At 72.0% G+C, this 114,630-nt stretch carries 97 protein-coding genes, 1 rRNA gene and 3 pseudogenes (1 of these 101 only partly in view); 65 read left to right on the forward strand and 36 right to left on the reverse strand.

Annotated elements, in window-relative coordinates:
• The 3 genes and pseudogenes from rrf to ABZV34_RS11720 all read left to right on the forward strand — a co-directional run.
• Positions 1-93, forward strand: a 5S ribosomal RNA gene (gene rrf / locus ABZV34_RS11710); the annotation flags it as partial.
• A 156-nt stretch (positions 94-249) separates the two neighbouring features.
• Positions 250-954, forward strand: a pseudogene (locus tag ABZV34_RS11715) (tetratricopeptide repeat protein); the annotation flags it as partial.
• A gap of 537 nt (positions 955-1,491) precedes the next feature.
• The gene (locus ABZV34_RS11720; protein WP_356274167.1) at positions 1,492-2,412 is read left to right on the forward strand and encodes a tetratricopeptide repeat protein; all 921 of its coding nucleotides are present in this window, start codon (positions 1,492-1,494) and stop codon (positions 2,410-2,412) included.
• A 65-nt stretch (positions 2,413-2,477) separates the two neighbouring features.
• Here the strand turns inward: ABZV34_RS11720 and ABZV34_RS11725 are convergent, their stop codons facing one another.
• Positions 2,478-3,770 (reverse strand): DUF1015 domain-containing protein, encoded by a 1,293-nt coding sequence (locus ABZV34_RS11725; RefSeq protein ID WP_356273701.1) that lies wholly within the window; start codon positions 3,768-3,770, stop codon positions 2,478-2,480.
• Positions 3,771-3,856: 86 nt separating this feature from the next.
• Here ABZV34_RS11725 and ABZV34_RS11730 point away from each other — a divergent pair, with 86 nt between their 5' ends.
• The 4 genes from ABZV34_RS11730 (at position 3,857) to ABZV34_RS11745 (ending at position 7,976) form a co-directional block, all read left to right on the forward strand.
• On the forward strand, positions 3,857-4,885 hold the full coding sequence (locus ABZV34_RS11730; RefSeq protein ID WP_356273703.1) for an HAD hydrolase-like protein: 1,029 nt from the start codon (positions 3,857-3,859) through the stop codon (positions 4,883-4,885).
• 162 nt (positions 4,886-5,047) lie between these two features.
• Complete coding sequence (locus ABZV34_RS11735; protein WP_356273705.1) at positions 5,048-6,091, forward strand: iron chelate uptake ABC transporter family permease subunit; 1,044 nt, start codon at positions 5,048-5,050, stop codon at positions 6,089-6,091.
• Positions 6,088-7,131: an iron chelate uptake ABC transporter family permease subunit gene (locus tag ABZV34_RS11740; RefSeq protein WP_356273706.1), complete on the forward strand. Its 1,044-nt coding sequence runs from the start codon at positions 6,088-6,090 to the stop codon at positions 7,129-7,131. The genes ABZV34_RS11735 and ABZV34_RS11740 overlap by 4 nt, the downstream gene beginning before the upstream one ends.
• Positions 7,128-7,976, forward strand: coding sequence for an ABC transporter ATP-binding protein (locus ABZV34_RS11745; protein WP_356273708.1), 849 nt, complete (start codon positions 7,128-7,130; stop codon positions 7,974-7,976). The genes ABZV34_RS11740 and ABZV34_RS11745 overlap by 4 nt, the downstream gene beginning before the upstream one ends.
• A gap of 4 nt (positions 7,977-7,980) precedes the next feature.
• On the opposite strand, the gene ABZV34_RS11750 is transcribed toward ABZV34_RS11745, so the two are convergent.
• Complete coding sequence (locus ABZV34_RS11750; protein ID WP_356273710.1) at positions 7,981-8,328, reverse strand: SCP2 sterol-binding domain-containing protein; 348 nt, start codon at positions 8,326-8,328, stop codon at positions 7,981-7,983.
• 42 nt (positions 8,329-8,370) lie between these two features.
• On the opposite strand from ABZV34_RS11750, the gene ABZV34_RS11755 reads away from it, so the two are divergent.
• The 6 genes from ABZV34_RS11755 (at position 8,371) to ABZV34_RS11780 (ending at position 15,075) form a co-directional block, all read left to right on the forward strand.
• Positions 8,371-8,688: a hypothetical protein gene (locus tag ABZV34_RS11755; RefSeq protein ID WP_356273712.1), complete on the forward strand. Its 318-nt coding sequence runs from the start codon at positions 8,371-8,373 to the stop codon at positions 8,686-8,688.
• 55 nt (positions 8,689-8,743) lie between these two features.
• A complete protein-coding gene (locus ABZV34_RS11760; protein ID WP_356273714.1) occupies positions 8,744-9,559 on the forward strand; it encodes a TlyA family RNA methyltransferase in 816 nt (271 codons plus the stop codon).
• Complete coding sequence (locus ABZV34_RS11765; protein ID WP_168527409.1) at positions 9,556-10,461, forward strand: NAD kinase; 906 nt, start codon at positions 9,556-9,558, stop codon at positions 10,459-10,461. Before ABZV34_RS11760 ends, ABZV34_RS11765 begins: the two co-directional genes overlap by 4 nt.
• A 381-nt stretch (positions 10,462-10,842) precedes the next feature.
• On the forward strand, positions 10,843-12,570 hold the full coding sequence (gene recN / locus ABZV34_RS11770; RefSeq protein ID WP_356274170.1) for a DNA repair protein RecN: 1,728 nt from the start codon (positions 10,843-10,845) through the stop codon (positions 12,568-12,570).
• A gap of 294 nt (positions 12,571-12,864) precedes the next feature.
• Positions 12,865-13,728 (forward strand): hypothetical protein, encoded by an 864-nt coding sequence (locus ABZV34_RS11775; protein WP_356273716.1) that lies wholly within the window; start codon positions 12,865-12,867, stop codon positions 13,726-13,728.
• A 210-nt stretch (positions 13,729-13,938) separates the two neighbouring features.
• Positions 13,939-15,075: a glycosyltransferase family 4 protein gene (locus tag ABZV34_RS11780; RefSeq protein WP_356273718.1), complete on the forward strand. Its 1,137-nt coding sequence runs from the start codon at positions 13,939-13,941 to the stop codon at positions 15,073-15,075.
• A 24-nt stretch (positions 15,076-15,099) separates the two neighbouring features.
• On the opposite strand, the gene ABZV34_RS11785 is transcribed toward ABZV34_RS11780, so the two are convergent.
• Together ABZV34_RS11785 and ABZV34_RS11790 are read right to left on the reverse strand one after the other, a co-directional pair.
• Positions 15,100-16,740 (reverse strand): PucR family transcriptional regulator, encoded by a 1,641-nt coding sequence (locus ABZV34_RS11785; protein WP_356273720.1) that lies wholly within the window; start codon positions 16,738-16,740, stop codon positions 15,100-15,102.
• A 200-nt stretch (positions 16,741-16,940) separates the two neighbouring features.
• The gene (locus ABZV34_RS11790; RefSeq protein WP_356274173.1) at positions 16,941-18,743 is read right to left on the reverse strand and encodes a glycoside hydrolase family 15 protein; all 1,803 of its coding nucleotides are present in this window, start codon (positions 18,741-18,743) and stop codon (positions 16,941-16,943) included.
• Between the two features lie 496 nt (positions 18,744-19,239).
• Between ABZV34_RS11790 and ABZV34_RS11795 the strand changes: the two genes are divergently transcribed.
• From ABZV34_RS11795 to ABZV34_RS11850, 12 genes are all read left to right on the forward strand, one after another.
• Positions 19,240-20,907, forward strand: a complete 1,668-nt coding sequence (locus ABZV34_RS11795; protein WP_356273722.1) for a CTP synthase — start codon at positions 19,240-19,242, stop codon at positions 20,905-20,907.
• A gap of 110 nt (positions 20,908-21,017) precedes the next feature.
• Positions 21,018-21,644, forward strand: a complete 627-nt coding sequence (locus ABZV34_RS11800; protein ID WP_356273724.1) for an NUDIX hydrolase — start codon at positions 21,018-21,020, stop codon at positions 21,642-21,644.
• 236 nt (positions 21,645-21,880) lie between these two features.
• Complete coding sequence (locus ABZV34_RS11805) at positions 21,881-23,962, forward strand: tetratricopeptide repeat protein (protein ID WP_356273726.1); 2,082 nt, start codon at positions 21,881-21,883, stop codon at positions 23,960-23,962.
• Positions 23,963-24,125: 163 nt separating this feature from the next.
• The gene (ald, locus tag ABZV34_RS11810) at positions 24,126-25,250 is read left to right on the forward strand and encodes an alanine dehydrogenase (RefSeq protein WP_356273728.1); all 1,125 of its coding nucleotides are present in this window, start codon (positions 24,126-24,128) and stop codon (positions 25,248-25,250) included.
• A gap of 424 nt (positions 25,251-25,674) precedes the next feature.
• On the forward strand, positions 25,675-26,802 hold the full coding sequence (locus ABZV34_RS11815) for a ParA family protein (RefSeq protein ID WP_356273730.1): 1,128 nt from the start codon (positions 25,675-25,677) through the stop codon (positions 26,800-26,802).
• Positions 26,787-27,368, forward strand: a complete 582-nt coding sequence (locus tag ABZV34_RS11820) for a hypothetical protein (protein ID WP_356273732.1) — start codon at positions 26,787-26,789, stop codon at positions 27,366-27,368. The genes ABZV34_RS11815 and ABZV34_RS11820 overlap by 16 nt, the downstream gene beginning before the upstream one ends.
• 18 nt (positions 27,369-27,386) lie before the next feature.
• Entirely contained in the window at positions 27,387-28,640 is a 1,254-nt protein-coding gene (locus tag ABZV34_RS11825) for a segregation/condensation protein A (protein WP_356273734.1), read from the forward strand.
• Positions 28,637-29,293 (forward strand): SMC-Scp complex subunit ScpB, encoded by a 657-nt coding sequence (scpB, locus tag ABZV34_RS11830; protein WP_356273736.1) that lies wholly within the window; start codon positions 28,637-28,639, stop codon positions 29,291-29,293. Before ABZV34_RS11825 ends, scpB begins: the two co-directional genes overlap by 4 nt.
• Complete coding sequence (locus ABZV34_RS11835; RefSeq protein ID WP_356273737.1) at positions 29,293-30,543, forward strand: pseudouridine synthase; 1,251 nt, start codon at positions 29,293-29,295, stop codon at positions 30,541-30,543. The genes scpB and ABZV34_RS11835 overlap by 1 nt, the downstream gene beginning before the upstream one ends.
• Before the next feature lie 450 nt (positions 30,544-30,993).
• Positions 30,994-31,755, forward strand: coding sequence for an NUDIX domain-containing protein (locus ABZV34_RS11840; RefSeq protein ID WP_356273739.1), 762 nt, complete (start codon positions 30,994-30,996; stop codon positions 31,753-31,755).
• The gene (locus tag ABZV34_RS11845; RefSeq protein ID WP_356273741.1) at positions 31,755-32,780 is read left to right on the forward strand and encodes an ADP-ribosylglycohydrolase family protein; all 1,026 of its coding nucleotides are present in this window, start codon (positions 31,755-31,757) and stop codon (positions 32,778-32,780) included. The genes ABZV34_RS11840 and ABZV34_RS11845 overlap by 1 nt, the downstream gene beginning before the upstream one ends.
• A gap of 6 nt (positions 32,781-32,786) precedes the next feature.
• Positions 32,787-33,557 (forward strand): nucleotidyltransferase domain-containing protein, encoded by a 771-nt coding sequence (locus tag ABZV34_RS11850; protein WP_356274176.1) that lies wholly within the window; start codon positions 32,787-32,789, stop codon positions 33,555-33,557.
• On the opposite strand, the gene ABZV34_RS11855 is transcribed toward ABZV34_RS11850, so the two are convergent.
• The 4 genes from ABZV34_RS11855 to ABZV34_RS11870 form a co-directional block, all read right to left on the reverse strand.
• Complete coding sequence (locus ABZV34_RS11855) at positions 33,462-34,226, reverse strand: nucleotidyltransferase domain-containing protein (protein ID WP_356273743.1); 765 nt, start codon at positions 34,224-34,226, stop codon at positions 33,462-33,464. The two genes, ABZV34_RS11850 and ABZV34_RS11855, sit on opposite strands and share 96 nt — an antisense overlap.
• 22 nt (positions 34,227-34,248) lie before the next feature.
• Positions 34,249-34,686: a Rieske (2Fe-2S) protein gene (locus ABZV34_RS11860; RefSeq protein WP_356273745.1), complete on the reverse strand. Its 438-nt coding sequence runs from the start codon at positions 34,684-34,686 to the stop codon at positions 34,249-34,251.
• Positions 34,683-35,267: a DUF6529 family protein gene (locus tag ABZV34_RS11865; RefSeq protein ID WP_356273747.1), complete on the reverse strand. Its 585-nt coding sequence runs from the start codon at positions 35,265-35,267 to the stop codon at positions 34,683-34,685. Before ABZV34_RS11865 ends, ABZV34_RS11860 begins: the two co-directional genes overlap by 4 nt.
• Positions 35,268-35,376: 109 nt before the next feature.
• Positions 35,377-36,057: a hypothetical protein gene (locus ABZV34_RS11870; RefSeq protein WP_356273749.1), complete on the reverse strand. Its 681-nt coding sequence runs from the start codon at positions 36,055-36,057 to the stop codon at positions 35,377-35,379.
• 176 nt (positions 36,058-36,233) lie between these two features.
• On the opposite strand from ABZV34_RS11870, the gene ABZV34_RS11875 reads away from it, so the two are divergent.
• The 6 genes from ABZV34_RS11875 to der all read left to right on the forward strand — a co-directional run bounded on the left by ABZV34_RS11875 (position 36,234) and on the right by der (position 41,316).
• Complete coding sequence (locus ABZV34_RS11875) at positions 36,234-36,653, forward strand: YidB family protein (protein ID WP_356273750.1); 420 nt, start codon at positions 36,234-36,236, stop codon at positions 36,651-36,653.
• Between the two features lie 122 nt (positions 36,654-36,775).
• A complete protein-coding gene (gene aroH, locus ABZV34_RS11880) occupies positions 36,776-37,138 on the forward strand; it encodes a chorismate mutase (protein ID WP_356273752.1) in 363 nt (120 codons plus the stop codon).
• Positions 37,135-38,220 carry a prephenate dehydrogenase gene (locus ABZV34_RS11885; protein ID WP_356273754.1) on the forward strand — a complete coding sequence of 362 codons (1,086 nt, stop codon included), beginning with the start codon at positions 37,135-37,137 and terminating at the stop codon, positions 38,218-38,220. Before aroH ends, ABZV34_RS11885 begins: the two co-directional genes overlap by 4 nt.
• Before the next feature lie 166 nt (positions 38,221-38,386).
• Positions 38,387-39,082, forward strand: a complete 696-nt coding sequence (gene cmk / locus ABZV34_RS11890; protein ID WP_356273756.1) for a (d)CMP kinase — start codon at positions 38,387-38,389, stop codon at positions 39,080-39,082.
• Positions 39,083-39,135: 53 nt separating this feature from the next.
• Positions 39,136-39,768, forward strand: a complete 633-nt coding sequence (locus tag ABZV34_RS11895; RefSeq protein WP_356274179.1) for a lysophospholipid acyltransferase family protein — start codon at positions 39,136-39,138, stop codon at positions 39,766-39,768.
• A gap of 63 nt (positions 39,769-39,831) precedes the next feature.
• Complete coding sequence (gene der, locus ABZV34_RS11900; RefSeq protein ID WP_356273758.1) at positions 39,832-41,316, forward strand: ribosome biogenesis GTPase Der; 1,485 nt, start codon at positions 39,832-39,834, stop codon at positions 41,314-41,316.
• Positions 41,317-41,396: 80 nt separating this feature from the next.
• On the opposite strand, the gene ABZV34_RS11905 is transcribed toward der, so the two are convergent.
• Together ABZV34_RS11905 and ABZV34_RS11910 are read right to left on the reverse strand one after the other, a co-directional pair.
• Positions 41,397-41,807: a hypothetical protein gene (locus ABZV34_RS11905; RefSeq protein WP_356273760.1), complete on the reverse strand. Its 411-nt coding sequence runs from the start codon at positions 41,805-41,807 to the stop codon at positions 41,397-41,399.
• Between the two features lie 207 nt (positions 41,808-42,014).
• Positions 42,015-42,788, reverse strand: a complete 774-nt coding sequence (locus ABZV34_RS11910; RefSeq protein ID WP_356273762.1) for a hypothetical protein — start codon at positions 42,786-42,788, stop codon at positions 42,015-42,017.
• A gap of 539 nt (positions 42,789-43,327) precedes the next feature.
• On the opposite strand from ABZV34_RS11910, the gene ABZV34_RS11915 reads away from it, so the two are divergent.
• The 4 genes from ABZV34_RS11915 (at position 43,328) to ABZV34_RS11930 (ending at position 46,928) form a co-directional block, all read left to right on the forward strand.
• On the forward strand, positions 43,328-44,032 hold the full coding sequence (locus tag ABZV34_RS11915; RefSeq protein WP_356273764.1) for a transglycosylase family protein: 705 nt from the start codon (positions 43,328-43,330) through the stop codon (positions 44,030-44,032).
• A 355-nt stretch (positions 44,033-44,387) separates the two neighbouring features.
• Complete coding sequence (locus tag ABZV34_RS11920) at positions 44,388-45,257, forward strand: hypothetical protein (RefSeq protein ID WP_356273766.1); 870 nt, start codon at positions 44,388-44,390, stop codon at positions 45,255-45,257.
• A gap of 85 nt (positions 45,258-45,342) precedes the next feature.
• Entirely contained in the window at positions 45,343-46,380 is a 1,038-nt protein-coding gene (locus tag ABZV34_RS11925) for a YafY family protein (protein ID WP_356273768.1), read from the forward strand.
• A gap of 332 nt (positions 46,381-46,712) precedes the next feature.
• Positions 46,713-46,928: an I78 family peptidase inhibitor gene (locus tag ABZV34_RS11930; RefSeq protein WP_356273770.1), complete on the forward strand. Its 216-nt coding sequence runs from the start codon at positions 46,713-46,715 to the stop codon at positions 46,926-46,928.
• Positions 46,929-47,177: 249 nt separating this feature from the next.
• Here the strand turns inward: ABZV34_RS11930 and ABZV34_RS11935 are convergent, their stop codons facing one another.
• Both ABZV34_RS11935 and ABZV34_RS11940 read right to left on the reverse strand, forming a co-directional pair.
• A complete protein-coding gene (locus tag ABZV34_RS11935; RefSeq protein WP_356273772.1) occupies positions 47,178-48,221 on the reverse strand; it encodes a phosphatase PAP2 family protein in 1,044 nt (347 codons plus the stop codon).
• A gap of 239 nt (positions 48,222-48,460) precedes the next feature.
• Positions 48,461-49,630, reverse strand: coding sequence for a glycosyltransferase family 39 protein (locus tag ABZV34_RS11940; protein ID WP_356273774.1), 1,170 nt, complete (start codon positions 49,628-49,630; stop codon positions 48,461-48,463).
• A gap of 257 nt (positions 49,631-49,887) precedes the next feature.
• Between ABZV34_RS11940 and ABZV34_RS11945 the strand changes: the two genes are divergently transcribed.
• Positions 49,888-51,498, forward strand: a complete 1,611-nt coding sequence (locus ABZV34_RS11945) for an MFS transporter (RefSeq protein WP_356273776.1) — start codon at positions 49,888-49,890, stop codon at positions 51,496-51,498.
• Between the two features lie 140 nt (positions 51,499-51,638).
• On the forward strand, positions 51,639-52,832 hold the full coding sequence (locus ABZV34_RS11950; RefSeq protein WP_356273778.1) for an acyl-CoA dehydrogenase family protein: 1,194 nt from the start codon (positions 51,639-51,641) through the stop codon (positions 52,830-52,832).
• Positions 52,833-52,871: 39 nt separating this feature from the next.
• On the opposite strand, the gene ABZV34_RS11955 is transcribed toward ABZV34_RS11950, so the two are convergent.
• The gene (locus ABZV34_RS11955; protein ID WP_168527384.1) at positions 52,872-53,312 is read right to left on the reverse strand and encodes a cell division protein SepF; all 441 of its coding nucleotides are present in this window, start codon (positions 53,310-53,312) and stop codon (positions 52,872-52,874) included.
• Between the two features lie 289 nt (positions 53,313-53,601).
• On the opposite strand from ABZV34_RS11955, the gene ABZV34_RS11960 reads away from it, so the two are divergent.
• The 9 genes from ABZV34_RS11960 (at position 53,602) to ABZV34_RS12000 (ending at position 64,398) form a co-directional block, all read left to right on the forward strand.
• Positions 53,602-54,837, forward strand: a complete 1,236-nt coding sequence (locus tag ABZV34_RS11960; protein WP_356273781.1) for a DUF5685 family protein — start codon at positions 53,602-53,604, stop codon at positions 54,835-54,837.
• Positions 54,838-55,448: 611 nt separating this feature from the next.
• Positions 55,449-55,586 carry a hypothetical protein gene (locus tag ABZV34_RS11965; RefSeq protein ID WP_356273784.1) on the forward strand — a complete coding sequence of 46 codons (138 nt, stop codon included), beginning with the start codon at positions 55,449-55,451 and terminating at the stop codon, positions 55,584-55,586.
• On the forward strand, positions 55,583-57,379 hold the full coding sequence (locus ABZV34_RS11970; protein WP_356273787.1) for an FAD/NAD(P)-binding protein: 1,797 nt from the start codon (positions 55,583-55,585) through the stop codon (positions 57,377-57,379). Before ABZV34_RS11965 ends, ABZV34_RS11970 begins: the two co-directional genes overlap by 4 nt.
• Positions 57,380-57,491: 112 nt before the next feature.
• Positions 57,492-58,559, forward strand: a complete 1,068-nt coding sequence (locus ABZV34_RS11975; protein WP_356273790.1) for an LLM class flavin-dependent oxidoreductase — start codon at positions 57,492-57,494, stop codon at positions 58,557-58,559.
• A complete protein-coding gene (locus ABZV34_RS11980; RefSeq protein ID WP_356273793.1) occupies positions 58,556-59,797 on the forward strand; it encodes an LLM class flavin-dependent oxidoreductase in 1,242 nt (413 codons plus the stop codon). Before ABZV34_RS11975 ends, ABZV34_RS11980 begins: the two co-directional genes overlap by 4 nt.
• A gap of 4 nt (positions 59,798-59,801) precedes the next feature.
• Positions 59,802-60,584: a DUF1684 domain-containing protein gene (locus ABZV34_RS11985; RefSeq protein ID WP_356273796.1), complete on the forward strand. Its 783-nt coding sequence runs from the start codon at positions 59,802-59,804 to the stop codon at positions 60,582-60,584.
• A 280-nt stretch (positions 60,585-60,864) separates the two neighbouring features.
• Entirely contained in the window at positions 60,865-61,770 is a 906-nt protein-coding gene (locus tag ABZV34_RS11990; RefSeq protein WP_356273799.1) for a S1 family peptidase, read from the forward strand.
• A gap of 226 nt (positions 61,771-61,996) precedes the next feature.
• Positions 61,997-63,037, forward strand: a complete 1,041-nt coding sequence (locus ABZV34_RS11995) for a slipin family protein (RefSeq protein ID WP_356274182.1) — start codon at positions 61,997-61,999, stop codon at positions 63,035-63,037.
• Positions 63,038-63,315: 278 nt separating this feature from the next.
• Positions 63,316-64,398, forward strand: coding sequence for a S1 family peptidase (locus tag ABZV34_RS12000; protein WP_356273802.1), 1,083 nt, complete (start codon positions 63,316-63,318; stop codon positions 64,396-64,398).
• A gap of 137 nt (positions 64,399-64,535) precedes the next feature.
• Here ABZV34_RS12000 and ABZV34_RS12005 read toward each other — a convergent pair whose 3' ends face one another.
• On the reverse strand, positions 64,536-65,138 hold the full coding sequence (locus tag ABZV34_RS12005) for a DUF6461 domain-containing protein (protein WP_356273805.1): 603 nt from the start codon (positions 65,136-65,138) through the stop codon (positions 64,536-64,538).
• Positions 65,139-65,623: 485 nt separating this feature from the next.
• Here ABZV34_RS12005 and dnaE point away from each other — a divergent pair, with 485 nt between their 5' ends.
• The 3 genes from dnaE to ABZV34_RS12020 all read left to right on the forward strand — a co-directional run bounded on the left by dnaE (position 65,624) and on the right by ABZV34_RS12020 (position 71,732).
• Complete coding sequence (gene dnaE / locus ABZV34_RS12010; RefSeq protein ID WP_356273808.1) at positions 65,624-69,112, forward strand: DNA polymerase III subunit alpha; 3,489 nt, start codon at positions 65,624-65,626, stop codon at positions 69,110-69,112.
• Between the two features lie 41 nt (positions 69,113-69,153).
• On the forward strand, positions 69,154-70,134 hold the full coding sequence (locus ABZV34_RS12015) for an ImpB/MucB/SamB family protein (protein ID WP_356273811.1): 981 nt from the start codon (positions 69,154-69,156) through the stop codon (positions 70,132-70,134).
• Between the two features lie 119 nt (positions 70,135-70,253).
• Positions 70,254-71,732: an FGGY-family carbohydrate kinase gene (locus ABZV34_RS12020; RefSeq protein ID WP_356273814.1), complete on the forward strand. Its 1,479-nt coding sequence runs from the start codon at positions 70,254-70,256 to the stop codon at positions 71,730-71,732.
• A gap of 239 nt (positions 71,733-71,971) precedes the next feature.
• Here the strand turns inward: ABZV34_RS12020 and ABZV34_RS12025 are convergent, their stop codons facing one another.
• On the reverse strand, positions 71,972-72,580 hold the full coding sequence (locus ABZV34_RS12025) for a DJ-1/PfpI family protein (protein ID WP_356273816.1): 609 nt from the start codon (positions 72,578-72,580) through the stop codon (positions 71,972-71,974).
• A 266-nt stretch (positions 72,581-72,846) separates the two neighbouring features.
• Positions 72,847-73,221 carry a cupin domain-containing protein gene (locus tag ABZV34_RS12030; RefSeq protein WP_356273819.1) on the reverse strand — a complete coding sequence of 125 codons (375 nt, stop codon included), beginning with the start codon at positions 73,219-73,221 and terminating at the stop codon, positions 72,847-72,849.
• Positions 73,222-73,344: 123 nt separating this feature from the next.
• Between ABZV34_RS12030 and ABZV34_RS12035 the strand changes: the two genes are divergently transcribed.
• A complete protein-coding gene (locus tag ABZV34_RS12035; RefSeq protein ID WP_356273822.1) occupies positions 73,345-73,791 on the forward strand; it encodes a MarR family winged helix-turn-helix transcriptional regulator in 447 nt (148 codons plus the stop codon).
• Between the two features lie 171 nt (positions 73,792-73,962).
• Positions 73,963-74,820 carry an alpha/beta fold hydrolase gene (locus tag ABZV34_RS12040; protein WP_356273825.1) on the forward strand — a complete coding sequence of 286 codons (858 nt, stop codon included), beginning with the start codon at positions 73,963-73,965 and terminating at the stop codon, positions 74,818-74,820.
• Between the two features lie 85 nt (positions 74,821-74,905).
• Here the strand turns inward: ABZV34_RS12040 and ABZV34_RS12045 are convergent, their stop codons facing one another.
• Positions 74,906-76,015, reverse strand: a complete 1,110-nt coding sequence (locus ABZV34_RS12045; protein ID WP_356273828.1) for a lytic polysaccharide monooxygenase — start codon at positions 76,013-76,015, stop codon at positions 74,906-74,908.
• A gap of 261 nt (positions 76,016-76,276) precedes the next feature.
• Here ABZV34_RS12045 and ABZV34_RS12050 point away from each other — a divergent pair, with 261 nt between their 5' ends.
• Positions 76,277-76,747: a GNAT family N-acetyltransferase gene (locus ABZV34_RS12050; RefSeq protein WP_356273831.1), complete on the forward strand. Its 471-nt coding sequence runs from the start codon at positions 76,277-76,279 to the stop codon at positions 76,745-76,747.
• Positions 76,748-76,781: 34 nt separating this feature from the next.
• Here the strand turns inward: ABZV34_RS12050 and ABZV34_RS12055 are convergent, their stop codons facing one another.
• The 3 genes from ABZV34_RS12055 to ABZV34_RS12065 form a co-directional block, all read right to left on the reverse strand.
• A complete protein-coding gene (locus ABZV34_RS12055) occupies positions 76,782-76,916 on the reverse strand; it encodes a hypothetical protein (RefSeq protein ID WP_282189840.1) in 135 nt (44 codons plus the stop codon).
• A gap of 277 nt (positions 76,917-77,193) precedes the next feature.
• On the reverse strand, positions 77,194-77,724 hold the full coding sequence (locus ABZV34_RS12060) for a DUF402 domain-containing protein (RefSeq protein ID WP_356273834.1): 531 nt from the start codon (positions 77,722-77,724) through the stop codon (positions 77,194-77,196).
• On the reverse strand, positions 77,705-78,634 hold the full coding sequence (locus ABZV34_RS12065; protein ID WP_356273836.1) for a GNAT family N-acetyltransferase: 930 nt from the start codon (positions 78,632-78,634) through the stop codon (positions 77,705-77,707). Before ABZV34_RS12065 ends, ABZV34_RS12060 begins: the two co-directional genes overlap by 20 nt.
• 103 nt (positions 78,635-78,737) lie before the next feature.
• Between ABZV34_RS12065 and ABZV34_RS12070 the strand changes: the two genes are divergently transcribed.
• Positions 78,738-79,112 carry a GntR family transcriptional regulator gene (locus tag ABZV34_RS12070; RefSeq protein WP_356273839.1) on the forward strand — a complete coding sequence of 125 codons (375 nt, stop codon included), beginning with the start codon at positions 78,738-78,740 and terminating at the stop codon, positions 79,110-79,112.
• Positions 79,113-79,339: 227 nt separating this feature from the next.
• Here ABZV34_RS12070 and ABZV34_RS12075 read toward each other — a convergent pair whose 3' ends face one another.
• Positions 79,340-80,434: a DUF5925 domain-containing protein gene (locus ABZV34_RS12075; protein ID WP_356273842.1), complete on the reverse strand. Its 1,095-nt coding sequence runs from the start codon at positions 80,432-80,434 to the stop codon at positions 79,340-79,342.
• 215 nt (positions 80,435-80,649) lie between these two features.
• Here ABZV34_RS12075 and ABZV34_RS12080 point away from each other — a divergent pair, with 215 nt between their 5' ends.
• On the forward strand, positions 80,650-82,071 hold the full coding sequence (locus ABZV34_RS12080) for a xylan 1,4-beta-xylosidase (protein WP_356274185.1): 1,422 nt from the start codon (positions 80,650-80,652) through the stop codon (positions 82,069-82,071).
• 24 nt (positions 82,072-82,095) lie between these two features.
• Here the strand turns inward: ABZV34_RS12080 and ABZV34_RS12085 are convergent, their stop codons facing one another.
• The 6 genes from ABZV34_RS12085 to ABZV34_RS12110 all read right to left on the reverse strand — a co-directional run bounded on the left by ABZV34_RS12085 (position 82,096) and on the right by ABZV34_RS12110 (position 90,462).
• Entirely contained in the window at positions 82,096-85,971 is a 3,876-nt protein-coding gene (locus ABZV34_RS12085; protein WP_356273845.1) for a lipopolysaccharide biosynthesis protein, read from the reverse strand.
• Positions 85,964-86,764, reverse strand: a complete 801-nt coding sequence (locus tag ABZV34_RS12090; RefSeq protein WP_356273848.1) for a polysaccharide deacetylase family protein — start codon at positions 86,762-86,764, stop codon at positions 85,964-85,966. The genes ABZV34_RS12085 and ABZV34_RS12090 overlap by 8 nt, the downstream gene beginning before the upstream one ends.
• Positions 86,765-86,840: 76 nt before the next feature.
• On the reverse strand, positions 86,841-87,845 hold the full coding sequence (locus ABZV34_RS12095; protein WP_356273850.1) for a glycosyltransferase family 2 protein: 1,005 nt from the start codon (positions 87,843-87,845) through the stop codon (positions 86,841-86,843).
• Positions 87,842-88,660 (reverse strand): glycosyltransferase family 2 protein, encoded by an 819-nt coding sequence (locus ABZV34_RS12100; RefSeq protein WP_356273853.1) that lies wholly within the window; start codon positions 88,658-88,660, stop codon positions 87,842-87,844. The genes ABZV34_RS12095 and ABZV34_RS12100 overlap by 4 nt, the downstream gene beginning before the upstream one ends.
• A gap of 373 nt (positions 88,661-89,033) precedes the next feature.
• The gene (locus tag ABZV34_RS12105) at positions 89,034-90,128 is read right to left on the reverse strand and encodes a GNAT family N-acetyltransferase (protein ID WP_356273856.1); all 1,095 of its coding nucleotides are present in this window, start codon (positions 90,126-90,128) and stop codon (positions 89,034-89,036) included.
• Between the two features lies 1 nt (position 90,129).
• On the reverse strand, positions 90,130-90,462 hold the full coding sequence (locus ABZV34_RS12110) for a hypothetical protein (protein WP_356273859.1): 333 nt from the start codon (positions 90,460-90,462) through the stop codon (positions 90,130-90,132).
• Between the two features lie 435 nt (positions 90,463-90,897).
• On the opposite strand from ABZV34_RS12110, the gene ABZV34_RS12115 reads away from it, so the two are divergent.
• Entirely contained in the window at positions 90,898-91,704 is an 807-nt protein-coding gene (locus tag ABZV34_RS12115) for an SGNH/GDSL hydrolase family protein (protein WP_356273862.1), read from the forward strand.
• 6 nt (positions 91,705-91,710) lie between these two features.
• On the opposite strand, the gene ABZV34_RS12120 is transcribed toward ABZV34_RS12115, so the two are convergent.
• From ABZV34_RS12120 to ABZV34_RS12135, 4 genes and pseudogenes are all read right to left on the reverse strand, one after another.
• Positions 91,711-93,363, reverse strand: coding sequence for a serine/threonine-protein kinase (locus ABZV34_RS12120; RefSeq protein ID WP_356273865.1), 1,653 nt, complete (start codon positions 93,361-93,363; stop codon positions 91,711-91,713).
• A 57-nt stretch (positions 93,364-93,420) separates the two neighbouring features.
• A pseudogene (locus ABZV34_RS12125) lies at positions 93,421-95,243 on the reverse strand (sulfite exporter TauE/SafE family protein).
• Complete coding sequence (locus ABZV34_RS12130; RefSeq protein ID WP_356273868.1) at positions 95,240-97,030, reverse strand: tetratricopeptide repeat protein; 1,791 nt, start codon at positions 97,028-97,030, stop codon at positions 95,240-95,242. Before ABZV34_RS12130 ends, ABZV34_RS12125 begins: the two are co-directional and overlap by 4 nt.
• A gap of 120 nt (positions 97,031-97,150) precedes the next feature.
• Entirely contained in the window at positions 97,151-98,671 is a 1,521-nt protein-coding gene (locus tag ABZV34_RS12135; RefSeq protein WP_356273870.1) for a DUF4331 domain-containing protein, read from the reverse strand.
• A 252-nt stretch (positions 98,672-98,923) separates the two neighbouring features.
• Here ABZV34_RS12135 and ABZV34_RS12140 point away from each other — a divergent pair, with 252 nt between their 5' ends.
• The 3 genes from ABZV34_RS12140 to ABZV34_RS12150 all read left to right on the forward strand — a co-directional run bounded on the left by ABZV34_RS12140 (position 98,924) and on the right by ABZV34_RS12150 (position 100,872).
• Positions 98,924-99,466, forward strand: coding sequence for a sigma-70 family RNA polymerase sigma factor (locus ABZV34_RS12140; RefSeq protein ID WP_356273873.1), 543 nt, complete (start codon positions 98,924-98,926; stop codon positions 99,464-99,466).
• Between the two features lie 229 nt (positions 99,467-99,695).
• Complete coding sequence (locus ABZV34_RS12145) at positions 99,696-100,487, forward strand: anti-sigma factor (protein WP_356273875.1); 792 nt, start codon at positions 99,696-99,698, stop codon at positions 100,485-100,487.
• Between the two features lie 115 nt (positions 100,488-100,602).
• Positions 100,603-100,872 (forward strand): hypothetical protein, encoded by a 270-nt coding sequence (locus ABZV34_RS12150; protein ID WP_356273878.1) that lies wholly within the window; start codon positions 100,603-100,605, stop codon positions 100,870-100,872.
• Between the two features lie 271 nt (positions 100,873-101,143).
• On the opposite strand, the gene ABZV34_RS12155 is transcribed toward ABZV34_RS12150, so the two are convergent.
• From ABZV34_RS12155 to hmgA, 3 genes are read right to left on the reverse strand one after another with little or no spacing between them, the layout of a single operon-like run.
• Positions 101,144-102,331 (reverse strand): type ISP restriction/modification enzyme, encoded by a 1,188-nt coding sequence (locus ABZV34_RS12155; RefSeq protein ID WP_356273881.1) that lies wholly within the window; start codon positions 102,329-102,331, stop codon positions 101,144-101,146.
• A 41-nt stretch (positions 102,332-102,372) separates the two neighbouring features.
• Positions 102,373-103,122 carry a GntR family transcriptional regulator gene (locus ABZV34_RS12160; RefSeq protein WP_356273884.1) on the reverse strand — a complete coding sequence of 250 codons (750 nt, stop codon included), beginning with the start codon at positions 103,120-103,122 and terminating at the stop codon, positions 102,373-102,375.
• Between the two features lie 27 nt (positions 103,123-103,149).
• Positions 103,150-104,490, reverse strand: coding sequence for a homogentisate 1,2-dioxygenase (gene hmgA, locus ABZV34_RS12165; RefSeq protein ID WP_356273886.1), 1,341 nt, complete (start codon positions 104,488-104,490; stop codon positions 103,150-103,152).
• Positions 104,491-104,702: 212 nt separating this feature from the next.
• Here hmgA and ABZV34_RS12170 point away from each other — a divergent pair, with 212 nt between their 5' ends.
• The 7 genes from ABZV34_RS12170 (at position 104,703) to ABZV34_RS12200 (ending at position 113,240) form a co-directional block, all read left to right on the forward strand.
• Positions 104,703-105,380 (forward strand): nuclear transport factor 2 family protein, encoded by a 678-nt coding sequence (locus ABZV34_RS12170; RefSeq protein ID WP_356273889.1) that lies wholly within the window; start codon positions 104,703-104,705, stop codon positions 105,378-105,380.
• Positions 105,377-105,997, forward strand: a complete 621-nt coding sequence (locus tag ABZV34_RS12175) for a TetR/AcrR family transcriptional regulator (RefSeq protein ID WP_356273892.1) — start codon at positions 105,377-105,379, stop codon at positions 105,995-105,997. Before ABZV34_RS12170 ends, ABZV34_RS12175 begins: the two co-directional genes overlap by 4 nt.
• Positions 105,998-106,165: 168 nt before the next feature.
• A complete protein-coding gene (locus tag ABZV34_RS12180) occupies positions 106,166-108,433 on the forward strand; it encodes a molybdopterin oxidoreductase family protein (protein WP_356273895.1) in 2,268 nt (755 codons plus the stop codon).
• Between the two features lie 390 nt (positions 108,434-108,823).
• Positions 108,824-110,167: an ABC transporter ATP-binding protein gene (locus ABZV34_RS12185; RefSeq protein ID WP_356273898.1), complete on the forward strand. Its 1,344-nt coding sequence runs from the start codon at positions 108,824-108,826 to the stop codon at positions 110,165-110,167.
• 19 nt (positions 110,168-110,186) lie between these two features.
• Positions 110,187-110,639 carry a DUF3574 domain-containing protein gene (locus tag ABZV34_RS12190; protein ID WP_356273901.1) on the forward strand — a complete coding sequence of 151 codons (453 nt, stop codon included), beginning with the start codon at positions 110,187-110,189 and terminating at the stop codon, positions 110,637-110,639.
• A gap of 112 nt (positions 110,640-110,751) precedes the next feature.
• Positions 110,752-112,140 (forward strand): aldehyde dehydrogenase family protein, encoded by a 1,389-nt coding sequence (locus ABZV34_RS12195; protein WP_356273904.1) that lies wholly within the window; start codon positions 110,752-110,754, stop codon positions 112,138-112,140.
• A gap of 17 nt (positions 112,141-112,157) precedes the next feature.
• Positions 112,158-113,240 (forward strand): Zn-dependent alcohol dehydrogenase, encoded by a 1,083-nt coding sequence (locus ABZV34_RS12200; RefSeq protein WP_356273907.1) that lies wholly within the window; start codon positions 112,158-112,160, stop codon positions 113,238-113,240.
• A gap of 96 nt (positions 113,241-113,336) precedes the next feature.
• On the opposite strand, the gene ABZV34_RS12205 is transcribed toward ABZV34_RS12200, so the two are convergent.
• Positions 113,337-114,284, reverse strand: a complete 948-nt coding sequence (locus ABZV34_RS12205; protein WP_356273910.1) for a DMT family transporter — start codon at positions 114,282-114,284, stop codon at positions 113,337-113,339.
• Positions 114,285-114,379: 95 nt separating this feature from the next.
• A pseudogene (locus tag ABZV34_RS12210) lies at positions 114,380-114,630 on the reverse strand (winged helix-turn-helix domain-containing protein) (it continues 467 nt past the right edge of the window).

Genomic DNA, 114,630 nt, shown 5'->3' on the forward strand with positions numbered 1-114,630 from the left:
ACGCCCGGTTACATTCCGAACCCGGAAGCTAAGCCTTACAGCGCCGATGGTACTGCAGGGGGGACCCTGTGGGAGAGTAGGACGCCGCCGAACAATCTTTGAGGACCTCTGGTCCAGCGAATCGCTGGGACCAGAGGTCCTTTTTTGTTTTTACGAAGCGCGCCGGGTACCCGGCTGCGCGAGAATGACTTGCGGTACCGAAGACAGGAGTCACCCATGTCCACCAACTCTCCCGATGAGCGACCGGAGCGCGATCAGCGACGCCAGGACAGTGGTGACCGCGGCGGCTACCGGGGAGGCCCGCGCCGTGACAACGACCGGCGCGACAACGACCGCGGCGGCTCCGGCCGACGTGACGACCGCGGTGGGGATCGCCGCGACGACCGCGGTGGGGATCGTGGCGGTGACCGTGGTGGGTTCCGTCGCGATGACGACCGTGGCGGTAGCGGTGCCGGCGGTGGGTTCCGTCGCGACGACAACCGCGGTGGCGCCGGTGGTGGCCGTCCGCCGTTCCGTCGTGACGACCGCCCCACGGGTGGCCCGCGTCGCGACGACCGGCCGAGCGGCCCGCGCCGTGACGACCGCGGTGGTGGCTTCCGCCGGGACGGCGACCGTCCCTCCTTCAACCGCGACGACCGCTCGAGCGGCCCGCGTCGCGATGACGACCGTGGCGGTAGCGGTGCCGGCGGTGGGTTCCGTCGCGACGACAACCGCGGTGGTACCGGTGGCGGGTTCCGTCGTGACGACCGCAATGACGCCCGGCGCGATGACAATCGTGGCGGCGATCGCGGTGGTTTCCGCCGTGACGACCGTGGTGGCGAGCGTCGAGGCGATGACCGTGGCTTCCGGCGGGACGGGGACCGTCCCGCCTTCCGCCGTGACGACCGTCCGACGGGTGGCCCGCGTCGCGACGACCGGCCGAGCGGCCCGCGTCGCGATGACGACCGCGGTGGGTTCCGTCGTGACGACCGTCGCGACGACCGTCGTGATGACCGCGGTGGGGATCGTGGCGGTGATCGTGGTGGTTTCCGCCGCGACGACAGCCGTGGTGGCAGTGACTTCCGTCGCGACGACCGTCGGGACGACCGGGGTGGCGACCGTGGTGGGTTCCGCCGCGACGACCGCAACGACTTCCGGCGTGACGACCGCGGGGACCGTCGTGAGGGAGACCGTCCCCCCTTCCGTCGTGACGACCGCCGTGACGACCGGGGTGGCGACAGCCGGGGACCCCGGCGTGACGGTGACCGTCCTCCCTTCCGGCGTGATGAGCGTTCCGGTGCTCCGCGTCGTGATGACGACCGTGGTGGATTCCGTCGCGACGACAACCGCGGCGGCAGCAGCAGTGGTGGCGGCTTCCGTCGCGACGACCGGGGTGGCCGTCCCGGCGGCTTCCAGGGCCGGGACGACCGTCGGGGTGGCGACAGCCGGGGTGGCGGCTTCCGTGGCCGCGACGACCGTGACCGCGACCGGGACCGTGAGCCGATCAAGCGGCTGCCGATCCCGGACGACGTCACGGGCGACGAGATCGACAAGGACGTCCGTCAGGAGCTCCTGAGCCTGCCGAAGGGACTTGCCGAGGAGGTCTCGAGGAACCTGGTGATGGTCGCCCGGCTCATCGACGAGGACCCCGAGGGTGCGTACGCGTACTCCAGGATCGCCCTTCGTCTGGCGTCGCGGGTCGCCGCCGTGCGCGAGGCGGCCGGTTTCGCCGCCTACGCGAGCCAGAAGTACAGCGAGGCGCTCGCGGAGTTCCGTGCGGCGCGTCGGATGACCGGCAATGTCGACCTGTGGCCCGTCATGGCGGACTGCGAGCGGGGCATGGGCCGGCCCGAGAAGGCGCTGGACATGGCCGGTGCGCCCGACGTGCAGAAGCTGGACAAGGCCGGTCAGGTCGAGATGCGGCTGGTCGCCGCCGGAGCGCGGCGGGACATGGGGCAGCTCGACGCCGCCATCGTGACCCTCCAGAGCCCCGAGCTGGCCTCGCACTCCGTGCAGCCGTGGACCGCGCGACTGCGCTACGCGTACGCCGACGCGCTTCTCGCCGCCGGTCGTGAGGACGAGGCCCGCGAGTGGTTCGCGAAGGCTGTCGAGTCCGACAAGGACGGCAGCACGGACGCCTCGGACCGGCTCGCGGAGCTGGACGGTGTCGAGTTCGTCGACGCGCTGGTCGAGGACGAGAACGAGTCCGAGACGGACTCCGGGACCGATCCCCAGTCCGAGTCCGTACGCGAGGCCGACCGGGCGATCCAGGCCGAGACCGACGAGACCGACGAGACCGACGAGATCGACGACGTAGAGGACGAGGACCTCGCCGACGAGGACTTCGACGACGCCGAGGACGAGCGCGACGAAGAGCGGAACGAAGAGCGCGACGATGAAGGCGGCCACGACGAGGGCGCGCCTCGCGGCTGACGCCCGAACCACGCGGTGAGTACACGAGCGGCGGGACTCCGGAAGGGGTCCCGCCGCTCGGCGTCTCAGTCGGAGAGCGCCCGCAGTACCAGTCCCGACGCCGGCTTCGGGCCGAACGACGTCGACTTGCGGGGCATCGTGACGCCCTGGCGGGCGAGGTCGCGTACGACCTCCTCGTGCACCGGGTGCAGGAGGACCGCCGTGCCGCCGTCGAGCTCGGCCTTGGCGACCGTGGCCTCGGTGTCGTGGATGTAGGCGATGTGGGCGGGAGAGTCCTCCGGGATGCCCCAGACATGCGCGAGGAGCGTGGCGTGCAGGACGGTCGCGTCCAGGGTGCGCCAGGCCTCGGGATGGTCGGCCGGGATCGTACGGGTGAGCAGGTCCGGGTCCGGGCGGTCCACCAGGTGGAACGAACCGTCGCCCGCGAGAAGGAAGGCGTTGCTCTCCGCGGCCGCCGAGGCGAGGGCCTCCAGGGCCTTCGCGAGGGGAACGTCGAGGTGGCGCACCCGGAACGAGTCCGTGAGCGCCGCCAGCGCCTCCGAGACCGGCAGCCCGTGCAGCAGACGGTGGATCGCGCGGACGCGCAGCGGATAGCGCGCGGTGTCCACCAGGAGGACGAGACCGAAGTCCCAGGGGCTGGGCGAAGGGTGCTCCGAGCGCAGACGCAGATAGGTCGCCCAGCGGTGGTGACCGTCCGCGATGAGTGCCTGGTGGTGGCCCAGGTCCGTCTGGATCTCGGCCAGATCGGCGGCGTCGGTGATCGCCCAGAGGCGGTGGCTCAGGCCGTCCTCCGTGGTCGTGGACAGCAGCGGCTCGCGTTCCGCCGTGCGTTCGATGACCGCGGCCGTGCCGACCCGGGAACCGGTGCCCCGGTAGGTCAGCAGCAGGGGTTCCAGGTTGGCGGAGGTCGCCCGCATCAGGGCCGCGCGGTCCGCGACGATGTGGGGCATGACGTCCTCGTGCGGAAGGACGACACCGTCGGCCGGCTCCGACAGGCGCAGGGTGCCGATGATGCCGCGCTGCAGCATGTCGTCGTCGCGCTGCTCGTAGACGTACAGGCCCGGCTCGGGGTCGGTGGTCAGGACACCCTTGGACAGCCAGGCGTTCAGGGTGTCCGCCGCCTGACGGTTGCGGACATGGGGAGTCGCGTCCTGGGGGAGGATCAGCCGGACGATGTTGTGCGGATCGGCCGATTCGAGGTGCAGCAGACCGTCCGGCCGGACGATGACGTCGTACGGCGGGGATGTCACGGCGGAAAGGCTGCCGACCCGGTCGGGGTCATAGCGCACGCCCCGGAACGGGGCCAGTTCGAGGCCGCTGCGCACCGGGGTTTCCTCCGCGGGACCTGCAGTGTTCATTGACGCATCGTAAGTGTGATCGTCAGTGCGTGCCGATGCCATGCGCGATGATCGAGGGAAAGAGCTAGAACGAGGAGCGATGCGCAATGAGCCAGACCGCCAGGACGCGGCCCGAGGGCAGCGAGCAGGCCCTGAGTGAGGCGTACGACACGGCGCTGCTCGATCTGGACGGGGTGGTGTACGCGGGCGGGAACGCGATCGCCCACGCCGTGGAGTCGCTCGGCATCGCCCGCTCCGGCGGGATGCACCTCGCGTATGTCACCAACAACGCCCTCCGGACGCCCGACGCCGTGGCCGAGCACCTCGGCGAGCTGGGTATTCCGACGGACGCCGGTGACGTCATCACCTCCGCCCAGGCGGCGGCCCGGCTGATCAGCGAGCAGGTGCCGGCCGGCGCGCGTGTGCTGGTCATCGGCGGGGAGGGGCTGCGGGTCGCGCTGCGCGAGCGCGGGCTCGAACCGGTCGAGTCGGCCGACGACGATCCGGTGGCGGTGGTGCAGGGCTACGGCGGTCCCGATCTGCGCTGGGGACGGTTCGCCGAGGCCTGTTACGCCATCGCGCGGGGGGTGCCGTGGTTCGCGTCCAACACCGACCTGACCATTCCGAGCGCCCGAGGTATCGCGCCGGGCAATGGCGCCGCGGTGGAGGTCGTACGGATCGCCACCGGCGCCGAGCCGCAGGTGGCGGGCAAGCCGCTGCCCCCGATGCACCGCGAGACGATCCTGCGGACCGGGGCGAAGCGGCCGCTGGTGGTCGGCGACCGCCTGGACACGGACATCGAGGGCGCGTTCAACGGCGAGGTGGACTCGCTGCTCGTGCTCACCGGTGTGACGGACGGCGCGCAGCTCCTGGCCGCCCCGCCGCGGCACCGGCCGACGTATGTCGACGCCGATCTGCGCGGTCTGCTGACCGGTCAGCCCGCGATCGTCCAGGAGGGTGACGGGTTCCGGTGCGGAGGGTGGACGGCGACGGCCGGGAGCGAGCGACTGGAACTGACGGGCGAGGGTGAGGCGCTGGACGGGCTGCGGGCGCTGTGCGCGGCGGCGTGGACGGCGGCCGGGGACGGGACGTGCGCGCTGGAAGGCGCCAAGGCGCTGGCGCGGCTGGGACTCTGACGGCCCGTCCCGGGGCCGGAGGGCGGCTCACCCGGGCTCGGTGGCGGCGCCTGCGGGCTCCGGGCGGTTCACGCGAGGTCGTCGCGCGGACGCGAGGGCGCGGGCGGTCCCGAACGGTGACCGGGGACCCAAGTGGCAGCGAGGGTAGGCTAACCTAACCACGTGTTGGTCGACAGTCCTCCTGAACAGCGCGCGGAAACCGCCCCCGCGCCCCCGAACCGCTGGGCGATACGTGCCGTCGGGCTCGTCGTGTCCGCGGCCGTCCTCGTGCTCGTCGCGCTGGCGAGCATCGCGATCGGTGCGAAAGCGCTGCCGCTGGACCAGGTCTGGCACGGCCTGTTCCACGACTCGGGGACGTACGCCGACGTCGTCGTGGGCGACCGGCTCTCGCGTACCGTCCTCGGACTGCTCGTCGGCGCCGCGCTCGGGTTGTCGGGTGCCGTCCTGCAGGCGCTCACCCGCAACCCGCTGGCCGATCCCGGACTGCTCGGGATCAACGCGGGCGCGTCCGCCGCGGTCGTCACCGCCATCACGTACTTCGGCGTCACCAGCCTGAGCGGATACGTCTGGTTCGCCTTCTTCGGCGCCGCCGCGGTCGGGGCCCTGGTCTGGTTCCTCGGCGGCAGCCGGGGCGCGACCCCGGTGCGGCTCGCGCTCGCCGGCACCGCGATCAGCGCCGCCCTCTACGGCTATCTCCAGGCCGTGATGATCATGGATGACGCGGCGCTGGGCAGGATGCGCTTCTGGACGGTCGGTTCGCTGGCCTCGGCGACGGACTCGACCATCAGGCAGGTGCTGCCGTTCCTGGTGGCCGGCACGGTGCTCGCGCTGGGCCTCGCCCGTCCGCTGAACGCCATGGCCATGGGTGACGACACCGCCCGCGCGCTCGGCGCCAACCTGAACCGCACCCGTGCGCTGTCCATGGCGGCCGCCACCGTGCTGTGCGGCGCCGCGACGGCCGCCTGCGGGCCGATCGTCTTCGTCGGGCTGATGGTCCCGCACGCCGTACGGTCCTTCACCGGCCCGGACCTGCGCTGGATCCTGCCGTACGCGACCGTGCTGTCGCCGGTGCTGCTGCTCGGCGCCGACGTGCTGGGACGGATCATCGCCCGGCCCGCGGAACTCCAGGTCGGCATCGTCACCGCGGTCCTCGGCGGCCCGGTCTTCATCTACCTCGTACGACGGCGGAGGACGGCCCAGCTGTGAGCACGACACGTACCCGATCCCTACGCGCGCGCGGCGGTCTGTCGCTCCGGTTCGACGTGCGGGCGCTCGTCGTCGTCGTGCTGCTGCTGGTGGCCGCGCTCGCCGCGAGCGTGGTGCTCATCGGCACCGGCGACTTCCCGATCCCGGCCGCCGACGTCCTCAGGACGCTGGCCGGCGGCGGGAACGCGGGCCAGGAGTTCATCGTCGACGAGCTGCGGCTGCCCCGGGTGCTCGTCGGCCTCCTGGTCGGGGCCTCGCTCGGGCTCGGCGGGGCGATCTTCCAGTCCGTCTCCCGCAACCCGCTGGGCAGTCCGGACGTCCTCGGCCTGGGGCAGGGGGCGACGGCCGGCGCGCTGATCATGATCGTGCTGTTCTCGGGGACCGCGAACCAGGTCGCGCTCGGGGCGCTCGTCGGCGGCCTGGTGACCGGAGTCGCCATCTATCTGCTCGCCTGGAAGCGGGGTGTGCACGGATACCGGCTGGTGCTGGTCGGTATCGGCGTCTCCGCGATCGTCTCCGCGGTCAACGGCTACCTGCTCACCAAGGCGGACCTGGTCGATGCGGCCCGCGCGGTCGTCTGGATGACGGGCTCCCTCAACGGCCGTGACTGGGCGCAGGTGTGGCCGCTGCTGGCGATGTGCGTCGTGCTGGTGCCGCTCGTCCTCGGCAACGCGCGGGGGCTGCGCATGATGGAGATGGGCGACGACGTGTCGTACGCGCTCGGTGTGCGGGTCGAGCGCGTACGCCTGCTGCTGATGCTGTCCGCCGTCCTGCTCACCGCGGGCGCCACCGCCGCGGCCGGTCCGGTGGGCTTCGTGGCGCTCACCGCGCCGCAGCTCGCCCGGCGTCTGACCCGCTCACCGGGACCCAACCTGGTGCCGTCGATGTGCATGGGCGCCGCCCTGCTGATCGTCGCGGACTGGGCCTCGCAGCGCGCCTTCGGCGCCGACCAGCTGCCCGTGGGCGTCGTCACCGGAGTCCTCGGCGGCATCTATCTGCTGTGGCTGCTCGTCACCGAGCGCAAGGCGGGCCGGATATGAGCGCCCCCGCGAACGAGAACCCCCAGAGGAGCACTGTGAACCGCCTGTCCGCCGACCACGTCACCCTCGGCTACGACCAGCGTGTCATCGCGGAGAAGCTGTCGGTGGAGATCCCCGACAACTCCTTCACCGTGATCGTCGGCCCGAACGCGTGCGGCAAGTCGACCCTGCTGAGGGCCCTGTCCCGGATGCTCAAGCCCTCCGAGGGGCGGGTACTGCTCGACGGGCAGGTCATCCAGTCGATGCCCGCCAAGAAGGTGGCCAGGACGCTCGGGCTGCTCCCGCAGTCGTCGATCGCGCCGGACGGGATCACGGTCGGCGATCTGGTCGGCCGGGGCCGCTATCCGCACCAGGGACTGCTGCGCCAGTGGTCGAGGGAGGACGAGCGGGTCGTACGGGAGTCGATGGCCTCGACCGGCGTCGCCGAACTGGCCGACCGCTATGTCGACGAACTGTCGGGCGGACAGCGGCAGCGCGTCTGGATCGCGATGGCCCTCGCGCAGCAGACGCCGCTGCTGCTGCTCGACGAGCCGACCACCTACCTCGACATCCAGCACCAGATCGACGTGCTCGACCTCTGCGCCGACCTTCACGAGGAGCGGGGGCGGACGCTGGTCGCGGTCCTGCACGACCTCAATCACGCCGCGCGGTACGCCACCCACCTCATCGCCCTGCGCGACGGCAGCGTCGTCGCCGAGGGCCCGCCCCGGGACATCGTGACGGCCGAGCTGGTCGAGGAGGTCTTCGGGCTGCGCTGCCAGGTCATCGACGACCCGGAGACGGGAACGCCGCTGGTGGTCCCGGCGGCCCGCAGGGCACGCGTCACGGTGGCGAAGGGCTCCTGAGGGCTCAGAGAAGGCTCCTGAGCCGGAACAGGTCCAGCAGGCCCGCCTCCAGTTTCACCCGGCCCGAACCCCACGCCTTCGCGAAGTGCAGGTTCCCGTTCACCATCGCGACCAGGTCGTCGCCGCTCATGGTGAGCCGGATCTGGGCCTTCTCGCGGGGCGGGCCCGCAACGGTGTCCAGCACCTCGATCCGGCCGTCCCGGAGACGCCCCACGAAGGTGAGGTCGAGGTCGGTGATACGGCAGCTCAGCGAACGGTCCAGGGCCGCCGCGCCGCGTACGTCCCCTTCGGCACCCGCCAGGTTGTCAGAGAGCTTGTCGAGCGCCGCACGGCACTCCTCAGTCGTCGCCATCGTGATCGACCGTACCGCAGCGCTTCGGGGTAGCGTCGGGGCATGAACGAGTCAGTGCCGGAGTCCGGGGCCGTGCCGGAGGCAGCGGCGGGGGTGTCCCCGGAGAATGCGCGGGACGTGATCGAACATTCGTACGATCCTGCCGCGCCGGCCCCGCTGGACGTGGATCGCGTCCTCACGGGGAGCGCCGAGGTCGACGCACAGCTCGACCGGCTGGGCGACGCCGACCACCTCGCCACGGACGGACATCTCGAGGTGTACGAGGATGTGCACCGGGGGCTGCGTGACGCGCTGACCGCGCTAGACGCCCGCCCGGGACCGCCGGTGCCCACCCGTCACCCGACCACCGCCCCTCAATGAGACCCTTCGGGTCACACCTCTCATTGGCCGTACGACCGCAGGAGCTGAACCGAACGTGGCAGGAGTGGCACGCCGCCGCCTCGACGCCGAGCTGGTCCGCCGGAAACTCGCCCGCTCGCGCGAACACGCAGGCCAGCTGATCGCCGCGGGCAGGGTCTCCGTCGGCAAGACCTTGGCGACCAAGCCCGCCACCCAGGTGGAGACCGCGGCCGCGATCGTGGTCACCCAGGACGACAACGACCCCGACTACGTCTCGCGCGGCGGGCACAAACTCGCGGGCGCCCTGGCGGCCTTCGTACCCCGGGGCCTGCGGGTCGAGGGGCGGCGGGCGCTGGACGCCGGAGCGTCCACCGGAGGCTTCACCGACGTCCTGCTGCGCGCGGGCGCCGCCCATGTCGTCGCCGTCGACGTCGGCTACGGTCAACTCGCCTGGTCTCTGCAGAGCGATGAACGCGTCACCGTCAAGGACCGTACGAACGTACGCGAGTTGACGTTGGAGGCGATCGATGGGGAGCCCGTGGACCTTGTTGTCGGGGATCTGTCCTTCATCCCGCTCGGACTGGTGCTGCCCGCCCTCGTGCGGTGCGCGGCGCCCGACGCCGATCTGGTGATGATGGTCAAGCCGCAGTTCGAGGTGGGGAAGGAACGGCTGGGCAGTGGAGGAGTCGTACGCAGTCCGGAACTGCGCGCCGAAGCGGTGCGCGGCGTGGCCGGACGGGCCGCGGAACTGGGGCTGGGGGTGGAGGGCGTGACCGCCAGCCCGCTGCCCGGACCCTCGGGCAATGTCGAGTACTTTCTGTGGCTGCGTGCCGGGTCGCCCGAACTCGACCCGGCCGACGTTGACCGTGCAGTGGCGGAGGGGCCGCGTTGACACAGACCCGAGCTCGTACTGTTTTCCTGCTCGCCCACACCGGGCGGCCCGCTGCGATCCGCAGCGCCGAACTCGTCGTCCAGGGGCTGCTGCGCTCCGGACTCGGAGTCCGGGTCCTGGAGGCGGAGGCGGCGGACCTGCCGCTGCCGCCCGAGGTGGAACTCGTCAGGGAGGCCACCCCGCAGTGCCTCGACGGGTGCGAACTGCTGATCGTGCTCGGCGGTGACGGGACGCTGCTGCGCGGCGCCGAGTTCGCCCGCGCGTCCGGCGTCCCGATGCTCGGCGTGAACCTCGGCAGCGTCGGGTTCCTCGCCGAGGCCGAGCGGGACGACCTCGACAAGGTCGTCGACCGGGTGGTCACCCGCGCGTACGAGGTCGAGGAACGGATGACCGTCGACGTCGTCGTGCACCGCAACGGCGACATCGTGCACACCGACTGGGCGCTGAACGAGGCGGCCGTGCAGAAGGTGTCCGCCGAGAAGCTCCTGGAGGTCATCCTGGAGATCGACGGCCGGCCGGTCACCGGCTTCGGCTGCGACGGCATCGTCTGCGCGACCCCCACCGGGTCCACGGCGTACGCGTTCTCGGCGGGCGGGCCCGTGGTGTGGCCGGAGGTCGAGGCGCTGCTCATGGTGCCGATCAGCGCGCACGCGCTGTTCGCCAAGCCGCTGGTGACCTCGCCCGACTCCGTGCTCGCGGTGGAGGTGCTGCCGCACATCCCGCCCGGCGTGCTGTGGTGCGACGGGCGGCGCACGGTGGAACTGCCGCCGGGAGCACGGGTCGAGGTACGGCGCGGTGCCGTTCCGGTACGGCTCGCACGGCTGCACCACGCGTCGTTCACCGACCGGCTGGTCGCGAAGTTCGCGCTGCCGGTGGCGGGGTGGCGGGGGGCGCCGCACTGAGCCGCGGGCCGGGCGCCGGCCGGGCGCTCGTGGCGACCACGGCGGGCCCCCTCGTGCGGCCCCCGCGGCCGTCAGGAGGCCCGCGAGGGCCCATGACGGCCAGTGGACCCCCGGCGGCCCGGGAAGCGCCGGAGGGCCCCAGTGACCCGCGGAGACTCCGGGAACCGGCGGGGGCGGGGGCGGACACGCCGGTGCCGGCCGCGCGGGTGCCGCGTACAGGGCGTCGCACGGATACGGCGGGACCGCGGTCGGCGAGCCCCACCCCAGCGGGTGACACACGTGCCCGGGTGACCCCCGTCACCTGCGCCTTCGCACCAGCAGGGCAGGGCCCGTCGCACATCGGGTCCCTGACCTCGTAAGGTCGTGTCCGTGTTGGAGGAGATGCGGATACGGTCGCTCGGAGTCATCGACGACGCAGTCGTCGAATTGTCGCCCGGCTTCACCGCCGTGACGGGTGAGACCGGTGCGGGCAAGACGATGGTGGTCACCAGCCTCGGGCTGCTGCTCGGCGGGCGCGCGGACCCCGCCCTCGTACGGATCGGCGCCAAGAACGCCGTCGTCGAGGGCCGGATCGCCGTACCCGCGGGAGGAACGGCGATCCGGCGGGCCGAGGAGGCGGGTGCCGAACTCGACGACGGCGCGTTGCTGATCAGCCGCACCGTCTCGGCCGAAGGGCGCTCACGGGCGCACATCGGCGGCCGCTCGGTACCCGTGGGCGTGCTGGCCGAGCTCGCCGACGAACTGGTCGCCGTGCACGGACAGACCGATCAGCAGGGGCTGCTCAAACTGTCCCGGCAGCGGCAGGCACTCGACCGGTACGCCGGGGACGCGGTCGCCGCGCCGCTCGCCAAGTACGCCGGGGCCTACCGCCGGCTGCGGGCGATCACCACCGAGCTGGACGAGATCACCACCCTCGCGCGTGAGCGGGCCCAGGAAGCCGACATGCTGCGCTTCGGACTCGACGAGATCGCGGCGGTGGAGCCGCGCACGGGCGAGGACGCGGAACTGTCGGCCGAGGCCGAGCGGCTCGGACACGCGGAGGCGCTGGCATCGGCCGCCACCGCCGCGCACGCCGCGCTCGCCGGCAATCCCGAGGACCCCGAGGGCATCGACGCGGCGACCCTCGTCGCGGGTGCCCACCGGGCCCTGGAGGCCGTCAGCGCGCACGACTCCGCGCTCGCCGGGCTGTCCGGACGGATCGGGGAGATCAACATCCTGCTGCGGGACGTGGCGGGGGAACTGGCCGGGTACGCCGACGACCTCGACGCCGATCCGCTGCGGCTGGCGGCGGTCGAGGAGCGCCGGGCCGCACTCACCCAGCTCACCCGGAAGTACGGCAAGTACGGCAAAGACATCGACGCCGTGCTGGCCTGGGCGGAGCAGGGCGCCGCGCGCCTCCTCGAACTCGACGGCGACGACGAGCGGATCGGTGAACTGACCACCGAGCGGGACGCGCTGCGGGCCGAACTGGGCGGGCTGGCCCAGGCGTTGACGGACGCCCGGACGGAGGCCGCGGAGCGGTTCGCCGCGGCCGTGACCGCCGAGCTGGCCTCGCTCGCCATGCCGCACGCGCGCGTCTCGTTCGAGATCCGGCAGACCGACGACCCCGACGGCGTGGAACTCGACGGGCGTACGGTCGCGTACGGGCCAGCGGGCGTCGACGAGGTCGAGCTGCTGCTCGCGCCGCACCCCGGTGCTCCGCCGAGGCCCATCGCCAAGGGGGCGTCCGGCGGTGAGCTCTCGCGGGTGATGCTCGCGGTGGAAGTGGTGTTCGCGGGGACCGATCCCGTACCGACGTATCTCTTCGACGAGGTCGACGCGGGGGTCGGCGGCAAGGCCGCGGTCGAGATCGGGCGGCGGCTGGCGCGGCTCGCCAGGAGCGCGCAGGTGGTCGTGGTGACGCACCTTCCGCAGGTGGCCGCGTTCGCGGACCGGCAGCTGCTGGTCGAGAAGACCAACGACGGGTCGGTGACCCGGTCCGGGGTCAAGGTGCTGGAGGGGGAGGACCGCATCAGGGAGCTGTCCCGGATGCTGGCGGGTCAGGAGGACTCGCAGACCGCTCGGGCCCACGCGGAGGAGTTGCTGGCCACGGCTCGGGCCGACGCGTAACCTTCGGGCGGCGGCCCGCGCTCTCGCGGCGCGCCGCGCGCCGCCGCTTCGCGTTCCGGCCGGGCTCCGGCCCTCGCTGCGCGGCTCGACCAGTTCGCGGTCCGTGGCCTGTCGGTAGGCGAAGAGGTCCGTTCGGGTCAGGGTCGGCCGCAGCGCTTCGCGGCCTGTCGTTCCGCGCGGCCCGCTGAGAGGCGGCTGCGCCCCTTTGGCACTCCGTGCCGGTTTCCCGTCCGTCCCTCCCGGCGCTTCGCGCCCCGTCCCGGGCCCGCTTCGCGGGTCCCTGGAGTGGCCTGCATGATCACCGTGTTCGGTACCGCCGCCGCGACCACCCGCGCCCTTCTCGCCGCCCTGCGGGCCGCGCCCCCGGGCGGTCCCGGTCGCTGGGAGCGGGAGAACCACGCCGGCCGCACCGTCGAGCTGTACGCGGGTCCCGCGGTGGCGGTGGGAGCGGCGCTCGGAGCCGGTCTGGCCCACCGCGGAGCCGGCTTGGCCGTGCTGGCCGCCGGCGCGTGCGGCGCGTACGACGACATCGCCGGGGCCGGTGACCCGCGGCGTGGGTTCCGGGCGCATCTCGGGGCGCTGCGGGACGGCGAAGTCACCAGTGGCGCCGTCAAGTTGTTCGGGATCTCGGCCGCGGGGCTGGTGGCGGGGGCGCTGCTGAAGGAGCGGCCCCTGGACCGGCTGCTCGCGGGAGTGGTGATCGCCGGAAGCGCGCACTTCGTCAACCTCGTGGATGTGCGTCCCGGGCGGGCCGCCGGCGCGGTGCTGGTGCTGGGGGCGCCCGGACTGCTGCGGGGCGGGCGCGCCGGGCGGCTCGCCGCCGCCGCGACGGGAGCCGCGGCCGCCGTCCTCCCCGACGATCTCGGTGAGCGCGCCATGATCGGCGACACCGGGGCCCACGCGCTCGGTGCCGCGCTGGGTGCCGCCGTCGTCGCGGGCAACGGGCGGGCCGGACTTCTCGCCCACGCCGTGGCGCTGGTGGCCGCGACGGTGTGCGGGGAGCGGGTCAGCGCGGCGGCGCGAGCCGGACGGCGTCCGCGCTCGCCCCGGTCCTCCGCGCCCGCCGTGGCCTTCCGCGCCCCCCGGCGCCTCCGCCCCTCGCCCCCTTGCCCCGGCGTGGGTCACGAAGGCTCGCCGAGCCCCGTCGACCCGGTCTAGGGAGGGAAACCACTCACCCGTGTGGGTGACGGGGGCCGTCGAGTCGGCCGGTGTGCCGCGCAGCGCGCTCCGATGGCGGTCCCGGAACACCCGTACGGCCTGGCATCCTTGGCGTAGTACGCGGAGCACGACGTGCGGTACACCCCCCTCTGAGACCTTTCTGTACGTTTCTCCGTGACCGTCCGACGCCGAACCAGGAGCCCCGGCCACGTGAGCCACGTGAGCAGCCACTCACCGCACGGCCAGTCGCCGCTGCGCACCGTGCAGGTGCTCGGCGGCGGAAGCGCGGGCAGCAGCGCCCATGTGCGGTCGCTGGCCTCGGGCCTCGTCGCCCGTGGCGTGCGGGTCACCGTCTGTGCCCCCGCCGAGGCCGACCGCGCGTACGGATTCACGGGTGTGGGCGCCCAGCACGTCCCGGTGCCGCGCAGCGGCGATCCCGCCTCCGTGGCCGCGCTGCGGATCGCCTGCGCGGACGCCGACCTCGTACACGCGCACGGGCTGCACGCCGCGCTGCGGGCCACGCTCGCGCTCAGCGGGCTGCGCACCCCCCTCGTCGTCACCTGGCACACCCGCTCGCATGCCGAGGGGGCACGGGCCCATCTGCTGCGTCTGCTGGAGCGGCGCGTCGCCAGGGCCGCCTCCGTCGTCCTCGCCACCTCCTCGGACCTGGTGGATCGTGCCCGCCGCCGAGGGGCCCGGGACGCCCGGCTCTCCGCCGTCACGATTCCGACGGCGCGCAAGGCCGTCGAGTACGGGGACCCCGACCGGCTGCGCCACAAGGCGCGGGCCGAACTGGGCGCCACCGGACGCCCGTTGCTCATGGCGGTGGGCGCCCTCGACCGGCACCGCGGATACGGCACCCTGCTGGACGCCGCGCGCGCGTGGCGGGACCTCGACCCCGTGCCGCTTCTCGTGATCGCCGGCGAGGGACCGCTGCGTACGGTCCTCCAGGGGCGTGTCGAGGACGAGGAACTGCCGGTCCGGCTGCTCGGCCGGCGCGACGACGTCTCCGACCTGCTGCCCGCCGCCGACCTCGCGCTGCTGCCGAGCGGTTGGGAATCCCGTTCCGTCCTCGCCCAGGAGGCCCTGCGCACGGGCGTGCCGCTGGTGGCGACCGCGGTCGGCGGCATCCCCGAACTGGTCGGTGACGCCGCCGAGCTCGTCCCGTACGCGGACGCGGAGGCGCTCGCCGCAGCCGTGGTGTGCCTTCTCGGTGATCCGGCGCGCCGGGAGCTGCTCCGCGAGAGGGGCGTACGGCAGGCCGCGAGCTGGCCGACCGAGGACGAGACGGTGGCGCAGGTGCTCAGTGTCTACGACGAGTTGACCCAGGCCTGGCCCTTCGCCTAGGCCGGCCCGGCCCTTCGCGTGGGGTCAGGACACATGCCTTCGCGCGCGCAGCGCCAGGCTCAACGCCAGTACCGTCTGGGGGTCGTCCAGGTCCGTACCCAGCAACTCGCCGATCCTGGCGAGGCGGTTGTACAGGGTCTGCCGGTTGAGATGCAGCTCGCGGGCCGTCTCCGCCTTGCGGCCCGCGTGCGCCAGATACGTCTCCAGGGTGGGCAGCAGCGGAGGCCTGGAGCGGTGGTCGTGGTCGCGGAGGGGGCCGATGGCCCGGTCCACGAAGGCCGCCAGGTCCGGGTGGTCGCGCAGGCGCCACAGGAGGAGGTCGATGTCGAGGCGGCGGGCGTCGTACCAGGGGCGGTCCGACAGGCCCTGCGCGGCGGTCGCCGTCTCCGCCGCGTGCCGCAGGCCCGCCGAGGCCGCCGCCCAGCCGCCCGCGACGCCGACCACCACCACCGGTGGCAGCGCACCGGGCCGCTGCATCCCCGCGCGCTCCACGCCCGCCCGCAGCGCCAGTGCCACCCGGTCCGCGACCGCCTGGCGCTCGGACTCCGAACGCAGGCCGAGCAGGAGCGGGACACGGCCCTCGACGGGGCGTACGCCGAGCAGGACCGGTACCCCCACCGAAGCGAGTTCCTCCGCGACGGCCCGCGCCAGGACCGCCCAGCCTCCGCCGGGGGACAGACCGTCGGCGAGCCGCATCACGACGGGCAGGAGTGGGCTCCGGCCCGGCTTGAATCCGAGCACCCGGGCCTGGGCGGGAGCGTCCTCCGCCTGGATGCGGCCCTCCGCGAGGTCCGTCAGGAAGTCGCCGCGTCCGCGCGCGGCGAGCTCCTCCTCCTGGCGGGCCTGCATCAGGACGACGGCCAGGATGCCTGCGGCCCGCTCCGCCGCGATCCGGTGCACGGGGGTGACCGGGGCGCCGACCGGCAGCAGGACCAGCCGGGCCCGTACCGCACCGGTACCGGGGCCGCCGCCGGGCACGTCCACCAGCGTCGTCCCGGCGGGCGGCTGTTCCTTGTGCTGGCCCCGCAGGCCCTCCCACACCTGGAGCGGATCGGCGCCCGCGGAGCCGGATCCGGCAGCGTACAGGAGTTGTCCGTCCGCGGTCTCCAGGAAGACCGGGTTGCCGCTGAAGTCGGCCAGGATGCGCAGGACCTGGGGGACACCGCCACCGCCGAGGAGGGCCTCGGTGCAGCGCCGGTGCACTTCCTCGGCCTGCTGGAGCAGCGCGTAGTGGCCGTTGACGATCTCGGTGTGGATCTCCTCCGTGACGGCCACGAAGGGCACTTCCCGGTGGAGCTGGACGAGGGGGAGGCCGGTCGAGCGGGCCGTCTCGACGAGGGCCGCGGGCAGTCGGGCGAACCGCGGGCCGAGTTCGACGACGAGCGCCGCGATGCCGCGCTCGGCCAGCGTCCGGACGAAGGCGCGCTGGTCGGCCGGGCGGGTGCCGAGGCCGTAGCCCGTGGTCAGGAGCAGTTCGCCGCCCTTGAGCAGTGAGGCGATGTTCGGGACCTCGCCCGCGTGCACCCAGCGCACGGTGCGCTGCAGCCGGTCGGCTCCCGCGAGGATCTCCGGCAGTCCGCCGCGCAGCCCGGGCAGCTCCAGCGCCCGCTGCACGGTGATTCCGGCGCCCTGGGTGTCGAAGCTGCTGTCCGTACGGCTGTCCATGCTGCGGACGCTACCCGTGCACCCCGTGCGCGGGCACCTCCGAGGCCGGTGCCGCCGGTACGCGGTCCGGGCCGCACCGTCCGTGCCGTGCCGCTCGCGGGGCGCCCACGGTGGCCGCTGTCCGGCGGCCGCCGTAGGCCGCGTCGTCGCGCTGGGGCGGGTGGTGAAAGTCCCGCCCGCCTCGCGACGCCCGGTACGCCCTAGCCGCCGTACGCCCCGCTCGCGGTCAGCCTCAGGGCCGTGTCGATCAGGGGCACGTGACTGAAGGCCTGCGGGAAGTTGCCCACCTGGCGCTGCAGGCGCGGGTCCCACTCCTCGGCCAGCAGGCCCAGGTCGTTGCGGAGCGCCAGCAGCCGCTCGAAGAGCTTGCGGGCCTCGTCGACCCGGCCGATCATCGCCAGGTCGTCCGCCATCCAGAACGAGCACGCGAGGAAGGCGCCCTCGTCGCCCTCGAGACCGTCCACGCCCGCGTCCTCGCCGGAGGTCGGGTAGCGCAGGATGAAGCCGTCGGAGGTGGACAGCTCGCGCTGGATCGCCTCGATGGTGCCGATCACACGCTTGTCGTCGGGCGGCAGGAAGCCCATCTGCGGGATGAGGAGCAGCGAGGCGTCCAGCTCCCTGGAGCCGTACGACTGCGTGAACGTGTTGCGCTCCTTGTCGTAGCCCTTCTCGCAGACGTCCCGGTGGATGTCGTCGCGCAGTTCGCGCCACTTCTCCAGCGGGCCGTCGGCGTCGCCCGACTCGATGAGCTTGATGGTGCGGTCGACGGCGACCCAGGCCATCACCTTGGAGTGCACGAAGTGCCGGCGCGGACCGCGGACCTCCCAGATGCCCTCGTCCGGCTGGTCCCAGTGGTCCTCCAGATAGCGGATCAGCTTCAACTGGAGCAGCGAGGCGTAGTCGTTGCGGGACAGACCGGTCATGTGGGCCAGGTGCAGGGCCTCGGTGACCTCGCCGTAGACGTCCAGCTGGAGCTGGTGCGCGGCGCCGTTGCCGACCCGTACCGGGCTCGAATTCTCGTATCCGGGAAGCCAGTCGAGTTCCGCCTCGCCCAACTCCCTTTCGCCCGCGATGCCGTACATGATCTGGAGGTTCTCCGGGTCGCCCGCGACCGCGCGCAGCAGCCACTCGCGCCAGGCCCGGGCCTCCTCGCGGTAGCCGGTGCGCAGCAGGGAGGAGAGGGTGATCGCGGCGTCGCGCAGCCAGGTGTAGCGGTAGTCCCAGTTGCGCACGCCACCGATCTCCTCCGGCAGGGAGGTGGTGGGCGCCGCGACGATGCCGCCCGTGGGCGCGTACGTCAGCGCCTTGAGGGTGATCAGCGAGCGGACGACGGCCTCGCGGTAGGGGCCGTGGTAGGTGCACTGGTCGACCCAGTCCCGCCAGAACTCCTCGGTGGCCTCCAGAGCCTGTTCGGGCTCGGGCAGCGCCGGGGGCTGCTTGTGCGAGGGCTCCCACGAGATGGTGAAGGCGATCCGGTCACCCGGTGCCACCGTGAAGTCGGCGTACGTGGTCAGCGCCTTGCCGTAGGTCTCGCAGGGGGTGTCGAACCAGACCGAGTCCGGTCCGGCCACGGCGACCGTGCGCCCCTCGTGCTTGTGCACCCAGGGCACCACTCGGCCGTAGCTGAACCGCATCCGCAGCGCGGAGCGCATCGGGACGCGGCCCGTGACGCCTTCCACGATGCGGATGAGCTGCGGCGCGCCGTCGCGCGGCGGCATGAAATCGGTCACCCGGACCGTGCCGCGGGGGGTGTCCCACTCGGATTCGAGGATCAGCGAGTCGCCACGGTACGAGCGGCGTGCCGCCGTCGGCGGTTCGGCGTCGGCCGCGTGGGCCGGGCCGAGCCGCCAGAATCCGTGTTCCTCCGTGCCGAGCAGTCCCGCGAAGATGGCATGGGAGTCGAAGCGGGGCAGGCACAGCCAGTCCACCGTGCCGTCCCGGCAGACCAGCGCTGCGGTCTGCATGTCTCCGATGAGTGCGTAGTCCTCGATGCGCCCGGCCACGTGCATCTCCAGTCGAACGGCCACGTCGCCCCCCACGGGGGGCGGTCGCTCTGCGGTCAAGGGAACGTTCAAAACGTTAGAAGGTTGAATGTAAGAACGTTGGTGAAGCGTCGCTGCGGAACGTCAATTGTTGGTCCGATTGTCGTTGCGAAACGAACTGACGAGCCCTCGTTGTTCCGGGGTACGGGCGGGGATGGTGCCGTGTGTCGGCCGGGCTCGGCAGCGAGTGTCCGAGCAGGATACGACGCACGTGGAAGATCCGCGTGCCGCTCCCGGTATCCCGGGTGGGCCGATCGAGTGAGTGGCGTGCGGGGTTCGTGTCGACGTGTGTGCGGAGCGTGGTCGGAAGCGGTCTCGCCGGGTCGCTGATACCCTGGTAGCCCGTGGACCGGTGGGCAGGAAACCCCCGAACCGCAGCGACGGCACCTCCGAAGAATTCTCGGACACCACGCCGGTACGCACCCCAGACCGCGACCACGGGAGCCCCCTCTTGGCCATGCCGCCCGCCGCTTTCCGAAGCAGCAACGCCACGACGACCAAGCACATCTTCGTCACCGGGGGTGTCGCCTCCTCCCTCGGCAAGGGTCTGACCGCCTCGAGCCTGGGCGCCCTGCTCAAGGCGCGCGGGCTGCGGGTCACCATGCAGAAGCTCGACCCGTATCTGAACGTCGACCCCGGCACCATGAACCCGTTCCAGCACGGTGAGGTGTTCGTCACCAACGACGGCGCCGAGACCGACCTGGACATCGGACACTACGAGCGCTTCCTCGACGTCGACTTGGACGGCTCCGCCAATGTCACTACAGGACAGGTGTACTCGACGGTCATCGCCAAGGAGCGGCGCGGCGAGTACCTGGGCGACACGGTGCAGGTCATCCCGCACATCACCAACGAGATCAAGCACCGTATCCGCCGCATGGCCACCGACGACGTGGACGTCGTGATCACCGAGGTCGGCGGCACGGTCGGCGACATCGAGTCGCTGCCGTTCCTGGAGACCGTCCGCCAGGTCCGTCACGAGGTCGGCCGCGACAACGTGTTCGTCGTGCACATCTCGCTCCTCCCGTACATCGGCCCGTCCGGCGAGCTGAAGACGAAGCCGACCCAGCACTCGGTCGCGGCGCTGCGCAACATCGGTATCCAGCCGGACGCGATCGTGCTGCGCGCCGACCGCGAGGTACCGACCGCCATCAAGCGCAAGATCTCGCTGATGTGCGACGTGGACGAGGCGGCCGTGGTCGCGGCCATCGACGCCAAGTCGATCTACGACATCCCGAAGGTCCTGCACACCGAGGGCCTGGACGCGTATGTCGTCCGCAAGCTGGACCTGCCGTTCCGCGACGTGGACTGGACGACCTGGGACGACCTGCTCGACCGGGTGCACAACCCCGAGCACGAGATCAACATGGCGCTGGTCGGCAAGTACATCGACCTGCCCGACGCCTACCTCTCGGTCACCGAGGCGCTTCGCGCCGGCGGCTTCGCGAACAAGGCCCGCGTGAAGATCAAGTGGGTCGCCTCGGACGACTGCAAGACCCCGGCGGGCGCGGCGAAGCAGCTCGGTGACGTCGACGCGATCTGCATCCCCGGCGGCTTCGGCGACCGCGGTGTGTCGGGCAAGGTCGGAGCGATCCAGTACGCCCGCGAGAACAGGATCCCGCTGCTCGGCCTCTGCCTCGGCCTGCAGTGCATCGTGATCGAGGCCGCCCGCAACCTGGCCGGCATCCAGGACGCCAACTCCACCGAGTTCGACTCCGCCACCGCCCACCCGGTCATCTCCACCATGGCCGAGCAGCTCGACATCGTGGCCGGCGAGGGTGACATGGGCGGGACGATGCGCCTGGGCATGTACCCGGCCAAGCTCGCCGAGGGCTCCATCGCGCGCGAGGTGTACGACGACAAGGAGTACGTCGAGGAGCGCCACCGGCACCGCTACGAGGTGAACAACGCCTACCGCGGCGAGCTGGAGCAGAAGGCCGGTCTGCAGTTCTCCGGCACCTCCCCGGACGGCAAGCTCGTGGAGTACGTCGAGTACCCCCGCGAGGTGCACCCCTACCTGGTCGCGACCCAGGCGCACCCCGAGCTGCGCTCCCGTCCGACCCGCCCGCACCCGCTCTTCGCCGGGCTGGTGAAGGCCGCGGTGCAGCGCAAGACGGGCAAGTAGCACCAGGGTTGTACGGTGGCCGGGGTGTGTGCCTCGCGGGGCGCGCACCCCGGTCTCGGTCGTTTTCGTCACCGGGACCGGTTTCTTGTGCACGTGTGGGAGGACAGGGCATGACGATCAAGGACACCGCCGAGGAGTGGGAGATCAGGGCCACCGCGATCCCCTTCGTCGGCAACAAGACCTCCGTCCGTACCGACGACGTGGTCATGCCCGACGGATCGGTCGCCCGGCGCGACTACCAGGTCCATCCCGGCTCCGTGGCCGTCGTCGCCCTCGACGACCAGGACCGGGTGGTGGTGCTGCGCCAGTACCGGCACCCGGTGCGTCAGAAGCTCTGGGAGATCCCGGCCGGCCTGCTCGACGTCCCCGGCGAGAACCCGCTGCACGCCGCCCAGCGCGAGCTCTACGAGGAGGCGCACGTCAAGGCCGAGAACTGGCGCGTGCTGACCGACGTCTACACCAGCCCCGGCGGCTGTTCCGAGGCCATTCGTGTCTTCCTCGCCCGCGACCTCTCCGAGGCGGAGGAGCAGCGCTTCGAGGTCGAGGACGAGGAGGCCGACATGGAGCTGGCGCGGGTCCCCGTGGGCGAGCTCGTCCGGGGTGTCCTCGGCGGCGACCTCCACAACGACTGTCTCGTGGTCGGCGTCCTCTCCCTGCTCGCCGCGCGCGCCGGGGACGGACTCGACGCGCTGCGTCCGGCCGAGGCGCCCTGGCCGGCGCGTCCCTTCGAGGCCTGACAGGCCCGCAGCGGCGCCCTGGGCGCCCTTCGCGGGGATCTTCGGTGTCCTCGGCGCTTCCGGGGTCCTCCGGGGCCTCACCGCACGCCCATCCGGTCCTACGATCGGCTGATCCGATCGAGGGATGTCTCCGCCGTGCTCCGCACGGTTCGTCGCAGAGCGTGAACTAGGCTCTGGAAACGTCCGAACCGGAGTCCCGGCGGGCTTGCGCGTGCAGTGGGACGGGAGTGTGGCCCGTGACAGATCAGGCGGTGGACACGGATGGCGCGAAAGCGCCGTCGGCAGGGCGGCCTCCGGCTGCCGGGTCCGCTCCTACCAAGGGTCAGTTCCTCGGCCGTACAAGAGAGTTGAAGGAACTCCGGGCCGACATCGAACGGACCGGACTGGACACCCTGGCGGGGCGCAAAGCCCCCCGCGCGCGGGTGCTGCTCATCGCGGGCAAGCCCGGTTCGGGCCGCTCCGCGCTCGCCGAGGAGCTCGTGCGGCAGGTTGCCGAGAGTTACCCGGACGGGGTGTTGCGAGCCCGGCTGGCCGAACCCGACGGCACCCCGGTGCCCACCGAGCGCACCGCGCGGGAACTCCTCACGGCCCTCGAACTGCCCGCGCCGCCCGGAGCCGGCGCCGAGGACCTGAGCGCGGCGGTGCGCGACGCCCTCGCCGCCCGGCGCGCCCTGCTCCTGCTCGACGACGCGGCCGACGCCGAGCAGGTCGACGTCCTGCTGCCCGACACCCCCGAGTGCCTGGTGGTCGCCGTCTCCGGAGGGCCGCTGACCGGCATCGCGGATGTCCGTCCCTGCACCCTGGGCGGCCTCGACACCAAGTCCGCGCTGGAACTCCTGGAGCGCTTCGCGGGTTCGGTCCGCATCACCGTCGACCCACTCGCCGCCGAGGGGCTGGTCGAGGAGTGCGCGGGCCAGCCCGGCGCCCTGGTGCTGGCGGGCGGCTGGCTCGCGGCACGCCCCACCTCGGCCGTCGCCGACCTCGCCAAGCAGCTGCGCGCGGACGGCGAGGAGGGCTCGCCGTCCGCCCGGATCTTCCGGCTCACGTACACCGGGCTCCCCGCGGCCGCCGCGCGGACCCTGCGACTGCTCTCGCTCGCGCCCGCCGGGCTCGTCGACCCGCACACCGCGTCCGCGCTGGCCGGCTGCTCGGTCGGCGCCGCCCGCGGCGCGCTGGACGACTTCGCCGCGCTCGGGCTCCTGCGGCCGGTCGAGTCGCCGCTGCCGCAGTACGAGGTCCCCGGCTTCCTGCTGCCGCTGCTGCGCGCCCTCACCGAGAGCGAGGACCGCCCGGCCGAGCTGCAGCTGGCCCGCGCCCGGATGCTGGAGCGGACCGTGCGGCTGCTGGTGTCCTGTCGCGCGATCACCGAGACCGACAGTTCGCCGGCCCGCGAGAAGCTCGCCGGGATGCCCCGCGCGCTGCGCTTCCCGAACCCCAGGGCGGCCGAGGACTGGCTGCGGATCCGGCAGCCCGCGCTGCTGGCCGCCGCCCGGACCGCGGTCGCCGACGGCGAACTGGACACCCTGGCCCGCCGTCTGATGGCCGCCCTGGTGCGGGCGCTGGTCGTCCACTTCGGCACCCGGGCCGCGGCACCCGAGCTCTACGGCATCCACCGGCTCGTCCTCGACGTCGCCGAGCGCCGCAGGCTGCCCCGGGAGCGGGCCGCGGCTCTGCTGAACCTGGCCGACCTGGACGAACGCACCGGCCGCACCGCGGCGGCCCTCGCCCGCTACCGGGCCGCGCTCGACGCCGCGCGCGAGGCGAACGACCCGTACGCGATCGGCCGGGCGATGGAATCCGTAGGCGGCGCCCACCTGGAGCTCGGGGACTTCGACCGGGCCGCCGACTGGTACGGCCGGGCCCTCGCCCAGCGCCTGGCCCGCGACGAGCGGCTGGACGCCGCCCGGCTCTACGGCCGGATCGCCACCGCGCACACCTACGCGGGCCGTTACGGCGAGGCGCTGCGCAACTGGCGCGCCGCCGTCACCGGACATCGCAGGAACGGCGATGTGGCCTCCCAGGCACGGGCGTTGAGCGAGCTGGCGCGCGTTCAGGAGTACGCGGGGCGGCCGGAGGAGTCGCTGCGCACCTGCCAGGACGCCGTCGAGTGGGCCCGCCGCGCCGAGGACCTGCGGCTGCAGGCCGCGCTGCAGCTCAGGCTGGCCGACACCCTGGACCGGCTCGGCGACCCCGCCGCGGCCCAGCTGCACCGCGGGGCGGCGGAGCGCATGCTGGGTGATGAGCTCCCGGAGAGCTCGATGCCCATGGAACAGGACGCTAATGCCTGCGAAATCCGCAGTGCATCCGCAGAAGATTGATGCATTGAAAGGCTAGACAGAGAGAATCCCTTCATTAGACTGGCTCCGCTGCGTTCTTTCGTGGTGTCTCCCGGCGCGCCCGTGCATCCGGGTATGACATGCATTGCCCCGGCTTGCGTCGCCCCGGCCGTGCACAACCCCAGAACCCTCTGAGTCAAGGACCGTGATCGACGTGAAGGTCGGTATCCCCCGCGAGGTCAAGAACAACGAGTTCCGGGTGGCCATCACCCCCGCCGGCGTCCACGAGCTGGTGCGCCACGGCCACCAGGTCTTCGTCGAGCAGAACGCCGGTGTCGGCTCCTCGATCACGGACGACGAGTACGTCTCCGCCGGTGCGCAGATCCTCCCCACCGCCGACCAGGTGTGGGCCACCGCCGACCTGCTGCTGAAGGTCAAGGAGCCCATCGCGGAGGAGTACCACCGCCTCCGCAAGGACCAGACGCTCTTCACGTACCTCCACCTGGCCGCCTCCAAGGAGTGCACGGACGCGCTCCTGGAGTCCGGCACCACGGCCATCGCGTACGAAACGGTCGAGCTGCCGAGCCGCGCCCTGCCCCTGCTCGCCCCGATGTCCGAGGTCGCGGGCCGGCTCGCCCCGCAGGTCGGCGCCTACCAGCTGATGCGCGCCAACGGCGGCCGCGGGGTGCTGCCGGGCGGCGTTCCCGGCGTGCTGCCCGCCAAGGCCGTCGTCATCGGCGGCGGCGTCTCCGGCTGGAACGCCGCGCAGATCGCCATCGGCATGGGCTTCCAGGTGACCCTGCTCGACCGCGACATCAACAAGCTCAAGGAGGCGGACAAGATCTTCGGCACGAAGATCCAGACCGTCGTCTCCAACGCCTTCGAGCTGGAGAAGGCCTGCCTCGAGGCCGACCTCGTCATCGGCGCCGTCCTCATCCCGGGTGCCAAGGCCCCGAAACTGGTCACCAACGAACTCGTGTCGCGGATGAAGCCGGGAAGTGTCCTTGTCGACATCGCGATCGACCAGGGCGGCTGCTTCGAGGACTCGCGCCCGACCACGCACGCCGAGCCGACCTTCCCGGTCCACAACTCGGTCTTCTACTGCGTCGCCAACATGCCCGGCGCCGTGCCCAACACCTCGACGTACGCGCTGACCAACGCGACGCTGCCGTACATCGTGGAGCTCGCCAACCGCGGCTGGGCCGAGGCCCTGCGCCGCGACCCCGCGCTGGCCAGGGGCCTCAACACGCATGAGGGCAAGGTCGTTTACCGCGAGGTCGCCGAGGCGCACGGTCTGGAGCACGTGGCGCTGGAGTCCCTGCTCGGCTGACCCCGCACGGCCGGGCCGCCGACGAGCGGTCGCGGACCGGCCGCCGAGCAAAAGGCGATACGTCAACACAGGTCGTCAACGTCCCGCATCCGGCCGGACCTTGCCCAGCAAGGTCCGGCCGGATGTGTGTCGGGTCACTTTGCGACACTCGTTCAACTCGCCACGAACGTAACTCTTCGACCGATTCGCACACCGGTGAAACCTGCTGTGCGACGGCCTTACGCCCTTGACAGAGGGGTGTTCGGTTGCCGACACATCGGGTCGGGTCCGGCGGATTGTGTTGCTGCGGAGTGGTGACACGCCATAGAGTCGCCAACCGTCGGCATGGTGCCACGCTGACCTATCGAGAAGTTTCCTGGTCACCAAGGAGGTAAGACGACTTGTGAATGAGTCGACATTTACTCCCGGGGGTGGTCAACCAGGAATGCCGGCGCGGGGCCAGGGCCCCACGGGGCTCGAGGCTGTCGGCTCCGTCGCTGTCCGAACCTTCGCAGCCCATCAGAGTCCCCGGATGACTCAGAGAGCACACCCGAGCATGGATGGCCATCACGTGAACGCCATGGCCGGCAACGGAAGTGGCCAGAACCGCACCCACTTCGCCGACTACGACGAACTGCCCGAGGGGCACTTCTACGACCCCGACGCCGAGTACGAGCCCGATCCGGAGTACGCGGCCACGCTCGCGCCCGACGCGGCCCGCCAGCGCCGTGAGCGCGTGGGCCCGACCGGACGCCCGCTGCCGTACTTCCCGATCCCGGGCCCGCTGACCGATCACGGCCCCGCGAAGATCATCGCGATGTGCAACCAGAAGGGCGGCGTCGGCAAGACGACGTCGACCATCAACCTGGGTGCCGCGCTCGCGGAGTACGGACGCCGGGTCCTGCTCGTCGACTTCGACCCGCAGGGCGCGCTCTCGGTCGGTCTCGGCGTCAACCCGATGGAGCTCGACCTCACCGTCTACAACCTGCTCATGGAGCGGGGCATGGCGGCCGACGAGGTGCTCCTGAAGACGGCGGTCCCGAACATGGACCTGCTGCCCAGCAACATCGACCTGTCCGCCGCCGAGGTGCAGCTCGTCTCCGAGGTCGCGCGCGAGTCCACGCTGCAGCGCGCCCTGAAGCCGCTGATGGCCGACTACGACTACATCGTGATCGACTGTCAGCCCTCGCTCGGCCTGCTCACCGTCAACGCCCTGACAGCGGCGCACAAGGTGATCGTGCCGCTCGAGTGCGAGTTCTTCGCGCTGCGTGGTGTCGCGCTGCTCACCGAGACCATCGAGAAGGTCCAGGAGCGGCTCAACCCCGAGCTGGAGCTCGACGGCATCCTCGCGACCATGTACGACTCCCGCACGGTGCACAGCCGTGAGGTGCTCGCCCGGGTGGTCGAGGCCTTCGACGATCACGTGTACCACACGGTGATCGGCCGGACCGTCCGCTTCCCGGAGACCACCGTCGCCGGTGAGCCGATCACCACGTACGCCTCCAACTCCGTCGGTGCCGCCGCCTATCGCCAGCTCGCCAGGGAGGTGCTCGCCCGGTGTCACGCCGAGTGAGTCTGCCGGGGGCCGACGAACTGTTCCGCACCACCGGGGGCATGGCGCTCCAGTCCTCCACTCCCACTCGCCGGACCAACGGTGAGGCCCGTGTGCCGGCTCCGGCCGGCGAGAGCGATCCGGCCGCCGGGGCGGAGGACGCGCCGCACTCGGTGCCCGTACAGGGCGGCGACGGCGAGGGCGACGAACACGTCGCGGCCGACTCCGCCGCCGACACGGGGGAGTCGCGCAGCCGGGGTACGGCTCCGGAGCGCTCGGCGCGGCGCCAGGCGACGCAGGAAGGTTCTGGCGCCGGTTCCGCCGCCGCCCAGCAGCAGTCCCGCAAGCGTCAGCGCGCCGCCAACCGGCGGCCCAGCGGGCGGGAGCGGCACGACGAGAAGATCACGGTGTACGTGTCCGCCGAGGAGCTCATGGACCTCGAACACGCCCGTCTGGTGCTGCGCGGGGAGCACGGGCTCGCGGTCGACCGCGGGCGGATCGTCCGTGAGGCGGTCGCGGTCGTGCTCGCCGATCTCGAATCCCGTGGGGACGCGAGCATTCTCGTACGACGGCTCCGCGGGCGGTAGCGGTAGCCTGCGACGGCTATGACCTCGAACGACGCCCCCGTCCCCGCCGCCGGCTCCGCCGGTCGCCGACGTGCGCTCGGCCGAGGACCGGGGGCCGGTCCGGCTCCCGACGCACCGCCCGCCGGGGAACCGGCCGACGAATCCGCCGGGGAGTCCGCCGAGGAGTCCGCCGAGCCGGGGATTCCCGAGGAACCCGAGCCGCCGACCGGCCCGACGCCGCATCCCGGCCCCGAGTCCTCTCCCGCTCCGGACGGCCAGGAAGCCGGAGCCGGATCCGAGACGTCGGTCACACCTGGGACATCCGCCGGCCTCGGAGCCCCCGCCGGCCCGGGAGCCCCCGCCGGGACCGGGTCGCCAGCCGGCGCGGAAGCCGGGACCGTCGTCGAACCGGGCGTTCTCGCCGAAGCCGAAGCCGAAGCCGAAGTCGAAGTCGAACCCGAACCCGAACCCGGTGACGGGGTCTTCAAGGTGCGGCTGGCCAACTTCGAAGGGCCCTTCGACCTGCTGCTGCAGTTGATCTCGAAGCACAAGATGGACGTCACCGAAGTGGCGCTGTCGCGGGTGACCGACGAGTTCATGGCGCACATCAGGGCGATGGGACCGGACTGGGACCTCGATCAGACGACCGAGTTCCTGGTCGTCGCGGCGACCCTGCTCGATCTCAAGGCCGCGCGGCTGCTGCCCGCCGCCGAGGTCGAGGACGAGGCGGACCTGGCCCTGCTGGAGGCCCGCGACCTCCTCTTCGCCCGGCTGCTGCAGTACCGCGCGTACAAGCGGATCGCGGACATCTTCAACGCCCGCCTCGACGAGGAGGCCCGCCGCTACCCCCGTACCGTCGGTCTCGAACCCCACCACGCCGAACTGCTGCCCGAGGTCGTCATCAGCATCGGGGCGGAGGGATTCGCCAGGCTCGCCGTGAAGGCGATGCAGCCCAGGCCCAAGCCGCAGGTGTACGTCGACCACATCCATGCCCCGCTGGTCAGCGTGCGGGAACAGGCGGAGATCGTGGTGGCGCTGCTGCGCGAACACGGGCAGGCCAGCTTCCGCGACCTCGTCGCGGACACCGCCGACACCCTCACCGTCGTGGCCCGTTTCCTGGCCCTGCTGGAGCTCTACCGGGAGAAGGCGGTCGCCCTCGACCAGGAGGAGGCGCTGGGGGACCTGCTGGTGCGCTGGACGGGCGGGGACAGCGCCGAGGAGCCCAGGGTGACGGACGAGTTCGACCGGCCGCCCGAGACGGCGAAGGAAGACGCCAGGAAGGAGAAGGCGTGAGCGAGCACACCAGCGGGATCCCGGCGGGCCGGGACACCGTCGCCGACCTCGACCTCCGGCCCGCCCTGGAGGCCGTCCTCATGGTCGTGGACGAGCCCGCGACCGAGGAGCACCTCGCGAAGATCCTCGAACGGCCGAAGCGGCAGGTCAGGGACGCGCTGCGGGAGCTGGCCGACGAGTACACCGTCCAGGGCCGCGGCTTCGAGCTGCGGCTCATCGCCGGCGGCTGGCGCTTCTACTCCCGGCCCGCGTACGCGGCGGCCGTGGAACGCTTCGTCCTGGACGGCCAGCACGCCCGGCTCACCCAGGCCGCGCTGGAGACCCTGGCGGTCGTCGCGTACCGCCAGCCGGTCAGCCGTTCCAGGGTCTCGGCGGTCCGCGGAGTCAACTGTGACGGGGTGATGCGCACCCTCCTGCAGCGCGGTCTGGTCGAGGAGGCGGGCACGGAACCCGAAACAGGTGCGATCCTGTACACGACGACGAACTACTTCCTGGAGCGAATGGGCCTGCGCGGTCTGGACGAGCTCCCGGAGCTCGCGCCCTTCCTCCCCGAGGCGGACGCGATCGAAGCCGAGACGCTGGAAGGGGTCCCGTCGTTCCATCCGGATGCACCGGACGCAGATGCAGACGACACGACGACGACGGAACTTTGATGCGAAGCAGTGGCAGTGGCAGGAACAGCGGGCGCGGCAATCCCCGGGGGACCGGCGGGGGTGGCTCTCAGCCGAGGAGCGGCGGGGGTGGCTCTCAGCCCCGTAGCGGCGGGGGCGGCTCTCAGCCGAGGAGTGGCGGGGGTGGCTCTCAGCCCCGTAGCGGCGGGAGCGGTTCGCAGCCGAGGAGTGGCGGGAGCGGTTCCCAGCCGAGGAGTGGTGGGGCCGGTTCCCAGCCCCGGAGCGGCGGAGGGAGCGGCGACGACAGGCCGAAGCGCGCCGGCAATCCCCGTCCCGAGGAGCGCCGCTACGACGTAGGTCCCGGCGCCACCCACGAGGGGCCGAAGTCGGGGCGCGGCAACGCGGCCCGCGGCGGCGCCAAGGGCGGCCCCAAGCAGGGCCAGCAGCGCGGCGGCCGTACGGAGCCCGCGCGCTCCCGTGAGTACGAGACGCGGGCCGAGGAGCGCAACCGGGACCGCTACGCGGGCAAGCCCGAGGTGAAGCTGCCCAAGACCTTCCCGGGCGCCGAGCAGGAGGGCGAGCGTCTGCAGAAGGTGCTCGCGCGCGCGGGCTACGGCTCCCGGCGTGCCTGTGAGGAACTCGTCGAGCGGGCCCGGGTCGAGGTCAACGGCCAGATCGTCACCGAGCAGGGGCTGCGCGTCGACCCCGAGAAGGACGAGATCCGGGTCGACGGTCTGACCGTCGCCACGCAGTCGTACCAGTTCTTCTCGCTGAACAAGCCCGCCGGTGTCGTCTCCACCATGGAGGACACCGAGGGCCGGCAGTGCCTCGGGGACTACGTGACGAACCGCGAGACGCGGCTCTTCCACGTCGGGCGGCTCGACACCGAGACCGAGGGCGTCATCCTGCTCACCAACCACGGCGAGCTCGCGCACCGGCTGACCCACCCGAAGTACGGCGTGAAGAAGGTCTACCTCGCGCACATCGTCGGCCCGATCCCGCGTGACCTGGGCAAGCGGCTCAAGGACGGCATCCAGCTGGAGGACGGGTACGCGAAGGCGGACCACTTCCGCGTCGTCGAGCAGACCGGCAAGAACTACCTGGTCGAGGTGACCCTCCACGAGGGCCGCAAGCACATCGTGCGCCGCATGCTCGCCGAGGCCGGCTTCCCGGTGGACAAGCTCGTACGCGTCGCCTTCGGCCCGATCACCCTCGGCGACCAGAAGTCGGGCTGGCTGCGCCGCCTGTCGAACACCGAGGTCGGCATGCTCATGAACGAGGTCGACCTCTAGATCGTCCGTCGTTCGCGACACCCGCCGGTTCGCGACACCCTTCGTTCGCGACCTCCGTCGTTTCGGCCGGTCCCGGGAGTGCCCCGGGGCCGGCCGACGCGTTTGCGCCGCCGGGCGGCGGTCCGGGTGACCGTGCAGGCGCGGCCGTGGTGACCCTCACGGCTCCGGAGAGGCGCGGGGTCATCCCTTTCCTCGCCCCCCGGTTCCACGGCCGTCAGAGGGGCCCCAGGAGCCGCCACGGCTCCGTCATGCACGCCCGCCGTCGTGCGCCCGGCTCGGAACCGGGGCGGATCTCCGGCGTCCGGAGGGTTGTGGGCGCTCCCCGTGCTCTTTATAGTCTCAGTGACTATTACTCGTGACCGCGGCGGCCACCGCCCGTGGTGATCCCCGCTCCCGGTGATCCCTCGATCGGGCCGGCCGTGCGTCGTGCGGACGTGGAGGCGGGGCCGGGTGGGTGCGCGCGTGCGGCAGGGCAGCCCGTCCGGCGGCGGTGCCCCCGAGGGCTACGACAAGTACGCGTTCGAACCCTTCGCCGTGACCGTGGACCTGGCCGTCCTGACGATCCGCGCCGACGTGCTGGAGGTCCTGCTCGTCGAGCGGGGGCAGGAGCCGTACGCGGGCCACTGGGCGCTGCCCGGCGGGTTCGTGCTGCCGGCCGAGTCCGCGGAGACGGCCGCCCGGCGCGAACTCGCCGAGGAGACCGGTCTGTCGGACGTCTCGCGCCTGCACCTGGAGCAGCTGCGCACCTACAGCGACCCCGACCGCGACCCGAGAATGCGGGTCGTCTCCGTCGCGTTCGCCGCACTGCTCCCCGACCCTCCCGAGCCGCACGGCGGCGGTGACGCGGCGCAGGCCCGCTGGCAGCCGTACCGCACACCCGGCCCGCTCGCCTTCGACCATGACCGCATCCTCGCCGACGCCCACGAACGCGTCGGCGCCAAGCTCGAGTACACCTGTCTCGCCACCTCCTTCTGCCCGCCCGAGTTCACCCTCGGCGAGCTGCAGCGGGTCTACGAGACGGTGTGGGGCACCGCGCTCGACCGGCCCAACTTCCGGCGCAAGGTCCTCGCCACGCCGGGCTTCGTCGAACCCGTCCCGGGGGCCGCTCGCCTCACCGGAGGGCGCGGCAAACCCGCCGCCCTCTACCGCGCGGGCGGCGCCACCGCCCTGCACCCGCCCCTGCTGCGTCCCCCTTCGGAAGGACGGCCCTGATGACCACCACCCCGACGCTCGCGAAGCACGCCGCCACCGGGACCCTGCTCGGCCTCGCCCTCGGCGACGCGCTGGGATTCCCGACCGAGTTCAACGACATACCGTCGATCCTCGCCAAGTGCGGCCCCTGGCGGGAGATGGCACTGCCCAGGCCCGCGATCGTCACCGACGACACCCAGATGACACTGGCGCTGGGGCGGGGTCTGCGCACGGCCATGGACCGCGGTCTGCTCGGACCGCTGCGGATGGAACGGCCGGTGCGCGAGGAGTTCGTGGACTGGTATCTGTCGCCGGAGAACAACCGCGCGCCCGGCCGCACCTGTCTCGTCGCCTGCAACCTCCTGAAGGACGAGAGCCGCCCCTGGCAGGACGCCAGCCAGATCGGCTCCAAGGGGTGCGGCGCCAACATGCGCGTGGCGCCGGTCGGTCTCGTACCGGGCCTGAGCGACGAACAGCGGGCGGGAGCCGCGCAGTTGCAGGCGGCGCTCACCCACGGCCATCCCACCGCGCTCGCCGCCTCCGACCTCACCGCCCACGCCGTCCGGCTCCTCGTCCAGGGTGCCGAGCCCGCGGATCTGGTCGGGCTGCTGCGCGCGTACGCCGAGGAGAACCGCGGCCACTACCACTCCCGTTGGCTCGGCGACCTGTGGACCCGCAGCCAGGACCCCACGCCGGAGCACTTCATCCAGCGCGGCTGGGACGATTGCCTGGGCGTGCTCGACCGGCTCGGGGACGCGCTGCGTTCCCCCTCTCCCGAGACCGACCCCTGCCTTGCCACCGGAGCGGGCTGGATCGCCGAGGAGGCGCTCGCCACCGGCCTGCTCTGCTTCCTGCTCTTCGTCGACGAGCCCGTCACCGCGCTGCGCCGGGCGGCCTGCACCTCCGGCGACTCCGACTCCATCGCCTGCCTGACGGGCGCGTTCGCGGGTGCCCACCACGGCTCGGACGTCTGGCCGACCGAATGGGCCGACCGCATCGAATACCAGAGCGACCTCATGTCGCTGGGGGCGCTCTGGGATGCTTGACCGATGATCGACGACGTTCTGGACATCGACCTCTCGGGGGTGGTGGCCGAGCAGCCCGACCCGGTGTTGTTCGCCACCATCTCCGGGGCACACCTGTACGGCTTCCCGTCGCGCGACTCGGACGTCGACCTGCGGGGCGTGCACCTGCTGCCGACGGCCGACCTGGTCGGGCTGCGCGAACCGGAGGAGACCCGGTCGCGGATGTGGGACCGGGACGGTGTCGAGATGGACCTCGTCACCCACGACGTGCGCAAGTTCGTACGTCTGATGCTGCGGCGCAACGGCTATGTGCTGGAGCAGCTGCTCTCACCCCTGGTCGTGCACACCGGCGAGGCCCACCGCGAGCTGGTCTCGCTCGCCCCGGGGACCCTCACCCGTCATCACGCGCACCACTACCGGGGGTTCGCCACGACACAGTGGCGGCTCTTCGGGAAGACCGGTGAACTCAAGCCGCTGCTCTACACCTTCCGGGTGCTGCTCACCGGCATCCATCTGATGCGCAGCGGCGAGGTGCAGGCCGATCTGCGCGCGCTCGTCGCGGAGGCGGGCGCTCCGTCGTACCTGCCGGATCTGATGGCGGCGAAGACGGAGCGGGAGCACGGGGCCGCGGACGTCGACCACGCACGAGTGGCGGACGACGCGGAGCGGCTGCACGCCCTGCTGGACGCGGCCCAGCAGGCCTCAGCGCTGCCGGACGCCCCGTCCGTGCACGACGCCCTGCACGCGTTCGTCGTCCGGGTGCGTCTGGCCGACGCCGGGGTCGGCGCGACGGGCTGAGGCACGGCGCGCACCGACCAGGAAGTCCTCGACGCGGGCGTGGTCCGGCTCGGCCGGCAGGGGACTGCGCGCGCCGGACTCGTCCGCCTCCGCGGCCAGGCGGCTCATCCACGTCTCCACCCGGCTCCACGGGACCTCGCCCCGCTTGACGGCGAGCAGCGGTTCGCGCTGCTCGCCGACGTCGAGGGTCAGGGCACCGGTGCGCAGCAGGTCGCGGGAGGACGTGAGGAGGCGGAGCAGGTGCATCGCGTGCTTCCAGCGCGGTGCGCCGTACCGGCGGACGTCGGCCTCCAGCTTCTTGAGCTGGCCCTGCGCATAGCGGGCGAACGTCTCGTGGACCCGGCGGGAGAGGAAGGCCTCGCGCAGGTCGAGCAGGGCGCGGCCCGTGTCGTCGGCGTACTCGACGAGGGGGGAGTGGAGGCACTCCAGGATGTTCGGATTGGCGCGCAGCGCGAGGACGCAGAACCGCTCCAGCTCCCAGCTGAACTGCTCCTCGGCCGGGCCCTCGACGTGCGTCGGCGGCTTCTCGAAGCGCCAGAACAGCGGAGCCGGGGCGAGGAACACGCCCCGGCGGTCCGTGTCACTGTCGTCGGTGGCCAGGCCGAAGGCGCGCGACCCCATCACGCAGGAGTAGATCGTGTGGTCGCGCACCAGGGCCTCGGATCGCATGTCCCGGAGCGTACGTGGTGGTTCAGGCCAGGCGAATCGAGTTTCCCTCCACGGTGATGTGCTCGGCGGGCAGGGGTCTCGGGGCGGGGCCCGCCACCACCGAGGCGTCGGTGATGCGGAACTTGCTGCCGTGGCAGGGGCAGTCGATCGTGCCGTTGGCGACGGTGCTCACGGTGCAGCCCTGATGGGGGCAGACCGCGGAGAAGGCCTTGAACTCGTCCTTGGTGGGCTGGGTGACCACGATCTTGCGGTCCTTGAAGATCTTGCCGCCGCCGACCGGGATGTCGCCGGTGGTGGCGAGCTCGGTGCCGCCGGCCGCGCCGGACGCGGGCGATGAGGCGGGCGCTGAGGCGGACGGCTGTGAACTGCCGCCGCTGTCGCCGTACTTGCTGCACCCCACGAGCAGGGCGGCGGCCGCGCCCGTGCCGAGAACGGTGCGCCGCGCCGGGGGGTTGGTCATGTCGTCACTCCGAACGTACGGAAGAACCAGAGAGCCGACGTCAGCCAGATGACGGTGAGGACCACGAAGACGAGTCCTCCGGCCACGGGCAGCAGCCAGCCGGGCAGTCGCTCCGAGCGGAGCAGGAGCATTTTGGCACTGAATGCCCCGAAGAAGAAGCATCCCAGGAGCGAGTGCCACAGCACGCGCGGCTCGTACGTCTGGAAACCCAGCGCGTAGAGGCAGTGCACCGCGACGGGGACCGCCACCAGGAAGGCGACCCGTCCGGACCAGCGGTGCAGGGCCGGCGCCCAGCTCGGCCCCGGCAGTCTCCCGTACACCATGAACGCCGAGACCAACTGGACGAGCGCGAAGGCGAACGCCGTGCTGGCCAGCCACGACTTCACCGCGCTCGTACTGCTGAACCCCGCGAGATTGAAGGCGGTCCCGGTCGGGTGGTGTGTCCTGCCGTACGCGCCGAGGCCGACCGCGACCGCCGCGGCCACCAGGGCCGGGACGAGATAACGGGCCGGGTGCGGGCGGCGGTGGGCGGGCAAGGGAGCGGGGTAGCCCTGCGTGGCGGCGTTCGGATCCGCGGTCATATCGGCTCCTGGTCGGGAATGGGCCGGGAAAGGGCCGGGAAAGGCGTCGTGGTCCCTGGCCGGGAAGGGCCGGGAAAAGGGCGTGGAGCGGGTAAGGGCGTCGAACCGGTCACGGAGTGACGGGGCGTGCGGTGAGTTTCTGCCCGTCGACCGTGACGGCGCCGGTCCCCGGGTCGATCACGGGTGCCGCGGACGGTTCGCCGTCGCGGTCGAGGATGCCGACCTGCTTGCCGCCGGGCAGCACGATCCAGCCGCCGTCCAGTTCGGCGCCGCGCACCGTGGCCGTCGCGCGGTAGAGCCCGGACGGCTTGACCGCCCTGTCGGCGGTGAAGGCGTAGTGGCGGCCGCCGAATTCGACGGTGCCGCGGATCCGTCCGCCGTCCCGCAGCGTGCCGTCGAGTCCCGCGCCGTTCTTTCCGGTGAGCCGCAGGGTGCCGTCGTCCCTGACGTCGCCCTTGAGCCACGACTCCTTGTCGTGGCCGTCGCAGAAGTACGCGATCGCGCGGCCGTCGCGCAGCGAGACGGCGACGGCCGAGGAGTCGTCGTCGGTGCGGCCCGCGTAGTCGGCGTTCGGAACGGGGCTCGCGGACGGCGACGCGGACGGTGACGGCGACGGGCTCGGCGGTGAGGTGGATCTCCCGGGTGTCGCGCTCGCCGGCGGCGCGGTGCCCGGCGTCCGCGGGCGGGACGACGACGCGTTCCTCACCCCCGTCGTCGCGTTGAGCGACAGCATGAACACGGCGAGAAGCAGTCCGGCGAGCAGAGTGAGCAAGGGTCCTGGGCGCTTCATGCGGGCCTCCCCCGAGGCGGTCTTCTGCCATCAGAGCGGACGGGCGCCCCGGCGTCCAGAGGCGCACGGGCGCATTCTCACTACAAGTGGCGGAATGAGGCGATTCAAGTGACATTGGCTGAGTCCCAGGCCGGGGACGACCCGCCCCGGCCGCACTCTTCGAAAGGCGTCGCCCCATGGCGGACAACGATCTCGGCAGCCTGCTCGGCGGTCTCCTCGGCGGTGGGCAGGGAGCTGCCTCCGGCGGGGGCGACATCCTGGGCTCGCTGCTCCGGTCCCTGACCAACGGCCAGGGCGGCGGCGGCAACCCGCTGGGCGGCCTGCTGGACATGCTGAGCAAGTCGGGCCTGATGGACCAGGCGCAGTCGTGGATCGGCACCGGGGAGAACAAGCCCGTCTCCGGCGAGCAGGTCGCGCAGGCACTGCCCGCCGACACCCTCCAGAAGATCGCCGCCCAGACCGGGGTCAGCTCGGAGAAGGCCGCGGACCAGATCGCCCAATACCTGCCGCAGGCGGTCGACAAACTGACCCCCGGTGGCGAACTGCCGCGGTCCGGCGCCTCCCTGGAGGACCTCATCAAACAGCAGTCGCTCTGATCCGTGGCCGTAGGCCGGCGCGCGGTGCCCGTCTCGTCAAGCGGGCGCCGCGCACCGGCGCGCCCGCGGGCTGACTACGCTGGTGTGGCAGACGTGTACGCAGATCAGCGAGGAGCATTGCCGTGGCGGTACGAGCGGTCCGGGGCGCCGTCCAACTGGAGCGGGACGAGGCCGGCCACATGGAGGAGCGGGTCGGCGAGCTGCTCACCGCCGTCCTGGAACGGAACGGTCTCACCGCGGACGACCTGATCAGCGTCTGGTTCACCGCGACGCCCGATCTGCACAGCGACTTCCCGGCGGCCGCGGCCCGCAAGCTGGGCATCGTCGACGTACCGCTGATCTGCGCGCAGGAACTGGACATCGAGGGCGCGATGCCCCGCGTCGTACGGATCCTCGCGCACATCGAGTCCGACCGGCCCCGTGCCGACATCGCGCACGTCTACCTGGGTGCCGCGGGCGCCCTGCGCAAGGACATCGCCCAGTGAGAACCGCACTCGTCATCGGAACCGGTCTGATCGGCACGTCGGCGGCGCTCGCGCTCGCCCAGCGGGGCGTCGTCGTCCACCTCACCGACCACGACCCGCAGCAGGCCCGCACGGCGGCCGCGCTCGGCGCCGGCACCGACGAGCCGCCCACCGGGCCCGTGGACCTCGCGATCGTCGCGGCCCCGCCCGCGCACGTGGCGGCGACCCTCGCGGACGCCATGCGGCGCGGGGCCGCGCGCGGCTATCTCGACGTGGCGAGCGTCAAGGGCGGCCCGCGCCGTGAGCTCGAGGCCCTCGGCCTAGACCTCTCGGCGTACATCGGCTCGCACCCCATGTCGGGCCGCGAGAAGTCAGGTCCGCTGGCCGCGACGGGTGACCTCTTCGAGGGCCGCCCCTGGGTCCTGACGCCCACCCGGGACACGGACACCGAGGTCCTGAACCTCGCGCTGGAACTGGTGTCGCACTGCCGCGCGCTCCCCGTCGTCATGGACGCCGACGCCCATGACCGGGCGGTCGCGCTCGTCTCGCACATGCCGCACCTGGTGTCCAGCATGGTCGCCGCGCGTCTGCAGCACGCGGAGGAGGCGGCCGTACGGCTCTGCGGGCAGGGCATCCGCGACGTGACCAGGATCGCGGCCTCGGACCCCCGGATGTGGATCGACATCCTCTCCGCGAACCCGGGACCGGTCGCCGACCTCCTCGCGGACGTCTCCGCAGACCTCGACGAGACGGTCCTGGCGCTGCGCGCCCTCCAGTCCTCCGACGAGGCCAAGCGCCGCGAGGGCGCCGGCGGCATCGAGGACATGCTGCGCCGGGGCAACGCGGGCCAGGTACGGGTCCCCGGCAAGCACGGCGCCGCTCCGCTGACGTACGAGACGGTCGCCGTCCTCATCGACGACCAGCCGGGCCAGCTGGCCCGCATCTTCGCCGACGCCGGGGCGGCCGGCGTCAACGTCGAGGACGTACGGATCGAGCACGCGACGGGCCGGCAGGCCGGTCTGGTCCAGCTGATGGTCGAGCCGAAGGCCGTGCCCGTGCTGAGCGCGGCGCTGCGGGACCGGGGCTGGGCGCTGCGCCAGTAGGGGACCGGAGAGCGCGGGGCCCTCGCGGGCACGGGCCGGGGAGAGCGGGTGCGGGGGGTGCGGCGAAGAGGCCAGTAATACGGGGTCCGGGGAACCAGTAACCTTGTGCGGGGCGCGTTCGCGTCCCGCACAGACCTCCACCCCGCACCAGGAAGGTGTCTCCACCGTGGAAAACGGCTCCGCCCGGACCGCCCCGGCAGTGATTGTCGCCATCGACGGCCCCTCCGGCACGGGCAAGTCGAGCACCTCCAAGGCAGTGGCCGCGCAGCTGGGCCTCAGCTACCTGGACACGGGCGCGCAGTACCGGGCGATCACCTGGTGGATGGTGAGCAACGGCATCGACATCACGGACCCGACGGCGATCGCCGCCGTGGCGGGCAAGCCGGAGATCATCTCCGGCACCGACCCGTCCGCGCCGGCCATCTCGGTCGACGGGACCGACGTCGCGGGCCCGATCCGCACCCAGGAGGTCACCTCCAGGGTCAGCGCGGTCAGCGCGGTGGCCGAGGTGCGCGCCCGGATCACCGAGCTGCAGCGTTCGATCGCCGCGGGCGCGGAGGACGGCATCGTCGTCGAGGGACGGGACATCGGCACCACGGTGCTGCCCGACGCCGACCTGAAGATCTTCCTCACCGCCACCCCGGAGGCGCGCGCCGCCCGCCGCAGCGGTGAGTTGAAGGGCGCCGACGTCCAGGCGACGCGGGAGGCCCTGCTGAAGCGGGACGCGGCCGACTCCAGCCGCAAGACCTCCCCGCTCGCCAAGGCGGACGACGCGGTCGAGGTGGACACCTCCGACCTCACGCTCCAGCAGGTCATAGAGTGCGTCGTCACCCTCGTCGAGGAGAAGCGGGCCGCCAAGTGACCCCACCCTCCGAGAGAGGCGCCGAGATCGGGCGCCGTATCGGCGTCGGACTGATGTACGGCCTGTGGAAGCCGCGCGTGCTCGGCGCCTGGAAGGTCCCCGCGACCGGCCCGGCGATCCTCGCCGTGAACCACTCGCACAACATCGACGGTCCGATGGTCATGGGCGTGGCACCCCGGCCCACACACTTCCTGATCAAGAAGGAAGCGTTCATCGGCCCGCTGGACCCCTTCCTGCTCGGTATCGGGCAGGTCAAGGTCGACCGCACGACCACCGACCGCACGGCGATCACCCAGGCCCTCGGCGTCCTCTCGGCCGGCGGGGTGCTCGGCATCTTTCCGGAGGGCACCCGCGGCGAGGGCGACTTCGCCTCGCTGCGCGCCGGGCTCGCCTATTTCGCGGTCCGCAGCGGCGCCCCGATCGTCCCGGTGGCGGTCCTGGGAAGTGCCGGGAAGAGCAGCCGGCTGACCAGGGGGCTCCCCCCGCTGCGCAGCCGGGTCGACGTCGTCTTCGGAGACCCCTTCGAGGCGGGCGACGGCAGCGGGCGACGTACACGCAAGGCGCTGGACGAGGCGACCACGCGCATCCAGAAGCAGCTGAGCGCCCACCTGGACCATGCCAGGCGTCTGACCGGACGCCCGGAAACCGCCGGGCGCCCCACCGGGCCCTGGGCGACACTTGAGTAGTGGATCACCCGATGTGCGGGCGGTCCACCGATCACCACGAATGAACGACGAGGTACGGACTTCATGAACGACCACATCCAGCCCGACGGCTCGGCCGGCCCGGCCGGGCACGAGCACGGGGCGCTTGGCGATGCCGAGTACGCGGACTTCATGGAGCTCGCCTCGGCAGAGGGCTTCGACATCGAGGACGTCGAGGGCGCGATCGACGAGGCGGGCCACGGCCCGCTGCCCGCCCTCGCTGTCGTCGGCCGTCCGAACGTCGGCAAGTCGACCCTGGTGAACCGGATCATCGGCCGCCGCGAGGCCGTCGTCGAGGACAAGCCCGGTGTCACCCGCGACCGCGTCACCTACGAGGCCGAGTGGGCGGGCCGCCGCTTCAAGCTCGTCGACACCGGCGGCTGGGAGCAGGACGTCCTCGGCATCGACGCGTCCGTCGCCGCGCAGGCCGAGTACGCGATCGAGGCGGCCGACGCGGTCGTCTTCGTCGTGGACGCCAAGGTCGGCGCGACGGACACCGACGAGGCGGTCGTGCGGCTGCTGCGCAAGGCCGGCAAGCCGGTCGTGCTGTGCGCCAACAAGGTCGACGGCCCGAGCGGCGAGGCCGACGCCTCGTACCTCTGGTCCCTCGGTCTCGGCGAGCCGCACCCCGTCTCCGCGCTGCACGGCCGCGGCACCGGCGACATGCTGGACGCCGTCCTGGACGCCCTGCCCGAGGCCCCGGCGCAGACCTTCGGCACCGCGGTGGGCGGCCCCCGCCGCATCGCCCTCATCGGCCGCCCGAACGTCGGCAAGTCCTCCCTCCTGAACAAGGTGGCGAACGAGGACCGCGTGGTCGTCAACGAGGTCGCCGGCACCACCCGCGACCCCGTCGACGAGCTCATCGAGCTCGGCGGCATCACCTGGAAGTTCGTCGACACGGCGGGCATCCGCAAGCGCGTCCACCTCCAGCAGGGCGCCGACTACTACGCCTCGCTGCGTACCGCCGCCGCCGTCGAGAAGGCCGAGGTCGCGGTCATCCTGATCGACGCGTCCGAGACCATCTCCGTGCAGGACCAGCGCATCGTCACGATGGCCGTCGAGGCGGGCCGCGCGATCGTCCTCGCCTTCAACAAGTGGGACACCCTCGACGAGGAGCGCCGCTACTACCTGGAGCGGGAGATCGAGACCGAGCTCCTCCAGGTGGCGTGGGCGCCCCGGGTGAACGTCTCGGCGCGCACCGGCCGGCACATGGAGAAGCTCGTCCCCGCGATCGAGACCGCCCTGGACGGCTGGGAGACCAGGGTTCCGACCGGCCGTCTGAACGCCTTCCTCGGAGAGCTGGTCGCCGCCCACCCGCACCCGGTCCGTGGCGGCAAGCAGCCCCGCATCCTCTTCGGTACGCAGGCGGGCACCAAGCCCCCGCGGTTCGTGCTCTTCGCCTCCGGCTTCATCGAGCACGGCTACCGGCGTTTCATCGAGCGCCGGCTGCGTGAGGAGTTCGGCTTCGAGGGCACGCCGATCCACATCTCGGTCCGGGTGCGCGAGAAGCGCGGCGCCAACAAGAAGTAGGAGTCGCGAGAGCGGCGGCAACAGGTGAGGGGCGGCTCCCATGGGAGCCGCCCCTCACCCGTCGCGTCGATCGTTTCCGCTCAGAGCCCCCGGCGTGGCGCGGGCGGCAGGGCGGCCGGGACGTGGTGCATGCCCGTGCCCTGCTGTCGCCCGCCCGGCTGCCAGACGGCCGTCGCCGTCGTGGTGTGCCCCGGCGTCACGCCGCCGTGGCGCGCGGAGTAGGCCCCCGCGCTGTAGGAGCTGAACGACGAGGTGTACGAGGACGATCCGTACCCGCCCGTGCCGTGCGCCAGATTCCCGAAAGCGGTGAAGCCGAGCTCCTCCTCGCCGTGCCGGTCGCCGGGCAGTGCCCTGAAGGCTCTGGCCCACTCGGCGTAGAGCGCGTCGTAGATCGGCGTGGCCGAGGGGCTGCCCTGATGGTCCTGGGCCGGTCGCGCGGACGGGATCGGCTGGAGGGACTGGCGGCGGCGGGGGGCGTCGTAGGTGTGCACGTACGTGCCAACGACCCCACCGCCCAACGGATGCGGCCGCCGCGTCGCTTTCGCAGGTCAGCGGGGACCCGGATCCGGCGTCCGGGGGACGCTCGACGCCCCTCGGGGGTGCGGCCAACCGTGCGCTCGGTCAGGGTCGGCCGGCGCCGGCCGGGTGACCGGGGGGGCCGGATCGAGCGCGGTTGCCCGCACCCCGCGGGGGAGTGCTCACGTACCGGCGAGCGGCATCGCCGCGGCCACCAGCTTGCCGTTGGCCGCGGCCTTGTCCAGCGCGTCGCGCAGCAGGTCCTCGCGGGGCTGCCGGCCGATCGAGCCGACCGGAGCGGCGAACAGCAGCACCTGCTGGTGCTTGTTGGCGGCCGCCCGCCAGCTCTCGGCGACCTGGAGCGCCTGGTGCGCCTGCCACCAGGCGACGGGCGAGCCGCCGCCAGTCCCCGGCTGGAGCACGGCGTGCAGCTGGCCCATGGCGAGCAGTACCGACCAGCCGTGCAGCACGGGCGGCACCGAGTGCAGCTGGGTCACCGGCATGAAGCCCTGCTCGATCAGGAGCGGCAGGAAGTCGTCGCCGATGTCCGTCGAACCGGGGCGCACGATGGGGCCGGTCGGCTCGACGACGAGCGCCGGGTGCAACTCGCCGCCCAGCAGGACGAGTCCGCTGGTGACGCCGAGCACGGCCTGCTCCGGGGCGGACTGGCCGGACGCGCCGTCGGGGTTGATCGAGCGGACGGCGCCCTGCAGTTGCTCCTCGGTGACCTGTACGACCTGTGAGGGCAGGCAGGTGGCGTGGGCGAAGGCGAGGACGGCGGTCTCGTCGCCGATGAACAGGACGGTGCTGGTGCGCTCCTGTTCCGAGTCGCCCGGTGTGCGGCAGGACGTGCAGTCGTAACTGCCCGGGGCGTTCTCTCCGGCGAGCAGCCGGTCGGCTTCTTCGTCGCCGATCTCGGCGCGTACGTCGTCGCTGACGTCGAGCATGCGCGGCACGGGTGGCTCCTCGGGATGCGGTGCGTGGCGATGCCGGGTGGCTCCCGGCCCATGACGCCGGGGGCCCCGGCTCATGAAGATGACAACGGGCGATCTGTGGCCGGAGTCACGCCCGGAAGCGAACGGAATCGAACCATCCGACGCGCAGGGTGAACTCGGGTGCGGAATCCGTCACTCCCAGCCAACTTGGCTGAGCCTCATGGAAGTTGATCCGGTGAGGTGGGTCACAGGGCGGGAGGGGGGCTGGTCGACATATCCGGAAATCAGGCAATGAAATGGGTGGCTGAAAGTCGCTGATACCCGCGGTAACCATGAACTGGCCTCGAATGACAAGGAGTTGGTTGATATCGGGGCGACCAGCTCCCTAGATTCCACCTCCGAGTGCAACGAGCACCACTCGGGCACGTCCGCCGGCAGCACCGCACAGTCAGCTTCGAGCACCACCGCCGGCGGACGGGGAGGAGTACGACGACCGCGTCCTACGCGCCGGCAGTCGTACCCCGCCTTGGGGGACCCCGGGTGTTTCGAGAGGGAAATACATGTCCGCATGTGCCGACAACACTCGTAAGGCCCGTACGACGACTCGTACGACGGCGGTCCTCGCGGGGGCGGCTCTGCTCGCTCCGCTCGGACTGCTCGCGGCGACCGGCAACGCCGCCGCGGCCGACAATGGAGTGTGGGACCGCATCGCCAAGTGCGAGAGCGGCGGGAACTGGCACATCAACACCGGCAACGGCTACTACGGGGGACTCCAGTTCTCCGCCGGCACCTGGCGCGCGTACGGCGGCACGGCCTACGGGTCGACCGCCGACAAGGCCTCCAGGGGCGCACAGATAGCCATTGCCGCCAAGGTCCAGAACGCACAGGGATGGGGCGCCTGGCCCACCTGTTCGGCCCGGGCCGGAGCCTACGGAAGCGCGCCCGCGTCCTCGGGTGCCGGGTCGTCCGGAGGGTCGGCCGCCACGAAGTCGACACCCAAGTCGGTGTCCAGGAAGGCGCCTTCGGCGTCCGCGTCCAAGGCGGCCCCGTCGAAGCGGGCGACGGCGCCCGCACGCGCGTCGGGCCACACGAACCGCGACCTGTCGCGCGGTGGCCACGGTGACTACACGGTCCGTGGCGGTGACACCCTCAGCGGCATCGCGTCACGGCACGCGACCACCTGGCGGGAGATCTACGCGGCCAACCGGGCGGTCATCGGCGGTGATCCCGACCTGATCGTGCCCGGTCAGCGGCTCGACCTCTGAGCATCGCCGACACCGCTCCCCCCAACCCCGGTGCACGGGGCTCCCGTCCGGTCGGCCGACCGGACGGGAGCCCCGCCGGGACGCGGCGCGGCTCGGAAACCCGGGGGGCCGGACGGGGCCCGATGCCGGGCCACCCGGAAGCGGGAGGCCCGGCCGGTCCGTTCCGGGTGCCACCGGGTCCGGGGCCGCGGGAGTCGCACGCGTGGGGCTTTCGGGGGAGCGCGACAGGAACAACGGCTGCTTCTCGTGATGCCGCGGCAGTTCCCTGAGCCCTGATGTGCCGGTGGGGGCAACCAATCGGCCGGGTCCGGGGTCTCATCACCCAAGAGGTCCACGCGAGCAAGGGACGCCCCGCATGACGACGCCGGTCCCGCGGGCCGCGCGACGGCGCGCCGACGCGGACGCCGCCGTGCCCCCGTGCGCCGACTGCATCGCCGACTCCGCGGGCGGGCTGACCTTCGACGTCACCGACACCGGTGAGCCGGGGGCCGCGCTCCTCGTGCTGCGCCGCCGCGGGGGCCGCGAGGAGGTCAGACTGCCGCTGACCCCCGCCGGGGACGGTCGGCTGCGGGCCGCTCTGCCCAGCAGCGTCCCCCTGCCCGAAGGCCGTTGGGACGCGTTCGCGCAGGTGGCGGGCGGAGAACCGCGCCGTCTGGCCCCCGGCGTCAACGACCTGCGCTCACTCGTCGCCCGGGTCCCCAGTGGCGCGCTCGGTCACGTCGCCGTCCGTATCCCGTACGCCGCCGGATTCCCTGCTCCGCCCGGACCGGAGAGACCCTCGCCCCGGCACGGCCGCCTCACCGTCCGCAGCTGGCTGCGCGCCCCGCACGCGGAGGCGGTCGAACTGAGCCGCGGGGAACGGGTCCTGGGGATACGCGGCCGTGTGTACGGCGTCGGGCTCGCGCCGGACGCGTATGCCGAGGTGTGCCACCGGGACGCGACCAGGGCCCCGGTACGTGCCGAAGTGGACGTGGAGCAGACCGAGTTCGGCTTCACGGTGGCCTACGACGTCCTGCGGCCCGGCGTCTGGGACCTCTGGCTGCGGCCCGCGGGGGAGAGCGGGCCCCGGGTGCGCGTCGCGCGGCTGCTCGACGACATCGCTGACAAGAAGACCGTCCTCCTCCATCCCAGGACCACCGTGCGGACGCCGCACGGCCCGCTGACGGCCGGCCCCTACTACACGCGGGACAACGATCTCTCCGTGACGGTCACCCCGGCGGACTGAACGCCACCCGCACGCCACCGGCTCCCGCACGCCACCGGCTCCCGTCCCCCGGCATCGGCCCGTGAGGGCTGGCAGACTCGACGCCATGCTGGAGACATCGGCACGACTGCTGCGGCTGCTCTCGCTGCTGCAGGCCCACCGCGACTGGTCGGGTGCCGACCTGGCGGACCGCCTCGGCGTGACGCCCCGCACGGTGCGCCGTGACGTGGACCGGCTGCGCGGGCTGGGCTATCCGGTGAACGCCAGTCCGGGCACCGGAGGCGGCTATCAGCTGGGCGCGGGCGCCGAGCTGCCGCCGCTGCTCCTGGACGACGACGAGGCGGTGGCCGTCGTGGTCGGCCTGCGCACGGCCGCCGGACAGGGCATCGAGGACATCGGCGAGACGTCCGTACGGGCCCTCGCCAAGCTCGAACAGGTGCTGCCGAACCGGCTGCGCCGCAGGGTGAGCGCCCTCAACACCTTCACCGTGCCGATGCTGCGCGGCCCGGAGCCCTCCACGGTCGACCCGGCGGTGCTCACGGACCTCGCCAACGCCTGCCGGGACTCCGAGCGGCTGCGCTTCGAGTACCTCGACCACGGCGGCTCCCCGACCCGTCGCACCGTCGAACCGCACCGCCTGGTGTGCACCGAACGCCGTTGGTACCTGGTCGCCTGGGACGTCGACCGCGGCGACTGGCGTACGTTCCGGGTGGACCGCGTCACGCCCACGCCGCCGCACGGACCGCGCTGCGCACCGCGTACCCCGCCCGCGGACGACCTCGCGGCCTATGTCTCCCGGGGTGTCTCCACGGGCGCGTACGCCGTACAGGCGGTGGTGCGGCTGTTCGTTCCCCTGGCGGAGGCGGCCGGGCGGATCTCACCTTCGGCGGGGACGCTGGAGGCCGAGGGCGAGGACAGCTGCGTCCTGCGTACCGGAGCCGCGAGCCTCGATGTGATGGTGATCCACGTGATGCTGACGGGCTTCGAGTTCGAGGTGCTCGAACCGGCCGCGTTGACCGAGGCGATCGGAGCGGCGCATGGCCGACTGGTCCGGGCACTGGAGCGGGCTCCCGGAAAATCGACCCGGACAGGGGACGGAACGGGCCGGACACCGGGGACCGGGCGCGGATCAGGGACGGTGTGACGGTCCGAGGATGTGCGGGGATTCTGTGCCGGAACCGTGCATTTCCTATGCGGTACCGGCTTCCGTGACTCGCGCCGGAATCGGAATGCAAAGTGCGGCTCCCGTGCTGGTGCGCGCACTTTTCCCCTCGTTATTCGGAACGGGGCGAGGAAGGTCCCGAATTACGTTCGAAGGCGTGCGGCTCACCCACCGAACCGCTCGTACGTGTGACGGAGTTCGACCGAAACGCGTGTCGTGATCCTGTGACAGAAGTGTGACCGGAGGGGTACGGGTGACACAGGGTCCGCGGTCCGGGCTTCCCCGGCCGGGACGGGCCGCCTAACGTGGCGGGCATGGCACCCCTTCCCGCCCCGCCCGCGGAACCCGACGACAGCCCGGAGACTTATGTCGGGATGGAGGCGAGCAGTGCTGAGCGCCGCGCCCGTGAGCGGGGCTGGTCCTCGGTGCGCTCGCTTCCGCCCGGCGCGATCATCACCATGGAGTACCGCGTGGGACGGCTGAACTTCGAGGTCGGTGACGGCCGGGTGACCCGCTGCTGGAAGGGCTGAGACCAGGTCCGTCCCGGCTCCTTGGCCACGGGCGTCTCGGTCCGGGACCGGGGGCCGGGATCCAAGCCCCGAGGCCGAGAGGGCGAATGCCTCAAAAAGGGTCAAATCGACTTGAGGGATCGACAGAACCGGGAACTCCCACGGCCGAAGCGCCCAGGACCCGGATCGCGCGAAGGCCCCCGGCTCGTGTGAGCCGGGGGCCTTCGCGCGCGGGGAGGTCGTGCGTACCGGCCCCGCTGTGTTCCTGGTCTAGCCGCCCGCGGCGGGCCGGGCCGACGCCGTGGTGGCCGCGGAGCGTGCCGCGCGGTCCGCGTGCGGCGGCCGACGGCTGCCGGCCGGGGTGACCGGGGTGCGCTCCGAGCGGGCCAAGTGCGGTCCGGGGGCCAGGTAGGCGGGTCCCCGGGCCGAGCGCGCGGCGGCCACGGTCTCGCGCGCCGGCATCTCTTCGTCCACGGGGCCGTGCTGTTTGACGAGAACGGGCGCGCCGACCGGGGCGCCGACGGGAACGCCGGCCGGAGCGGGCGCCATGCGGCCGCGACGGGAACGCCAGGCGTCGCGCAGCGTGAAGATCCCGGTCTCGGCGTGGGCGATCAGCGGCTCGCACCAGGGCAGCGCCAGCAGGATCAGCAGACCGGCGGCCCAGCCCAGCAGCACATCGCTCAGCCAGTGCGTGCCGAGGTAGACGGTGGTGAGGCCGACCCCCAGCGAGGTCACGGCGGACACCGCGGACAGCCAGCGCCGCGCCCCCGGGGTGGAGGCCAGATACGCCAGAATCCCCCAGGTCACCACGGCGTTCGCGGTATGACCCGAAGGAAATATATCGCCGCCCAGGCCCATCTCGTTCGAGCCGATCGTGATGGCGTAGTGCGGACCGAGGCGGCCCATGCCGAGCTTGGCGGCGCCGACCGTGATGTTCAGCAGCAGCAGCGACGCGCCCAGCGTCAGCAGGGGGCGGAGGGTGTGCTGCCGCCACGAGCGCCAGCCGAGCCAGGCCGCCACCATCACGGCGGTGGGGCCGCGTTGGCCGAGCACCACGTAGTAGTCGAGGAACGCGTGGATCTCCGGCCACTGTTGGTACGGCCGGAAGAACATGACCTGCCAGTCGAACCGGACCAGCCATGAAGTGATCGCCACGGCCCACACGATGGCCACGTAGAAGGCCAGGGTCGCTCCGAAGAGCACGACCCTGTGCCTGCTCATCTTCGGCACATCGATGTGGGCCGGCCGTTCCGGCTCACGGTCCAGCCGGGCGAAGACCCGGTCCAGACGGGTGAGGTTTCGTTCGGTACGCACTCAATCGACGCTACAGCGAGTGAGCTGCGCGCCAGGCCGAATCACTCGCTTTGTGATGACGATGTGATGTGGGATTCCTCTCAGGCGATGTTTATTTCCAATGATTCGCTAATCCTCGAGGGGGGTGGTCCCGTAATTCCATTGATCGGTTCCGAGTCTGCTTATATAGCGCTTATTAATTCGTTCACCGAAAGCTTGACTGGAATTCTCCGGCTGCTCACCGACCGTGCGTGGGCCGGTCATGGTGGTCCGGAGCCGTTCAGCCAGAAGGCCCCGTAGACCGCCGAAGCGGCGGCCACGGTGCCGAGAACCGCCGCTGACCTGGACGTACGCAGCCCGGCCAGCGCCCGCGCGAGGGGCAGCAGCAGCGGGAAGGCGGGCAGCAGAAGGCGCGGTTTCGAGCCGAAGTAGCCCGAAGCGCACAGGGCGAGCGCGGTGACGATCCCCGAGTACACCAGCAGCGGGAGGGGCTGTCCCTGTCGCACACAGCTGACGTACAGCCAGATCACCAGGGCGACCCCGGCGATCAGCCCGACGCCGGCGAGGGCCGACGGGAATGACGTGAACTTGTCGCCCACGAAGCGCGCGAACGCGTATCCGCCGTCGAATCCGTTGCCCCACTGCCCCTGGATGTCGAGATAGCCCAGCGACCCCCGGCCCGTGCGGTGGCCGACCCACAGGACGTATCCGGCGGCGCCGAGCGGCGCGAGGAGCATGCCGAGGGCGCGTGGCCATCGGGAGGCGCCCTGCGCGGAAGGCGTGCTCCGCTCTCGCACGAACGAGGTGATCGCCGCCACCCAGAGCGCCGCGACCACGGCCGCCCCCACCGGACGGGTCAGCCCGGCGAGCGAGGCGAGCAGGCCCGCCGTCACCCAGCGGCCGGCCAGCACCGCGTAGAGCGACCAGGCGGCCAGTGCCGTGAACAGGGACTCGCTGTACGCCATCGACTGCACGATGCCGACGGGCAGCACCGCCCAGAGGAGCGCGGCGCACACACCGGCCCGCCGTCCGTACACATGGTCCGCGACCGCGAAGATCCCCCAGGCCGCGGCCAACGACGCGAGCGTGCCCACCAACAGGCCCGCGTCCGCGTACGACAAGGGGGACAGAGCCGCGACGAGCCGCTCCAGCCAGGGCAGCAGCGGGAAGAACGCGAGGTTGGAGTGCACGTCGCCGTTGGGCAGACGGACCTGCCAGCCGTAGCCGAACGCGGCGACCCGGGTGTACCAGAGCGAGTCCCAGCGCGCCGTCAGCAGCGTGTGGGCGCTCTTGCCGTTCGCGGCGCTCCACAGGAAGAGGGTGATCAGGCCCAGGGCGCGGACGCCCGCGTACCCGAGGAGAGCTGGTGCGGCGCGGCGCAGCGCGCCCGTACGGGGCGGCGTCGCGGCGGGCGTCTCAAGATCGGTCACGGGCTCGATTATCGACGGCCCACGGAACCGGCCGGCCTCCCGGGGCCGTGGGCCGACAGGCCGGGCGTGGTGCACGCCACATGCCGGGCCAGGGGGACGTGAGAGGTCCGCCACGTGGAGGGAGAGGGAGTTCGCGTACGCTGGCCGCTCACTCGCCTTGGTCGCGTGCGCCCGGGAAGCCGTTCTCCCGCCGCAGCCGCAGGGAGTCCCCACCCAGCGGATCGCCGAACGCGAGGGAACATCTGGGAGGTACGTACATGTCCGGGACGACCACGGCCGACACATGTCGCCGTCGGGAGGCCGGGGCCGGTGCCAACCGCTGGGTCGTCCTTGTGGTGCTGTGCGTCAGCCTGCTCCTCGTGGCCCTCGACGCCACCGTGCTGCACGTCGCGGTCCCCGCCGTCACGGAGGACCTCAAGCCCGGCGCGATGGAGCTGCTCTGGATCGTCGACGTCTACCCGCTCGTCTGTGCCTCGCTCCTCATCCTCTTCGGCACGCTGGGTGACCGGATCGGCCGCAGACGCGTCCTCCTGCTGGGATATGCGCTGTTCGGCGTCGCCTCGGGCGTCGCCGCCCTTGCCGACAGCGCGCAGCTCCTCATCGGGGCCCGTGCCCTGCTCGGCGTCGGCGGCGCGATGATCATGCCCGCCACCCTGTCGATCCTGCGTCAGGTCTTCCCCGACCGGCGCGAGCGGGCGCTCGCGATCGGCATCTGGAGCGCGGTCGCCGCGGTCGGCGCCGCCGTGGGGCCGCTGCTGGGCGGCTTCCTGCTCGAACACTTCTGGTGGGGATCCGTATTCCTCATCAACATCCCGCTGATGCTGGTCAGCCTGCCGATCGGACGGCTGCTGCTGCCCGAGTCGCGCGGCGAACGCAACGGACCCTGGGACGTGACCGGCGCGCTGACGGCCGCCGCCGGACTCTTCGGGCTGGTCCTCGGGGTGAAGCGGCTCGGTGGCGGCGAGGCGCCCTTCGGCCCGTTCACGCTGGCGCCCCTGCTCCTCGGTGCCGCGCTGATGTTCGGATTCGTACGGCGGCAGCGGCGGCGCGCGTATCCGCTGGTCGATCTGCGGATGTTCGCGCGGCCCGCGTTCAGCACCTCGGTGGGCTGCATCGTGCTCGCCATGCTCGCGCTGGTCGGCCTGGAGCTGATCGCCGCGCAGTACCTGCAGCTGGTGCTCGGGCTCTCCCCGCTGCAGACCGGGCTGCGGCTGCTGCCGCTCACCTTCGCGGCGATGGCCGCGGGGCTCGTCGGTGCCCGGATGCTGCGTCGGTTCGGGCCGCGCGCGATGGTCTGCTCCGGGTTCTGCGTCACCGCGGCCGCGGTGGTCACGCTCACCGCGATGGGCGGGAACGACAACGCCGGGCTGCTGCTCGTCGGGTTCGTGCTGCTCGGGTTCGGGCTGGAGACGACGCTCTTCGGGGCGTACGAGTCGATGCTGAGCGAGGCCCCGCCCGCGCAGGCCGGCGGGGCCGCGGCGATAGGGGAGACCTCGTACCAGTTGGGTGCCGGGATCGGCATAGCCCTCCTGGGGAGTGTGATGAACGCGGCGTACGCCCCCGGGCTGGCGTCCGTGCGGGGGATCCCGGCGGGCGACTCGGCCGCGGCGGGGCACTCGCTGGGGGAGGCGTACGACGTGGCCGCGCGGCTGGGCGGGGCCCGCGGGGCCGCCCTGCGGCACGTGGCCCGCGACTCCTTCGTGCACGGGCTGCATGTGACCCTGCTGGTCAGTGCGGGATTGCTGCTGCTGGGAGCGGTGATGGCGCTGCGGCTGCCCCGGGTGATGGACTGCGAGGTGCCCGCGGCGACGGGCGCGGCCGAGATTCCCGCGCCCCGGGAAGCGGCCGGGTCCCGGGTCTCCGCGTAGTCTCCCGGTTTTCGACGGGTCTCGTAGGCTTCCCCCGCTCGCGCGCCGGTGGACCCTGGACGTACGGGACACGGCGTCGTAGCGTCGGCCCCGAAGCCCTTGTGACTATCACTGCTAGTTTTAGTGCCGGAGGTTCTGCCATGTCCGCGTCCTCGAAGCTGCCGCCCTTCGACCCCGCCGATCCGCTGGGCGTCGACGACCTGCTGGACGCGGAGGACCTCGCGATCCGCGACACGGTCCGGACCTGGGCCGCGGACCGCGTGCTGCCGTATGTCGCCGAGTGGTACGAGAAGGGGGAGCTCCCCGGAATCCGGGAGCTGGCGCGGGAGCTGGGCGGGATCGGGGCGCTCGGAATGTCGCTGGAGGGCTACGGGTGCGCCGGGGCGAGCGCGGTGCAGTACGGGCTCGCCTGTCTGGAGCTCGAAGCCGCCGACTCGGGGATCCGGTCCCTCGTCTCGGTACAGGGATCGCTCGCCATGTACGCCATCCACCGCTTCGGTTCCGAGGAGCAGAAGCAGCGGTGGCTGCCCTCGATGGCCGCCGGTGACGTCATCGGGTGCTTCGGGCTCACCGAGCCCGACCACGGTTCCGACCCCGGCGCCATGCGGACCTTCGCCAAGCGCGACGCGGGCGGCGACTGGATTCTCAACGGGCGGAAGATGTGGATCACGAACGGATCGGTCGCCGGGGTCGCGGTCGTCTGGGCGCAGACCGACGACGGGATCAGGGGGTTCGCGGTCCCCACCGACGTACCCGGGTTCTCCGCACCCGAGATCAAGCACAAGTGGTCCCTGCGGGCCAGCGTCACCAGTGAGCTGATCCTCGACGACGTGCGGCTGCCCGCCGACGCCGTCCTGCCCGGGGTGCGCGGGCTCAAGGGGCCGCTGAGCTGCCTCTCGCACGCGCGGTACGGGATCGTATGGGGTGCGATGGGCGCCGCACGGGCCAGTTTCGAGGCCGCTGTCTCCTACGCGAAGACCCGGGAGCAGTTCGGCCGGCCCATCGGCGGCTTCCAGCTCACCCAGGCCAAGCTCGCCGACATGGCCGTCGAACTGCACAAGGGAATTCTGCTCGCCCACCATCTCGGCCGGCGCATGGACGCGGGACGGCTCCGTCCCGAGCAGGTCAGTTTCGGCAAGCTCAACAACGTGCGCGAGGCGATCGAGATCTGCCGGACCGCCCGGACCATTCTCGGCGCCAACGGGATCTCGCTCGAATATCCCGTGATGCGGCACGCCACGAACCTCGAATCGGTGCTCACCTACGAGGGCACCGTGGAGATGCATCAGCTGGTACTGGGCAAGGCGCTCACCGGACTCGACGCCTTCCGGTGAACCGGGCACCGCAGGGCGGGGCCGGTGAGCGGCCCTGCCTCAGCTCTGGTTGAAGAAGCCGTCCGCCGGGCGACCCGCGGCCTCGCCGCTGACGATCTCCGTGTGGGCGGGGGTCAGCAGGAAGACCCGGGTGGCGACCCGCTCGATGGTGCCGCGCAGGCCGAAGGTCAGACCGGCCGCGAAGTCCACGACGCGCTTGGCGTCGGAGGGCTCCATGGCCGTGAGGTTGATGATGACCGGGACACCGTCCCGGAAGAGTTCACCGATGCCGCGTGCGTCCCGGAAGCTGTCCGGGGTGACCGTGCCGATCCGGCGGCCCTTCTCCTCCGCCGTCTCGGACGCGACCTTCACGCGCGGGTCGGTGACCCAGGCATCGCCGGGCTCCTGTCCCTCGGCGTAGTTGTCGTCGTCGTAGTAACGCTCGTCATCGTTGTCGTCGACGAGGCCAAGCCAGGCACTCGCCTTGCGCACCGATCCCATGGACGCCTCCTCTCACAGCGGTCTTTCGTGCTTCCGCATCCCCATGGTCGTCCATGATGCGGATGTCGCGCCAAGTGGATAGACGCCGCGCGGGGGTTTCGTGACGGTACTGGTGCACAGCGAATTCGTCGAGAGCCCGCGCCCCCCAAGGGCCCTGACGTATACGGCTGCTGACTAAGAGTGAAATATGATTCTCGACGGCGTTCGGGTGACGCGTGGGGCGTACGAGTGAACGGGGTGGTCGATACGATGCCGCAGCTCAACGTCGGACGAGTCACGGGGGAGTGTCGTGTTCGGAATAGTGAGGCCCTGCAGCCACCGGCTCGGTGAAGGGCTCAAGGCGCAGTGGATGGCGCATCTGTGCGGACTCTGCCTCGCGTTGCGCGGGGACCACGGGCAGTTCGCTCGGATCGTCACCAATTATGACGGTCTGCTGATATCGGTTTTGACGGAGGCTCAGGTCGAGCGTGCCGACGGGGGCCGGCGTACGGCGGGCCCCTGTCCCCTGCGCGGCATGCGGACCGCGTCCGTCGCGCAGGGCGACGGCGCTCGGCTCGCCGCCGCCGTCTCGCTGGTGCTGGCCGCTGCCAAGGTCCGCGACCACGTGGTCGACGGGGACGGGCTGTTGGCCCGCAGACCGGTGGCGCTCGCCGCTCGCCGGGTCGCCGCGAGCTGGGGGCGCGCCGGGGCCCGCACCGGGTCCGAGGTCGGTTTCGACACCGCCGTCCTGGTCGACGCCGTGGACCGGCAGATCGGCATCGAGACGCTCGCCGGGCCCGGAACACCGCTGCTGAACGTCACCGAGCCGACCGAGTCCGCGACCGCGGCCGCCTTCGCGCACACCGCCGTCCTCGCCGGCCGGCCGGGCAACGCCGCACCGCTCGCCGAGGCCGGCCGGCTCTTCGGACGGCTCGCGCATCTGCTGGACGCCGTGGAGGACAGGGAAACTGACGCCGCGTCGGGAGCCTGGAACCCGCTGACGGCCACCGGGACGCGGCTCGCCGAGGCGCGGCGGCTCGCCGACGACGCGCTGCACGGGATACGGCTGGCGCTGCGCGAGGTCGCGTTCACGGACGGCCGGCTGGCGCACGTCCTGCTCGCGCACGAGCTGGAGCGTTCGGTGGACCGGGCCTTCGGGACGTCGGGGTGCGGGCACGGCGGGCACGGCGATCAGGGTGCGGTCGGAGCCTTCGGGCCGCCGCCGCGGCAGGGCGGCCCGTACGACCCGCGGCAGCCGTCGCATCCGCACGACGGGCGGAATCCCTACGCCGGTGGGGGTACCCCCCTCGGCGGCGGGCCCTCCTTCCAGCCGCCCGGGCCCGGCGGGCGCGGTTTCTGGGCCGGGTGCGCCGCCGCGATCGGGCTCTGCTGCACCTGCAAGGTGTGCTGCGCCGACGAGTTCGAGGGGCCGTGGTCCCGGCGGCGGCGCGAGGGCTGGTGCGGCAACTGCGACTGCTCGTGCTGCGACTGCTGCGAGGCCTGCGAATGCTGTGAGTGCTGCAGTTGCTGCGACTGCGGGATCTAGCGCCGAGGTATTGGTGCCGAGGTACTGGGCGGTGTCGTTCGGGTCGGGTCGGCCGCGGGGGCGGCGCCGTGTGTTCCGGTTCTTCTGTTCCGGTGGTGAGCGGTGGTGAGCGGTGGAGTCGCGGAGAGGGGCAGGGCGGCGGGCGTGGAGCGCCCGTCGCGGTACGCGTGAACGTACGCATGGCGGGGGGTCTCCCGGAGACGGGAAGCGACGGCGGGCGACGGGGTGCGACGAGGGGAGGGGTGCGTGTGTGTGAAGGCCTGAGGCAGAGAGGGGAAGCGCGGAGGGCGCCCGGTTCGGGCGGTCGCGCAGCTGGTCAGCTCAACAGGAAGAGGACCACACTCGACCGAAGTCGATGTGGGAGCGGGTGACCAGCCACTGCTGCGCATGCATGGCCCAAGTGGAACAGGCATCCGTTTCCGCGTCAACTGACCTGAGACGTATGGCTCACAGTGTGGACAGCCTTGACAGTGAGGGGAAACGTCGCCGTACTCTCGGTGCACGGCCCTGCTGAGGGGCTCGGCCGTACGCGCCTCGCGACGCCCGGTGTCACCCGCGTCGACCTGTGTGAAGGCACCCGTGCTCGACTCGATGCGTCACGGAGCCCCCGCATGTCCTCGGACACCCTCACCAAGATCACCGAAGCCGTACCGGACGACACGGCGTCCCCGCGCGTCGTCCCGCGGCGCCGTCTCGGCCGGTTCCCCGTCGAGAGGCACTACGCGCGCGGTTCGGGGCGCACCCGATGAGCACGCGTCCGGCGACCGCGCAGCGCGCGGAGAACGCCGTGCGTCCCGCGCTGGTGATCGTGGGCGCCGGTCCCCGCGGGACCGGGCTCCTGGAACGGATGGCCGCCAACGTGCCTGAGCTGTACGCCGGTTCGGGTCTCGACATCCACCTCGTCGACCCGTATCCGCCGGGCGGGGGCCGTATCTGGCGCGAGGAGCAGTCACCACTGCTGTGGATGAACTCCGAGGCCCAGGACGTCACGATGTTCACCGACGAGACGGTGGACATGGCGGGGCCGGTCCTGGCAGGCCCCACGCTGCACGAGTGGGCCGCCCTCGACGGACACGTCTTCGCCGGCCGGCAGCGCCAGGGCGCGTACCTGCGCTGGGTGTACGAGCGGACGGTGGCCGCCCTGCCGCCGGGCATCACGGTCCACCATCACCCGTGCCGGGCCCTGCGGGTCGACGGAGGACGCGACGGGCGTCAACTGGTGTGGCTGGAGGACCACGCGCACCCGCTCGACGCCGACCTCGTCGTCCTCACCCTCGGCCACCTCGACGCCGAACTCGACACAGAACAAAGGGAACTGGCCGCGTACGCCCGCGCGCACGACCTGGTCCACCTGCCGCCGGGCTTCACCGCCGACAGCGACCTGGCGGCACTGAGACCGGGCGAACCGGTTCTCGTCCGCGGCTTCGGGCTCGCCTTCGTCGACCTGATGGTGCTGCTCACCGAGGGGCGCGGCGGACGGTACGTGGGGGAGACGTACCTGCCCTCCGGACACGAGCCCGTGCTGTACGTCGGCTCCCGGCGCGGCGTCCCCTACCACTCCAAGATCGGCTACGCCTGGACGGGCGACCGGCCCCCGCTGCCACGGTTCTTCGGGCCGGACGAGGTCGGTGAACTGCTCGCCAGGCCCGGTGGGTTCGACTTCCGGCGGGATGTGTGGCCGCTGGTCGAGAAGGAGCTGGGGTTCGCGCACTACCACCGGCTGTTCACCGCCCACCCCGAGCGCACGCGGATCGCCTGGAGCGACTTCGAGGAGAAGTACGGGACAGGGGACGGTCCCGGGATCCAGGCCCTGGTGGCCTCCGCCGTACCCGACCCCGCCGACCGGCTCGACCTCGGCGCGCTGGACCGCCCGCTGGACGGGGTGCGTCACGCCTCGTACGAGGAACTCCAGACCGGACTGCGCGCCCACATCGAGGACGATCTGACCAGGCGTCACGACTCCTCCCACAGCGCCGACTCGGCGGTCTTCCTCGGACTGCTCTCGGTCTACGGTCAGTTGGTCGGGCTCGGTGACATCGGTTCCTGGTGGCACGGCTTCTTCAGCTTCCTCGCGTCGGGGCCGCCCGGACCGCGACTGCGCCAGATGCGGGCCCTCTCACGGGCCGGGATCCTGCGATTCCTGGGCGCGGACATGACCGTCACCGCGGCCGAGGGGGTATTCCGGGCGGGCAGTGCCACCGTGCCCGGCGCGACGGTCGAGGCCCGGGCTCTCGTCGAGGCGCGACTGCCGCATCCCACGGTCGAGCGGACCCGCGACACCCTGCTGCGCGAGCTGTACGCCGAAGGGGCCGCCGCCACACCGGAGGGGCTGCTCGCCGTCGATCCCGCCGACGGCAGGGTTCTGGACCGCTCCGGCGTCCCGCACCCCCGGCGCTTCGCGCTCGGCCCGCACACCGACGCCCGGGGTTCGGGCGCGTTCACCCGGCCGCGTACCGGCGGCCCGGCCTTCCGGCAGAACGACGCGACGGCGCGGGCCGCGCTGGTGTTCCTGCGCGACCTCGCGTGTCGCCCCGTCTCCTGACCTCGCCCCGCTGCGAGGCCCTCGATGTCTTTGAGGCCCTACGTCTGTCTTCAGGCCTCCTTGTCTCCTTATGGCTATTCCTGGATTTCGGACAGGGGAAGGTGTCATTCATATGACCGCACCGCACGGCCGGGGGCTGCTGCACCTGGCCGCCGCCGTCGATCAGCGGGGGTCCTTCGACGCCGCCGCGTACGTCGGGCCGGCGCAACTCGCGGAGCGTGGCGCGCTCGACTTCGTGACGCTCGGCGGCACCTCCGCGAGCCCGGGCCCCGACGCGCTCGGCGTGCTCGCCCGGGTGGCGCCCGTCACCCGCCGGATCGGTCTGGTGCCGGCCGTGTCCGGCATCCGCGCCGAGGCCTGCCACGTCCAGAAGGCGGTGGCGACCCTCGACTGGATCAGCCGCGGCCGGGCCGGCTGGCAGTCCGGCGGGCCGACGGCCGGGTACGTGGACGAGGACGAGGAAGTGGACGAGAACGAGGGCAAGGACGAGGACGAGGGCAAGGACGAGGGCAAGGTCCGGTTCCGGGACGACGGGGACGGCGACACCGGCACGGGTGACGGGGTGCCCCGCGGCTTCGCCGGCCGGGACGGGCCGCACCGCGTCGACTACCGGGGCAGCACGTTCTCCGTGACGGGTCCGTCGATCGAGCCGCGCCCCCCGCAGGGTCACCCGGTCCGGGTCGTGGACGCCACCGGGAGCTCCGCCCGCCGGACCGCGGCCCGGTCCGCCGACGTGGCACTCCTGAGGGTCACCGGTCCGGCGCAGGCCCGTGCCCTCAGGGCCGGACTCCGCCATGCCGCGGCCGAGTCCGGCCGAGCCCCCGACACGCTGAGAGTCCTCGGCGCGCTCACCGTCGACCTCGGTGACGGCGAACGCGCGGCCGAGCCCGGCCACGGCGGTGGCGGCCCCCGGCACACCCCGCAGGGCCCCCTGTACCGGGGCGGCCCCGTCGGCCTCGCCGAACTCATCACCGTCTGGCACGAGTCCGAGGCCGTCGACGGCTTCCACCTGACCCCGCTCGAGCCACGCCGTGACCTGGAACGGCTCGTGAACGGAACGGTGGCGCTGCTCCAGCACCGCGGTCTGTTCCGCACCTTCTATCCGGGAAGCACGCTCAGGGAGCACCTGCGACTGGCCCGGCCCGCGAGCCGGTACGCCGTGACCGGGGGAGTGTCATGACCGTACGGACGCGCGGCTGGATCCATCTGGCGGCGCACCTGCCGGTCGGCGGAGACCTCATCACGCGGACCGGCAGGTACGAAGGCTTGCCCATCGATCCGTTCGAGGGCCCGCGGACCGACTTCGCCTCCTTCGAACACCTCGCGCGCACCGCCGAGCGTGGCCTGTTCGACTTCCTCCTGCTCACCGAGAGCCCGCGACCGCGCGAGCACCGGCAAACGCCCCGTGGTCCGGGCGTCGTCGGGCACCCGGAGCCGCTGACCGTTCTCCACGGGCTCGCCGCCGTCACAGGGCGGCTCGGGCTCGCCGCGGCGGTCGGCGCGGGCTTCGACGAGCCGTACGGACTCGCCCGCAGGCTGGCCACGCTGGATCACCTCAGTGGCGGCCGGGCCGCCTGGGCCGCGGTCACCTCCTGCGGCACCGTGCCCGGTGAGGACCTCCGCAGTGACGGTGTCCCGGCCCCGGCGGGCCGTCGCCGAGGAGGTTCCCGTCCCACTCGGACAACGGGGTCCGCTCTCGCGCGTTCCGCCGAATTCGTGCAGAGTGCACGGGAGTTGTGGGACTCCTGTCCCCCGGAGAGTGTCCCGCGCGCCGCGGCCCGCCGGGGCCGGCGTGTCGACGTCGCGGGCGAGTTCGGTGTGCCGCGCTCGCCACAGGGACACCCCGTGATCATCTTGGCCGACGACTCGGGCGGGGGACGGGAGTTCGCCGCGTCCACCGCGGAGGTCGTCATCACGCGGCACCGGACACCGCAGGCCGGCCGGGAGTTCCGCGCGGACATGGAGAGGCGGCTCGCGACCTACGGGCGCGCGCCCGGCGACCTGAAGATCATGCCCGTGGTGACCGTGGTGCTCGGCGACACCGCGGCCGAGGCGAGGGAACGGGCCGCCGACATCCGCCGGCAGGGGAGTTCGGAGAGGGAAGCGACCGTAGCGCCGCAGGAGATCCGGGGCGCCGGCCTCTCCTCGTACGACCCCGACGGCCCTCTTCCCGAGGTGTACGGACGGCCCTCGTACATCGGTACCCCGGAGGCGGTCGCCGCCGAGCTGGACGCGTTCGTGACCGCCGGCGCCGCCGACGGCTTCGTCCTCGTCCCCCGTCCGGCCCCCGGTGGACTCGACGAGTTCGTCGACCGGGTGGTCCCGCTGCTCCAGGAGCGGGGCGCCTTCCGTACGGAATACACGGGTACGACGCTGCGCTCACACCTCGGGTCGGCACGGCCGCTGTGGAAAGGTTGATCACATGACGACGGACGCATCCGAGGACTGGAAGCAGTGGCACGAGCATCGCATCGAGACGGTGTCCGCGCCCTACGGCCCGCCGGCGCTCGCCGGCACGCACTGGCTGGACGGTGATCCGGACGGGCGACTTCCGGACATCCCCGGGCGGTGGACCGCCGAGGAGGAGGGTGTCGTGCTGACGGCCGTGCCCGAGGACGGCCTGAGCGTGGACGACGAGCCCTTCACCGGAGAGGTCCGGCTGGTGGCGGACGTGGGCCCGGCGGCCGGGGCCCGCGTCAGGATCGGTGAGCGCCGCTTCGTCGTCCTGGTGCGCGAAGGAGTCTGGGGCGTACGCGACTTCGACCCCGCCGCTCCGGCGCGGACGGCGTTCAAGGGCATCGAGGCGACGCCGTACGATCCACGCTGGTCGGTGCCGGGGCACTTCACGCCGTACGGCGAGCGGCGCACGGTACGGGTGGAGAACGCGGACGGGCGGACACGCGGACTCGAACTCGGCGGCATCCTCGCCTTCACCCTGGACGACGCGGATCTCACGCTCCAGGTGTCGGTCGAGAGCGACGGCTCGCTGTGGGCCGTGTTCGCCGACGCCACCAGCGGGGACAGTAGTTATCGCTTCCGGTTCCTGCGCCCCGCGGCGCCCGACGCCGAGGGGCGCACGACCGTGGATTTCAACCGCGCCGTGCTTCCGCCGTGCGCATTCGCCGACCACTTCGTCTGCCCCTTCCCCCCTCCCGGGAATACGCTGGGCGCGGCCGTCGCGGCGGGGGAGCGCACGCTGAGCTGAGCCAGGGATGGGGGAGCGGGTGCGCGAGAGCGGGCGGCGCCCCGGCCCGTACGGATTCCGCGCAGTTGTGGTGGGGAGATCAACGACCTCTGGTCGTACGCAAGTTGAACGCTGCACGGCCGAAAGGCGCCCTTGCGCCGGTCGGCGGTGCGGCCGAATACTCCCCCACAGCGCTTGTCAGGGGCACGGCTTGTCCGGAATCCGGACGGGCGGCTCCCGGCTGCGCCTCACGGGCCCCGACCCCACGCGGGCCCCCTACTTCCCTCGGGAGGAACGAAAAGTGAGGATCAAGCGCACCACCCCCACTCCTCGCAGCGGCATGGCGAGACGCGTCAAACTGATCGCCGTGACCACCGGACTCATGGCCGCGGCGGCGTTCGCCGCCCCCACGGCGAACGCGGCCGATGTCCACACGTTCAGCGCCACCCAGCTGAGCACGGTGAACAAGTCGGTTCTCAACTCCGATGTCGCGGGCACCGCCTGGGCGGTCGACGCCAAGACGAACCGTGTCGTCGTCACCGTCGACAGCACGGTCTCCCAGGCCGAGATCGCGAAGATGAAGAAGGACGCGGGCGGCAACTCCGCCGCCCTCACGATCAAGCACACCCCGGGCAAGTTCAAGAAGCTGATCACCGGCGGCGACGCCATCTACGGCGGTTCCTACCGTTGTTCGCTCGGTTTCAACGTGCACAGCGGGAGCACCTACTACTTCCTGACCGCGGGCCACTGCGGTGAGGTCGCCTCCACCTGGTACTCCAACTCCGGTCACACCACCACGCTGGGCACGAACGTCAGCTACAGCTTCCCGACCAACGACTTCGCGCTGGTCCGCTACACCAACTCCTCGGTCGCCCACCCGAGCGCGGTCGGCAGCCAGACCATCTCCAGCGCGGCCACGCCCAGCGTGGGCACGACCGTCTACCGCCGTGGCTCGACCACCGGCACGCACAGCGGCCGCGTCACCGCGCTGAACGCGACGGTCAACTACGGCGGCGGTGACGTGGTGTACCAGATGATCCAGACCACCGTCTGCGCCGAGGGCGGCGACAGTGGCGGTCCGCTCTACGGGGGTTCCGTCGCCTACGGTCTGACCTCCGGTGGCAGTGGCAACTGCACCTCCGGCGGTACGACCTTCTTCCAGCCGGTCACCGAGGCGCTGAGCTACTACGGTGTGAGCGTCGGCTGACCGACTGATTCCCCCCACAGCACCACTCCCCCCACGGCACATCCCCCACAGTGCCCCGCACGGCCAGACCTGCAGCCAGCAGAAGGCGAGCCCCCGTACGCAACCGGCGTGCGGGGGCTCGCCCTTGTTCAGGTGCCGGGGTTACCGTCGGAGTGAACCCGTGAGGAAGGCCCGGCAAGGGTCTGGTACACGCCTGATGCGCCACGTCGGACCCTGGGGGGCCGTGATGGTCGAGGAACTGGTGGCGGCGGGAGTCTCCGTCGCGGCGGTGGGCCTGGTCTATGTGATGGCCGGGGCCCGCGTGGTCAAACAGTACGAACGCGGGGTGGTGTTGCGCCTGGGCAGGCTGAGCTCTGAGGTGCGCGGCCCGGGGTTCACCATGGTCGTTCCCTTCATCGACAAGCTGCGCAAGGTCAACATGCAGATCGTCACGATGCCGGTGCCCGCGCAGGACGGCATCACCCGGGACAACGTCACGGTGCGGGTGGACGCGGTCATCTACTTCAAGGTGGTGGACGCGGCCGACGCGGTCATCCAGGTCGAGGACTACCAGTTCGCGGTCTCGCAGATGGCGCAGACGTCGCTGCGGTCGATCATCGGCAAGAGCGACCTCGACGACCTCCTCTCCAACCGCGAGAAGCTCAACCAGGGCCTGGAGCTGATGATCGACAGTCCGGCCATGGGCTGGGGCGTGCAGATCGACCGGGTGGAGATCAAGGACGTCTCGCTGCCGGAGACGATGAAACGGTCGATGGCCCGGCAGGCCGAGGCCGACCGCGAGCGGCGGGCCCGGGTCATCAACGCGGACGCGGAACTGCAGGCGTCGAGGAAGCTGGCGGAGGCCGCCGGGGTGATGTCCGAGCAGCCGGCCGCGTTGCAGCTGAGGCTGCTGCAGACGGTGGTGGCGGTGGCGGCGGAGAAGAACTCCACGCTCGTCCTGCCCTTCCCCGTCGAACTGCTGCGGTTCCTGGAGCGGGCCCAGACCCAGCCGGCCGCGCCGGCACCCGGACCGGCGGCACCGGTCCCGGTCGCGTCGGCACCGGTCGCACCAGCACCGGTCGCACCGGCACCGGAACCCGCGCCGGTTCCGGTCGCACCGGCACCGGCGTCGCGACCGGAACCGATCGCACGAGAACCGATCGCACCGGACCCGGTCGCACCGGAACCGGCACCTCCCGCCGCCCCGCAATCGGTGCGGGAGCAATCGCCGCTGCCCGAAACCCCGGTGGGGCAGAGTCCCGATGGGGCGAAATCAAGACAGGACTAGACCTCACAGGCCGCATGTCGACCACTTGCACACAGTATTTGCAGTGGGAACTCGCGTGCTATGACCACGTACGGTCAAGGTGCGCGGGGCGCAGGACTGTTGCCGCACGCGCGTCCTGAAGTCGACCTTGTGTGCTCCCTGTGCGTCTCGGAATAGTGGGCGGCGAACAACGGGCATGGACACGGCATTTTGCTGTGAGCCGGGTGTGTGTCCGTACGCCTTCCGGTCCTGGAGGTCCCCACAACCTCCCTGACCGACCCCCCACAGGAGGACGTGAGTTGAAGCACCGACGCATACCCGCGAGGCGTGCCGTCATGGCCGGCGCGGGCATCGCCGCACTCGTCGCGGCCGGAGCCACTTTCCAGACTGCGAACGCGAGCGAGACGCCGAAGGCCCCCACGCCACACACACTGTCGATCGCGGCGGCCGGAAAGCTCGCCTCGACCCTCGGTGAGGACCTCGGCGCCGACGCGGCGGGAACGTATTACGACGCGAAGTCCCGGCACCTCGTGGTCAACGTGCTCGACGAGACCGCGGCCAAGGCCGTGGCGTCGGCCGGCGCCAGGGCCAGAATCGTCGAGAACTCCCTCGCCGAGCTGAAGAGCGCCCGTACGACGCTCCAGAGCGACGCGACCATCCCGGGCACCTCCTGGGCGACCGACCCGCAGACCGACAAGGTGGTCGTCACCGCGGACCGGACCGTCTCCAGGACCGCATGGGCCAAACTCGCCAAGGTCGTCGACTCGCTCGGCTCCAAGGCCGAACTCCAAAGGACGAAGGGGGAGTTCAAGCCCTTCATCGCGGGCGGTGACGCCATCAGCGGCTCCGGCGGCCGCTGCTCGCTCGGCTTCAACGTCGTGAAGGGCGGCCAGCCGTACTTCATCACCGCCGGACACTGCACCGAGGCGATCTCCACCTGGTCGGACTCCAGCGGCAACCAGATCGGCACGAACGAGCAGTCCAGCTTCCCGGACAACGACTTCGGACTGGTCAAGTACACCGGGAGCACCGAGCACCCGAGCGCGGTGGACCTCTACAACGGTTCCTCACAGCCCATCACCAAGGCGGCCGGGGCGACCGTCGGCGAGAAGGTCACCCGCAGCGGCTCGACGACCCAGGTGCACAGCGGCACGGTCACCGGCCTGGACGCCACCGTGAACTACGGCAACGGGGACGTCGTCAACGGGCTCATCCAGACCGATGTCTGCGCCGAGCCCGGTGACAGCGGCGGTTCGCTCTTCGACGGCGACAGCGCCATCGGTCTCACCTCGGGCGGCAGCGGCGACTGCACCTCCGGCGGTGAGACCTTCTTCCAGCCGGTCACCGAGGCGCTCTCGGCGTTCGGCGCCCAGATCGGCTGACCACCCGCCCGCTCCGGCGGAGGTCCCGTCCCCGCACCCGCGGGGGCGGGACCTCCGCCGTGTGCGACCCCGTCACCTGACGGGCGACGAAGCCGGTGGGACGCTGGCCGTCACCCGCCCCCTGGGTGTCCGGCCCATCACCCGCGGGGTCCCCCCGGCAAAGGGCCCAACCGGCCGCTCATACGCGGGTCGTCCGTCTCTCCCGGGTGCGTCAGCCGGATGCCGAAAGCGTTCTCGACAAGCGACAGGACGCCATGGAGAGGGGGCTCCCCGCCAGGGACGAGCCCCAACGGCCGCATGTGTTCGTCGAGTCGTGCGGGGTCCTGCCCGGTCGGCTCGATCGCCTGGAGCGTGTGAAAGTCGACGATGACGTCGCCGTCGACCGCGTACTTGAACCAGTGCATCGGCTTCTCGTTGTAGTGCAGGGCGACGGCCTCGGTGCCGACGGACACGGCGCTCAGGATCCGCTCATCGAGCCCGTGCACACCGCCCTGTTCCCACGCCCAGGTCCATGAGCCGTCGATGCCCGTGGTGACGACCGGCTCCTCGTCGTCGAGAAGGTCGTCGCCGAAGTCGTCCGACAGATCCGTGCCGTCGCGAAGTGCGAGGGATTCCCCGTCGACCCCCATGCGGGTGAGCAACTCGACAGGACTCAGACCTCGTACGAAGGTCAACGTGTAGAGGGGGAAGTCGCCCACCCGGAACATCTCCAGGCCGCGTCCTGCGTGTGCGCTTGTCATCCGGCGGATGCTGTCACACCCCACTGACACCCCGGCGGACGGCCGTCGCTCGGCAGCCCAACCGCATCGGATGTCTCTATTCAGGGCTCCACAGCGGGCCCCGCCACGACCCTGGCCGCCGACCACGGCAGGCTGCCGCGACCACCGCGACCACCGCGACTGTCACGAAGGCCGGCCTGCTGTCCGCTCCGGATCATTGCAAGGCGTGACGTTCGTGTGGCACACCGTTGCCGTCCACCCTCCCCGGGTTGTCGAACGGTGGCGTACGGAGCGTGCCGCAGTGCGTTTTTTTCCAACTGCGCTTCCCTGCTGGGGAGGTGGCGGGACGGCGTCTGTTCCGGTCACTGCCCCGCTCGCCAAAGAATCGCTGATGTGTTCGAATCTAATCGCTGACCGGGACTGATGGGGTTAGAGTAATCGAACGGGCGTGCGATGAACGTATCGGGCGTATGGCTGAAAAGGGGTAGGAGCGATGGAGGTGCGGCATGGCGGGCTTCGCCCATCTGCACGTCGCGTCCGGTTACTCCATCCGCTACGGGGCTGCCCATCCCGAGCAGCTCGTCCGGCGGGCGGCCGAGCGGGGTGTGCCGGCACTCGCACTCACCGACCGGGACACGGTCACCGGAGCTGTTCGATTCGCGCGGGCCTGCATGAAGGACGGGGTCCGGCCGGTCTTCGGTATCGACCTGGCGGTGGAGGCCCTCGCGCCTCCGCCGCCCGCCCAGCGCCGCCGCACCCCGGCGCGTGGCGGAGCGCACGTGACCGAGCCGCCGCTGCGGTTCGTGCTCCTCGCGCAGGACCGGGCGGGCTGGGCGCGGCTGTGCCGCATCACGTCGGCCGCCCATGTCGGTGCCGTGTCCGGTACGCCGCCGGTGGTGCCCTGGGAGGCGCTGCACGAGTACGGCGGCCCCGGTCTGACCGTGCTGCTCGGGCCGCTCTCGGAACCGGTGCGGGCGCTGTCGGTGGGCCGGGAGGACGTGGCGATGAAGCTGCTGGCGCCCTGGAAGGAGATCTTCGGGAGGGATGTCCGATTGGAAATCGTTGCGCAGAATCGTTTCGGCACGGGCCCAGGATCGCTGCGCCTGGCCGCCCGCACCCTCGCCCTGGCGGACCGCACCCGCACCACCGCCGTCCTCTCCAACGCCGTCCGCTACGCCGACCCCGACCAGCACCGCCTCGCCGACGTCCTGGACGCGGCCCGGCTGCTGCGGCCGATCGACCGGCGCCGCCTGGACAGCGGGCAGCGCTGGCTCAAGGGTGAGAGAGAAATGGCGGCCGTCGCGCGGATGGTCGCCGAATGCGCCGGAGCGGACGTCCGGCGGGCCCGCCGGCTGATGGCGGACACCGCCGACACGGCGGCCGCGTGCGCCGTCGATCCCCGAGCGGACCTCGGGCTGGGCGTCGCGCACTTCCCGGAACCCTCGGTCTTCGGCGCCGAGCCCGTCGCGCGAGGAGCCGCGGAACTGCTGCGCAGGCAGTGCGAGGCCGGCCTGGCCCGGCGGGGCCTCGACCACGACCGGGCGGTGCTCGGCCGGCTGGACGAAGAGCTCGCCGTGATCTCCGAGCTGAACTACGACTCGTACTTCCTCGCCGTCGGCCAGGTCGTGGCCGACATCCGGGCCAAGGGCATCCGTGTCGCGGCCCGCGGTTCGGGCGCCGGGTCGATGGTCTGCCACGCGCTGGACATCGCGACGGCCAACCCGCTCGACCACCGCCTGCTGTTCGAACGTTTCCTCAGCGTGCGCCGCGCCTCGCTGCCCGACATCGACATCGACGTGGAGTCCGCCCGTCGGCTGGAGTGCTACGACGTGATCTTCGAAAGGTTCGGCAAGGAACGGGTGGCGGTCACCGCCATGCCCGAGACCTACCGGGCACGCCGGGCCCTGCGGGACACCGGCCTCGCCCTCGGCATCGCGCCCGCGGACGTCGACCGGATCGCCAAGAGCTTCCCGCACCTGCGGGCCGCCGACATCACCGGCGCGCTCGCCGAACTGCCCGAACTGCGACGGCTGGCGGCCGAGGCGCACCGCTACGGGCCGCTGTGGGAGCTCGCCGAGGGCCTCGACTCGCTGGTCCACGGCATGGCCATGCACCCCTGCGGCGTGGTCATCAGCGACGCGACGCTCCTGGACCGCCTGCCCGTGCAGCCCACCCCCCAGGGCGACTACCCGATGGCGATGGCGGCGAAGGAGGAGATCGAGGCGCTGGGCAACATCAAACTGGACGTCCTGGGCGTCCGGATGCAGTCCGCGATGGCCCACGCCGTCACCGAGATCGAACGGACCACCGGCGACCACATCGACCTGGACGACCCCGAGCAGGTGCCGCTCGACGACGTCTTCGCGTTCAAGCTCATCCAGGAGAGCCAGACCCTGGGCCTGTTCCAGCTCGAGTCGCCGGGCCAGCAGGATCTTCTGTCCCGGCTGCAGCCCCGCGATCCGCAGGACGTGATCGCCGACATCAGTCTCTTCCGTCCCGGACCGGTCGCCGGAGGCATGCCCGAGCGCTACATCGCCGCCCGCCACGGCGGCTCGCCGGCCTACGCCCACCCGGACCTGGAGCCGGTCCTCTCCGACACCTACGGCGTGACCATCTGGCACGAGCAGATCATCGAGACGGTGCATGTGATGACCGGCTGTGATCGCGCGATGGCCGAGATCGCCCGGCGCGCGCTCGGCGACAAGGAGCGGCTGCCGAAGATCAAGGACTGGTTCCACGGTCTGGCACGCGCACGTGGATACAGTGCGGCGGTCCGGGACGAGGTCTGGAAGACCGTCGAGGCCTTCGGCGCGTACGGGTTCTGCCGTGCGCACGCGGTGGCCTTCGCCGTACCGGCCCTGCAGAGCGCCTGGCTCAAGGCGCACCATCCGGCGTTCCTGCTGGCCGGCCTGCTCGAACACGACCCCGGGATGTGGCCCAAGCGCGTCCTGGTCTCCGACGCCCGCCGCCGCGGCGTGCCGGTCCTGCCCGTCGACATCAACCACTCCAAGGTGAAGCACACCGTGGAGAAGGCAGACGGAGATCAGTGGGGTGTACGACTCGCCCTGTCCGCCGTGCACGGCATCAGCGAGGACGAGTGCGCGCGTATCGAGGCGGGGCAGCCGTACGGATCCCTGTCGGACTTCTGGCAGCGGGCCCGTCCCGGCAGACCTGTCGCCGAACGCCTCGCCGAGATCGGCGCGCTCACCTGCCTGCACGACGGCCGGCTCACCCGGCGCGATCTGCTGCTGCAGATGGCCGAGTTGCACCGGCAGTCCCGTCACCGCACCGCGGGCTCGGGCCAACTGCCCCTCGACACAAGCGCGCCCGGGGGAGCGGAGCCGAGCGGCCTGCCGGAGATGACCGGACGCGAAGCCCTGAGTGCCGAGCTGAGCACCCTGGGCATCGACGTCTCCAAGCACCTGATGGAGCACCACCACCGGCTGCTGCGGGAGATCGGCGCGACCGACGCGGCGCACCTGGCCGGGCTGCGCGCCGGACAGCAGGTCCTGGTCGCCGGTGTGCGGGCCTCCACCCAGACCCCGCCGATCGCCAGCGGCAAGCGGGTCATCTTCGTGACGCTGGAGGACGGCTCCGGCCTGGTCGACCTGGCCTTCTTCGAGGACTCCCACCCGGCCTGCGCGTACACCGTCTTCCACAGCGGGCTGCTGCTGGTGCGCGGCACGGTCCAGGTGCGCGGCACCCGCCGTACCGTCGTCGGCACCATGGCCTGGGACCTGGACGAGATCGCCGCCGCCCGCCGCGACAACGGCCCCGAGGCCGCCCTCGCCCTCCTCGGCGCCGAGCACCCGCACCCGACCCCGGCCCAGCCGGCTGCGGGACGGTCGCACCCGAAGCCCGCCCAGCCGCGCCGCACCCTGGCCGACGGCACCGCGGGCGCTCGCCTGCACCCCTACGCCGACCTCCAGCCCGCCGGCAGCCGCTCCGCCGACCTGAAGAAGTTCGGCCACCGAAGCCCGGGGAGCGCGGGATGAACGGGATGAACGGGATGAACGGGATGGACTCGAGGAGCGGGATGAACGCACGTCAGCGGTACATCGCCCACCTCCACCCGCACGCCTCGCTGAACGAGGATCAGTACGCCGATATAATCGAACTGATGTCCGGTATCACACCGCACGTCCAGGCCGTTCCGCCCGACGCCGTCCAGCTCGACCTGACATCGGCGCTGCGGTACTTCGGACTGTCCCCGTACGACATGGTCCAGACGGCGAAGATCAGACTGAAGGCCCTCTACGACATCGACAGCAGTGCCGGGCTCGCGAACAACCGCATGCTGGCGGCCATGGCGGCCGACGCGTCCGCGCCGGGCGAGACCACCTGGGTTCCCCTCGCTGACGTGGCCGACTGGCTGTATCCCAGGCCGGTCACCGCTCTTCCCGGAATCGGCCGCACCACCGCGGAGACGCTCCGCAGGTACGGCCTGCACACCATCGGCCAGATCGTCGACCTGCCGGCGGGAACCCTGCAGCGACTTCTCGGCGCGGGCCCCGCCCGGCTGCTGGCCGAGCGCGCCCGCGGCCGCGACCCCCGGCCGGTCACCCCCTCGGAACCGGCAGCGCATCTGTCGGCCGACCTCGTGCTGGAGCGGGACTCCCTCGATCCTGCCCAGCATCACCGCGCGGTGCTGGGGCTCGCCGACCGGATCGGCCAACGTCTGCGTGGTGAGAGTCAGGTCGCCGACCGGCTCACTCTCACGGTGCGGTACGCCGACCGCAGCGCCACCACGCGCACGCGTGCGCTGCCGGAACCCACCAACCACTCACCCGCCCTCGCCGCGACAGCCCTGGGGCTGTTGACCTCCCTCGGGCTGCAGCGTGCGAGGGTCCGCGCCTTCGCGATCCGTGCCGACGGGCTGCGGCCGGCCGACGGCGCTTGCCGGCAGCTCTCCCTGGACCCCGGCGATGCCCGCGCCCGCGCGGCCGAAGCCGCCGCAGACCGCGCCCGTCGACGTTTCGGGCCGGAGGCTGTACGGCCGGCCGCTCTGGCGAACTGACCGTTCGCGCCGAGAACCCGATGAACTGTCCCGCGTTTCGAGCGCCCGTCGGTCCACGCCCGCATCCTGTCCTCGCAGGATTCCTCCCACGGTTTCGACGACGGAACGGACACACTGCCATGAGCGAACTCGTGCTGGGTATCGACACGGGCACCGCCAGCACCAAGGGCGTACTCACCACTCTGGACGGATCCGTGGTCGCGACCTCCGTCCGCCCTCACACCATGTCGTTGCCCAGACCGTCCTGGGCCGAAGTGGACGCCGCCGCAGTCTGGTGGGGCGACTTCACCGCGGTGGCCCGTGAGCTGATGGACCGGATCGGTCCCCACACCCTCGCCGGACTCTGCGTCAGCGGTGTCGGCCCCTGCCTGCTGGTCTGCGACAGCGACGCGGAGCCCGTGCGGCCGGCCATCCTCTACGGCATCGACGGCCGGGCCGAGCGGGAGATCCGCGACCTCACCGAGCGGCTCGGCGCCGACACCGTCCTCGGGCGCTGCGGCAAGGCACTCAGCACCCAGGCCGTGGGCCCGAAGATGCTGTGGATGCAGCGCAACGAGCCACGGGAATGGGCTCGCGGAACGAGGTGGTACAACTCCCACTCCTATCTGGCCGCCAAGCTCACCGGCGCCTACGTACTCGACCACCACACGGCCAGCCAATGCGACCCGCTGTACGACATCCATGCCGGATCCTGGGCGCAGGACTGGCTCCCGGACATCGTGGGCCACTTGGAGATGCCGCGACTCGTCCACCCTCACGAGGTCGTGGGAACAGTGACCGCCGCGGCGTCGGAGGCCACGAGGATCCCGGTCGGCACCCCTGTCTCCGCCGGGACGATCGATGCCTGGGCCGAGGCCCATTCCGCCGGTGTACGGCATCCCGGCGACCTCATGCTCATGTACGGCTCCACGCTGTTCTTCGTCCAGGTGCTGGGTACGTACCGGGTGCACCCCAAACTGTGGACCACGGCAGGAGTGGAACCGGGCCGACGGACCATCGCCGCGGGGATGTCCACCTCGGGGTCCCTGACACGGTGGCTCCAGGACGTCACCGGAGGAGAGTCCTTCGACACCCTGGTCACCGAGGCCGAAGCCGTGCCGGCCGGTTCGGACGGCCTGCTGATGCTCCCGTACTTCGCCGGTGAGCGGACCCCGATCTTCGACCCGCACGCCCGAGGCGTGGTGGCGGGCCTCACCCTGCGCCACACACGTGGGCACCTGTTCCGGGCCGCCTACGAGGGCATCGCGTTCGGCGTCCGCCAGATCCTCGACTTCCTGGAAGACCCCGACGACCCGGTCCGGCGCATCGTGGCGGTCGGGGGCGGCACCGAGGGCGGACTGTGGACCCAGATCGTCAGCGACGTCACCGGCCGGGAACAGCAGGTACCGGCACAGACCATCGGGGCCTGCTACGGCGACGCCCTGCTCTCCGCGGTCGGGCTCGGACTCGTACCGCGCGACACGGACTGGGCCGTGGCCGAGACGACGGTGCGGCCCCAGGCCCACACGCGTGAGATCTACGACCGCCTGTACGCGTCGTACACCGCGCTCTATCCGGCCACGCGCCACATCGTGCACGATCTCGCCGACCTGCAGTGAAGGCCGTCACCGTACTCACCACACGGTCGTCCCAACTCCCGGCGTCCGCGGTGGCGACGATCTCCCTAGCCCTTCGGCCACCGGGAGATCGTCGTGAAGTCCGGCAGCGTCGGCTGATGAGCGACACGCTGAGGGCGTCCCCTGTCACAGGGCGCGCCCTCAGCGCCGCCCAAGCCCCCGGGGGGAAGGCGGTGGCAGCAGTGGCCCCCTTCGCCGTCCACAAGGCCGATCGCGCACCGTCAGCGCAGTGCGGCCTCGCCCGTGTGGACGGCGCGCAGGGCGCGCTCGACCGTCTCCTGGTTCTCGCCGACCGGAGCCACGTAGTCGAGGACACCGCGCGCGGCGGCCTCCCCGAGGGTGCGGGTGATCACCCATGTGGCCAGGTACTGGGAGGCCAGGCAGCCACCCGCCGTGGCGATGTCGCCCTCGGCGTGGAACGGGACGTCCAGCACGGTGACGTCGCACGCCTCGACGAAGGGCCGGCTCTTCGGGTCCGTGCACACCGGCATGCCGCCCAGCAGCCCGAGCCGGGCCAGTACCAGCGCGCCGGAGCACTGCGATCCGATCAGCTGTCGCGACGGGTCGAGCCGGATCCTGGAGATCAGCCGGTCGTCGGCGACCACGTCCCGCGCCTTCACGCCGCTGCCGATCAGTACGACATCGGCCTCGGTCACGAACTCCATCGGGCGCTGCCCGGTCACCTCGACGCCGTTCATCGACGTGACCACCGGCGTCGGTGTCGTGATGAAGGCTTCCAAGCCGTCCTTGCGGCACCGGTTGATCAGCGCGGAAGCGATGAAGCTGTCGAGCTCGTTGAACCCGTCGAAAGTGACCACGGCTACCTGCATCACGACTCCTCCAAGCGCGGCATCTGAGCGTCAGTGTCCCCGGCGTCGTGCTCCGGGTGGAGGGCCAATCGGAGGCAGGTGGCCTGCCTGCCGTGGCCCCCTTCGACCTCGGGGGGCGACAGGATCCGCCGGGGTCGAAGGGCCGTGGACCGGGCGCGGACCCGAGCGACGGTGAGGGTGAGGGCGAGGGCCGTACATGACCGTGCCGGGACGCCCGCCGCGCGGATCCTCGCCCGCCCGCGCCCGGAACCCGACTGCCCGTAGGGTCAGTTGGCCCAGGGCGGAATGATGACCGAGCCGTCGGCCAGCTCCGCCCGGAGACCGATGGACGTGGTGACCCAGGAGGTCGCGGTCTGCCGGGTCGGGTTCTCGACGCCGAAGGCCGTGCCGGAGTTGATGATCACCGTGTCGCCCGCGGTGATCCGGTCGGCGTGGCCGTCGAGCGTGATCAGCAGCTCCCCGGTGAGGAGATGGAAGATCTCCTCACGAGTGACCGTGTGCACAGGGGCCTTCGTCCCGGCGGGGATCTCACCCCGCCAGGCACACAGCTCCTCGCTGCCGCTGAGGGGCGTGGCGTACGAGAGGAAACGGGCACCGTGGATCTCGTGGACGACGGCGTCGGACGGGCGGACGACGGGCATGGCTGGCCTCCGTGGCGCTTGGACGAAAACGGTCAAGTGGATTGACCATGTGCATATGGTCAAGCAGGTTGACTAGATAGTCAAGCCACTTGACCGATGGGCGGGGGGTGTTTCAATGCTTCCGTGCAGAACTCCGAGGCCATGGCCCTGTCCGCCGCCCTGCTCGCCGCCGCCGGTGAGCTGACTCAGCGCATCCACGAGGGCGTCGTCGCCCGCGGGTTCGAGGGGCTGCGGCCCGCGCACGGCTTCGCGTTCACGCGGCTCGCTCCGGACGGGGCGACGGTCACCGAGCTCGCGGCGCACCTCGGGGTCACCAAGCAGGCCGCGAGCCAGCTCGTCGAGGAGCTGGTGCGCAAGGGGTACGTGGAACGGCACCCGCATCCCGGTGACGCGCGCGCCCGCCTGGTCGTGCTGACCGAGCGAGGCTGGGCCTGCACGCGTGCCGCGGAGGAGTCGGCGGCGGAGGCCGTCCGGCCGTGGGCCGAGCTGCTCGGAGAGGCTGAGGTGGGCGTGTTGCGGGAGCGTCTGCTGCGGATCGCGCCCTACGGTCCGATCAGGCCCGCCTGGTGACGGCGCGGCGGCGCGTATCACCACCACCGACTATCACTGGAAGTTTTTACTGACGCGTAACTTCACAGTTGGGCTACTCACTCGTAACTTGACGAGTGAACAGCATCCTCGTGATCCGGATCACAGGGCGTACGCCGCCGTCACTCCCTTGAGCCGCAAGGAGATCACCCGATGCTGCCCTGGAAGCGCCTGCTCAGACCCCTCGTCGCACTGCTGCTGGCCGCCGCCGTCGCGGTCGTCCCCGCCGCCACCGCCCACGCCGCCGCTCCGAGCAGCGGCTGGAACAACTACTCCTGCCGCCCCTCCGCCACCCATCCCCGCCCCGTCGTCCTCGTCCACGGCACCTTCGCCAACTCCGTGGACAACTGGCTGTCCTTCGCGCCCTACCTGGTGGACCGCGGGTACTGCGTCTTCTCGCTCGACTACGGGCAGCTGCCCGGTGTCCCGATCTTCAACGGCCTCGGTCCCATCGACAAGTCGGCCGGACAGCTCCAGGTCTATGTCGACAAGGTGCTCGCCGCGACCGGCGCCGCCAAGGTCGATCTCGTCGGTCACTCGCAGGGCGGCATGATGCCCCACTACTACCTCAAGTTCCTCGGCGGAGCCGCCAAGGTGAACACCTTCGTCGGCATCGCGCCCGACAACCACGGCACCACCCTCGACGGCCTCACCAAGCTGCTGCCGTACTTCCCCGGTGCCGAGGACCTGCTGTCCGCGGCCACGCCCGCGCTCGCGGACCAGATCGCCGGGTCCGCGTTCCTGACCAAGCTCAACGCCGGCGGCGACACCGTCCCGGGCGTCCACTACACGGTGATCGCCACCAGGTACGACGAGGTGGTCACCCCCTACCGCTCGCAGTTCCTCACCGGATCCGACGTCCACAACGTGCTGCTGCAGGACCTGTGCCCGGTCGACATCTCCGAGCACGCGGCGATCGGCCTCCTCGACCGGATCGCCTTCCACGAGGCGGCGAACGCCCTCGATCCCGCGCACGCCAGCACCACCAACTGTGCCTCGGTGTTCAGCTGATCGATGGCCCGGTGCCGGGTCCTGTCCGGCCTGAGCCGCCGGACAGGACCCGGAGTCCTTCCCGCCCGGCGGGAAGGGGCAGGCACTAGCGACCGTGCCTGCCCCCGTTCACCGCGCGGCGGTGCACCGAGGCGAACAGCGCCGCCGCGCCCAGTGCCAGCGCGCTCGCGCCACCGATCGCGAGGTACGGGGTGTCGGAGTCGCCGCCGGTCTCGGCGAGGTTCTCCGAGGCGCCGGCCGCCTCGGGACGATCGGCCGAAGGGGCGGAAGCCCCGGACGCGTCCGGGCCGCCGGGCGTGCCGGAGGCGTCGACCGGAGTGGCCGCAGCGTCGTGGTGGTCGTGCCGCACCGCCGACTTGTCGGCACCGTCGGCGATCTGTTCCTCGGAGGGAGCGGAGGCGACCGGCGCGGGCGCGCTGGAAGCGGGGGAGACACCGCCTCCCGCGCCGCCGCCCCCCGAACCGCCGTCGGCGGAACCACTGCCGCCGGAGCCGCTGCCGACCGAACCGCCGTTGCCTGAACCGCCGTTGCCCGCACCACTGTTGCCCGCACCACCGCTTCCGCCGAAGGTGACGTCGGAGCAGGAGTAGAACGCCTCCGGGCTGTCCGAGCGCTGCCAGACCGCGTAGAGGAGCTGCTTGCCGGAGCGCTTCGGCAGGGTGCCGGAGAAGGTGTAGTAGCCGTTCGTCGCGGCGGGGTCGGTCCTGGTGGCCACCGGGTGCGCCAGATCCAGATCCCCCCAGGCCAGCGGCTTCGACGGGTCGTAACCGTCCTTGGTGAGGTACACGTTGAAGGTGCCCTTGTGCGGGGCGGTGACCCGGTACCTGAAGGTGTACGCGCCCGCGCTCACGGCCGTCGCGGGCCAGTCGGCGCGGGCCAGGTCCAGGCCCTTGAACTCGTCGTTGCCCGCGCTGCACAGCTTCCCGTCGGGAACGCGCTGCTGATGCCGGCCGTTCGCGTCGCCGATCCGGATGCCGTTCCAGTCGTACAGCGCCTGGGTGCCGCCCGCCGCGACGGCCGCCTCGCAGGCGGCGGACCGGGGACTCTCGGGACCCTCCGCGTAGCACTGGAAGACCCGGCTGACGGGGTCTCCCATCGAACCGTGCGCCGAGGCGGGCGCGGCGGCGAGCGCGGTCAGGGCGAGTGGGGCGACACCGACGGCGGCGAGGCTGGCGGCCCTGCGGCGACCGGACATGGGGGAGCTCCTCGATCGAAACGGTCCTGAGCGGGCGCGATCGGCCCGGAGTACCTGCGGTGATCAGCAAACTAGCCTCCGGAAACCGCGAAATCGCCTGCTGGGGACGGGTGCGGGAGATCCTTATGGCCGCGTTAAGGCGGGGCTAACGGGGGGCTCAGGATGGGGGGTTGGGGAGTCGGTCCGCGTCTGTTCGATCCGTGCCGGCCACTCCCTCGCCCGGCGCCTGCGACGCGTCGTGACGCGGGTAACGTTCAGGCCGTGACAGACGGTTCGGACGAACAGGGGATCCGTCGCGCCGTCGCTTCGGACGTGGGCGCGGTGAAGACCGTGACCGACGCGGCGTACCACCCCTACATCGCGCGCATCGGCGTGGTGCCGCAGCCCATGGAGGCGGACCACGCGGCGAACGTGGCCGCGGGGCGGGTGTTCGTCACCGGCGGCCCCGGGGAGTCCGTGACCGGTCTCGTGGTGGTCGAGGCGTACGAGGACCATCTGTACCTCGACAGCATCGCCGTCCACCCGGACGCCCGGGGAAAGGGCGTCGGGCGACGGCTGCTGGCGTTCGTGGAGGCCCACGCGCGGGAGCTCGGGCTACCCGAGGTCAGGCTCTTCACGAACGCGATGATGTGGGAGAACCGGAAGATCTATCCGAAGTACGGCTACGAGGTCGTCGAGCGTCGCGTGGACGGCCCGTACGACCGCGTCCACTACCGCAAGCGGCTCGTCTGACGGCCCGCGTTCCGCGGCGTGGTGCCGGGGCGGCTCACTCGTCCGGCCACCACGTGCGGTGGATGTCCTTCCGCACTTCGGGGCGCTCGGCCGGACGCTCGTCCGCCCTGTCCCGCGCACGACGGGAGTCCGACCTGCTCAGGGGCTTCTGCACGGTCACACGGCGCATGGCTGCCTCCTTGCGTCTACCCGATTCCGTTGTCGTACGGAGGTAGACCCTTCCGGGGAGAGTTCCTCATCGGTCGCGATCTGTCTGTGGCGGGCGTCACGATTGACTGTCAGCGTTCGGTGTCACTGCGGGACGCTCGGCGGGTTACGGCGACATGAATCCAGGTCCGAGCGGCGTCGATCGCTGTTGAAACTGGAACCACGCGCGGCGTGCGGTAATTCCCCGGGGCGAACTCGCCGGCCGTGACGTGGTGTGCCCACGTGGTGACGGAGCGGCGTTATTCGTCCGGTCGGGCGGTCGGGCACGGCCTGGCGAGCAGGGTCTCGAAGTCGTCCCGGCGGGCCAGGAGCTCGAGGGTGTCGAGGGCGGCGAGCGCGGCGGCCGCGGCCGCCGGATCGCTGGTCGCGAGGCCGCTCGCCGCGAACTCGTCCTCGTCCAGGCGCCGTACGTCCGTGCCGTCCGCGGAGCGCCACAGGTCCAGGTCGAGGTCCTCGACGACCAGTTCGCCGCCCGAGACGGTGGCCGGACGGGTGATGTCGCAGTACCAGCCCTTGCGCACCCCCCGTGCGTCACGGACCTCCTTCACCGCGTACCAGCGGTCCCGCCAGTAGTGCTCGGTGAGGACGTCACCCGGCTCGAACCGTACGAAGCCGAAGTCACGGACGCCGTCGGCCGCCCACGGCGCGCGGACGGTGACCCGGGTGCCGTCGTCGTGGAGCAGTTCGGCCGGATAACGGATCTTCGTACGGCCGGACTTGACGAGGACGACGTCGAGACGGCGGGGACCGTCAGCCGAGTTCGCGGACATGGCGCACCTCCGTGCCGCAGATCTCGTACCCGAACCACTTGTTGATCGCGATCATCGGCCCGTTGCCACTGTCGTTGCCGGTGAACGCCTCGGTGCAGCCGGCGGCGCGGGCGCGGTGCAGGGAGTCGTTCTTGGCGAGCTTGGCGAGGCCACGACCGCGGAAGGCGGCGGCGGTGCCCGTCATCACGGTGCCGTAGCGGGTGCCGCCGTCCGTGCGGGCGGCGCTGAAGGCCGCCGGGCGGCCGTCGACGAGCGCGACCGTGGTCAGTTCCGCGCTGAACAGGGGGTGGTGCCAGGTCTCCCGCAACCAGGCCCGGTAGTCCGTGAACTCATGCGAGATGTCACCGGGTTCGTCGGCCGACGTCTCCGCGTCCAGGGCGAACAGCGGGCGCGGGTCGTCGGCGAAGTCCGATGCCGAGCGCAGTTCCACGCCCGGCGGCGGGTCCTGACGCGGCGGCAGGGCGGCGCCCGCCAGGTCCAGCCGGAGGAAGTGGGCGGAGCGGCCGGCGCGGTAGCCGTGCCGCTCGGCGAACGCCCGGTTGTCCGGCTCGTCCAGGACCCACGCGAAGAGCCTGGTCGCCCCCACGGCCACGAGGTGCCGCTCGGCGGCGCGCACCAGGAGCGAGCCCGCGCCCCGGCGCGTACGGTCCGGGTCGACGTACACGTTGAGGAAGCCCTGGCCGGGCTCCGGGCTGTCGTACGCGATGCCGGCCTGGGCCGTGCCCACCACCTCGCCGTCCAGTTCGGCGACCAGCGGGCGGTAGTGGGCGTCGGGATGCGCGTGAGTGACGTCGTACGCGACGGAGCCGGGGGTGAACAGCACGTAGGGGAGCGCCCGGTCGCGGACACGGGCGAAACCCTCGGTCCGCCGCCGGTCGTCGGGGCGGAGGTCATCGACGATCACAGTCATGGACTCGCACGCTACGCGCGGGGCGGGTGCGGCCACCTCTCATTTTTCCGCTGCCTCTGCTCCGGTACCCCTCATCACCCCGCGAGTACGGGACAATCGCCGCGTGACGCTGAAGATCCACATCGATGAGGGGGCCGCGCCCTACGAGCAGGTGCGCGCCCAGATCTCCGGGCAGGTCCGTTCCGGGGCACTCCCGGTCGGCTACAAGCTGCCCACGGTACGGGGGCTGGCCGAGGAGCTCGGCCTCGCCGCGAACACGGTCGCCAAGGCCTACCGGGCACTGGAGTCGGACGGGGTGATCGAGACGCGGGGCCGCAACGGTACGTTCGTGGCCGCCGCCGGTTCGGCGGCCGAGCGCGAGGCCGCGACGGCCGCTCAGGCGTACGCCGAGCGCGTGCGCCGCCTCGCGCTGACCGAGTCCGCCGCGCTCGACGCCGTACGGGATGCCCTGCGGGCGGTCTACGACGACGGCGCCTAGCGGGCGCTTCTCCCGGCTCACCGCGCAGCCCGGAAGGAGAGGCGGGCCGGGCGCGGAAGGTGAGTCCGGCGACCATGCTCCGGGACGTTCTCGGGGCGGGCTCACCTTGTGGGCTGCCCCGACAGAGGCGCCGCCCCGATCGGACGGGAAGGCGCTCTCGATCATCACCTGGTAGCGGCGCATGTCGACGATGCGGTCGATGTGCTCACGCACCGGCCCCGAAGGGCTTACAGATACAACCCCGCGTCCGCGCCGTCGCGTGGGTCGGGGACCGAGGTGGGCGAGGTGCCCCGGCGGAGCGCGTACAGCTCCGCCAGCGTGGCGCCCTCGCGGGAGACGCCCTCCTCCGTGCCGAGCCAGCCGACGGCCTCGGACCGGGTCAGCGGGCCGACCTCGATCCGGGCGAGGCAGCGGCCGGGGCGCACCACGGCGGGGTGGAGGCGCTCCAGATCCTCGTTCGTGGTCACCCCCACCAGGACGTTGCGGCCCTGGCCGAGGAGGCCGTCCGTGAGGTTGAGCAGGCGCGAGAGGGCCTGGCCCGCGGTGTGTTTCGCCTCGCCGCGGATCAGTTCGTCGCAGTCCTCCAGCAGGAGCAGCCGCCAGCGGCCCTTGCCCGTGCCGTCCTCCTCGCCGATCGCGATGTCCATCAGATAGCCGACGTCGGAGAAGAGCCGCTCGGGGTCCAGGACGCAGTCCACCTGGCACCAGTCCCGCCAGGAGCGGGCCAGGGTCCGCAGCGCCGACGTCTTGCCGGTGCCGGGCGGGCCGTGCAGCAGCAGGAGCCGGCCCGCGATGTCCTCCGGGGTCGTCTTCATCAGGCTGTCCATCGCGGCGGCGACCGGGCCGGTGTAGTTCGGCCGGACCTCCTCCCACGTGCCCGCGGAGATCTGCCGCGTGGTGCGGTGCGGGCCGCGACGCGGGGACACGTACCAGAAGCCCATCGTCACGTTCTCTGGCTGGGGTTCGGGTTCGTCCGTCGCGCCGTCCGTCGCCTGGTCGAGGACCTTCTCGGCCAGTTCGGCGCTGGTCGCGGTGACCGTGATGTCCGCGCCCCGGTTCCAGCGGGACACCAGGAGGGTCCAGCCGTCCCCCTCCGCCAGCATCGCGCTGCGGTCGTCGTCGCGGGCCGAGCGCAGTACACGGGCACCCGGTGGCAGCAGGGTCGCCCCGGACCGTACCCGGTCGATGTTCGCCGCGTGCGAGTGAGGTTGCTCGCCCGTCGCGAAGCGGCCGAGGAACAGCGCGTCGACGACATCCGACGGAGAGTCGCTGTCATCGACGTTGAGCCGGATCGGCAGTGCGTCCTGTGGGTTGCCAGACATGCCGCCATGATCCGTCACCAAGGGGACCCGCGCACGGGATTTCCGCAGCCTGTTGCCGGTGTTCCCCTGGACGCGCCCCAGTTCAGCCGCCTTCCGGCCGCACGGCCGGGTCCCCGCCGCGGGGCCGCGGGCGCCGCCGCCCCGGAAAACGTGGCCATCCTGTGGGTCCACAAGCTCTGTCCGGCGGCCGATCCGCGCCGTTACTGTTGCCCATGATGGGACGTCATGGGTGGAATTCGGGGGCACAGCGGTGGCGGCTCACCGCGCTGCTCGGCGTGGGAGTGGCCGCTCTGGCCCTGGTGGTGACCCTGCTCAACACCTTGCCAGGGGGCGGCGCGAGCACCGCGGGCACGACCCGTGACGGGGACAAGGTGCACGGCACACCGGTCACCCCGCCCGGGACGCCGCAGCCGGCGGTGGGCTGGGGCTTCACCCACACCCAGTACAGCGCCGACGAGGGCAGCGACACGGCGACCGAGCGCGCCGAGGGACTGCTGGAGAAGCGGTCGCTGCCGCAGAACCAGCACATCATGGGCTGGGGCGCCGGCAATCCCGAGCCCTCCAAGGGCCGCTACGACTTCACCGAGATGGACCGCCGCATCGACTTCGTCCGCAAGTCCGGCGGCACCCCGGTCGTCACCCTGTGCTGCTCGCCGGACTGGATGAAGGGCGGCAGGCCCGGCGCGAACCACACGAACTGGAGCCAGGCGTCCCTGGAGACCGCGCCGGACCGCGCCCACTACGAGGACTTCGCCGAGCTCGCCGCGACCGTCGCCAAGCGCTATCCGGACGTACGCCACTTCATCGTCTGGAACGAGTTCAAGGGCTTCTGGAACAACGCCGAGGCCCGCTGGGACTACGAGGGCTACACGCGGCTCTACAACCTGGTGTACAAGGCGCTGAAGAAGGTCGACAAGGACATCATGGTCGGCGGGCCGTATCTCGTCATGGACAGCTTCGACCCGCGCCAGAAGGAGAACGCGTCCACGACCGTGAAGGGCACCTGGGGCGCCATGGACCAGCGTGTCCTCGACGCGTTCGACTACTGGAACAAGCACAAGGCGGGCGCCGACTTCGTCGTCGTCGACGGCTCCAGCTACACCAAGGACGACGACCTGCTGCCCGACGAGTTCGGAGCCACCGGGAAGCTCACGGCCGTCAGCGAGTGGGTACGGGCGCGGACGCACGGCCTGCCGCTGTGGTGGGCCGAGTACTACGTCGAGCCGGCCGACGGCAACGACGACCGTAAGGGCTGGTCCGAGACCCACCGTGTCGCCGTGCAGGCCGCCGGCATGATCGCGATGGCCCGAGGCGGTGCCACCTCGGGTTTCTACTGGAACCCGGAGGAGGAGAAGGGCTCCGGCTGCGAGGGCTGCCTGTGGACGCCGACCGACGGCGCCGACGGGGGAGCGGCCCTGCCCATGTTCGACCTGGTCTCCCGCTTCGGCGCGGCGTTCGGACCGGGGGCCAGGTACGAGACGGTGTCCGTCGCCGCCGACGACGTGCCCAACGTCCGCGTCCTCGCCACCGACAAGGCCGTACTCGTGGTGAACACCCGGAACCGGCCGATCAGCGCACAGGTCGACGGCCGGAGGTTCGTCATGGGGGCGTACGGGGTGAAGTGGCTCACCCGGTGAGCCGCTCCACCCCCCGCGGCCCGGCTACTTCATCGTCAGGAACCGCTGCACCAGCGAGGCCAGCAGCACCGCCAGCAGCGGCAGCGAGAACCAGAAGCTGCTCTGCAGCCACCGCAGCTGCCGCACGCTCGGCCGCACCGCCACCCGGATGATCTCCCGCGCCGTCAGCATCACGACGAGCGCCATGGCAGCCAGGGCCCCGACGACCGACCACGGCGTCCAGGTGACCTGCGGGCCGATCGGCCCGGGTTCGGCCTTCGGGATGTCCCCCGCGGGCTGCTCGCGCAGCGCGTACACCGTCGCGTCGGCGTTGACGAGGACCTTCCTGAGGTCCTGCCGGTCGTCGAGGCTGTGCACGAGCCGGGCCGGCCAGGTCGCCGAGTAGCCGACGTCCATCTGGAGGTAGACCACCTGACTGCGGTTGATCATGAGGTACGAGTTCGGGCCCGCGTCCTTGAGGGACTTGACCAGACCCGACACCAGGACCGGGTCGGTCGGCGCCGCCGTGGGCACGTACTGCACCTTCTCCATGTCCTTCGTGCCCCACGGCATCGCGGGCGTCACGTCGTTCACGGTGTCATTGCTCAGCCACAGCAGCCGGACGGTCGGGTCGTCGTGCGCGTACACGTACTTCATGGCCGCGACTTCGCCCGGCCTGATCCGCTCGAACGACTCGTTGCCCCAGCGGGCCACCAGGAAGCCGCCCATCAGGAGCAGGCCCGCCATGAGGGCGGCGAGCGGGGCGAGGCTCGCCCGGTCCTTCTCCCGCTCCTTCGCGGTGACGCCGGTGCGCGGGAACAGGGCGAGCCCGGCGAGCAGCGCCGCGCCCGGAAGGGCGAACATGAAGACGCGCAGCGCCATTTCGCCGCCGTAGGACTGCATGCCGAAGCCGAGGAACGGCACGAAGGTGAGGACGAGCAGCGACCGCTCGCGGTACTTGTGGTCGCGCCGCCGCCACCAGCCCCAGCAGGCGAAGACCATCACGCCGCCGGCCAGCAGCACGCGCGCGTAGAGGACGAGTTTGTGGGTCGAACTGCCGCCCTGTATACGGCCGGAGACGGACGTCGACACGTTGCTGCCGACCCCGCCGACCCCGCCGAACAGCTCATTGAAGTGTCCGGACCAGTACGGCTCGGCCATGAAGCCGATCCAGACGGAGACCAGCACCGCGAACAGGATGGGCAGGCCGCGCAGTTCGCAGCGGCCGACGAGGACGAGGACCGCGAGGACACCCAGCATCACGAACGGGGTGAGCTGGTGGGCCGGGACGCTCGCCGCGAACAGGCCGATCAGCACCATGAGCAGCACGGCCCGCTGACGCCGGTCGGTCGGCTCGACCTCCGCCTCGCCCGGCCGTGCCTTCGTCCACAGCACGCGCGGTGCCCGGAACCACACCAGGAGGATCGCCACGAAGGCGAGGTAGAGCAGATAGGTGAAGCCCTGCGGGGAGAAGTAGTCCTGGCCGACCCAGCCGCTCAGGACGAAGACCCAGATGCCGGTCCACTTGGCGCGCCAGCTCGCCCGCAGTGAGCGCACGAGCAGGAACATCGGTGCCAGGTAGAGGAGTTGCATGGTCAGCGGCCACCAGCGGATCACCTCGGTGAGGTCGCCGGCACCGCAGGCCCTGGCGACGAACGCGGCCGCCGCGAAGAAGCCGGGCCAGCTCCAGCGCGCGTCGAGGTCCGGCACGGCCGACCCGGTCCGGTCGATGTAGTCGAGGAACCCGAGGTGCTGCCAGGCCGTCGCGAACCGCGGTTCGGTCTCGATCACCGCGGGCAGCGCGTGCAGCGAGACCACGGTGGCGAGCAGGGTGACGAGCAGCAGTCCCTTGTGCTCGCTGCTCGTCCAGAGCAGCGAGGCGAAGACCGCGACCAGCAGGGCGGCGCCCACGAGGGTGGGCAGCGGCAGGACGGAGACGAGGCCGAGGCCGCCCATCGTGTCGAGGGAGGCGTCGCCGAGGCTCAGTGCGGGGACCCAGTAGAGGAGCAGTGCGGAGATCAGGAGGAGGCCGAGGAGCACGCCGGGTGTGGAGGGGTGCCGTAGGCGGTCGCGGAGGGGTGGCGTGGGGTCGTCCGGCGGCCGCGGGTCGTCCGGGGCCGGGCGCGCGGTTCCCCGCGCCCCCGAGGGGGCGCTGTCCGTGTCGTCGTCGTCCGCGTCGAAGGAGGACGCCCGTTCGAGGACGGGTGTTTCGAAGGGAGCGTCCACCTCCGGGGCCTCCGCAGGGCCCAGGGACGCCTCCGAGCCCGGCTCCCGCGACTCGACCGGCAGTCCCAGGGCCGGCGTCGGCAGGTGCTGCGGCCGCAGCGCCCAGGCCGGACGGTGGTCCGGGCGCGCCGTGGATGTCCCGCTGGGCGGAGTGCCCGGCCCCGGCCGTACGTCCGGGCGGCGCTCCTGGTGGTCGAAGTCGACGTGGATACCGAGGGCGAGGGTGTCGGAGTCGAGGGTCCAGGCGGGCCGCTTCGGCTCGCTCGGCTCGGCCGCGGGCACGTCGCGCGCGCCGAGGTCGGCGAGGTCTCCGTCCGGCGCCGCGCCCTGCGGCAGTTCGGCGGGCGGCGCGTGACGCACGATCTTGAAGAGCCGGGGCGCCGCGATCGACACGATGACCGCGAGGCTGGAGATCTCCGCGACGCCCGCGCCCGTCAGCCCCATCCGGGGCAGCAGGACCACCGTCAGGCCGAGCACGAGGACGCACAGCAGTCCCTGCAGATAGGCGAGTCCGGAGGTGCGGCTCTGCGCGCGGAGCACCGCGAAGTAGGTCTCCATGACGACCCGCAGCAGCGCGCCGACCGCGAACCAGCGCAGCAGCGGCGTCGCCGCGTGCGCGTATCCCTCACCGAAGACGTGCAGGATGAACGGCGCGCCGAGGAACAGCAGTCCGCACACCGGCAGCATGATCCTGGCCATCCGCCTGACCGCGGCCCGGGTGTTCGCCGCGAGCCGCGCGGGGTCGTGCGAACCCTCGACGGTCAGCGAGGCGCCCATGTTGATGGCGAGCAGATTGACCGTGCCGCCTATCGTCGTGGTGATGTAGAAGTACGCGTTGTCGGCGGAGCTGACCTGCGAGGCGACGATCACGGGGACGAGGTAGACCACGGCGAGCGAGAACAGCGAGCCGGTGTAGTCACCCGCGAGGAAGCGGCCGATCTCCTTGAGAGAGGGCGGCTTGGCACGGTCCTCGGTCGCCTTGATGTGACGGGGCACCAGGCGCCGGAAGACCAGCAGTCCGAGCGGCACGACGGACAGGGCGATCGCGGCGACCCAGGAGACGAAGACACCGCTGGTGGGGATCGCGGCGGCGAGGCCGATGAGCAGGACCAGTTTGGCCGCGGAGAACACGGTGTTGCCCACCGGCACCCACAGCGCGCTGCGCAGCCCGGTCAGTACCCCGTCCTGCAGCGTCAGCAGCGACCAGGCGACGACCGCGAGGACGAAGCCGAGGCCGATGAGGGGTCCGTGCAGGAAGTGGTACGAGGGACCCCACAGTTTCAGGGTGAGCAGGAAGAGGCCGGCGGCCAGTGCCACGACCACCGAACTGCCCGCGTAGGTACGGAAGATGAGGCGCCCGGTGGCGCGCCCGGCGACGGGGATGAAGCGGGCCAGGGCACCCGTCAGCGTCACCGCGGTCACCCCCGCGAGGAGTTTCATCGCGGCGATCGCGGCGGATCCCTGGCCGACCGCCGAGTCGGAGTAGTAGCGGGCGGCGATCAGCCAGTAGCCGAGCCCGAGCACTGCGGAGATACCGGTGTTGAGCATCAGGGCGTAGGCGTTGCGGAACAGCTGGTTGCCTCCGCCGTCGCTCTTGCGGCCCCGCCCGGGCAGGCGGAGCCGGCGCCCCGGCCGCTGTTCGGGCGCTTCGGCCGTGGGCGAGGAGGCCTGTGCTGTGGTCGTCGTGTCAGACACGGGAACGAATGGCCTTCCGGCGGACCTGTCGTGCTCTTCGGACCATGGCGTACCCCTTGGTCAGGGCACGGTCCCGGGCGAAACCGCGGGCGATCGCACGGCCCTCGACGAGCCGCTCGAACTCCTCGACACCGGTGCTGCGGCGCACGGTGACGCGTTCCAGGGCGTACGGGCCCTGCCGGCGGCGCGCCAGGGCGTTGCCGACGGCGAGGGACTGGGCGAAGCCCGCCTCCCGTACCGCGCGGCGCACCCGGCGGCTCGAGTAGCCGTAGGGGTACGCGAACGAGCTGGGCCGGGTGCCCAGTTCGTCGGCGACGATCTCCCGGCAGCGCCGCACCTCGAACCGGAGCGCGTCGTCGTCGATCTGGTCCAGCTGCGGGTGCGTGTGGCTGTGCCCGCCGATCTCGACCTGTTCGGCGGCGAGTTCGCGTACCTGGTCCCAGCTGAGCATCGTGTCGAGGCCGCCCCCGGTGTCGTACGCCCCGCGCAGCCAGCCCGTCGAGACGAACAGGGTCGAGGCGAAGCCGTGCTTGGCGAGCACGGGCAGGGCGTGCCGGTGCACGCCCTCGTATCCGTCGTCGAAGGTGATCAGGACGGGCCGGGCGGGCAGGGCGGCGCCGAAGCGCCACCCCGCCGCCAGCTCCGCCGTGCCGACCGGGGTGAATCCCCGGTCCCCGAGCAGCGCCATCTGCTCGGCGAACGCCTCGGGCGCGACGGAAAGGGCGCGCGTCGCGTCGTTGGGCGCGGCGGCGACCGAGTGGTACATGAGGATGGGCACGGGGGAGTCGCTCACGGGGCGCCGCCTTCCGCGCGGGCGCGCGCGTGCCGCGTCCCGCCGTGGCGCCCCGTGCCGGACACGGGTCCTCTTCTCATGCCGCCGCCCCCTCGCGCCCCGGACCGTCCCCGATCTCCACCACCGAGAACACCGCCCCACCCCTGCGGGCCCGGAGACTGCCGAGTACGTACCCGCCGGCGGCGGTGAGCACCCCGGCGACGATGGCGCCGGCGCGGCCCGCGCCGCCCGGGCGGGCCAGTACCGCGTCGCGCACGCCGCGCACGACTCCGGCGGGCAGGACGCGGGTGGTGTAACGGCGCTCGGACTCCAGGCCCTTCGCGGCGCCGACGCTGCGGGCCACCAGGGCCTTGGACAGGCCCTCCGCGTAGGTGCGGGTGCGGAAGTACGCGAAGTGCTCACGCGCCGTCGGCACCCGGTGGTGGATCACCGCGCGGTCGTCGATGAGCAGGATCGCGTCCGGCCTGGCGCGGGTGAGACGGATGCACAGCTCCGTCTCCTCGCAGCCCAGCGGACGTTTGTCGCCGTCGCGTCCGATGCCGGTCGCGAAGCCGCCCGCCGCGTCGAACGCGGTACGGCGGAAAGAAGCGTTTCCGCCGAGGACGTTGCGGACTCGTACCCTTCCCCGCGGCAGGCCCTTGTACGTGCAGCCCACCACCCAGTCGAACTCCTCGGGGAACCAGGCCGGACGGCGGCCCGACGCCCAGATCGGCATCGTGCGGCCGCCGACGGCCATGACCCGCGGGTCCGCGTACCCCGCGGCGAAGTGCCGCAGCCAGTCCCGCTCGGCCACGGCGTCGTCGTCGAGGAACGCGATGATCTCGCCCTGGGCGGCGGCGATCCCGGTGTTGCGGCCCGCGGACAGACCGCGCGGGCCCGCGTTGGCGAGCACCCGCACCGCGTCGGTCTCCTTGTACTCCCTGCCGAGCCGCTCCAGCAGCGTGGCGTTGTGGTCCACGACGAGGAGCGTCTCCAGGGCGGGCAGTGACTGCGCCCGCACCGAGGAGACCGCCGCGAGGATGTCCTCCCAGCGGTCCTCGGTGTAGACGCAGACCACCACGGAGATGTCGGGACTGCTCAAGACACCTCTCCCTGACGCGAGTCGAGCTGGGACGCGTGCGGCCGGCGGCGCAGCGCGCGCCGGTTGGAGCGCTCCCTGAGGATGACCTTGAGGACCCGCAACCCGTCCCGCACCGCGCGCAGGTTGCTCGCGCCGTGGATACGGAGGTACTCGTGGCTGGGGATCTCCTGCACCTTGAGACCCGCCTTGACCACCCGGATGTTCATCAGGGTCTCGACCTCGAAGCCGGTGCAGTCGAGGTCGATCTCGTCCAGGCAGTGCCGCCAGAACGCGTTGTAGCCGTAGCAGAGATCGGTGTAGCGGGCGCCGAACTTGGCGTTGACGACCGCGCACAGCACCCTGTTGCCGAGCTTGCGCACGGGCGTCATGTCGGACGTGCCGCCGCCGTTGGCGAACCGCGAGCCCTTCGCGAAGTCCGCCCCGGACACCAGCGCGGACACATAGGACACGATCTCGTGTCCGTCGGCCGAGCCGTCCGCGTCGACCATCACGATGATGTCGCCGGTGCACGCCTCGAACCCGGTGATCAGCGCGTCGCCCTTGCCCTTGCCGCGCTGCTCGACGACCTTGACGTCGGGCCACAGTTCGCGGGCCACCCGCACGGTGTCGTCGGTGGAATTGCCGTCCACAAGAACCACTTCGTGGATCCAGCCGGGAAGCGTCTTGAAGACGTAGGGGAGATTCTCCGCCTCATTCATGGCGGGAATCACCACACTCACCGGTGGCGCAATGGCCAGGTGAGAGGAGATCGGCCGGTATTTGCCGACCGCTAACGGATCATCGCCCGAAATGGCTGGGCGCAGGACTGAGCTCATGAGTCTGGTCCCTCTCGTCCGGTGGACCGCCCGCCCCTGGGCGGTCCGGCTCTTTTTCCGGTTCGAAAGGGGGGTTCTCACTTACGGCATGCCGAAAGGGATCTCCGTGCATGCCGGGTGAGCTGGCAAAGCTGGCCGGCTCTCGGAAAAACGGAAGCCGACCGCGCGGCACGGCTCGGCACAAGTGTGGTCACCGAGCACGGCACCCCCCTACCGCGCCCCGCGTCCGACCCTCTTCGCGATCTTGAGCCCTCCCCTAGATCGCATACGCATGACGGTCCGATGCGGGTGAGATGTATGACGATATTGACGATTGTGTCTCTATGGCAAGGCCTGGAACGTGCCCCCACGTTTTTGTTGGTTTGGCCGTTACCTAACGACTCGAACGGATTTTCCCCATCCGCTTGAGAATTCTGTCGGCGGGCTCGAAGAGCTCCGGCCGCGACAGCACCATGTTGCGCAGCGCCCGGACCGGAGCGCGCCGCGCCCGGTGTCCGACCGCTACCGGGTGACGCCGGGTCACCCACCCCTCGGACACGGAGAGTTCCCGTGTCTTCAGGGAGTCCTTGTATTCCTTCTGGCCCCGCCCCAGATCAAGATAGGCAATTCCGTCGGCCGCCGCCGCCTCCGCCATCCGCAAATGCATGATCAGTCCCGGTGAGTACTTCGCGAACGCCGGATCGTAGGCAGGGAACCAGCAGGCGAGGACCCGCTCGGTACGCAGGCCGAAGTGCGCGGCGACCGGTTTCCCGTCGGCGTACAGCACGGACAGGATGCCCGCGAACGACTCGGAGCGGGTGTGGAAGAGCTGCAGCACCAGACGGTTGATCCAGGCGTGCGCGAAGCGGTCGCTGCGCCCGGTTCTGCGGTACTGCGCGGACTTCCAGTCCATCAGGGTGCGCAGGGCCGCGGGATCGCGCTCGTCGTGGACGTAGCGCACCTCGCCGGCGTCCCGGCCGAGCCTGCGCTCCTTGGCGAGTGTGGTGCGGGTGAACTTCGGTGACTGGGCGCGCAGTTGGCGCAGATACGTTTCGTAGCCCTGGTCGACGTCCATGACCGGTGACGGGAAGGTGCCGGAGGCGCCCGCCTCGAACGACGGCTGGCCCTGCACCAGATGGTCGAACTCCCATACGGCGAGTCCGCACTCCCGCAGCAGGTCCTGGGCGTCCCAGGCGAACCCGGGGCGGTGCACCAGGCCCTGGCAGTCGGAGACGCCGAGGCCGACGGCCCGTCCCACGCCGGTGGTGGATCTCTGGAACGGGAAGAACGCCGTGGGCTCGCCGTCCTCGCGGGCCACCGCGATCCGCACGCCGCGCCGGCAGCGTCCCACCGCGAGAGTGAACTCGGGGGACAGGAAAGGATTCGCCAGCTCCGGCGAGCCGTTCAGATGGGCCTTCGACTGCAAAGCCGTCCAGGCCGCCCGGTCGGCGGTGCTCAGCTCGCCGGGACGGTACACGCGTATGTCCACTTCAGGAAGTCCGTCTTCTCGTGGTACGGACGCGCAGCCGCCGTACCAGTACCAGCAGGAGAGCGAGGGAGCTGATCGCGGTCACGGCCACGACCCCGCCGGGGACCGACCAGCGGTGTACCGCCAGCATGCCCTGGGCGACGAGGAGATCGACGGCGATCGCTCCCGCGACGGACACCACCGTGCGGGCGAAGGGATCCAGCCCGCGCAGCGCGGCCCCGACGGCGGCCCCGGGCGCGGCGAGCAGGAAGAACAGCGTGAACGGGCCGCGCAGCGAGGAGTCCACGTCGGCGAGCGCGAGCGCCGCGCCGACTCCCGCGACGGCCACAGCCACGCCCGCGAGCAAGGGGATCAGGTCCTTTCCCGGATCCTGTCCCGACCGCTCGTCGCTGTCTGGTGAAGGTGACTTGATGCCTATGGTCTGCATTGGCGACTTTGCCCCCCGAAGCGCCGGATGCCGGGCTTCAATGTCGCGCAGGCGGCTGGCGGCCGTCAAGATGCGGTGGGCACTGATACGGGCTTCTTGGGCGACTTCAAACCTGTGACGGCCCTGTTCCGCGGGCGATTCTCGAAGCCGCCACCCGCGCCGGACGAACTGCGTGCGGTGGCCCTCGGGTTGGTTGCGGACATGAACATGCAACCACGATGCCGCCGGTGAGCGCGGTGCCGCGGTCCCGACTGTTGCGGAATTCTTTGGCATGGACACTTCCTGTCAACACGCGTAGCTGCTACCAAAGTTGTGGCAGAGATCCTGCTAAAGGGAGGTTCCATGAGACGTTCCCGAATTACGGCATACGTGGCCTCACTCCTCCTCGCCGTCGGCGGTGCCCTCACCGGGGCAGCGGCGGCGCAGGCGTCCCCCACCGCGGCCGCCACCGGTTATGTGGCCCTCGGTGACTCCTACTCCTCGGGGGTCGGCGCCGACAGCTACATCAGCTCCAGCGGCGACTGCCTGCGCAGCACGAAGTCGTACCCCTACCTGTGGGCCGCCGCGCATTCACCCTCGTCGTTCGCCTTCACGGCCTGTTCGGGCGCTCGTACGGGTGATGTCCTCGCAAGCCAGCTCGGCCCGCTCAACTCCTCCACCGGCCTCGTCTCGATCAGCATCGGCGGCAATGACGCCGGCTTCGCCGACGTCATGACCACCTGCGTACTCAATTCCGACAGCGGCTGTCTGTCCCGGATCGCCACCGCCAAGGCGTACGTCGAATCGACGCTTCCCGGTCAGCTCGACTCCGTCTACTCCGCGATCAGCGCCAAAGCACCCGCCGCACACGTGGTGGTGCTCGGATACCCCCGCTTCTACAAGCTGGGCGCGACCTGCCTCGGCCTCTCCGGCACCAAGCGCGCCGCGATCAACGGCGCCGCCGACTACCTGGACAGTGCCATCGCCAAGCGCGCCGCCGACCACGGCTTCACCTTCGGCGACGTCAGGACCACCTTCACCGGACACGAGCTCTGCTCCGGCAGTGCCTGGCTGCACAGTCTCAACCTGCTGAACATCACCGAGTCGTACCATCCGACCGCGGCCGGCCACTCCGGCGGCTATCTGCCGGTCTTCGCCGGCGTGGCCTGACGGTCCCTACGGCGAGGCGGAAGCGGAGGCCCCGTCCGACGGGGTCTCCGTCACGCACGTGACCGAGAACGGCACCGAGTCGGACGTGGTGTGCACCGGGCTGCGGACCTCCACCCCGATCGCGTTCCGGTACGTACCGCTCGTGTCGTACGTCGTGACGACGACCGACTTCCGCGCGGTCCTGTCGTCACCCGCGGAGAACGACAGGGTCTTCCAGCCCGGGTCGGAGACCTCGCCGGTCTCCGTCACCCAGCGGTACTCGACCCGCGCCGGTACCCGGCCCACCGTGAACGTCGCGGTGAAGACGGGTGCCTGGGCCTGCGGCGGCGGACAGGCACCGGAGTAGTCGGTGTGCGCGCCCACCACCGTCACCCGTACCGACTGCGCGGGCGGCGTCGTCGTTCGGTCGCCGCCGGGCGAGGTGGTCGCCGGGGAGGCGCCGCCGGACGCCGGGTCACCGCTCGCGCCGCTTCCCGACGGTGAACTGCCCCCGCCCGCAGCCTTGTCCGTGCTGCCGCCGGTTCCCTTGCTGCTCGAGCTGGTGGTGCCGTCCCCGCCGCCGTCGTGGTTCATCAGGGCGTACGTCAGTCCGCCCAGGGCGAGGACGAGCGCGGCCACCCCCGCGATCACCGCGGCGGCCGCCCGGCGGTCGCGGACGGGCTGTGCTGAGGCCGGGGAGTCGCTCGCGGGCGGGAACGACGGATAGCCCTGCGTCGGCCCTTGCGGATACGGCGTGTCGTGGTCCGGGCGCGGCGGACCCTGCGCGGGCTGCGGGAAGACGGAGACCGTCGGCGTCCGGAGGCTCGCGGAGGGGGGGCCCGCGGCCGGGGAGCCGCCCGCGCCGATGATCCGCAGATCGCTCTCCGCCCGCGCCGCGCTCGTCCGCTCGGCCGGGTCCTTCCTCAGCAGCCCCTCGATCACAGGAGCCAGCGGTCCCGCCCGGCGGGGCGGTGGCAGCGGCTCGTCGACGATGGCGCGCAGCGTGTTGAGCGGGGTGTCGTACCGGAACGGCGAGTTGCCCTCGACCGCCGCGTACAGCAGCACCCCGAGCGACCACAGGTCCGACTCCGGCCCCGGCGTACGGCCGAGCGCCCGCTCCGGGGCGAGGAACTCGGGCGAGCCGATGACCTCGCCCGTCATGGTCAGCGCCGAACTGCCCTCGACCGTCGCGATACCGAAGTCCGTGAGCACCACCCGGTCGTCGTTCGACAACAGGACGTTCGCCGGCTTCACGTCGCGGTGCAGGACCCCCGCCTCGTGCGCGGCCCGCAGTGCGGAGAGCACTTCGGCCCCGATGTGCGCGGCGCGCTGCGGGGAGAGCGGCCCCTCGGCGTCCAGGAGGTCGGAGAGGGAGATCCCGCGGATGAGTTCCATGACGATCCAGGGGCGGCCGTCCTGCGTCGCCACGTCGTACACCGTGACCACGTTGCGGTTCGGCACCCGGGCCGCGGCCCAGGCCTCGCGCTCCAGGCGCGCGTACATCCGTTCGACCTCGGCGCCCATGAGCCCGGCGGGCGCGCGGACCTCCTTGACCGCGACCTCGCGGTGCAGCACCTCGTCCCGGGCACGCCACACGGTCCCCATGCCGCCCTGGCCCAGAGGCGAGAGAAGGCGATAGCGGTTCGCGATCAGACGTTCACCGGCCGGCTCTTCGGACACGGGTGTCCCCCCATTCGTATCCGTCGCGCATCCGCGTGATTTCTCCACAAAAGTAGCTCAACCGAGTGCGGATGCCGCCCCCTTGAACACCAATCCGGCCCCAGGGCCACGACGACGAACGCCGAACCCAGCGGCGCGGTCCTGCGGATCAGAACCGCGGCGGGTCCCGCGGCCCACCGCGGACGCTTCGCCAGCGCCCGGTTGAGGCCACTGCCGAGCTTGACGACGGCGAACCCGGCCGCGGTCAGTGTCAGGGCCAGCCCGACGCCGTACGCGAGCACGAGGAGCAGGCCGAACCACGCCTGTCCCAGAGCCGCGGCGCCGACCAGGACGACGACGGCGGACGGACTGGGCACGAGCCCGCCGGCGAAGCCGAGCAGGATCGTGCCCCGGATCGTCGGGGCCACGGCGTGGGTGTGGGTGAAGCCGCCGTGGGTGTGTTCGAGGGCCGGCGAGACGGCGCGGCCGTGCGGGTGGTCGTGGTCGGGGTCGGGACGGTGGTCGTGGTCGTGATGGTGGTGATCGGGGTGGTGCGGCTGCCGGGGCGGCGCACTGTGGGGGTGGTGCGCGCCGTCCTGGACCGTCGCGACGGCGGACGCGTGGGCGTGCGCGAGTACCAGCGGGCGCTCGTGCCGCTCGGCGTGCTCGTGGGGATGGCCGGCGAGGTCGGAGTGGTCGTGCGTGGGGCTGTGGGGGTGCTCGTGGCCATGCTCGTGATCATGGTCGAGGCCTTGGCCGTGTTCATGGCTGTGGTCGTGGTGGTCGCCGTCATGGCCATGGTCGTGGTCGTGGTCGTGGTCGTGTGCGCGGCCTCGGCGGAGCCCCGGCGGGAGACCGTGTCCGGGTGCCCTGTTGCGCCATGCGCGCCGTACGAGCGTGACACCGGCGCACGTCACCAGGACGCCGCTCGCGATACCCAGCCACGCGATCACGGAGGGCGCGGCGGCGGAGCCGGCCGTCACCAGGAGGCCGAGGGCGACGACACCCAGGGTGTGAGTGACCGTGACCGAGGCGGCCAGCGGCAGCACGTCGCGCAGGCCCGCCCGGCCGCCCCGGGCCGCCGCCGTCGCGGCCATCAAGGTCTTGCCGTGACCCGGCGCGAGCGCGTGCATCGCGCCCAGACCGACCGAGACGAGCAGGGCCAGCGAGGCGAAGCCGAGGGTGAGGTCGTGCCGGGCGACCAGGTTGTCCAGGGCCCGGGTCCAGCGGTCGGCGCCGCGCGGGAGGACGGAGGCACCGGGAGCGGCCGGTCCCTCCTCGGCGAGGGCGGCGCCGCCGGGGCGGATCCGCAGGGAGGCGACCGAGGTGTCGGCGGGGGAGGAGAGCAGCGCCTTGGGGTAGCTGGTCAGTTCCCGGGACACCGACTTCCCCGGTACGTCCGACGCGGTGAGCGTCATCCGGTCGCCGCGCGCGGTGATCTCGCGCCAGCCCGGCCCCCGGTCGGTCCCGGCGCCGCGGAAGCCCAGCGACACCGTGGCCGCCTCGGGGAGAGGGGCCGTCAGCCGGCACTCGACACGCAGGGTGTCGAGTCCGGCCTGTCCCGGTCGCAGCCTCGCCCGGCTCGCGGCGACGGTGAGCGGGACCGCCCGCCCGTCGACACTGGCCCTGCTGCCGTGCGCCGCCGTCTCGCAGCGGTGCCGGGCCCAGTCCGCCATACCGAGCTTCTCGATGTCGGGCTTCGCCTGGGTGGCCGGGATCTCGGCGAGGTCCTCGACGTGGTCGACGCGCAACTGCCCCGGGGCGGCGACGAGTCCGTCGTAGCGGTTCACGGTGAAGTTGCCCAGCGGATGCGCGCTCGCGGCCCCGCCGGGCACCAGGACGAGGGCGCAGGCGGCGGTGAGCACGGCCGCGCACGAGGCGAACAGTCGGCGCGGCGTCACTTGTCGTCCTCCAGCGCCTTACGGGCCGCGCGGGCGCCCAGGGGGGAGAAACCCGGGTTCAGGCCGAGGGCCGCCTTCAGCGAGGCGCGGGCCTCCTTCCCGTGACCGGTGGCGCGCTCGATCATGCCGCGGTGGTAGAGGAAGGACGCGTTGCGGTATCCGGTGGCGGTGGCCCTGCGGGCGTACGGAAGGGCTTCCGCGTCACGGCCGTTGACGTGCAGCGCCCAGGCGAGCGCGTCCGCCGTGTGCACGGTGTGGCGGCGGGCCCATTCGTCGCGGGCCGCCTTCAGGGCGGCCCCGCGGTCGCCGTGATCGGCGGCGGCGAGGGCGGTGTCGAGGTCGGCGTCGACACCGTAGGAGTGGGCGAGCGCGATCCACGCGTCCACCAGCGTGTACTGGTCGTGGGCCTTCCGCGTGTCGCCCGGATTGCCCCGTGCCTCGTACAACTCGCCGAGTTCCACCAGGGGCTGGGGCAGCGGATAGCGCTCCACCACCTGTTCCATGCCCTTGATCGCCGCCGCATCGTCGCCCCGGGCGGCCTGGGCGCGGGCGCGGCCCTCCAGAGCCGGGAGGTAGGTGTCGTCGGCGGCCAGTGCCCGCGCGTAGTACGTGAGGGCGTCCGTGTACTCGCCCTGGTTCCAGGCGAGCTGGCCGAGCGCACTGGCCACGTACGAGATGTCGCCCCGGCTGGTCGCTGTACCGAGTGCCTGTTCGAGGACCCGGCGGGCTGTCTTCACGTCGCCGCGCAGCTCGTGCACGTAGGCGTACCGCGTGAAGACGGGGACCCCCGGGCGGCGCGAGTCGGCCAGGTCGGCGGCCTTCGACGCCTCGGTGTAGCGGCCGAGTTCGACGAGCGCGTCGATACGGGAGCAGAGGGCGCGCTCGCTGTACGGGTTCTCCTCGAGCACCGTGTCCGCGTGGGACAGGGCGCCGGCGAAGTCGTGCCGTGCCGCGGCGAGGGCGGCCCGTCCCGCGAGCGCCGGCTCGTTGCCGGGGCGCAGCTTCAGGGAGCGGTCCAGCGCCTGCTGCGCCTGGGGGTAGCGGGAGGGGTCGCCCTTGGTGCGGGCCTGCTCCACGTACGCCAGTCCGAGCGTCGCCCAGCCGCCGAAGTCCTTGGGCTGGGCCCGGAGATGGGCCTGCAGCGCGGTGATGCTCGTGTCCAGGTCGCCACTGGCGAGGAGCTGCGGGGAGACGCCGCTCGGCGCGGCGGCGACGGTGGCGCCCGAGCCGCTCCTGACGGCCCCGACGACCACGGCCCCGGCGGTGAGCGCGACGGCCAACGAGGCGGCGCAGGCGGCGAACTGCACGGTTCGCCAGCGGCGCGACGAGGCGGACACCCGCCGGACGGCGGTGACGCGTTCGTGACCCGCGTCCGCTCGTTCGTCACTGGCGACGGTCTGTTCGTCACCCGCGTCCGCTTGTTCGTCACCCGCGGCGGTCTGTCCGTCACCCGCGCCGGTCTCGCCGCTCACCGTGCGCCGCTCGCCGCGGTCCGCGGCGTCGGCCGGGTGCTCCTCGCCGCCCGCGTCCTTGTCGTTCTCCGCGCTGTTCCTCTCGTTCTCCCCGTCGACGACCGTCCCCTCGGCGGCGACGGTCGTGTCCTCGGGCGTCGAGGGGGCGTGCGCGCGTGTCGTCCGGCCGGCGGCCGCAGCCCGCGCCCGTGCCGCGGACCGACCCGGCGAGTCCGTCGCCACGCGGATCGGCGGAGCCGGATCGGGCTCGGTCGTGGCGGCCGACCGCTCGCCGGCGTCGCCGTCCGGCGCGCTCTCGTTCGTACGCGGCGACATGCCCACTCCTCAAAGTCCTGGGGGAACGATCGTTTCGTAGGTGGGGGGGGGAGGGAGTGGCGCGGCCCGCGCTGTGGGGGATGGGGGGTACGGGCCGCGCCAGTCGGTGGACCGGGCCGGTCAGTAGGCCCGGTACATGCGCCGGCGCCACCACATCACGCCGGCGCCGATCAGCAGGACGCCGGCGACGCCCGCCGCCGCGGAGCCCGCGATCAGCATGGTGTCCGTGCCGCCCGAACCCGTCTGGAGCGCGTCACCCAGCTGGTTGCGGACCTTGTTGCCGCTGCCCTTGGCCAGCGCGCCGCGCGAACCCGAGGTCGGCTCGGCCAGGTACGGGAAGGACTTCTCGAACTTCTTGTCGTTCTTGTCGACCGCGTCGGTCAGACCGGTCTTCTGGCCGAGGAGCTCGCCCTCGACGACCCGCAGCGACGCGTCGATCACGTCGTCGGAGAGCCGACGCCCGTTCGGGAAGCCCGCGTTGTCGCCGTCGAGCACCCCGAGCCGCTTGGGATGCATGCTCGGCTTGATGGAGGTGTTGAGGCGCAGCTCCTCCGAAGGGCGCACGTGAGGCGGCTGGTTGAGGCCCTTCACGCCCTTCAGGAACACGTCGACCAGGTCGTTGCGCGGCTCGGCCGGTGCCTTGATCTTGTAGATCCCCTCGATGAGCTTGGGCAGCTCGGGGTTGGTCACGTTCTTCAGGAACTGGGCGTCGCCCCAGGGCGCGGACGCGTTGAACTTGTCCTTGTCCTTCTGGGGGTTGACCACCTCGTTGACCAGCGGGCTGCCCAGCCGCGAGACCTGCGTCCAGTCACCGTGGGCGTCCGCGCGCTGGACCGTGGACCAGATGCCGACGATCGGCTGCCCGGCGGACTCCCGGATCATGTCGTTGGGCACTTGCAGGGCTATCGAGTTGACGTTGTAGCCCTTGAGCGTGTCCCGCCCGACCTCGGACAGGTTGCCGCCGTACAGCAGGTCGAAGACCCGCAGATCCAGGAAGAACGGGTCGTCCGCCTGGCCGGCGAACGTGGTCGAGTCGCCCGCGAGCTTGTACACCGCCTGGTTGCGCAGTTTGGTGTAGTCGGGCATCGACGCCTTGCCGACGTTCGACGGCGCGACCGGGATGTCGTCCGCGACCTTGGTCTTGGAGACCAGCTTCTGGTTGTGCAGCCGCAGCAGATCGATGTCGTACGTCTGCGTGATGTTCAGGTCGGGGTCGTCCAGGCTGCTGACGGGACCCGTGTTGTAGAGGAAGGTGTTGCCGTTCTTCCGGTGTGTCTTGAAGGTGTACCGGTAGATCAACTCACCTTGTGCGTCACCGTTGTTGTCGATGTGGATGTCGTACTGGGCGTCGTCCGCGAACGTGTAGAAGTTCGGTCCGCCGGCCGGTTCCTCGAAGGGGATGAAGTTCGCGATGAGCGTCGTCGTGTCCGGCTTGTCCGGACTCACGAAGGCGTACACGTCGGTGTTGTCGTACTGGGGCGTCCCCGAGATCAGCGGGGCCTCCCGGTGGCTGGAGGCGGAGGCCGCCCCCGGTTCCAGCACGGTCACGCCGGCGGCCGCGAGCCCACCGGCGGCCAGCGCACCACAGATGAGAGTCACGAGACTCCTGCGTCCCACGCCACTCCTGGAGATAGGTGTCATGCCGTCCGTCCTCAGATCCCAATTGCCTGACGCACGCCATTCGGAGCGGTCGCCGCGGTGGATTGGTCGAATCCCAAACGTTCTTACGGCGGGTTTCGCGACTCGTCTCAGCGGACGGCTCGCTTCTTTTCGCGGATCTTTCGCGGCGACCCGCTTTTTCGGACCCCTGATCCGTAACCCATCCGAAGGACCGCTCGCTGCGAACACGTAGGTGTGGGAACGGGCCGTGCGCGGCCGGAGAGGGGGGAACGAGTGGAGGCGGACGAACTTCTGGTGCTCGTGGCCGGAGGCGACCAGAAGGCATTCGAGGACCTGTACGGGATCGTGTCCGGACCCGTGTTCGGTCTGGTGCGCAGGGTGGTGCGGGACGCCGCGCAGTCGGAGGAGGTGTCCCAGGAGGTGCTGCTCGAACTCTGGCGCTCCGCCGCCCGGTTCGACCCCGGCCGGGGCAGCGCGCTCTCCTGGATCCTCACCCTCGCGCACCGGCGGGCCGTCGACCGGGTGCGCAGCGCCCGCGCGGCCACCGAACGCGAGCAGCGGGAGGGGCAGCGGGCCCACCACCCCGCTTTCGACCAGGTCGCCGAGGAGGTGGAGGCCGGGCTCGAACGTGAATGGGTGCGACGCTGTCTGGACCGGCTCACCGCCCTCCAGCGGCAGTCCGTCACCCTCGCCTACTACGACGGCTACACCTACCGTGAGGTCGCCGAACGGCTCTCCCTGCCGCTCGGGACGGTCAAGACGCGCATGCGTGACGGTCTGACGCGGCTGCGCAACTGCCTGGGGGGTGCCGCATGAGCGGCGCCCGGCTCGCCCGGAGCCACGACGACGCGACCCGCCACCGCATCGCCGGTGGCGCGCACCCCTGTGACCGCGCCGGCCGCCCCCGACCGCTTTCCCCCCGGCCTCGACCGCTTTCCTCCCGCCCCCGCCACCCCTTCCGGCATCTCCCCGCCGGTACCCACCTCCTCCGTACCCGCGTTCTGGACCTGCCCAGCAGCGCCCGGCATCTTCTGGGAGGCGTCGCATGAGCGTCCTCGACCGTCTGCTGCGTCGCGATCTGCACTCGCTCGCGGCGCCCTACGCCCTCGACGCGCTGGAGCCCGACGAGCGGCAGCGCTTCGAGCGGCACCTGCGCGGCTGCGCACGGTGCGAGGCCGAGGTGCGGGCGCTGGGCGAGGACACGGTGCGGCTCGCCTGGTCCACCGCGGCGCCGGCCCCGGCCGCGCTGCGCGAACGGGTTCTGACCGCTGTGCGGACGACCCCGCAGGAAGCGGCGTCGCCCGGCGGCGCACCGCGCCCGCGGGCGGCGCACGGACCCTCGCGTGCGCGGGCCCCGCGCTTCCGTCCCCTGCTCGCCCCGTTCGCCACCGCGACCGCCACCGCGGCTCTCGTCGTCGCTTCCCTGTTCGCCGTACAGGCGACGCAGACCCAGGACAAGCTGGACCAGGAGCGGGCCCAGGCGCGTGAGATCGCCCACGTTCTGGCCGCGCCCGACGCCCGGGCGTCCGGTCAACGGGACGCGCAGGGCCGGGGAATCGGGGTCGTCGCCTCCGCCTCGGAAGGGCGCGCCGTCGTGACACTGAGCGGACTCGGCACTCCGTCAGGGGGGCGCGTGCACCAACTGTGGCTCATGCGCCCCCATGCGCGACCGCGCTCCCTCGGGCTCTTCGAGGGCGACACGCCCTTGATGGCCACCGGACTGAACACGCGGGCGACGTCACTCGCTGTGACGGTCGAGCCGCACGGCGGCTCGGTGCAGCCCACAACAGCGCCGGTTGTCCAACTCACCCTGAAATCGGTTGGATTCGGAGAGTAGTCGTCAACACCCTTACGGGGAAGGTGAATCCTGTGACCGCGATACACGAGTGCCACGAGGGAGCGATAGGGTTAGCCTGCCCGGGCCGGGTGGACTCGTACGGGTGGGGAGAGACATGGAACAGATAACAGTGCGCAGCAGGGCACGTGTCCCTGCGATCACCTGCGGGAGCAGCGCGACCAGTTCGCGGCTCGACCGCCATCTGGCGGTGCTGGGTGGTCCTGCCATACCGCAGCGCGAGACGGTCGAGGCGACGTCGCTGATGCGTGAGCTCACCGCGCGTGACACCACGCACGACAACAACAGCAGGGTCGCGCGCGTTCGGCGGGTCTCGCTCTTCGCACCTCTGAAGCGACTTCGTCGTTCCCTGTTCGGCGGCCACTAGTCCGGTCACGCGGTACCCGAACCCGCGCTCAGGGGACCACACCGACCCGGCGCGCACGCTGCGCTCTCGGCGCCCGTCATCCCCACGGCGCGCAGCGTCGCCCCGGTGTGTCCCCGGGCGCGGGTACATCCTTGTTCTCGTACGCGCCCTGACTCCCGCCCGGCAGTGCGCAGATCCAAGTGGACACTCTCCCGGCCCCTGAGTCCGCGGCCGGGAACCGGAGCAGCGGGCCCACCCGGTCCCCGGCCCGGCACCGGAGCGGCGGCAGCGGCTAGAGCAGCGCGAACTGACCCTCAGGGCCTTCCTCGTGGTGATCGAGGACGGACGCCGGCCGTCGTGCCGCCTCCGGCACCGGCAGCACTCCCGCCGCGCGCAGCTCGCTCGCGCCGACCGGCGCCTCCCGCACCGTCAGCTCCGCCTGCCGCCGCCGCAGTTCCCCGAGCAGCGCCAGCACCGTGACCAGTTCGAGCAGCTCGGAGGTCCGGGTCTGCGGCCAGGTCGCGGGCCCTATCGCCTCCAGAACGCCCGGTCCGCCCGTCCCGGTGCGCTCCGCGAACCACTGTTCCAGGACGCGCACCCCGCCCACCTCGAAGTCCCAGGCATGCGGCGGCACGGGAGAGATCCGGCCCGCGCCGAGACACAGGGCCTCCTCGTCCCGGTCGTAGCGCAGTTCGAAGGGGGAGGCGGGAAGCGGTGCGCGGACGTACGGGCGGCGGCCTCCGGGCAGCTTGGGACGCTCGCCGTCGCGCCGTGTCAGCCGCAGCATCCCGCGGCCCAGTTCGACCCCGTGGTCCCAGACCTCCGGGTCGGCGGTGAGGGGGACGACGCGGCCGCCCCGGCCCGGCCGTGCGACCGCCACCGTCCAGGCGAGGACGTCCAGGGGAGCGGGGGAGCGGCCCAGCCGGGCGCCCAGGTGTTCCGTCAGACCGGGTGCCAGGTTCGGTTCGAGACCGCCCGGCCGCCGGTAGAGGGGACGGATCCGTCCGCCGCGTCCGGCACCGAGCGGGAGGAGGGACGTGGCGAGCAGGACCGGCCCCGGCGTGCCCGGCACCACCGTCTGCTCGACCACGAACGCCTGCCGTTCGTCGGCCACCCGCCACAGTTCGGGGCGCGCCGCGTCGATCAGCCGGTGGTCCGGGATCAGCCACTGCTCGTCGAACGGGCCGTGCAGGACACGCACCGGCTCCGGACAGGGACCCGACTCGCGCGCCAGCCGCCCCGTCCCGGTGGACTGCCCCGGAAGCTGCGGGACCGCCGACCGCGGCGTGCGCGAGCGGGTGGAGCCGAACAGCGCCTCGCGGTCCGGCCCCTCGGCCCCGAGCAGGGCGTCCCACCGTGCTCGGAGGGACGCGGCGTCGGGAGCGGCCGGCCACCCCCGCCCCAGCCTCGGCGGTGCGACCGACCACGGCATGAGATCCGCGAGCAGCGGAGCGTCGTCGTCGTGCGTCACGCTGGGCATCGTACGACGAGGGCCGCGCACACCGTCCTCGTACGCCGTCGTCAGTGGGCGTCGAGGGTGACCGTGAAGGAGAAGCGGTCCCCGCGGTAGTGGATGCGGGCCACGTCCAGCGCGACGCCGTCCTCGCCGTACACGATGCCCGTGTAGTGCAGGATCGGGCTGAGCAGCGGGACCTGGAGCAGCCGTGCCGTCTCCGGGTCCGCCAGCCGGGCCTCCACGGTGTCGGTGATCCGGCTGATGCGCAGGCCCACGACGTCCCGCAGCACCTTGGTCATGGGCCAGCGCACCAGGTCCTGCGGGTCGATCAGCGCCGCCAGTTCGGGACGCACGTAGTTGCGCGCGTGGTTCGTCGGCTCGCCGGTCTTCTCGTCACTGCGCAGCCGGTGGTACGCGCCGACCTCGGCCACATCCGGGAAGTACTCGGCGAGTTCGGCCGGCAGCGGGGCCGGTCCGTGGCCGAGCAGTTCCGTCGTCATGCCCGACTGCTGGGCCACGATCGTGTCCACCGAACCGAGCAGGCGCACGGGCGCACCGCGCCGCGCGCTCGGCTCGATGAACGTGCCCCGCCGGCGGTGGCGGTTGATCAGCCCCTCGTCCTCGAGCTCCTTGAGCGCCTGCCGCATGGTGAGCACGCTCACCCCGTAGTGCCCGGCCAACTGCTCCTCGGTCGGGAGCCGTAGGGGATCCTGGGGCGATCGCCCGAGTATCGAGGCGCGCAAGGACTGCGACACCTGGTACCAGAGCGGCAACTTGCGGTTCAGGACGATCGAATCCGGGGCGAAGGAGGTCACGAAGGTATCCGTACCGGTCGCCGCAGCTCAGCGCAACGGGCGGAAGTGCCGCTGGAGGCCCTGCCACACGTCGTCGTACCCGCGCTGCAGGTGCTCCGCGCCCGCCGCCTGCGCCGTGGCGGTCACCGGCCAGCGCGTCTCGAACATGAACGCGAGCCCGTCGTCGACCTTCTGGGGCCGCAGTTCGGCGGCGCTCGCCCGGTCGAAGGTCTCCCGGTCCGGTCCGTGCGCCGACATCATGTTGTGCAGCGAGCCGCCTCCCGGCACGAAACCCTCGGCCTTCGCGTCGTACGCCCCTTCGACGAGCCCCATGTACTCGCTCATCACGTTCCGGTGGAAGTACGGCGGCCGGAAGGTGTCCTCGCCCACCAGCCAACGCGGCGCGAAGACGACGAAGTCGACGCCGGCGAGCCCCGGGGTGTTGCTCGGCGAGGTCAGCACCGTGAAGATCGACGGGTCCGGGTGGTCGTAGCTGATGGTGCCGATCACGTTGAAGCGGCGCAGGTCGTAGACGTACGGCAGATGGTTTCCGTGCCAGGCGACGACATCCAGCGGAGAGTGGTCGTACGTCGCCGTCCAGAGGTTGCCGCAGAACTTGTTGACGACCTCGACCGGGCCCTCGGTGTCCTCGTACGCGGCCACGGGGGCGAGGAAGTCGCGTGCGTTGGCGAGTCCGTTGGCACCGATCGGGCCCAGATCGGGCAGTTGGAAGGGCGCCCCGTAGTTCTCGCACACATAGCCACGGGCGGACGAGCCGGACCCGCCCGCGGGCGCGTCGTCCAGCAGCTCCACCCGGAAGCGGACCCCCCGCGGGATCAGCGCGACCCCGCCCGGCTCCACCCGCAGCAGCCCGAACTCGGTGCGCAGCAGCAGCCCGCCGCGCTCCGGCACGATCAGCAGCTCGCCGTCGGCGTCGCTGAACACCCGCTCCATCGAGGAGTTGGCGTGATAGAGGTGCACCGCCATGCCCGTGCGCCGCGTCGCGTCGCCGTTGCCGCCGAGTGTCCACAGGCCGGCGAGGAAGTCCGTGCCCGCGGGGGGCTCCGGCAGCGGGTTCCAGCGCAGCCGGTTGGGATCGGGCTCGGTCTCGGTGAAGGGAGCCGAGCGCAGGGTGCCGTTGTCCGTGCGCGTGAACGCGGGATGCGCGGCCGACGGGCGGATCCGGTACAGCCACGAACGCCGGTTGTGGGCTCTGGGCTCGGTGAACGCCGTACCGCTCAACTGTTCCGCGTACAGCCCGAGCGGGGCGCGCTGCGGCGTGTTGCGGCCGTGCGGCAGCGCCCCCGGGACCGCCTCCGAGCTGTGTTCGTTGCCGAATCCGGAGAGGTAGGCCAGCCCCTCGGCCGTCTTCCTCGCGTCCCCGCTCATGATCGCTCCCTCGCGCCCGATTCCTATGCATCACCGTAGGATTCGACGTCGCCGCGCGCAAGAGGGCGCTCGACGCACCGCTCGGGACCGGCCACAGCCACGGCGCGCGGTCCGGCTCCGGGCACGACGTACGACCCAGGGCTTGCCGCGGGGACCGAGAACCCGACTTCAGGGGGATCCGGCCGTCGGACCGTTGTTCTACTCTCCCCGGCATGGCGTGGAAGCGTGGACTGCTCGTCGCGCTCGCGGTCGGCGCCCTGCTCGGCGGACCGGCGGGCTGCGGCTCCGGTGACGGGCACGGGCGGGGAGAGCGGGTGTCGGCCTCGCCCGTGGGCAGACTCCTGGACGGGACGGACGAGAGAGGGCGGCACTACCGTGAGGTCGGCAAGAAGAACGCGCCCGAGGTCGCCATCGAGATCCAGCCGGACTTCGACCACGGCTGGGACGTGCGCCTGAGCGTGCGCCACTTCCACTTCTCGCCCGCCGGGGCGAGGGCCCGGGCCGTGGCCGGCCGCGGCGTCGCCCTGCTCTACCTCGACGGCCGCGCCATCGCCACGCTGCGCACCGCCGAACACCACCTCGACGGCGGCCTGGTGCCGAGGGGCACCCACCATGTCACCGCACGCCTCTACGCGGACGACCGGACGGTGTGGGCCGTGCACGGCAAGCCGGTGCAGAGCACGGCCGACATCACGGCGTCCGTGGCCGGACCGACGCACGGCCCCGCCCCGACACGGACCCCGACCCGCACGGCCACCCCCACGGGAGCCGCCACGGCCACCCCCACGCCGACCGCGCCCGGCACGCGGACGGCCACGACGAGCGGCACCGGCGGCGCGGCCCGCACCGACACGGGAGGTTCACCGGACACCGGCGGAAAGGCATCATGAAGCCCGTGCCCCCCGCGACCCCGCTCCGCCGTGCGCCCGTCCAGCGGCGCAGCGCCGAAAGACTGACGAGGATCCTCGACGCCTGCGCCGGACTCCTCGACGAGGTCGGCTACGACGCCCTGAGCACCCGGGCCGTGGCCCAGCGGGCCGGTGTCCCGATCGGTTCCGTCTACCGCTTCTTCGGCAACAAGCGCGCGATGGCCGACGCGCTGGCCCAGCGCAACCTGGAGCACTACACCGAACGTGTCGCCGAACGCCTCGGGGAGTCGGACGGCGAGGGCGGCTGGCGGGCCGCCATGGACGCCGTGCTCGACGAGTACCTCGCCATGAAACGCACCGCGCCCGGCTTCTCCCTGGTCGACTTCGGCAACCAGATCCCGGTCGGCTCCGGTCACGCCGAGCCCAACACCCGGGTCGCCGACCGGCTCACCGAGCTGCTCTCCGGCTTTCTCGACCGCACCCCCGACGAGGATCTGCGGCGCACCTTCCTCGTCGCCGTGGAGGCCGCCGACACCCTGGTCCACCTCGCCTTCCGGGTCGCCCCGGAGGGCGACGAGCGGATCATCGACGAGACCAGGCACCTGCTGCGCGCCTATCTGGGCCGGGTCCTCGACTGAACCGGGCGCGGGGGCGGGCGCACGGAGATGTCCGAACCGGCCGCGGGCCGGGGTAGCGGTACGGAGATTTCCGATCTGACCCCCGAGAGCCCCTCCCGGTCATCCGTACCGGTCGGTATGCTCGGCCCGTCCGTGTGCCACCGCTGCCACCGTCCTCCGGGAGGATCCGTGTCCCGCACCTCCGGCACCACCCGAGACTCCCGCACCGCCCTGCGCGTCTGCCCCCTGTGCGAGGCCACCTGCGGGCTGACGCTCACCATCGAGGGCACCCGGGTGACCGGCGCCCGCGGTGACCGGGACGACGTGTTCAGCAAGGGGTTCCTCTGCCCCAAGGGCGCGTCCTTCGGAGCCGCCGACGGCGATCCCGACCGACTGCGCACCCCCCTCGTGCGCGAGGACGGCGTACTGCGCGAGGCCACGTGGGAGGAGGCCTTCGACGCCGTCGCGGCGGGACTGCGCGCGGTCGTCGACCGGCACGGCCCGCACGCCGTCGGCGTCGTCCTGGGCAACCCCAACGTCCACACCATGGCCGGCGCCCTCTATCCGACCGTCCTGCTCGGCTCCCTCGGCACCCGCAGCGTCTTCACCGCCTCCACCGTCGACCAGATGCCCAAACACGTGTCGAGCGGCCTGCTCTACGGCGATGCCAACGCCATCCCGGTGCCGGACCTCGACCACACCGACCACCTCCTGCTGATCGGTGCCAACCCCCTGGAATCCAACGGGAGTCTGTGCACCGCGCCCGACTTCCCCGGCAAGCTCAAGGCGCTGCGGGCCCGCGGCGGCACGCTCACGGTCATCGACCCGCGCCGGACCCGCACGGCCGGACTCGCGGACCGGCACGTGGCTGTCCGCCCCGGCACCGACGCCCTGCTGCTCGCGGCGATGGCCCACGTCCTCTTCGAGGAGAAGCTCGTCGACCCGGGCGAACTCACTCCGCATCTGGAGGGCGTCGAGGAACTCGCGGACGCCGTGGGGGACTTCACCCCCGAAGCCGCGAGTGAGGCCTGCGACGTACCCGCGGACACCATCCGGGCACTCGCCCGGGAGCTGGCCGCCGCCCCCACCGCGGCCGTCTACGGACGCATAGGCAGCTGCACGGTTCCGCACGGCACCCTCGCCAGCTGGCTCGTCGACGTCCTCAACATCCTCACCGGCAACCTGGACCGGCCCGGCGGCGCCCTCTTCCCGCTCGCCGCCACCGACCGGACACCCCGGCCCGCGGGCCCCGGCCACGGCTTCGCGCTCGGCCGCTGGCACAGCAGGGTGAGCCGGTACCCCGAGGCCAAGGGCGAACTGCCGCTGTCCGCCCTGGCGGAGGAGATCGACACCGCCACGGCCGAAGGGACCCCGGTCCGCGCCGTCATCGCCGTCGCCGCCAACCCCGTCCTGTCCGCCCCCGACGGCGACCGCCTCGACCAGGCCCTCGACTCGCTCGACTTTATGGTCAGCGTCGATCCGTACCTCAACGAGACCTCCCGGCACGCGCACGTCGTCCTGCCGCCGCCCCCGCCCTCCCAGAGCGCCCACCACGACTTCGCCTTCAACACCCTCGCCGTACGCAACCAGGTCCGCTACAACCGCCCGGCCGTCCCCCTCGAACCCGGACGGATGGCCGAGACCGAGATCCTCGCCCGGCTGGTGCTGGCCGCGACCGGCAGGCACGGCACCGATCCGTCCGCCGTCGACGCCATGGTCGTCGACTCCACCCTCGCCAAGGCGGTCAAGGACGCGCACGGCCCGGTGCACGGACGCGACCCCCGCGAACTCGCCGCCGCGCTCGCCGGTGAGACCGGACCCGAGCGGCGCCTCGACATGATGCTGCGCCTCGGCCCGTACGGCGACGGCTTCGGCGCCCGCCCCGACGGTCTGAACCTGGACCGGCTCCTCGCGCGTCCGCACGGCATCGACCTCGGGCCGCTGCGCCCCCGCCTGCCGCGGCCGCTGAAGACCCGCAGCGGCCGGATCGAACTGCTGCCGGCCCCCATCGCCGACGACCTGCCGCGGCTGCGGGACGCCCTGCGCGAACGCCCGGCCGCGATCGTGCTCGTCGGCCGCCGCCATCTGCGCTCCAACAACAGCTGGATGCACAACGTGCCCGCGCTCACCGGCGGTTCCAATCGCTGCACCCTGCACATCCACCCCGACGACGCCGCGCGCCTCGGCCTCGCCGACGGGTCGCCCGTACGCATCAAGGGGGCCGGGGGAGAGGTGACCGCCCCCGTGGAGGTCACCGACACCGTGCGGCGCGGAGTGGTGAGTCTGCCGCACGGCTGGGGACACGACCGTCCCGGCACCCGGATGAGTCACGCCTCGCTCGACCCCGGCGTCAACGTCAACCAGCTCCTCGACGGCTCGCTCCTCGACCCGCTGTCGGGCACGGCGGTGCTCAACGGTGTCCCCGTCGAGCTCGCGCTCGCCGAGACGGGGCTGTGACCTGGAGGTGTGCGCTCACTGCTCGCGCGCCTACATCTTGTGACCCGACTCCGGCCCGACCTGACGTCGTCGTACCGCCGGCCCTCGAGTTCGGCGACCACACCCGGTTCGTGGTCGAGCGGGCGGCGGCGACGTCGTGGGTGGTGCCCGGGGCGGGGATCGTGTTCGGCGTCGTCCGACGGACATCGGCCGCCGTCCGCGACCACGCCCGGAGCGGTAGGTGATCGTCCGTTTCCTCCCGGGGTGAACCGTGCCGACCGATCCCGCCGGGTGTCTTCCCCCGGGCGTGTGCGGTCCGTTAGCTTCCGTGACTCATACGTCCCCCGCGACCCGCCCGGGACGTCCGACCGCGGAGCACCAGCGCCCTGTGAGCCCCCGGGGGCACCCTTCATGACACGCGCCATCTCCCTGCACCAGGTCAGCAAGTCGTACGCGCGCGGTGTCCGCGTCGTGGAGCGCCTCTCGCTGGACATCAGGCCCGGGGAGTTCCTGGTCCTGCTCGGCCCCTCCGGCTGCGGGAAGTCGACCGTGCTGAGGATGATCGCCGGGCTGGAGGACCCGGACGAGGGCGAGGTGCGCCTCGACGGGGAGTTCGCCAACGATCTGCCGCCTGCCGAACGGGACATGGCGATGGTCTTCCAGAACTTCGCCCTCTACCCGAGCATGACCAGCCGCGACAACATCGGGTTCCCGCTGCGCATCGAGACACCCGGCGAGGACCCCCGCCCGCGCGTCGACGCCACCGCCCGCATGCTCGGTATCGAGGACCTCCTCGACCGCTTCCCCAACCAGCTGTCGGGAGGCGAACGCCAGCGCGTCGCGATGGGCCGCGCCATCGCCCGGCACCCCTCCGCCTTCCTGATGGACGAGCCGCTGTCCAACCTCGACGCCAAGCTCCGCAACCACCTGCGCGCCGAGATCGCCTCGCTCACCGGAAAGCTGGGCGTCACCACGGTGTACGTCACCCACGACCAGGCCGAGGCGCTCTCGCTCGGCGACCGGGTCGCCATCCTGCGCGGCGGCGTGCTCCAGCAACTGGGCACGCCCCGCACGGTCTACGCGCTGCCCGCGAACGTCTTCGTCGCTGCCTTCATCGGCACGCCCCGTATCAATCTGCTGCGCGGCCTCGTCCGGGCACCGCTCGACGGCGCCATGACGATCAGCCTCGGCCGGCAGTACCTCCGGCTGCCCGAACCCCTCTGTCTCGACCACCAGTTGCTACGGGTGCAGCAGGGCCGGGAGGTCATCGTCGGCCTGCGCTCCGAGGGGGTCCGCATCGCCAGACCGTCGGAGGCCAGGCCCGGCGAGGTGGCGATCAGCGGCCTGGTCGAACATGTGGAGTTCCAGGGACACGAGGTGCTCGTCCACTTCAACACCGGCTCGCGGCCCGCCTTCGTACCGGAGTTGGAGGCGCCGCGTCCGGCCCGTCCGGTGCGCCGCCGGCGCCGTGAGGGCACCCTCCTGGGCCGCCTCCGGGAGCGGGCGGCAGGGCGGCGGGCCGGGCCCGTGGTCGTCCTGGAGCACCCGGGCGACACGGAGCCCGCCCGCGCCGACGAGGTCCCGCCCGAGGGGCGCCTGCCCGGCGACCTCGTCGTCCGCACCACCCCCGACTTCGAACTCCGGCACGGCCTCCAGGTCCCCCTCCTCGTCGACCTCGCCCACCTGTTCGTCTTCGACCAGCACGGCGAACGGATCTGCCCCGCTCCGGCGCGGCTGCCGGACCTGGACGAGTGAGTTCGCTAGGCATGCGTGCATGTCCGTGCTCAGCATCCGCGCCCGGGTGGGCGCCGCCACCGCCACCGCCCTGCTCGCCGCCGGCGCCCCGGCCGCGTACGCCCTGTTCGACGACGCGGGCCCGAAGACCCCGGCCACCGCGAGGACCTTCATGGAGACCCGGCTGCTGTTCGGCACCGAGCGGCCCGACGGCGGACCGGCCGTGACCGACCCGCAGTTCATGGACTTCGTCGACCGCGAGGTGACGCCCGCCTTCCCCGAGGGGCTCACCGTGCGGGACGGCCGCGGACAGTACCGTGACGCGCACGGTGTCATCGAGCGCGAGCGGTCGTACGAACTGGTTCTGCTGTATCCGGCGGCGCAGGCCGGCGCGCGGGACGCCGGGATCGAACGGATCCGGACGGCGTACGAGAGGACGTTCGGGCAGGAGTCCGTGGCCCGTCTCGACGCGCCGACCCGGGTGGACTTCTGAGGCCGCGGGGACGTCCGGGCCGCACGCGCCTCCCGACCCCCCCCTGGCGCCACAAAACTATCATCGCTAGTTTAGGGTCCGGACCGACGCGGCCCCGCCCGGGAGGAACACGATGAAGGCACATGACGGCATGTACATCGACGGGGCCTGGCGCCCTGCCGCCGGCACCGGCACCATCGAGGTGGTGAACCCGGCCGACGAGCAGGTGGTGGGCCGGGTCCCGGCGGGCACCGCCGAGGACGTCGACGCCGCGGTACGGGCCGCCCGCGCCGCCTTCCCGGCCTGGGCCGCGACCCCGCCCGCCGAGCGCGCCGCGCGGCTGGCCGCCCTGCGTGACGTCCTCGAAGCCCGCAAGGACGAGATCGCCGAGACCGTCACGGCGGAGCTCGGCTCACCGCTCGCGTTCTCGCAGGCGGTCCACGCGGGCGTACCGATCCTGGTCGCGGGCTCCTACGCCGAACTCGCGGCCACGTACGCCTTCGAGGAGAAGGTCGGCAACTCGGTCGTCCACCAGGAACCCGTCGGAGTGGTCGGCGCGATCACGCCGTGGAACTATCCGCTCCACCAGATCGTCGCCAAGGTCGCCCCGGCGCTCGCGGCCGGCTGCGCGGTCGTCCTGAAGCCCGCCGAGGACACCCCCCTGACCGCCCAGCTCTTCGCGGAGGCGGTCGCGGAGGCGGGCGTGCCGGCCGGTGTCTTCAACCTCGTCACCGGGCTCGGTCCGGTCGCGGGCCAGGCCCTCGCCGAGCACCCGGACGTGGACCTGGTCTCCTTCACCGGCTCCACGGCCGTCGGCCGGCGGATCGGTGCCGCGGCCGGCGCCGCCGTCAAGCGGGTCGCGCTGGAACTCGGCGGCAAGTCCGCCAACGTGATCCTGCCGAGCGCGGACCTCGCGAAGGCGGTCAATGTCGGCGTCGCGAACGTGATGTCCAACTCCGGCCAGACGTGCAGCGCCTGGACCCGCATGCTGGTGCACGAATCGCGGTACGAGGAGGCCGTGGAGCTGGCCGCCGCGGCCGCGGTCAAGTACGGCGACCGCATCGGCCCGGTGGTCAACGCCAAGCAGCAGGCCCGGGTGCGGAGTTACATCGAGAAGGGCGTCGCCGAAGGCGCCCGGCTGGTCGCGGGCGGTCCTGAAGCCCCGCGCCCCCAGGGGTACTTCGTCAGCCCGACCGTCTTCGCCGACGTCGAACCCGGCATGACGATCGCCCAGGAGGAGATCTTCGGGCCGGTGCTGTCGATCCTGCGCTACGAGGACGAGGAGGACGCCGTCCGGATCGCCAACGGCACGGTCTACGGGCTGGCCGGCGCCGTCTGGGCGGGCGACGAGGCCGAGGCGGTGGCGTTCGCGCGGCGGCTCGACACCGGGCAGGTCGACATCAACGGCGGACGCTTCAACCCCCGCGCCCCGTTCGGCGGGTACAAGCAGTCCGGAGTCGGACGCGAGCTGGGCACGCACGGCCTGTCCGAGTACCTCCAGACCAAGTCCCTGCAGTTCTAGACCCCAGGAGCACGCACATGGTTCGCGCTGCCGTCCTTCCCGCCGTGGGCGCTCCGCTGGAGATCGCCGAGATCGACCTCCCCGCGCCGGGCCCGGGCCAGGTCCGCGTCCGGCTGGCCGCCGCCGGGGTCTGCCACTCCGACCTCTCGCTGTCCGACGGCACCATGCGGGTGCCCGTCCCCGCCGTCCTCGGCCACGAGGGTGCCGGGACCGTCGTCTCCGTGGGCGAGGGCGTGACGGGCATCGCCCCCGGTGCGGCGGTGATCCTCAACTGGGCCCCCTCCTGCGGAAGTTGTCACGCCTGCACGTTGGGGGAGGTGTGGCTGTGCGCCAACGCGCTGACCGGAGCGGGGAACGTGTACGCACGGCGCACGTCCGACGGGAGCGACCTCCACCCCGGCCTGAACGTGGCCGCGTTCGCCGAGGAGACGGTGGTGGCCGCCGGATGCGTGCTCCCCGCCCCGGACGGCATCCCGCTCACCGACGCCGCCCTGCTCGGCTGCGCCGTCCTCACCGGATACGGCGCCGTCCACCACTCCGCGGGGGTCCAGCCCGGCGAGAGCGTCGCCGTGTTCGGGGTCGGCGGGGTGGGTCTCGCGGCACTCCAGGCCGCCAGGATCGCGGGCGCCTCGAAGATCGTCGCCGTCGACGTCTCCCCCGAGAAGGAGTCACTGGCCCGTGCCGCGGGCGCCACGGACTATGTCGTCGCCTCCGACACCACCGCCCGCGAGATCCGCTCCCTCACCGGCAAGCAGGGCGTCGACGTGGCCGTCGAGTGCGTCGGCCGTGCCGTGACCATCCGCGCCGCCTGGGACTCCACCCGCCGCGGCGGCCGCACCACGGTCGTCGGCATCGGCGGCAAGGACCAGCAGGTCACCTTCAACGCGCTGGAGATCTTCCACTGGGGGCGGACCCTGGCCGGCTGTGTGTACGGCAATGGCGACCCGGCGCGTGACCTCCCGGTGCTCGCCGAGCACGTACGGGCGGGCCGGCTGGACCTGGCGATGCTCGTCACCGAGCGGATAGGGCTGGAGGGGATCCCGGGGGCGTTCGAGAACATGGTGGCCGGGAAGGGCGGACGGGCGGTCGTGGTGTTCTAGTCGTACTGCCCAGGCAGGTTGGTCGAGTGTGTGCGACGACACCCGGGCATGCGCCCGAACCCGCGCGTGCCCTCTCCTTGTCGTGCGCCCTCCTCGTCAGGCGCGCTCCGACGGCCGGGGCGAGGCCGTCGCGCGCGCCGGACCGGTGGCTCCCGGGCGGGACCGCGACACCGCGACCCCGGCCAGGCACACGGCGCCGCCGGCCAGGGTCAGCACTCCCGGGACCTCGTCGAGGAACAGCCAGGACATCGCGACGACCAGCGCGGGGACCGCGTACGTGGTCGCCCCCATCCGGCTCGCGGTGGTCCGGGCGAGGGCGTACGCCCAGGTCGTGAAGGCCAGCGCGGTCGGGAAGATGCCCAGGTAGAGCACGTTGAGGGTGGCGGAGGCGGGCGCGTCCGCCACCTCGTGGACCAGTTGCCCCGCGAACGGCAGGCAGGCGACGGCGCCCACGAGACACCCGAACGTGGTGACCTGGAGGGCGCTCGCCCGGCCGAGGGCGGGCTTCTGGGCGACGACGCCCGCCGCGTAGGCGACCGCCGCGAGCAGACACAGGACCACCCCCAGGACCGAGGAACCGCCCCCGCCGGACATCGACAGCCCTACCGCGACCGCGCCCGCGAACGACACCGCCATCCCCGCGAGCAGCCGGGGCGGCATCGTGTCCCCCAGCAGCCGGGAGCCGAGCAGCGCTATCAGGATCGGGCCGGTGTTCACGACCAGTGCGGCCGTCCCGGCGTCCACCTGCTGCTCGCCCCAGTTCAGCACGACCATGTAGAACCCGAACCACAGCAGGCCGGACAGCACGATGCCGCGCCAGGCCTCCCGCGGGGGCAGACCCTCCCGGCGCAGCAGACAGATCGTGCCCAGCGCCACGGCACCCGTGAGTAGCCGGCCGAGCGCCAGCGCTCCCGGGGAGTACACCGCGCCCGCGCTGCGGATCGACACGAAGGCGGAGGCCCACAGCACGACGGTGACTGTCGCCGCGCCGGCGGCGAGCAGCTCAGCGCGGCGGGCGGGGGCAGGGGAGGAGGCGTTCATCATGTTCCTGAGGCTAGGTACGGGCGGGGCGCTGGACCGGCGGATTCCGGACGCCGTGGTGAGGGGCGAGCGGCGAGGGGAGGGGGTGGGGGGATCGCTCAGCGGAGCGCCGTCACCTCGATGCCCAGGAGCTCCGCGAAGGCGCGCTCCCCCTCCGGGGTGACCTTGACCGCGCGTTCCGATCCGACGCGTACGCACCAGTGGGCGTCCAGGGCGTGGCGGCACAGGGCAGCGCCCGCGGTGCCGGCGAGGTGCGGGCGGCGCTCGGTCCAGTCGAGGCAGGCGCGGCTGAGCGGGCGCCGGCCGGTGGGGTTCAGGGCGATGCCCGCCGTGTCGAACCAGCGCAGGC

The sequence above is a fragment of the Streptomyces sp. NPDC005195 genome (genome assembly GCF_040608315.1).
Taxonomy (GTDB): domain Bacteria; phylum Actinomycetota; class Actinomycetes; order Streptomycetales; family Streptomycetaceae; genus Streptomyces; species Streptomyces kaempferi.

Excerpts from the sequence above, each read along its gene's own strand:
- ABZV34_RS11895 (WP_356274179.1), top strand. The coding sequence starts at position 39,136 with ATGTACGGCCTGTGGAAGCCGCGCGTGCTCGGCGCCTGGAAGGTCCCC.
- ABZV34_RS11875 (WP_356273750.1), top strand. The coding sequence starts at position 36,234 with ATGGCGGACAACGATCTCGGCAGCCTGCTCGGCGGTCTCCTCGGCGGT.
- ABZV34_RS11980 (WP_356273793.1), top strand. The coding sequence starts at position 58,556 with ATGACCGTACGGACGCGCGGCTGGATCCATCTGGCGGCGCACCTGCCG.
- ABZV34_RS12170 (WP_356273889.1), top strand. The coding sequence starts at position 104,703 with ATGGCGTGGAAGCGTGGACTGCTCGTCGCGCTCGCGGTCGGCGCCCTG.
- ABZV34_RS11965 (WP_356273784.1), top strand. The coding sequence starts at position 55,449 with ATGTCCTCGGACACCCTCACCAAGATCACCGAAGCCGTACCGGACGAC.
- ABZV34_RS11815 (WP_356273730.1), top strand. The coding sequence starts at position 25,675 with ATGCCGGCGCGGGGCCAGGGCCCCACGGGGCTCGAGGCTGTCGGCTCC.
- ABZV34_RS12130 (WP_356273868.1), bottom strand. The coding sequence starts at position 97,030 with ATGTCGCCGCGTACGAACGAGAGCGCGCCGGACGGCGACGCCGGCGAG.
- ABZV34_RS12060 (WP_356273834.1), bottom strand. The coding sequence starts at position 77,724 with ATGTCCGCGAACTCGGCTGACGGTCCCCGCCGTCTCGACGTCGTCCTC.
- ABZV34_RS11930 (WP_356273770.1), top strand. The coding sequence starts at position 46,713 with ATGGCACCCCTTCCCGCCCCGCCCGCGGAACCCGACGACAGCCCGGAG.
- ABZV34_RS12100 (WP_356273853.1), bottom strand. The coding sequence starts at position 88,660 with ATGAGCTCAGTCCTGCGCCCAGCCATTTCGGGCGATGATCCGTTAGCG.
- ABZV34_RS12205 (WP_356273910.1), bottom strand. The coding sequence starts at position 114,284 with ATGATGAACGCCTCCTCCCCTGCCCCCGCCCGCCGCGCTGAGCTGCTC.
- dnaE (WP_356273808.1), top strand. The coding sequence starts at position 65,624 with ATGGCGGGCTTCGCCCATCTGCACGTCGCGTCCGGTTACTCCATCCGC.
- ABZV34_RS11725 (WP_356273701.1), bottom strand. The coding sequence starts at position 3,770 with ATGAACACTGCAGGTCCCGCGGAGGAAACCCCGGTGCGCAGCGGCCTC.
- ABZV34_RS12005 (WP_356273805.1), bottom strand. The coding sequence starts at position 65,138 with ATGACAAGCGCACACGCAGGACGCGGCCTGGAGATGTTCCGGGTGGGC.
- ABZV34_RS11925 (WP_356273768.1), top strand. The coding sequence starts at position 45,343 with ATGCTGGAGACATCGGCACGACTGCTGCGGCTGCTCTCGCTGCTGCAG.
- ABZV34_RS11745 (WP_356273708.1), top strand. The coding sequence starts at position 7,128 with ATGAGCGCCCCCGCGAACGAGAACCCCCAGAGGAGCACTGTGAACCGC.
- ABZV34_RS12200 (WP_356273907.1), top strand. The coding sequence starts at position 112,158 with ATGGTTCGCGCTGCCGTCCTTCCCGCCGTGGGCGCTCCGCTGGAGATC.
- ABZV34_RS11945 (WP_356273776.1), top strand. The coding sequence starts at position 49,888 with ATGTCCGGGACGACCACGGCCGACACATGTCGCCGTCGGGAGGCCGGG.
- ABZV34_RS12015 (WP_356273811.1), top strand. The coding sequence starts at position 69,154 with ATGAACGCACGTCAGCGGTACATCGCCCACCTCCACCCGCACGCCTCG.
- ABZV34_RS11995 (WP_356274182.1), top strand. The coding sequence starts at position 61,997 with ATGGTCGAGGAACTGGTGGCGGCGGGAGTCTCCGTCGCGGCGGTGGGC.
- ABZV34_RS12080 (WP_356274185.1), top strand. The coding sequence starts at position 80,650 with ATGGGACGTCATGGGTGGAATTCGGGGGCACAGCGGTGGCGGCTCACC.
- ABZV34_RS12155 (WP_356273881.1), bottom strand. The coding sequence starts at position 102,331 with ATGCCCAGCGTGACGCACGACGACGACGCTCCGCTGCTCGCGGATCTC.
- ABZV34_RS12065 (WP_356273836.1), bottom strand. The coding sequence starts at position 78,634 with ATGACTGTGATCGTCGATGACCTCCGCCCCGACGACCGGCGGCGGACC.
- ABZV34_RS11950 (WP_356273778.1), top strand. The coding sequence starts at position 51,639 with ATGTCCGCGTCCTCGAAGCTGCCGCCCTTCGACCCCGCCGATCCGCTG.
- ABZV34_RS11795 (WP_356273722.1), top strand. The coding sequence starts at position 19,240 with ATGCCGCCCGCCGCTTTCCGAAGCAGCAACGCCACGACGACCAAGCAC.
- ABZV34_RS12020 (WP_356273814.1), top strand. The coding sequence starts at position 70,254 with ATGAGCGAACTCGTGCTGGGTATCGACACGGGCACCGCCAGCACCAAG.
- ABZV34_RS11855 (WP_356273743.1), bottom strand. The coding sequence starts at position 34,226 with ATGCGATCCGAGGCCCTGGTGCGCGACCACACGATCTACTCCTGCGTG.
- ABZV34_RS12135 (WP_356273870.1), bottom strand. The coding sequence starts at position 98,671 with ATGACACCTATCTCCAGGAGTGGCGTGGGACGCAGGAGTCTCGTGACT.
- ABZV34_RS11730 (WP_356273703.1), top strand. The coding sequence starts at position 3,857 with ATGAGCCAGACCGCCAGGACGCGGCCCGAGGGCAGCGAGCAGGCCCTG.
- ABZV34_RS11825 (WP_356273734.1), top strand. The coding sequence starts at position 27,387 with ATGACCTCGAACGACGCCCCCGTCCCCGCCGCCGGCTCCGCCGGTCGC.
- ABZV34_RS12185 (WP_356273898.1), top strand. The coding sequence starts at position 108,824 with ATGACACGCGCCATCTCCCTGCACCAGGTCAGCAAGTCGTACGCGCGC.
- ABZV34_RS12045 (WP_356273828.1), bottom strand. The coding sequence starts at position 76,015 with ATGTCCGGTCGCCGCAGGGCCGCCAGCCTCGCCGCCGTCGGTGTCGCC.
- ABZV34_RS12195 (WP_356273904.1), top strand. The coding sequence starts at position 110,752 with ATGAAGGCACATGACGGCATGTACATCGACGGGGCCTGGCGCCCTGCC.
- ABZV34_RS12190 (WP_356273901.1), top strand. The coding sequence starts at position 110,187 with ATGTCCGTGCTCAGCATCCGCGCCCGGGTGGGCGCCGCCACCGCCACC.
- ABZV34_RS12040 (WP_356273825.1), top strand. The coding sequence starts at position 73,963 with ATGCTGCCCTGGAAGCGCCTGCTCAGACCCCTCGTCGCACTGCTGCTG.
- ABZV34_RS12055 (WP_282189840.1), bottom strand. The coding sequence starts at position 76,916 with ATGCGCCGTGTGACCGTGCAGAAGCCCCTGAGCAGGTCGGACTCCCGT.
- ABZV34_RS11970 (WP_356273787.1), top strand. The coding sequence starts at position 55,583 with ATGAGCACGCGTCCGGCGACCGCGCAGCGCGCGGAGAACGCCGTGCGT.
- ABZV34_RS12030 (WP_356273819.1), bottom strand. The coding sequence starts at position 73,221 with ATGCCCGTCGTCCGCCCGTCCGACGCCGTCGTCCACGAGATCCACGGT.
- ABZV34_RS11955 (WP_168527384.1), bottom strand. The coding sequence starts at position 53,312 with ATGGGATCGGTGCGCAAGGCGAGTGCCTGGCTTGGCCTCGTCGACGAC.
- ABZV34_RS11860 (WP_356273745.1), bottom strand. The coding sequence starts at position 34,686 with ATGACCAACCCCCCGGCGCGGCGCACCGTTCTCGGCACGGGCGCGGCC.
- ABZV34_RS12175 (WP_356273892.1), top strand. The coding sequence starts at position 105,377 with ATGAAGCCCGTGCCCCCCGCGACCCCGCTCCGCCGTGCGCCCGTCCAG.
- ABZV34_RS11785 (WP_356273720.1), bottom strand. The coding sequence starts at position 16,740 with ATGGACAGCCGTACGGACAGCAGCTTCGACACCCAGGGCGCCGGAATC.
- ABZV34_RS11915 (WP_356273764.1), top strand. The coding sequence starts at position 43,328 with ATGTCCGCATGTGCCGACAACACTCGTAAGGCCCGTACGACGACTCGT.
- ABZV34_RS11835 (WP_356273737.1), top strand. The coding sequence starts at position 29,293 with ATGCGAAGCAGTGGCAGTGGCAGGAACAGCGGGCGCGGCAATCCCCGG.
- hmgA (WP_356273886.1), bottom strand. The coding sequence starts at position 104,490 with ATGAGCGGGGACGCGAGGAAGACGGCCGAGGGGCTGGCCTACCTCTCC.
- der (WP_356273758.1), top strand. The coding sequence starts at position 39,832 with ATGAACGACCACATCCAGCCCGACGGCTCGGCCGGCCCGGCCGGGCAC.
- ABZV34_RS11775 (WP_356273716.1), top strand. The coding sequence starts at position 12,865 with ATGATCACCGTGTTCGGTACCGCCGCCGCGACCACCCGCGCCCTTCTC.
- ABZV34_RS11755 (WP_356273712.1), top strand. The coding sequence starts at position 8,371 with ATGAACGAGTCAGTGCCGGAGTCCGGGGCCGTGCCGGAGGCAGCGGCG.
- ABZV34_RS11975 (WP_356273790.1), top strand. The coding sequence starts at position 57,492 with ATGACCGCACCGCACGGCCGGGGGCTGCTGCACCTGGCCGCCGCCGTC.
- ABZV34_RS11845 (WP_356273741.1), top strand. The coding sequence starts at position 31,755 with ATGACCACCACCCCGACGCTCGCGAAGCACGCCGCCACCGGGACCCTG.
- ABZV34_RS12075 (WP_356273842.1), bottom strand. The coding sequence starts at position 80,434 with ATGTCTGGCAACCCACAGGACGCACTGCCGATCCGGCTCAACGTCGAT.
- ABZV34_RS12150 (WP_356273878.1), top strand. The coding sequence starts at position 100,603 with ATGGAACAGATAACAGTGCGCAGCAGGGCACGTGTCCCTGCGATCACC.
- ABZV34_RS11800 (WP_356273724.1), top strand. The coding sequence starts at position 21,018 with ATGACGATCAAGGACACCGCCGAGGAGTGGGAGATCAGGGCCACCGCG.
- ABZV34_RS12115 (WP_356273862.1), top strand. The coding sequence starts at position 90,898 with ATGAGACGTTCCCGAATTACGGCATACGTGGCCTCACTCCTCCTCGCC.
- ABZV34_RS11985 (WP_356273796.1), top strand. The coding sequence starts at position 59,802 with ATGACGACGGACGCATCCGAGGACTGGAAGCAGTGGCACGAGCATCGC.
- ABZV34_RS11865 (WP_356273747.1), bottom strand. The coding sequence starts at position 35,267 with ATGACCGCGGATCCGAACGCCGCCACGCAGGGCTACCCCGCTCCCTTG.
- ABZV34_RS12025 (WP_356273816.1), bottom strand. The coding sequence starts at position 72,580 with ATGCAGGTAGCCGTGGTCACTTTCGACGGGTTCAACGAGCTCGACAGC.
- recN (WP_356274170.1), top strand. The coding sequence starts at position 10,843 with ATGCGGATACGGTCGCTCGGAGTCATCGACGACGCAGTCGTCGAATTG.
- ABZV34_RS12145 (WP_356273875.1), top strand. The coding sequence starts at position 99,696 with ATGAGCGTCCTCGACCGTCTGCTGCGTCGCGATCTGCACTCGCTCGCG.
- ABZV34_RS11920 (WP_356273766.1), top strand. The coding sequence starts at position 44,388 with ATGACGACGCCGGTCCCGCGGGCCGCGCGACGGCGCGCCGACGCGGAC.
- ABZV34_RS11870 (WP_356273749.1), bottom strand. The coding sequence starts at position 36,057 with ATGAAGCGCCCAGGACCCTTGCTCACTCTGCTCGCCGGACTGCTTCTC.
- ABZV34_RS11750 (WP_356273710.1), bottom strand. The coding sequence starts at position 8,328 with ATGGCGACGACTGAGGAGTGCCGTGCGGCGCTCGACAAGCTCTCTGAC.